The following is a 113124-nucleotide window of genomic DNA, read 5'->3' on the forward strand; positions in this document are numbered from 1 at the left end:
CGAAGGCTGCCAACACTTCCAGTGTGTCACGCGACTGCGGCGAGATGCGCAGCACATTGATGCCCATGTCGGCCATCTCCGGCATGACGCGCACCAGGTTGCAGCACAATGCGGATTGGGTCTGTATGCCGTTCAGCACCAGGAAGGCTTTCTGCTCGCGTGTGTCCATGATCAGGCCGTCCGGGTAATCGATGCAGCTGAACTGGCAATCGTCCTTCGGCAGGTTGCGGTTGCGGGCGGTCATGCAGCGGGCGGAGAAGGCCAGCGGCATGCGGCCCCACGCGAAGACCTCACTCTCCATGCCGGCCGGTTGCGTCTTCAGCAGGGTGGCGATGGCGGTTCGGTCCATTTCCAGCGGCGCCACCCAGCGGCGCGCGCCCTGGCGAGCCAGCACGGCCAGCGTCGGCTCGCTGTAGATATTCAGGTGCGGGCCGGCGATAAAGCCAGCGCCTTCCAGGTTGCGCACGGCGCCGAAGTCGTTGGCCTCCACCAGGAAGTCGCGGTGTTCGCACAACTTGCGCATGGTGGTCAGTTCAGCGCCCGATTCGATCAGCGCCTGGGTGGACAACACCACTTCCTTGCCCGCATCGCGCAGCAGGGCGGCGATATCAAGCCAGTCCGGCAGGCGCAGTTCATGGCGGCGCGAACATACGACTTCGCCGAGGTAGACGATATCGACCGGACTTTCGGCTACCTGCTGGTAGAACTCGAACATGGTCAGGCGCGGCCAGTAATACAGCACCGGGCCGAGGGCTAGTTTCAACATACTCATTTCCATTTGCGGTGATAGGCGCCCAGGGTGTGCTGCTGGCCTTCCGCCACGCGGTCCAGCGCGGCACTCCAGCTCGGGTGGATGGCGAAGCGCCGCTTGCCGTCGCCGCAGGCATCGATCGCCGAGCGCCAGGCTTGCGTCACTTGCGCCACGTAGGCGGGACTGCGCTGGCGGCCTTCGATCTTGATCGCCTTGACGCCCATCTGCACCAGTTGCGGCAGCAGCTCCATGGTATTCAGGCTGGCCGGTTCCTCGATCGCGTAATAGGTTTCGCCTTCCACTTCGAAGCGTCCCTTGCACAGCGTGGGGTAGCTGGCGTTTTCGTCCGGCTGGTAGCGGTCGATCAGGACGCCGTTCAGGCGCGATTCCAGGCCTTTCGGTGTCTGCTGCCAGCGTACTGCCTTGGCGGGCGAGCAAACGCCGGCCGTATTGGGCGATTCGCCGGTGGCGTAGGACGACAAGGCGCAGCGGCCTTCCACCATCACACACAGGCTGCCGAAACCGAAGACCTCGATCTCGGTTTTCACGTGGCGGATCAGGTGCTCGACCTGCTGCATCGACAGCACGCGCGGCAGCACGGCGCGCGAAATGCCGAACTGCTCGTGGTAGAAGTTGATCGCCTCGTGGTTGGTGGCGGAGCCTTGCACTGACAAGTGCAGGCGCAAGCCAGGATGCTTGTTGCGGGCGTATTCCATCAAGCCCGGGTCGGCCAGGATGATGGCGTCGATCCCGGCGCCGGCGGCGCGGTCGACTGCTTCGCGCCACAGCTGCCAGTTGGCCGCTTGCGGATAAGTGTTCAGCGCCAGCAGTACTTTGCGGCCACGCTGGTGCGCATAACGGATGCCTTCAGCAATCGCGGCTTCATCGAAATTCAAGCCGGCGAAATTGCGGGCATTGGTGGCGTCGCGGAAGCCGAGGTAGACGCTATCGGCGCCGTTATCGACAGCAGCTTTCAATGCCGGCAGGCTGCCGGCGGGACAAACGAGTTCGATCATGCTTTGTTTCCCTGCAGGCGGCGTACGCCGTTGACGAAGCGGGCCAGGGTCTCGGATTGGCCGCCGCGCGGCAGCATGACTTCCACCAGCTGGAAGCGTCCGCGCTGCTGCACGGCGCATTCCAGTGCCGCCGCCAGTTCGGCGCGCGTGGTGACGCGGTAACCGTCGCCGCCCAAGGCTTGCGCCATGTCGGCAAAGCGCCAGTCGCTCAAGTCGCAGAAGCCGGATTGCGGCTGGAAGGCGCGCAGCATCTCCCAGCTGCAGTTGTTGAAGATAACCACGATCGGGTCCAGGCCGTAGCGCTGGCAGTTGCCCAGCTCCCAGCCGGTCATCTGGAAGGCGCCGTCGCCGACCAGCACCAGCGGGCGCTCACCACCGGCTGCCTGCAAGCCAAAGGCGGCCGGCACGCCGTAACCCATGGTGGCGTAGTAGCCGGGCGCTAGCAGGTCGGTGTTCTCGATATCCAGCGCGGTGAACAGGCAATCGCCGATGTCGGAGGCGATTGTCATGCGGCCGTGCTTGCGCATCATGTCGTTGATGGCGCTCGCCACGTCGCGCGGCACCAGCGGGTTGTCGTCCGCAGGCAGGTCGCATGGATAGGCGGTACGCTCACCGCGCAGGGCAGCATCGGCGCGCAAGGGCTTGGCATGGGCCAGCAGGCCGTCCACCAGTGCTTCCAGCGGGATGTCGTGGTAGGTGTGATAGCCGAGGGTGACGTCGCCGTCCAGCGCCAGCATGCACTTGCGCAGGTCGATGCGTTCGCGCTGCACGCCGAAATTGGTGTCGGAGAGGATCACGCCCAGCATCAACAGGGCGTCCGAACCTTCCACGGCTTCGGTGACTTCCGGTGCGCCGGCGACGCCGAGGTAGGTGCCAAGCAGCGGTGCTTCCGGCTCGCTGGCCAGCAGTCCGCGGCCCATGAAGCAGGTCACGACCGGCACCTGCAGCTTGGCGGCCAGCTGCGCGACCTTGCTCTCCAGGCCGAAACGGCGTATTTCGATGTCGACCATCAGCACGGGGTGCGCGGCGCGCTCCAGGCGGGCCAACACTTCTTCCACGCAGGCTGCCAGGGCATCCGCATCATGCACAGGCGCCGGAAGGGCGTGCACCCGCGCGCAAGGCGCATGCACCAGGTCGCGCGGCAGCTCGATGTAGACCGGACGCGAATGCGTGATCGCACTGCGCAGCACCCGGGCGATGTCTTCCGGCGCGCGCTGGGGATCGTCCAGCACGCACTGGTCGCAGGTGATCTCGCGGAAGATCGCCATTTGCGAGTCCAGGTGCTTGACCTGGTGGTGCAGCAGGAACCCATTGCGGCGTTCATTGGTGCCCGGCGCGCCGGAAATCACCACCATCGGCACCTTTTCTGCGTAAGCGCCCGCGACGGCGTTGACCATATTGAGTGCCCCCGCACCATAGGTCACCGCCGCCACGCTTATGCGCCCGTGATAGCGTGCCGCCCCATCGGCTGCAAAGCCCACGCCCGGCTCGTGGCTCAGCGTGTAGAGGGGCAGGACGCCAGATTTCTCAATTTGTTCGAAGAAGGCAAGGACGAAGTCTCCGGGGATACCAAAGACTTCGCGCGCGCCGTGATCAGCCAGCGCGTGCAAGAGTGAGTTTGCGAGATTCATAGCCGGCATCTTGCGCGGGCGCGACTGAAAAATCCTTGAGCCAGGTCAAGGATTCCCCAATCCGCCGCCCGCCTGTCGTTATCAGGCTGCCTTGACCAGCGCGGCCAGCATCACTTCCAGCGTCTTGTCGTGGCGCTTGATCGGCGGGATCTCGCGCTCGATACCAAGCAGCTGGTATACCGCCATTTGTGCTGCGCGCACCGAGTACTCGACCGTGAACACCACGTCGTCCGGTACTTCGACGAACTGGCTGACCAGGGCGAGATTGCGCGAGCCGATTGGCACCGGCAATGGCCGGTCGCTGTAATGGCGCGGCATGAACATGCTGGTGATGTAGGGCATGCGGCAAGGAATGCAATTGGCCTGGGCGAAGACTTCAGGTTCGAAGTTCAGGTGTCCCGCCAGTTCGCGCAAAATCTCTTCGCCGGTGCAGTCAGCCATCGGCTTGGCGACGAAGTTCCCAACGCGGTCCGGATGCAAGGCGTAGCCCCAGAAGACTTTTATGTCGGCCGGTTGATCGGCGAAGTGCGGCTGGTGCGCCAGCACGACGGACATCAACCAGTTGGAATCCTTGAAGGTCACCAGGCCGCCAGTACCGGCGACGTTGCCGCTGAAGGCCTGCATCTGGTCGAAGAAGATGGAATCACGCAGTGTGACCGTGAACGATTCCCACCACGATTGCTGGATATTGCGGTTGAACGCAGCAGGATTGCCAAGCTCCGGCCGGCCTTCCGCCAGGCGTTCCCACAGCTTCCAGCCGCCACTCTGGTACCGGTCAAGACGCGGCGGCGCAGAGTCCATGCTGCCGAAACTGGAGGCGTCCGTCATCGAGCCGTTCTGGAAGAACACCAGGTCGTCAGGGGTAACCGGTAGCAGTTCGCGCTGGCCGTCCCGTTCGAGCTCGATTGCATGCACCACCAATGCGTCCTTGCCGTCTTCCAGCTTGATGTCGGTGACGGTGCAACCGGTTTCAATACGCACGCCCTGCTGCGCCAGCCATGCCTGCAATGGACGGACCAGCGAGTCGTACTGGTTGTACACGGTGCGTTTGACCCCGGCCAGCGTTTCGATGCGTGAGAACTCCTTCATGAAGCGATGCAGGTAGCGCTTGAACTCCACCGCGCTGTGCCACGGCTGGAAGGCGAAGGTGGTGGCCCACATGTACCAGAACGGCGTTTCGAAAAATGCCGGCGACAGGTGATCGGTGATGGGGGAATTGCCCAATGCCGCTTCATCCGCTTCGTGCAGCTTGAGCAGCTCCATCCTGTCGCGCAGGCTGAAGCCCATCGATGTCACATCCACTTTATGGCGGTTGCGGTCAACCAGGCGCGCTTGCGAGTGCGACTGATGCAGTTCGTTGAATGCCAGCGTCTCATCGAGCACCGACTGTCCAGGGTGGACCAGCGACGGGATCGACGCGAACAGGTCCCAGGTGCATTCGTAGTTATCGGTCGTCAGCATGCGGCCGCCGCGCAGGCGGTAACCATCCTTCGCGTTGCCCGCGCCATCCAGGCTGCCGCCTGCCACGCCCAGCGATTCGTAAATATGAATCTGGTCACCGCGCATTTTTCCATCGCGGATCATGAAAGCCGCCGCCGCCAGGTTACCGATGCCGGCGCCGGCCATATACACCTGTTTTTCTTTTCCCATTTCGTTACTCCTTGGTTGGTTCGGAAGTAACTATAGGTTTTCGTGATATGGCTTGGCTTTGACTTGAGTCAAGTGCGGCGCAATCAGGCGGCAGTGGCGTGCGGGGTTGCGGCGGTGGGGATCGATTGCTGGTGCAGCATGGCGTCGAAGTCTGCGGCGGGCAGAGGACGGGCGAACAGATAGCCCTGGCCGTAGTCGCAGCCGGCGCCGGCCAGCAGGTCGCGCTGTTCGGTGGTTTCCACGCCTTCGGCGATCACATTCAGTCCAAGCTTGTGGGCCATCACGATGATCGCGTCGGACAAGGCCATGTCGCTTGAATCGGGCGCCAGGTTGCGGGTAAAGCTGCGGTCGATCTTGAGATAGTCGATGTCAAACTTCTTCAGGTAGGACAGCGAGGAATAGCCGGTACCGAAATCGTCCAGTGCGACCTGGATGCCGGCGTCGCGCAGTTGCAGCAGCTTGTCGGTGACGCTGGTGTTGGCGTCCAGCAGCAGGCCTTCCGTGATTTCCACCACGATGCTTTCACCCGGCACGCCGAGCTGCTGCAGGTAGGCCAGCCAATCGGCGTAGGTGGCCCGTTCGCGCTGGAATTCCATCGGCGACTGGTTCAGGCTGACCTGGAAGCCGGGGTGCACTTCCTCGCGCCAGCGCTTGACCCATTGCGCCGACTCGCGGAACACCCATTCACCGATATCGACGATCAGGCCGCTTGATTCAGCCAGCGGGATGAACTCCAGCGGGCTGACCATGCCACGCTGCGGATGCTCCCAGCGGATCAGCGCTTCGGCCTTGTGGATCTTGCCGGTCTGGAGATGCACGATGGGCTGGAAGTACAGCTTGAGCTGGTTGCCTTTCAGCGCGCCGCGCAAGTCGTTGGTCAGGCGCATGCGGTTCAGCGCGGCCACCTGCAAGGCCGGCGTGAAGTAGCTGAAGCGGTTGCGGCCCGCGCCCTTGGCGGCGTACATGGCCTGGTCGGCATGCTTCAGCAAGTCGTCCATATTGCCGGCATCGTCCGGGTAAATGGTGATGCCGATCGAGGCCGAGACAAAGGCTTGTTCCTGCCCCAGCTGGAACGGCATGCGCAGGCTGTCGATGATGTGCTGGGCAATGTCCTCCACCCGGTCGACTTCCGACAGCTCCGGCAGAATTACGGTGAACTCGTCGCCGCCCAGGCGCGACACGGTATCCGACTGGCGCACGCAGGCGCCGATGCGGCGCGCCGCTTCCACCAGCAGCACGTCGCCCTGGTGGTGGCCCAGGGTGTCGTTGACTTCCTTGAAGTGGTCAAGGTCGATGAACAGGATGGCGATGCGGGTGCCGTCGCGGCGCGATTTCAGAATATCGTGCTGCAGGCGATCCAGGAACATGCGCCGGTTCGGCAACTGCGTCAGCGTGTCGAAGTTGGCCTGCTGCCAGATCAGCGCTTCAGTTTCCTTCTTGTCAGTAATGTCTTCGATCATGCACAGGTGGTGCGGCTGGCTCTCCGTCCCCACCGCGTTGATCGAGGCTTCCACCCACACGATGCGGCCGTCGGGACGCACCAGGCGCGTCTCCATCTTGAAGCCGGCAATCTGCTGCGCGGCCAGCTGCGCCATCTTTTCCTGTTCCGGAGCCACATCGTCCGGATGGCAGATTTCCAGCCAGCGGCTATGGCGCATCTCTTGCGCCGAGCGTCCCGCAATCTCGGCGAAGCGCGGATTGACGTCGCGGAACTGGCCGCCGCTCGAATCGATCAGGGCAATGCCCATCGGAGCCGCCTCGAACATGGTGCGGAAACGCTGCTCGCCCTTGCGGATGGTTTCCTCGGCACGCGTGCGCTCGCGCGCCAGCAGCGAGAAGTGAATCATGGCGCCCAGCACCAGCAAGCCTGCAGCCACACCGAGCACACGGTACAGCCAGGTCAGGTCCGAACCGGGATCGGCGTTGTACATGAAGCCGGCCCAGGTGGCGCCTTTGGGCAGCATGCCCAGTTCCGTGTAGACGTCGGCGATGTGCTGCCAGCGGTCCGGGTTCATGTAGCCGATTTCCACCAGCACCGGCTGCACCAGCGGCACCATCTGGCGCGCCTCGTACAGCAAGTGCATGCGGTCGTGCTGGCGCGAATACTTGTTGAGGATCAGGTCGACGATTTCTTCCTGGTGGCTCATGGCGTACTGCCAGCCGCGCATGCTGGCGGCGCGGAAGGCGCGCACGCGGTCCGGATGGTTCTTGATTTCCTCTTCACTGGTGAACAGGTTGTCGCCGTAAAAATCAATGCCGGCTGCACGCGGGCTATAGATGTCGTATGGGAAGCCAAGTCGGTCAAGATAGTCCGGCTCATTGGTCACATAGATCGACATGGCGTCGACCCTCCCCTTCACCAGGTCGTCCGGATTGAAGCTGTGCTCCACCCGCACCAGCTGGTTGTTGGCGATGCCTTCCTTGCGCAGGTAGGCCATGACTTCGTCGGCCTGGGTCAGTTCATCGGTCAGGGAGCCGATCATCACGCGCTTGCCGATGATGCTGCGGATATCCGGCGCCGGGCCGGTCTGGCGCATCGCCAGCGCATAAGGAGAATGCTGGAAAACGACCGCCAGCACCACCAGCGGCTTGCCGGACAGCCGCGCCAGCAGCAGGCTGCTGCTGGCAACGCCGTACTGGGCACGGCCGTCGAGCACGGCGCGTTCCGGTTCATTGCCGTCGCTGCCTTCCAGCAGTTGCACATCGAGGCTGGCATCACGGTAATAGCCTTTTTCCAGCGCGGCGTAATAGCCGGCAAACTGGAACTGGTGGCTGTGCTTCAGTTGCAGCGTGACGCGCTCCTGCGCCTGCACCCATGGCGCAGGTGTCGACAGCAACAGAAATATGAACAGGCCGGCCAGGAATTGGGGCACGTTATCGTCCGGATACAAAGTTGGCAGAGTCTACCAGCCGATTGTATCCGCTTCGCCGTACACAGCGCGCCGAAGTGTGGCTTTCCTGCTGCAAAGTCCTATGGAATTGCAGCAGGTGATAGCACGTTAGCGTTTTACTTACGACCCGGGCGGCCGCCAGTCTTGGCCGGGGCGGCCTTGGGTTTGACCTTGATAGTGTCGAGGATGGATGGACGGGCCTTGGTTTCCACCGTGGCGCGGGCCGTCATCGAACCGGTCAGGGCATTCGGCTTGCCGCCGCGGCCGATATGGGCCGGAGGAGGCAGGCCGGCGCCGCGCTTCTGCTGGCCAGGAGCCAGCATCGGCATGGCGCGCTTGCCGGACGAGGCCTTGAAGTTCTCTTCGCCGACGCGGTATGGCGGGATCAGGTGGCGTTCGCCATCGCCGATCAGGTCGCCACGTCCCATGCGGCGCAGGGTCTCGCGCAGGATCGGCCAGTTCTTCGGATCGTAGTAGCGCAGGAAGGCCTTGTGCGCCTGGCGCTGCTTCAGCGTGCGCGGGGTTTCCACGTTTTCCGAATTCTCGGTGACCTTGTGCAGCGGGTTCTTGCGCGAGTGGTACATGGCCGATGCCATCGCCATCGGGGTCGGCATGAAGGTCTGCACCTGGTCCAGGCGGAAGTTGTTCTTCTTCAGCCACAGGGCCAGGTTCAGCATGTCCTCGTCCGTCGTGCCCGGGTGGGCGGCGATGAAGTAAGGGATCAGGTACTGCTTCTTGCCCGCTTCCAGCGAGTACTTCTCGAACATCGCCTTGAATTCGTCGTAGGCGCCGATGCCCGGCTTCATCATCTTGCTCAGCACATTGGTTTCCGTGTGCTCAGGCGCGATCTTCAGCAGGCCGCCCACGTGGTGCGTCACCAGTTCCTTCACATATTCCGGTGAGCGCACGGCCAGGTCGTAGCGCAGGCCGGACTGGATCAGGATCTTCTTCACGCCCTTGATCTCGCGCGCCTTGCGGTACAGCTGGATCAGCTTGCTGTGGTCGGTGCCCAGGTTGACGCAGATCGACGGGTAGACGCAGGACAGGCGGCGGCAGGTTTCCTCGATCGACTTGTCCTTGCACGACAGGCGATACATGTTCGCGGTCGGGCCGCCCAGGTCGGAGATGATGCCGGTAAAGCCCTTGGTCTTGTCGCGGATATGCTCGATCTCGCGCAGGATGGACGGCTCGGAGCGGCTCTGGATGATGCGGCCTTCGTGCTCGGTGATCGAGCAGAAGGTGCAGCCGCCGAAGCAGCCGCGCATGATGTTGACCGAGAAGCGGATCATTTCCCAGGCCGGGATATTGGCGTTGCCGTAGCTTGGGTGCGGGGCGCGCGAGTATTCCATGTCGTACACGCCATCCATTTCGTCCATGGCCAGCGGCAGCGGCGGAGGGTTCATCCACACGTCGCGGTCGCCGTGCTGCTGCACCAGCGCGCGCGCATTGCCCGGGTTGGATTCGAGGTGGAACACGCGCGAGGCGTGGGCGTACATGACCGGGTCTTCCTTCACCACCTCGTAGGATGGCAGGCGCACCACGGTCTTGTTGTGCTTTTCCTTGGCTGCTGCCAGGCGTTCTTCGCGGGTCATGATGATGACCGGCTTGACGATAGGTTCGGGCGCGGCGTTCTCGGTGGCGCACTCCTTCTTGTCTTCCTTCGCCATGGCGTAAGGATCGGGATGCGGGTCGACGCGGCCCGGCACGTCGACACGGTTCGAGTTGTGCACCGCCCACTCGTCGGACGGCAGCCAGCCGTGCGGCACCAGGAAGGCGGTTCCGCGCAGGTCCTTGATCTCCTTGATCTTTTCGCCCATGTCGAGGCGACGGGTCAGGTCGACCAGCGCGCGTTCGGCGTTACCGAAGATGAGCAGGTCGGCCTTGGACTCGGTCAGCACCGACTTGCGCACCTTGTCCGACCAGTAGTCGTAATGGGCGATGCGGCGCAGCGAGGCTTCGATGGAGCCGATGACGATCGGCGTGCCGGGGAAGGCTTCGCGGGACTTCTGGGCGTACACGGTCACGGCGCGGTCAGGACGCTTGTTCGGCTCGGCGTTCGGGGTGTAGGCGTCGTCGGAGCGGATCTTGCGGTCGGCCGTATAGCGGTTGACCATGGAGTCCATATTGCCGGCGGTAATGCCGAAGTACAGGCGCGGCTTGCCCAGCACGCGGAACGATTCCACGTTGTGCCAGTCCGGCTGGGCGATGATGCCAACGCGGTAGCCTTGCGATTCCAGCAGGCGGCCGACCAGGGCCATGCCGAAGCTCGGGTGGTCGATATAGGCGTCGCCGGTCACCAGGATGACGTCGCACTGGTCCCAGCCCAGGGCGTCCATTTCGGCGCGGGACATGGGAAGGAAAGGCGCAGCAGAAGCACGCGCAGACCGCTTGGCGACGGCCGCGAAAAGATTGGTTGGGGGATTCATCCCGGCATTGTACCGGAAATCACCGGCCAGCGCCCGCTTCGGCGTGCAAAAATCCTTTAAATTTCAGTAACTTGTGACGTTCCGGCAAGGCGGTTTGGGTAATACACATTGAACATCGTGACATTTTTGCTATAACGGGTATACAACGTCTTCCATGGAGCGACATCATGCGACGCAGACTGTACTACATGCTTCCCAATGTAAAAGCCGCCCGCGCAGAACTGGACGAACTGCTGCTGGCACGCATCGAAGAACGGCATATCCACTTCATGGCAAAAGAGGGCACCCTGCCCGATGACATGCCAGATTGCAATTTCCTGCTCAGAACGGACCTGATCCACGGCGCCAAGCTGGGGATAGGCATCGGCGGGATTGTGGGGCTGTGCGCCGGCATCTTCCTGGTCGTTTTCCCACCCGAAGGGCTGACCCTGCGCACCATGACCATCTTGCTGGTCACGCTGGGCGGTGCACTGTTCGGCGGCTGGGCGAGCGGCATGAATGCAGCGGCCGTCCCCAACAAGAAGCTGGAGCAGTATTCAGAGCGTATTGAACAAGGTCAGGTTTTGATGATGGTAGACGTGCCAGTGCGGCGCATGAAGGAGATCGAGGAAATGATCGCCAAACGTCATCCTGACTTCAACTTTGGCGGTGAAGAACCGCCCATGCTGGCCTTCCCATAAGGCTAGCCTCCCGGGGGCCGGCCGGACAGCCGGTAAAACCCCGGGTTCCATACCAAAGGCGGGCTGCGGCCCGCCTTTCTCTTAGCCAGTGGCGCGTCAGGGCCGCACACGCAACACGCCGTGCGTGTCGCATATCCGGACCTGAGCCCATTGATTTTATATTCCCATATTTCCCAGAATTCGCGTCAGTTCGCGCAAGGTAGGCTCCAATGCCGGGTGTTTGGCAGCAAATTTGGCGGTGATTTCCTGAGTGCGTTCGGCCAGGCCGTAGGTGGAGGTGCCGCCTTCCTGTTCCGGCGGCTGGTCGAGGATCAGCTTGATGTCGCCATCGAGCTGGCGCAACAGGCTTTGCAATTCCTCATCGACCGGGCCGTGGTGGGCCAGCGTGGCGTGCAATTGGCGCAGAGTCTCCTTCAGCTTGGTGTCCATGATCCCTTTCCCCGGTGAAGTGGCTATCCCTCTTTATACACCCATCCGTCGTGACCAGCTACGGATGTGCTCAATTTCGGGCGCACCGAGGCCGAGGGAGGTCCAGGCGGCGGCGTAGCTGCGGATCGTTGCGCAAGTGCGCACGATAGCCTCGTCAAGCGGATGCTGTGCGAGGTAGTGGCACGCCAGCCGCACATGGCCGGCGTGGTTGAAATGCTCCGGAGGGAGGGTGCAGGCTTCGAGGCTGCTTACGAATTCGATATGGTCCATGGCAGTAGCTTAAAGCTGCCTACCATGGATGGATCAAGAGTTTCAGCGGTGTCAGGGTTCGTTAGTTGGCCTTCAAGCCGCGACGTTCCAGCAGCGGATCGATCTTTGCATCGCGGCCGCGGAACTCGCGGTACATCTGCATCGCATCCATCGTGCCGCCCTTGGACAGCAGGGCTTTGCGGAAGTGGTCGCCGTTCTTGCGCTGCATGCCGCCGTTCTCGGTGAACCATTCAACCGTATCGGCGTCCAGCTTCTCCGACCACAGGTAGCCGTAGTAGCCCGCCGAGTAGCCGCCCGCGAACACGTGCGAGAAGTAGGTGGTGCGGTAGCGTGGCGGCACCGGTGCGAAATCAACGCCCGCATCCTTCAGCACCGACGATTCGAAGCCCAGCACGTCGGTCGGGATCTTGTCTGCCGGCAGTTGGTGCCAGCGCTGGTCCAGGATCGAAGCGGCCAGGTATTCGGTGGTGCGGAAGCCTTCGTTGAACTTGGCCGACGCCTGCACCTTGTCCAGCAGTTCCTTCGGCATTGGCGCGCCGGTCTGGTAATGCTTGGCGTAGTTGTTCAGGATTTCCGGCCAGGTCATCCACATCTCGTTGACCTGCGAAGGGAATTCCACGAAGTCGCGCGGCACGCGGGTGCCGGCAAAGCGCGGGTACTTCACGTCGGAGAACATGCCGTGCAGCGCGTGGCCGAACTCGTGGAAAAGGGTGCGCGCTTCGTCATAGGTCAGCAAGGTCGGCTCGCCGGCCGCCGGCTTGGGGATGTTCAGGTGGTTGGCCACCACCGGCTTGGTGCCCAGCAGCTTGGACTGCGACACGTAGGCATTCATCCAGGCGCCGCCGCGCTTGTTGCTGCGTGCGTAGAAGTCGCCCAGGAAGATCGCCAGTTGCTTGCCGTCGGCATCGAACACGTCGAACACGCGCACGTCAGGCTGGTACACCGGCAGGTCCTTGCGCTCCTTGAAGGTGATGCCGTACACCTTGGTCGCTGCGTAAAACACGCCATTCTGCAGCACGTTATCCAGTTCGAAGTAAGGCTTGAGCTGGTTCTGGTCGAACGCGTAGCGCGCCTGGCGCACCTTGTCGGTGTAGAAGGCCCAGTCCTGCGCCGCATTGGCAAAGCCGCCCTTTTCCGCATCGATCACGGCCTGGATGTCGGCCGATTCCTTGCGGGCGTTGTTCACGGCCGGCTTGGACAATTCGCCCAGCAGCTTGTTGACGGCGTCGGTGTCGTGCGCGGTCTGGTCTTCCAGCTGGTAGGCAGCGTGTGAGGAATAGCCCAGCAGCGCAGCGCGTTCGGCGCGCAGCTTGGCGATCTTCAGCACGACTTCGCGGTTGTCGAAATCGCCGCCATGGCTGCCGCGCGCCAGCGAGGTAGCCAGCAGGCGTTCACGGGTGGTGCGATTGGTCAGCACTTCCAGCGGCGCCTGGCCGGTGGTGTTGGCGATGGCGATCAGGAATTTGCCGTCCATGCCTTTAGCCTTGGCGGCTGCAGCAGCGGCGTCGATGGCCTTGTCGGACATGCCAGCCAGTTCTTGGCGGGTGTCGACCACCAGGGCGGAGGCGTTGGCTTCCTTCAGCACGTTCTGGCTGAAAGTGGTGGACAGGGCGGCCAGTTGCGAGTTGTAGGCCTTCAGTTTTTCCTTGTCGGCGGCGGTCAGCTTGGCGCCGGCGCGCACAAAATCGGTGTGATAGCGTTCCAGCAGGCGCTTCGATTCTGGATCGAGCTTCAGCTTGTCGCGCTTGTCGTACAGGGTCTTGATGCGGGCATACAGTTTTTCGTTCAGGCGAATTGCGTCGCTGTGCGCCGACAGCTTCGGCGCCAGATCGCGATTCAGCGCTTCGAAGGCGTCATTGGTGTTGGCGCCGGACAGGTTGCCGAAAACGGAGCTCACGCGGTCCAGCAGGCGGCCGGAACGTTCCATCGCCACGATCGTGTTGTCAAACGTCGGCGCGGCCTTGTTGTTGGCAATCTTGGCAATTTCCGCGGCCTGCTGCTTCATGCCTTCTTCGTAGGCAGGACCGTAGTCTTCGTTCTTGATCTTGTCGAAGGCCGGGTAGTTCAGCGGCAGGGTGGATTCAGCTGCAAAAGGATTCGACGCTGGCAGGGCGGCATTGGCAAGGCCGGCAACAGCCAGGCTGGCAGCGATCACCAGCAGTTTCGGACGGAACATTCTCTCTCCTGTTTTGTAATGTTTCGAAGCGCACGATAATAGCAACCCGGCAGTGCAAAGTCATGCTGCACTGCGTATCGTAAAGTGTCAGGAATCAGTAGTGCGGTGGCGGTTCGTTGATTGGCGTCTGGTTGGATTGCGAGGTCGTGCGCACACGCTCAGCCAAGGCCACCAGCATCGCTTCGAGCTGGTCGATCTGCTTCTGCTGCTCGTAGACGCGCTGGTTCAGCGACTCAACCAGGTCTTCCTGGTGCGCCAGTTTGATTTCAATGTCGATGAATCGGTCTTCGGTGCTCACGGCCTGCTCCTGCCTAAGAAAAAGCAGGTATTTTACTGGAGCGACATCAGGCCAGCCATCGCATCGCCATCACAATGGCCGCCCCTTGCAAGGTACCGACGGAGACGGCAATGCCGAACATCCAGCGTACACACGACCATTTCGATTTCTGGATCTCCGCCATCAGCTCCTTCCTGAGATCGGAGATCAGGCGATCCATCCGGGCTTCAAGTTCAGCTTTGGTGCGATCGATTTTGGTATTCAGCTCGGCCAGCCCGCTATCGATCTTGGTGTTCAACTCGGCCAACCCGTTATCGATCTTGGTGTTCAACTCGGCCAACCCGTTATCGATCTTGTTGTTCAGCTCAGCCAGCCCCTTGTCGACTTTGGACTCCAGGCGGTCTATTGCCATGGAAGCCAAGACTTCCCTAATGATTTCGGCATGAATTTGCGCCTGCTCGGCAGGCACGCCGGCAGCGGTCAGGCGTTGGGCATAGATGAGCGGATCAACGGCATTCATATTGCTATCTCCGGTTGGTCATTATGCAACCAGAATGCCGTAACCGACCACACCGCAGCTTGACGCTGCTCAGCGCTACTTCAGGTAGACCCCGCCGCAGAGAATCAGGTCTTCTTCCGGAACGCAGTACATGGTTTTGGGTTCGATCTTGCCGCTGACAGGATTGTTGAACTTGTAATCCTGCCAGAACGGCACTTTTTTCTTCGCCATTTCGACGCGCTCCTTCACGAACGCCTTGCCGTCGACGTCCTTCAACTCCATCAGGTTCTTGCCGATCATTTTGGCGTTGGCGCCGTGCGCGCGGACCACGCCGTCGGTCCCGTAAACGGTCAGGTACAGGTCGCGGTCCACAAACTGGCCATCCTTCTTGTCGATTTCGGCGAAGGTCTTTTCGCGGCCGTTCGCTTTGAGGTAGGTGATGGCTTTTTTGACCATCGCCTCGGCTTCCGGTTTGGTCACCACATCCGCAGCGCTTGCGAGAGGCGCAGCACCCGTCAGGATGGCGAGCAGGAAAATGCGTGAAAACATGGGAACCTCCTTTCAAAAGGAAGAGTACCCATGCTAGCACTAATCAAGCCGGATTAATGTCGCGCGGAGCCGACAGCAATTCCTTCATGCGCGCCAGGCGTTCGCGCGGCGACAGTACTTCCGATTCCGTCGGCGGGGCGGTGCCGACATCCAGCGCCATCTCCGCGATGAAGCGCGAAATGTCGCATTGCACATGTTCGCCGCCGCGCTTGCGCTTCTTGCACCAGGTGAGCTGCAAGGTGCGCTGCGCGCGCGTGATCCCCACGTACATCAGGCGCCGTTCTTCCTCGATGCGCTGGGCCAGCAATTCCACCGGCGCGTCCGGGTCGCCCTTGTGCGGCAGAATGCCTTCTTCGACGCCGACCAGGAACACGTGCGGATACTCCAGGCCCTTCGACGCGTGCAGCGTCGACATGCGGATCGCGTCGGGCTCTTCGTCCTTGCCATCCAGCATGGACATGAGCGCCACCATCTGGGTCAGCTCCAGGACGTTCTTCTCTTCGCCATCGCGGTCCTTGCCACCGCGGCCGCGATCCTTCAGCCAGTTGACGAAGTCCGTCACGTTGTCCCACTTGCCTTGCGCCGCGCGTTCCTCGAAGGTGTCATACAGGTAGTGCTCGTAGTGCATGCCTTCCATCAGGTCGTCCAGCACTTGCGCCGCGTTGTCGCCGCTGCCCGATGGACCGGGACGCGTGGCGCGCGATTCCAGTTCCAGGATGAAGTTGCAGAAGTCCTGCAGCGGACGCAATTGGCGTTCGTTCAGCACCGCCTCGATGCCGCCCTTGAACACGGCCTCGAACAGCGAGCATTGCCACTTGCCCGAGAAGGAGCCCAGGGCTTCCAGCGTGGACTGGCCGATGCCGCGGCGCGGCGTGGTGGCCGCGCGGATGAAGGCAGGATCGTCGTCCGGATTCGCCATCAGGCGCAGGTAGGCCATGATGTCCTTGATTTCCGCCTTGTCGAAGAAACTCTGGCCGCCGGAAATCGTGTACGGAATACGCTGCGTGCGCAACGCCTGTTCGATCACGCGCGCCTGGTGGTTGCCGCGATACAGGATCGCGTAATCGGCCCACTTGTTCTTGCGCTCGAAGTGGTCGGCCGAAATCATGATCGCCACCTGCTCCGCTTCCTGCTCCTCGTTCGGCATCGAATGCACCTTGATCGGCTCACCGATACCCAGTTCCGACCACAGCGATTTCTCGAACAGCTTGGGATTGTTCTGGATCACCGCATTGGCCGCCTGCAGGATGCGCGTGGTGGAGCGGTAATTCTGTTCCAGCTTGATCAGGCGCAGGTCGGGGAAATCGACCTGCAGCAGCGCCAGGTTTTCCATGGTCGCGCCGCGCCAGCCGTAGATCGCCTGGTCGTCGTCGCCCACGGCGGTGAACATCGGCTTCTTGCCCAGGCCTGTAACCATCAGTTTCACCAGCTCGTACTGGCAGGTATTGGTGTCCTGGTATTCGTCGATCATCAGGTAGCGCAGGCGGCGCTGCCATTTGTCACGCACCGTGTCGTGGTTGCGGAACAGTTCCACCGGCAGGCGGATCAAGTCATCGAAGTCCACTGCCTGGTAGGCAGCCAGCGTGGCGATATAGCTGCCGTAGATGCGCGCCGACTGCGCCTCATCCTCGGTCTGCGCCTGCTTCAGTGCTTCCTCGGGCGTCACCAGGCCGTTCTTCCACAGCGAGATGTCGTTCTGGATGCTGCGGATCAGGTTCTTGTCGGTCGTGATGGCCAAGTCCTGGACCAGCGAGTAGCAATCGTCGCTGTCCATGATTGAAAAACGGTCTTTCAGCCCCAGATGGTTGCATTCCTGGCGCAGGATGCGCACACCGAGGGAATGAAAGGTACAGACGGTCAGCAGCTTGGCCTGGCGCGGCTGCTTGAGCATCTTGCCGACGCGCTCCTGCATTTCCAGCGCCGCCTTGTTGGTAAAGGTAAGCGCGGCGATCGTGCGCGGGTCATAGCCGCGATCCTCGATCATATGGGTAATTTTTTGCGTAATGACGCGCGTCTTGCCCGAGCCGGCCCCCGCCAGTACGAGGGCAGGGCCGTCGAGATAGAGCACGGCTTCGCTCTGTGGGCCGTTAAGGCCGAACTGGGGTGCATTGGACATCCCGGCATTGTACAGAATATAGTGGTACCAATCCCCGAAATAAGCAGGCAGAAGTGTTATGAAATTTGAACATTTGATAGAAGTGAACGACCTCCTCAACCCGCTGATGGACACCATCACCCACCAGCAGTTGTGGCGCGGCCTGGTGCTGCGCGCGGAGTCGCCCAAGCTGTTCGTTCCGCACCTGGACGAAGCGGAAATCTCGGATCGCACCACGGCAGGATTCAGCCGCCGCCTGCGCTATGGCGATGTGGTCATTGAAGACAACGTGGTGCTGCACGAGCCTTATGTGGTGCGCTATGACGTGCCGGCGCAGAAGGACATCAGCGCCTCCAGCCTGACGATGACGATCGAGATGCCGCAACCGGAACGCCTGTACGTGCGCTTCCAGTACGACGACGGCCATGACGCGGCGACCGATGCCGCCAACGCCATGTACGACGACTTCCGCCGCTCCGCTTACCAGGAGTCGGACCTCGACACCATCCGCGTGCTGCGCGAACTGGCCAGCCAGGGCCGCCTGGATTCGAGCCTGAACTGATCTAGCAGCCGGGCGTGCAATCGTTCGGCATCGGCTTGGGCGGGGGCGGCGGTTTTTGCAGCTCTTTCGACAAGTCGCGCAGGGCGGTGCGCAGGCCTTCCTCCACTACCGGATGGTAGAAAGGCATGTCCAGCATACGATCCACGGTCAGCCCGGCCTGGTGTGCCCAGGCCAGCAGGTGGCCGATGTGCTCCGCACGCGGCCCCACCATCTCGGCGCCGAGGAAGCGCCCGCTCCCATACTCCGCATACACCCGCAGCATGCCTTTGTTCTGGCGCATGACGCGGCTGCGTCCCTGGTCGTCGAAGCTGACGGCGCCGATCGCGAAGTGCTCGCGGCCGTTCGACAACTCCTTGTAGCCTTCACCCACGGTGGCGATCTGCGGTTCGCTGAATGTGATGGCAAGCGGCGTGCGGCGCAGTCCCGGCTTCACCTCGGGATAGCTGGCGGCATTGGCGCCGGCTATCTTGCCCTGGTCGGCCGCCTCGGGCAACAACGGGATCTCCGCGCTGGCATCGCCGGCGATGAAGATGCAGCTGTCGCCGCACTGCATGGTGCAACGGTCGAATTTCGGCACGCCGTTCTTGTCCAGCGCCAGCCCGGTGTGGTCGAGGCCAAGGCCGGAAACGTTCGGCGTGCGGCCGGTGGTCACCAGCACGTAGTCGAAACGCTCGATACGCTCTTCGCCTTCGGTATTGCGCGTGCGCAGTTCCAGCCCGTCGCCGGCGCGCGCGATGCCTGCCACTTCGGTGCGGAAGCGAAGGTCCATTTCTTCGCCCAGCGCTTGCGAGGCGGCTGCCAGCACATGCGGGTCCTTCAATTGGGCCACGCTGCTGCCGCGCGCGATGATCGCCACGCGCACGCCGAGCCGGTGCAGGGCCTGGCCCAGCTCCAGGCCAATCACGCCGGCGCCGATCACCGCCACGGAGCGCGGCAAGTCGGTCCATTCGAATACCGCATCGCTGTTGATCACGCGCGGTCCGGCTGCGGCCCATTCCGACGGGATGTCGGGCCGCGAGCCGGTGGCGATGACGACCGCCTGGGCGGCGACCTCCAGGTTGGCGCCGATCTGCAGGCGATTCGGCGCAGTGAATCGCGCACGCCCATGCAGCTTGTCACCGGCCGGCATGGCCGCCACATTCTCCAGCACGAAGCCGACAAAGCGGTCGCGCTCACTGCGTACGCGCTGCATGACGGCCTTGCCGTCGACTTTCAGGCCGCCGGGCTGGACGCCGAAGCCCGGCGCCTCGCGCACCGCATGCGCCGCCTCGGCCGCAGCAATCAGCAGCTTGCTCGGCATGCAGCCGACACGGGCGCAGGTGGTGCCATGCGGGCCGTCCTCGATCAATACCGCATGCTTGCCGGCGTTGCGCGCCGCCCGGTAGGCGCTCAGCCCAGCCGTACCGGCGCCGATCACCGCCACATCGCACTGGATGGTTTCCATCTTGCCTCCGTCATTGGTAATGCATTAGTATGACTTATCTTTTCGCGCTTTGATTAAGCACATCTTATGGAAAATCTGGACTACCGCGCGCTGGCGGTGCTGGATGCCGTTGCCAGCCATGGCAGCTTCGAAAAGGCGGCCAATGCGCTCGGCATCAGCCAGCCGGCCGTATCCCAGCGTATCAAAGCGCTCGAGGATGCGGTAGGCAGGCTGCTGATCGTGCGCGGCTCCCCCGCCGAAGCGACTGGCCTGGGCCAACGCCTCATCTCGCATTACCGCAACGTCAAGCTGATGGAAGCGGCACTCGACATCGACCTTGGCCACGAGACCAGCATGCCTGAAATTGCGATGGCCGTCGATGCCGCCAGCCTGGCGACCTGGCTGCCCCTGGCCCTGCGCCCGCTGCTGTCGCCGCCGCGCTGCCAGCTCGACGTCGAATGTGCCGAGCGCGAGGTAGCGCTGCATTTGCTGCGCGAAGGCGCAGTGTTCGGCTGCGTGGCTGCGCGTGCCGAGGTGCCTGCGCCTGCGGCTGCCGGCTCATCCTCGACGCCCCTGGGCGCCATGCGGCATGTATGCGTAGCCGCGCCTTCTTTTGCGGCGCATTGGTTCGGTGATGGATTCGGCGTTGAGGCCCTGGCGCTGGCGCCGGCCGTGGTGCATGACCGCGACCTGATGGCGCGATTCCTGGCGCGCGAGGCCGGGTATGTGCGGCCGTTCCCGCATCACACCTTGCCGCTGTCGACGGCCTTGAACGATACCATGTTCGGCGGCCTGGCTTACGGCCTGCTGCCGTATCTGCAGGCGGCGCAGGGCTTGTCGCAGGGCGCGCTGGTGGACCTGCTGCCAGGGCGTTTCATCGATGTGGAACTGGACTGGCACTCGTGGGAACTGGACACGCCGTTCACGCATGCACTCACCGAGCAGGTTATTGGCACCGCGCGGCGCTATCTGGTACAGCCTTGAAAACCGGTAAACCTGGGTCAGGCACAAGTGCCTGACCCAATCTGATCATCTGCCGCGGGTTTGTTCGTACGCCGTTGATCTTCTCAAAAAAATCAGGAACGTTTAACCCTGCCTCCAGGCCTTAGCGCTGACAGGGTCAGACCCTTTGGGTCTGACCCTGGTTTACCGGTTTAAATATCGACCGGGTCAACCTCGAGCGACCATTTGACGCGCGTCTTCTGCTCGCGCAGCGCCTGCATCCACTCTTTCAGGAATGCCTGCAGCGCAGGGCGCGACGGCGACTCCACCAGCAACTGCGCGCGCTCCATATTGTGCACGCGCGCCATGCTCATCGGAATCGGGTCGTTGATCGTGATTCCCCCATGCTGCACCAGGTCGCGCGCACCACGCAGGAATTCCAGCGCCAGCTCAAGCTCACGCGCCTCCGCCCGCAGGATGGCCTGGTACAGGTATGGCGGCAAACCGGCCACTTCACGCTCGCCAAGCAGCGAGTTGGCGAAGTAGTCGTAGTCATGCGCCACCAGCGCCGAGAATAGCGGGTGCTCCGGATAGCTGGTCTGCACCAGCACCTCGCTTTCGCTGCCGCCCTGGCGTCCCGCTCGTCCCGCCACCTGCATCAGCTGCGCAAACAGCCGCTCGCTGGCGCGATAGTCCTGCGAAAACAGCGAGCTGTCGGGATTCATGATCCCTACCAGCGTCAGGTTCTTGAAGTCGTGCCCCTTGGCGACCATCTGCGTGCCGACGAGGATATCCACCTCCTGCCGGTGCACGCTGTCGAAAGCTTCCTGCGCACTGCCCTTGCGCCGCGTACTGTCGGCATCGATGCGCAGCACCCGCGCCTGCGGGAACAGCTGCTGCAGGCTCTCCTCGATGCGCTGCGTGCCGCGTCCCAGCGGCTGCAAGTCGATATTGCCGCAGGTCGGACAATGGCGCGGGATGCGCATCTCCAGGCTGCAGTGATGGCAGCGCAGGCGGTAATCCGATTTGTGCAGCACCATCGACGCCGTGCAGCGTTTGCACTCGCTGACCCAGCCGCACGATTCGCAGGTAATCACCGGCGAATATCCGCGCCGGTTCAGGAACAGCAAGGACTGTTCGCCGCGCTCCATGCGCAGCCTGATCGCGTCGACCAGCTGCTCGGTCAACCCTTCCTGCCCGCGCCGGCGCGAGGTATCGATCAGCTTCACGGAAGGCAGCACCGCCTGCTGCACCGCGCGTTCGCGCAATTCCAGCTTGCGGTAGCGGCCCTTCAGGGCATGGTGCCAGCTCTCCAGCGACGGCGTCGCGGAACCCATCACGACGGGAATCTGCAACTGGTGCGCGCGCCATACGGCAAGGTCGCGCGCCGAATAGCGCAAGCCTTCCTGCTGCTTGTACGACGGATCGTGCTCCTCGTCGATCACGATCATCTTCAGGTTCGGCATCGAAGCGAGGATGGACAGGCGCGTGCCCAGCACGATGCGCGCCTTGCCTTCGTGCGCCGCCAGCCAGTGCAGCATGCGCTCGCCCTCCGACAAGCGGCTGTGCAGGGTGGACAGCATCACGCCCGGAAAACGGTTGCGGATATTGGTTTCCAGTTGCGGCGTCAGGTTGATCTCGGGGACCAGCACCAGCACCTGGCCCTGCGGCTCGCGCGCCAGCACCTGTGCACAGGCTTGCAGGTAGACCTCGGTCTTGCCGCTGCCTGTCACGCCATACAGCAGGAAGGGCGCAAAACCCTGGGCGCCGACGATGGCAGCCGCCGCCGCCTGCTGGCCTGCATTCAGCGCGGGCACGTTGGCTGGCGCCGGATCGTGCGGTTCTTCCAGCTTGGCCAGTTTCTTGATGGCGCGGTCCAGCGCGACAGTGCTGCTCACGCGCAGGTTCTTGGGCAGGCCGGGCAAGGCCACTTCGCCGAGCGGGCGCTGGTAATACTCAGCGGCAAAGCCGGCCAGCGCCAGCCATTGCGGCGACAGGGGCGCCAACTGCGTGCGCACGGCCAGCGCAGCTTTCAGCTTTTCCTCGGGGACATCCGTTTCTTCAAGGATATCCACAATGAGGCCGACGACCTCACGCGGGCCGAATGGCACCATTGCCAATTGTCCTACACGCGGCCGCTCTGATATTTCGCAATCCCAGCGGTAATCAAAGACCGCGTTCAGCGGCGTATCCAGGGCAATTCGGAGAATGCAGTGCGCCATCCAGGGCTATCGATCGAGGGTTTTTCAACTATCCACAGAATCTGGGGATAACTTTGTGAACAAAGGGGCGGGAATCCTGAGCAAGCACTAACCTCCAGCTTGCAATCCGGGGAAACCCGGCAAATGACGCCGATTTTTTGCCTTATATTTCAATCACTTACAGCAGACGCCCTAGGAGAGCCAGAAAGCGCATATTTTTCCGCGCTCTGTGTATAAGTGCACCATTTAAGGAGCAGCTTTTCCCCGAAATCAAGCAGTTTTTACAGCTTTTTTAGCGGAAAACGTGCCTGGTGCGCCACAACATCAAGCCAAGCATTGTACACAGGCAGGCACCGCAAGGTTTGTGTTTCCGCAAGCGTTTTCGCCACCGAAAGTCTTGGCGAAATATCATGCAATGCAACATGACGCTAAGACAATTCCTACAAATTCCTACTAAGTGCCGGTTTACAAAGTACTTTTGACTTTTTTCCACAGTTTTTGTGGATAACTTTGTGGAGAATGACCCAACAAGCTCGCTTTCACCTTGGGATAAGGTTTACAAAAGCCGAAACATTGCCTAAAGCAGTAAAAAATAAGCCTTTAAAAATCAATCACTTGCGAATGCGCTGAGAGGAGGGCATTTGCTGCTGCCTCTTATTTCCGCAGTAAAAATTTTTGTGTATAAGTCGCTTCTGCACGAAATAAAAAAGGGCGCCGTAGCGCCCTTTGAACCGGGACTACAGCGATCAGCCGCCACGCAGCTTGCGGCTATGGCTGTGGACAGTATCCACCAGCACCGTCACCGACTCCGGCGGGGTGAACTGGGAAATGCCGTGGCCCAGGTTGAAGACGTGGCCGCTGTCATGCGGTCCATAGGAATCGAGCACGCGGCGCACTTCGGCCGCGATCTGCTCCGGGTTGGCGAACAGGATGGCCGGATCGATATTGCCCTGGAGGGCCATCTTGTGCCCCACCAGCTCGCGAACCTTTCCGATGTTGGCGGTCCAGTCCAGCCCCATGGCGTCGGCGCCGATAGCGGCGATCTCCTCGGCCCAGTGGCCGCCACCCTTGGTGAACACGATGGCGGGGATCTTCACGCCATCTTTTTCGCGCTTCAGCAGGCTCACGACCTGCTGCATGTATTGCAGGGAGAACTGCTGGTAGGCGCCATCGGCCAGCGCACCACCCCACGAGTCGAAGATCATCACGGCCTGGGCGCCGGCGTCGATCTGGGCGTTCAGGTATTCGGCGACTGCGCGGGCGTTGACGTCCAGGATGTGGTGCATCAGGTCCGGGCGCGAGTACATCATCTTCTTGATGGTGTGGAATTCGCGCGAGCCCTGGCCTTCCACCATATAGCAGGCCAGTGTCCATGGGCTGCCCGAGAAGCCGATCAGCGGCACGCGGCCATTCAACTCGGTGCGGATCTGGGTGACTGCCTTGAATACATAGTCCAGCGAGCCCGCTGGCGGCAGTTGCAGCGCCTTGACGTCTTCCTCGGTCTTCAGCGGACGCTCGAACTTCGGGCCCTCGCCTTCCACGAAGTACAGGCCCAGGCCCATGGCGTCCGGCACCGTCAGGATGTCGGAGAACAGGATTGCCGCATCGAGCGGATAGCGGTCGATCGGCTGCAAGGTGACTTCGGTCGCCAGGTCCGGATTGGTCGCCAGTCCCATGAAGGAGCCCGCCTTCTGGCGCGTCGCGCGGTATTCAGGCAGGTAGCGGCCTGCCTGGCGCATCAGCCACACCGGGGTGTACTCGGTCGGCTGGCGCAGCAGCGCACGCAGGAAGGTGTCGTTCTTCAGCGGGGCAAATTGTGGCATGAAAGACAATCTAAAGCGGATAGAAAGGGGGTATTATCGCATCCCTGCCCTGTTTTTACGCGTTTGGAGCGCCCATGACTTCCACTTCCACCGCGCCTTTTGGCACCTGGCCATCGCCGATCAGCGCCGAAATGGTCGCTGCGGGCGCTACGCCGCTGTCTTCGGTCGTCCTGGACGGGGAGGACATCTACTGGCTGGCTGGCCGCGCGTCCGAAGCGGGGCGCACCACCATGATGCGCCGCCAGGGCGCTGCCGGCGCCGCCGAAATCACCCCAATGCCGTTCAACGTGCGCAATCGCGTTCATGAATATGGCGGCGGCGCTTATGCCGTGGCGGGCGGCGTGGTGGTGTTCTCGCACCATGCCGACAACCGGCTGTACCGGCTCGCGCCAGGCGGCGCCGCGGAAGCGTTCACCTCGCCCGGCCGCCAGCGCTTTGCCGATTTCGTGTTTGACCAAGCGCACGCGCGCCTGATCGCAGTGCGCGAGCAGCATCCTGAGGATGATGGCTCGCATGCGCAACCGGTGAATACTATCTGCGCAGTTGGCTTTGATGGCGGCGAGCGCGTACTCGTCATGGGCAATGACTTCTATTCTTCGCCCAGGCTGTCGCCGGATGGCCGTCGCCTGGCGTGGCTGTCGTGGGACCATCCGCGCATGCCGTGGCAGGGCACCGAGCTTTGGGTAGCGGATGTGGAGGCCGATGGTCGTCTCGGCACGCCTTCGCGCGTGGCCGGCGGGCCCCAGGAATCGGTCTGCCAGCCGGAATGGTCGCCTGCCGGCGTGCTGCACTTCGTCTCGGACCGCAGCGGTTGGTGGAACCTGTACTGCCTGCGCGAAGGCGCGGGCGGCACGGCCAGCGCAGTCGAAGCGCTGTGCCCGATGGCGGCGGAGTTTGCGACGCCGCACTGGACCTTCGGCAATTCGCTGTACGGCTTTGGGGCGAACGGCGACATCGTGTGCAGCTATATCGAGCACGGCGTCAGCAAGCTGGCATGCCTGCACGCTGGCAGCACGGTGCTGGCCCCCATCGCCACGCCGTACCAGGAGATCCGCGAACTGCGCGTGGGCGACGGCTATGTGGTCGTGCTGGCAGGCAGCCCGACCATCGCCAGCGAGATCGCCCGCATCGACCTGGCAAGCGGCGCGCGCGAAGTGCTGGAACGCTCGATCGCCGGACTGCCGGCGCTGGGCTACCTGTCCGTCCCCGAAAGCATCAGCTACCCGAGCGCCGGCGCCCGCACCGCTTACGCCTTCTTCTATCCGCCGGCCAACCAGGACGTGCACGCGCCGCAAGGCGAGAAGCCGCCGGTCATCGTCATCAGCCACGGCGGCCCGACCGGCATGGCAGCCAGCACCCTGAGCCTGAAAACGCAATTCTGGACCAGCCGCGGTTTCGGCGTCCTGGACGTGAACTACGGCGGCAGCACGGGCTTTGGCCGCGCCTTCCGCGATGCGCTGAAGGGGCAGTGGGGCATTGTCGACGTCGAGGACTGCATCGCCGGCGCACGCCACCTGGTGGCGCAGGGCTTGGCGGATGGCGAACGCCTGATCATCCGCGGCAGCAGCGCGGGCGGCCTGACGACCTTGTGTGCGCTGACCTTCCACGATGTATTCAAGCTGGGCGCCAGCTACTATGGCGTATCCGACCTGAAAGGGCTGGATGACGATTCGCACAAATTCGAATCGCACTACAACGAATACCTGATCGCGCCGAAGGAACAGGCCAAGGCGGTGTACGCCGAGCGCTCCCCGATCAACCATACCGGTCGCCTGTCGCGCCCGATGATCTTCTTCCAGGGGCTGGACGACAAGGTGGTGCCGCCGCCGCAGTCGGAAGCCATGGTCAACGCGCTGCGCCAGCGCGGCATTCCAGTCGAATATGTGGAACTCGAAGGCGAGGGCCACGGCTTCCGCAAAGCGGACACCATCGTGCGCACGCTGCAGGCGGAGCTGGACTTCTACCAACGCATGTTTGGCTTGACCGGATGAGCGACACCCTGCTGGCGGAATTCGAGGCCCTCGAACAGCCTGAAAAAGCCGTTCTCGCCTTGCTGGCACTGGTGGGCGACCCGATCGGCCGCACCGCCATCCTGGACCTCATGGTGGCGGCCGGCATCCGCGATGTGAACGACCAGCCCTTCACCACCCTGACACTGGACGATCCGCTGCTCAAGCTGGAACGCCTGGCCTTCACCACCGCGGTGATGGGGCGCGGCTATGTCTGCAACGCCCGCCTGCGCTGGCCGGCCATTCGCGCCGCCATCGGCGCCCACCTGCTGGACGATATCTGCAAGGCTTACGAGACGCTCAATCCCATGCGCCAGAACTGGAATGGCGCCTACGAGCCGCGCAGCTACCGCCACGGCGTGGCGCGCCTGCGCATGGCGATGCTGCGCGGGCGCCCGCCGCAGGATGTGCTGCCGCTGCTGTCCGCCTGCATGGTGTGCTACGAAGCGGCGCAACTGCATCCGATTGTCGACATCTTCTCGCGCCCTTTCGAAGCCGGGATGCTGTTGCTGGTGCATCCGGCCTTGCAGGACGATGTGCTGATGCTGCTGGTCCAGCACACCCAGCGCGAACCCGCCCTGGCGCCGCTGGTGCGCGGCTATGCGGAACGCCACCTGCAGCGCCGCCAAGCCGCCGAACAGGAAGCCAGCCCCGCGTTGCGGCTGGCGATGGCGGAACACGCCATCCTGTGCGGCAAGCTGGCCGACGCCATGCGCTTCCTGGAAGGGATGGACGGCGCACTGGCGCAGTGCTTCTCGAGCGCTGTGATGCTGCTGCGCGGCGATGTGGCCGGCGCGATCAACGGCTTTGAAGCCGCGCTGAAATCGATCCGCCGTGAATCCGGCAAGCGCAAACACCTGTTCCAGGGGATCGCCGGCCACCTGTACGTGCTGGCCCTGCTGCGCAGCGGCGACGCCAAACACCTGAAATCGGCGGAGAGCTACCTCGACGTCGCCGTGCACGCCCAGCATAACGCCGACAGCGCCGTCTACCAGCAACTGAGCATGCTGCGCCAGATCCGCGCCGGCACCATGCAGGCCGACCTGGTCACCCAGCGCGCCTGGGAAGCGCCGCTGCAGGCGCAGATGTTCCAATGCATGCTGTATTACTGGCTCGCGCTGCCACAACTGAAGCAGCGCCGCGCCGAGTTGCAGGACCTGTCGCAAGCTGCCGAGGCGGCGGGCTTCATGCTGCTGGCAGCAGGCGCAGAGAGCTTGCTTGGCCACCTGGGCGACGATGCGGCCGCGGGACGCGCAGCGGCCTTGCGCGAGCAGCGTGGCTTTGACGACATGGCCGCCTGGTTCGAACGCCAGGAAGCGTGGCAACGCCAACTGGCAGCCCTGATCAACCTGCAGCAGGGCGGCACCGAGACCGGCGGCGAAATGCGCCTGGTCTGGGCAATCAGTTACGGCGAGCGCCAGGGCATCGCGGAAATTGAACCGCGCGAGCAGAAACGCGACGTGCGCGGCGCCTGGGGCAAGGCGCGCCCGGTCGCGCTCAAGCGCCTGCGCGACGACGCAGCGCAGATGGAATTCCTGACGCCGCAGGACATGCGGGTCGGCAGCGCCATCTTGCCATCGCGCCAGGCCTATTCGTCCGGCCTGCGCTACGACATCGATATCGACCAGGCGGTATTGGCACTGGTCGGCCACCCGCTGGTGTTCTGGATGGACGCGCCGGATACCCGCGTCGAACTGCTGGCCGGCGCACCCGAATTGCTGATCCGTACTCAGAAAGGCCAGCTGCACCTCGCAATGCACCCTGCCATTGAAAACCTGAACGCCAATGTGGTCGTGCTGCGCGAGGCGCCGAATCGCTTGCGCGTGGTCAGCGTGCAGGACGAGCATCGCCGCATCGCGGCCATTGTCGGTGACGGCCTGACAGTGCCGGAGCATGCCAAGGACCAGGTGCTGAAGGCCATCGGCGCCGTGTCGTCGATGGTGACCGTGCAATCCGATATCGGCGGCGGCGCGGCCAGTGTCGAGCAGTGCGATGCCGACTCGCGCCTGCACATCCACCTGCTGCCTTACCAGCAAGGCCTGAAGATGCAGATCCAGGTGCGTCCACTGCGCGATGCGGGGCCGTATTACGCGCCGGGCGCCGGCGCCGAAAACGTGATCGCCGACGTCAATGGCCGCTCGATGCAGGCGCGCCGCAGCCTGGCGGGCGAACGCGATGCGGAGCGCCAGCTGGTGCTCAAGTGCGAAGTGCTGGAACAGGCCACCGAGGAGCATGGCGAATGGCTGCTGGGAGAGCCCGCGCTCTGCCTGCAGCTGCTGGCCGAGTTGCAGGAGCAGGGCGCCGACAAGGTGGTGCTGGCGTGGCCGGAGGGCGAAACCTTCCGCCTTACCAAGCCCGTATACACCAAGCAGCTGCGCCTGAACATCAAGAGCAAGAAGGACTGGTTCGCCGCCAGCGGCCAGTTGGTGGTCGACGAAGACCGCGTGCTGGACCTGCGCTCGCTGCTGGACATGATCCGGGCCAGCAAGAGCCGCTTCATCGCGCTGGGCGACAAGGAGTTCCTCGCTCTTTCGGAAGAACTGCACCGCCGCCTGTCCGAACTGGCCGCCTATGGCGAAGACGACGACGCCGGCATGAAAGTGCACCGCCTGGCCGCCTTCGTGCTGGAAGAACTTGCCAACGATGTCGGCATGGTGGAAGCAGATGCGATGTGGCGCGAACACCTGCAGCGCATCGAGGCCAGTGCCAGCTACACGCCGCAACTGCCAAGCACCCTGCAGGCGGAGTTGCGCGACTACCAGTTGGCTGGCTTCGAATGGCTGGCGCGCCTTGCGCATTGGGGCGTCGGCGCCTGCCTGGCCGACGATATGGGCCTGGGCAAGACCTTGCAGTCGCTGGCCCTGGTGCTGCTGCGCGCGCCGCAGGGACCGACGCTGGTGGTGGCACCGACCTCGGTCTGCCTGAACTGGGCCAGTGAAGCGGCACGCTTTGCGCCGACACTGAATGTGAAGATGTATGCGACCGGCGACCGCGACGATATCGTCACCAATGCCGGGCCGTTCGACCTGGTGATCACCAGCTACGGCCTGCTGCAACTGGAGTCGGAACGGTTCACCAAGCCGAAGTGGCACACCATCGTGCTGGACGAGGCACAGAACATCAAGAATGCCGCCACCAAGCGTTCGCAGGCCGTCATGGCGCTGAAAGGCGACTTCAAGATGGTGGCTACCGGCACCCCGCTGGAAAACCACCTGGGCGAGCTGTGGAACCTGTTCCGCTTCATCAATCCTGGCCTGCTGGGCAGCCACGAACAGTTCAACCTGCGCTTTGCCGGCCCGATCGAGCGCCAGCAGGACCACCGGGCGGAAGTCGGCGCGCGCAATCGCCTGCGCCGCCTGATCGGGCCTTTCGTGCTGCGCCGGACCAAGGCGCAAGTGCTGACCGAACTGCCGGCCCGCACCGAGATCGTGCTGGAAGTCGACCTGTCGCCGGAAGAAACCGCGCTGTACGAGTCGCTGCGCCGCGAGGCGCTGGAAAACCTCGCCTCCATCGAAGGTCCCGCGGACCGGAAGTCGATGCAGATCCTGGCGGAGATCATGAAACTGCGCCGTGCCTGCTGCAACCCGAACCTCGTGGCGCCTTCGCTGCGCCTCGAGTCGAGCAAGCTGGCAGCCTTCGCGCGCCTGCTGGAAGGATTGCTGGAGAACCGCCACAAGGTGCTGGTATTCAGCCAGTTCGTCGATCACCTGTCCCTGATCCGCGCCCATCTCGACCGCAACGGCATTCAGTACCAGTACCTCGACGGCAGCACGCCGATGGCGGCCCGCAAGCAGTCGGTAGACGCCTTCCAGGCCGGCGAAGGCGACGTGTTCCTGATCAGCCTCAAGGCCGGCGGCGTCGGCATCAACCTGACGGCAGCCGACTACGTGATCCACATGGACCCGTGGTGGAATCCCGCCGTGGAAGACCAGGCTTCCGACCGCGCTCACCGCATGGGGCAACCGCGACCGGTCACCATCTACCGCCTGGTGGCACGCAATACAATCGAGGAAGGCATCGTCGAGCTGCACGGCCACAAGCGCGAACTGGCCGACAGCCTGCTCGATGGCAGCGACACCGCCGCTCGCATGACGGCGGAGGACATGCTTGCGATGTTGCACGAGAGCTTGCGCCGCTTCTGACAGGAGATGCTATGCAACTGACATCCATCGCCGCATGCGCCAAGGCGCGCCACCTCGCGACGACCGCTGCGCTGGCCGCAATCTGCCTGGTCGGGGCGCCGGTTTCCGGTTCCGCCGCCACCGCCAACTGTCCGGCCGCCGGGCTGCGCGAAGCGAAAGCCGCAAACTGGCACGTCGCCGACGACGCCCAGCGCCAGGCGCTGGCACTGCAAGCGCTCTCCTGCCTGTCGTCGCCCGATCCCGTCGAGCGCGATGGACTGGCCTTCGAAGCGCTGCAAGCCTGGATGCGCGCCGACAAGCTCGATACCGCCACAGTGCAGGAGCTGCGCACCCGCCTGGCCGCGCAACTGCAGGCGCCGGATCCGCAAGGTTTCGCGCGCCCTTTCGCCGCCCTGGTGCTGGCCGACGTGGCGCGGGTGGACCGCATCAAGCCTTACCTCTCCACCGACCAGCGCGCGCAACTGGTGCGCGCCGCGACGGAATACCTGCGCGGCGTGAACGACTACCGCGGTTTCGACGAAAAGCAAGGCTGGCGCCACGGCGTTGCCCATGCCGCCGACATCATGCTGCAGCTCTCGCTCAATCCAGCTTTGACCCGTGCCGAGCATGAGCAAATGCTGGCAGCCATCGCCAGCCAGGTTGCGCCGCCAGGCGAGCATTTCTATCACTATGGCGAAGGCGAACGCCTGATGGCTCCCATCTTCTACCTGTCGCGCGCCAAATCGCTGCAATGCAGCGACTGGGACGCCTGGTTTGCGCGCCTGGCCGCGGCACCGGCATCCAGCGGCACGCAGCAGGCCAGGCTGGCCCGCAAGCACAACCTGAACGGCTTCCTGCAGCCGCTTTACATCAACATCAGCGAAAGCAAGGACGAAGCGCAGCGCAACTGCCTGAAGCCACTGCTTCTGCGCGCATTGAAGCAGGCCGCCGAATGAACGTGCAACAAGCCCTGGCCTTTGTCGAACACCACGGTGTCGTGCTGGCCTCGGCGCGCGGCAACGTGCCAACGTTGACCGAAGCCATCGCTGGCGCCCCGATCAAGGGGAGCTGGTGGGGCCATCCTGAAGGCAAGCGCATTTTCGCGGTGCTCAGCGAAGTGCAGGAGCACGACGACGTTCTGGTCTGCCGCCTGCTGGCGGGAAAACTGACGCTGGTACACCGCCGCCTGTGGCCCGCCCTGGCGGCGTTGGCGGGCGAACTGCCTGCCGACGCGCTGGCGCGGGTACGGCAGGTGCATACCGCCACCGGCAAGCATGTCAACGAGGAGATCCCTTTTCCACAATGGCTCCCGCCCGATGCAGCCGCGGAAGCCGCAAGCATGGCCCCCGACAAGGCGCGGACGGCACTCAGCTTGTGATAATCTCCCACGCTGCACTAGCAAGAGGTTGAATTATGATGAAGACCAAAATCGCCCTCGCCGCGATGATGTTGAGCCTGGCCCTGTCGCCAGCCGACGCTGCGACGAAGGCCAAGAAATCCAATGCACCGGCGAAAACCGCCGTCAGCAAGAAGTCCGGCAGCAGCAAGGGCAAAACGAGCAAATCGTCGTCCAGGTCAAGCAAGGGCAGCAAGTCCGGCGGCAAGTCCGCCAGCAAATCCAGGGCGGATAAGGCCAAACCGGCCGTCGCCAGCAAGCCGCTGCCGGCTGAACGCCGCCAGGACAAGGCTTTCGACAGCCAGGCCAACCAGTTCCTGGGCGCGCTGTGGCGCATCGATCCGGAGACTGCGATCTCCGTCGGCAAGTACGACACTGCTGCGCAGCTAAGCGTCCCCGACCAGGCTTTCCGCGACCAGCAACTCGCCTTCATTGACGAATGGCTGGATAAATTCGGCAAGATCGACGCCAGGCAGCTCTCGCCGAAACAGCGCAGCGACCTTGGCCTGCTGCAGAACAAGCTGAATTCGGACCGCTGGTACCTGACGACTTTCCGCGAGTGGGAATGGAACCCCGCGCTCTACAACATCGCCAGCCCGATCGACTTCGTGCTGAACACCGAATATGCCGCACGGCCGCAGCGCCTGCGCACCCTGCTGCGCCGCATCGCCAGCGTACCGGCGTATTACGAAGCCGCACGCAACAACATCAAGAACCCAACGCGCGAGCACGTGAAGCTGGCCATCGACCAGGCGCCTGGCGTGCTGGCCGTGCTGGCCGACCTGGACAAGCAGGCACAGGACTCGATCCTCAATGCCAACGAAAAGAACCTGTACGCGCAGCGTATCGCCGCCGCCAAGGTAGCCGTGGAGGCTTATGCAGCCTGGCTCGGTGAGCTGGACAAGTCGCTGGCTGTCAGCGGCGCGCGCTCCTTCCGCATCGGCAAGGAGATGTACGAAGCGAAGTTCGGCTACGACATCCAGTCCGGCAGCAATGCCGAACAGACTTACCAGAAGGCGCTGGCGGCCCGCGAACAACTGCTGTCGAACATGGACCGCATTTCGGACGACCTGTGGCCGAAATACCTGGCGGACAAGGCCAAGCCGTCCGACCGCTTCGCGAAGATCGGCATGATGATCGACACGCTGTCGTCCAGGCACGTGGCGCGCGAAGAATTCTTCCCCGAGATCCGCCGTCAGATTCCTGTGCTGCAGGACTGGGTGGTCAAGAACGACCTGCTGACGCTCGATCCGAACAAGCCGCTGGTGGTGCGCGAGACGCCGGCCTACCAGCGCGGCGTGGCCGGCGCCAGCATCGAAGCTCCAGGCCCTTACCGCCCGCAGGACCGCACCTACTACAACGTGACGCCTCTGGACGACGCCACGCCGGAACAGGCCGAATCCACGCTGCGCGAATACAACCACTGGATCCTGCAGATCCTGAACATGCACGAGGCGATCCCTGGTCACTATGCGCAGCTGGTGTATGCCAACAAATCGCCGTCGATCGTGAAGTCGATCTTCGGCAACGGCGCCATGGTGGAAGGCTGGGCGGTGTACAGCGAACGCATGATGCTGGAATCGGGCTACGGCAACAACGAGCCTGAAATGTGGCTGATGTACTCGAAGTGGAACCTGCGCAGCGTGACCAACACCATCCTCGATTACAGCGTGCACGTGCAGGGCATGACGGAGCCGGAGGCGATCGACCTGCTGACCCGCCAGGCCTTCCAGACTGCCGCCGAAGCGAAAGAGAAATGGCGCCGCGCGCAGCTCACCTCGGTGCAGCTCACTAGCTATTTCTCGGGCTACTCGGAAATCATGGAATTGCGCGAGCAGCGCCGCGCCGCCCTGGGCAGCAAGTTCTCGCTGAAAGACTTCCACGAAGACTTCCTGAGCTACGGCAGCGCACCTGTGCGCGTGATCAAAGAGCTGATGCAGTAATCAGTCTAGGCTGCTCCCATGCCCCGCGCACGCCGCGGGATGATTCTGCTAACATGAATCGAGGGAGTGGCCATGACCATGCCGATCCAGTTTGATACAGCTCAATTCGTTAAAACACTGGTTGATGCTGGCGTGCTGCGTGAGCATGCCGAGGCGCACGCCGACGCTTTGAAACTTGCGCTGAGTCAACCGGTGGCGAATGATGCAGATCTAGCCATATCACGTGCAGAAATGCGTACTTTGCTTGCTGAACTTGAGTTGCGGCTGACGAAGAAGATGCGGCCGCTCTGGGTCTTGAATATCATTACCCTGATACTCGTCAGCGCAAATACGGTAAAGATCTTCTTCTGATCCTTAGTCCGCTTTTTCTTCCGGTGCAGTGGTCGCCTTGACGAACATCGGCGACAGGATCACGCCAATTTCAAACAGCAGCCACATCGGGATAGCCAGCGAGAACTGGCTGACGATATCCGGCGGGGTCACGATCGCTGCGATCACGAAGGCCGCCACGATCACATAGCCGCGCCATTCCCTCAGCTTGGCGACCGACACCAGCCCCATGCGCACCAGCACCACCACCACCACCGGCACTTCGAAAGCGCAGCCGAAAGCCAGGCACATTGACATCACGAAGTCGAGGTAGTTCTCGATATCCGGCATCACCGCAATCGAAGTCGGCGACACCTGGTTGATGAAGGCGAACACCTTGCCGAACACCAGGAAATAACAGAACGCCACACCCGCCATGAACAGGGCGGAGGAGGCAATCACCAGCGGCGCGACCAGCTTCTTTTCATGCGCGTACAGGCCGGGGGCAACGAAAGCCCACATCTGGTACAGCACCCACGGCAGCGACAGGATGAAGCCGAACAGCAGCGTCACCTTCATCGGCACCAGGAAGGGCGAGATCACGCTGGTGGCGATCATTTTCGAGCCCACCGGCATGGCGGCAATCATCGGCGCGGCGATCAAGTCATAGATCTTGGAGGGGCCGATACCGAAGCCGATCAGCGCCGTCATCACCACGATGCCGATGCTGGCCTTGACCAGGCGATCGCGCAGCTCAACCAGATGGCTGATGAAGGTCTCTTCGACGGGTTCTTGTTGACTCATTTAGAAAAACGATGCGTTCTTGCGGCTGCCGGGGCGGTGGCGCTTCATGCGCGCCGCGCCGGAGATGACGTGGGTGCGGACGCCGGCCTGCTGCTTGTACCACAACGGCACGGCAGAACTGCGCACCACGCGCTTGCGGCGGAAATCCTTGGCCTTGCGCGCCATGTCTTCGCTGGTCGGGGTGTACAGGTCCAGCGAAGGCGTCGTGACCGGGTCTTCATTGCGAAACGCCGCCTCCACTTCCCGCATATCCTTGCCGATGGAGTTTTCCATCTCGTCCTTGAAGGTGCTGGCGGCTTCTTCGGCCTGCTTGCGCAGGTTCTTCAGCTCGTCCAGCTCCATTTCACGGGAGACTTCGGATTTGACGTCGTTCAGGTAACGCTGGGCGCGGCCGTACAGCGTCCCGGCCATGCGCGCCACCTTGGGCAGCTTTTCAGGACCGATGACGACCAGGGCCACTACCCCGATGACGGCGATTTTGGTAAGACCGAGGTCGATCATTGCTGGTTACTGCTTATTCTTTTCCTTGGCTTCGACTTCGATGGTGCCCTTGTCGGTCACCTGCGCTGCCGGAGGAGCTGGCTGTGCCGGCTTCTCTTCATCCGCGCCCTTGACGCCATCCTTGAAGCCCTTGACGGCCTTGCCCAGGTCGGAGCCGATATTGCCCAGTTTCTTGGTGCCGAAGACCAGCATGACAATCACCAGAACGATCAGCCAGTGCCAAATGCTAAAAGAACCCATTACAAAACCCCTAAAAAAATCATTCGTTGGGACAGTATACGCGAAGCGCACCCTGTCATGTGCTTGTCATAATCTCAAGTCCGCATGCCGCGCCATGGACGCGGGCCGCCGTACAGGTGCATATGCAGGTGGTACACCTCCTGGCCGCCATCGGGACCGCTGTTGATCAGGGTCTTGTAGCCGCGTGTCGGCGTGCCATCTGCCTCGTAGGCAACGGCAATATCATGCTGCTCAGCCAGTTGCGGCACCAGCGCCAGCATCTTGCCCAGCAGGGGCGCGTGCTCCGGCTTGCAGTCAGACAGGGTCGACAAGTGCTGTTTCGGGATGATCAGCAAGTGTACCGGCGCGGCCGGGTGGATGTCCTTAAACACCATCAAGTCGTCGTCTTCGTGCACCACGGTCGACGGGATCTGTTTCGCTGCAATCTTGCAGAACAAGCAATTTTCCACTTTTATTCCTTACGGGATGCTTTTTCTTCCAGGCCGGACAGGCCTTCGCGGCGCGCCAGCTCATCGAGTACCTGCTGCGGCGACAAATCGAATTGCGCCAGCAGCACCAGCGAATGGAACCACAGGTCGGCGCATTCGTACAGCACTTTCGAAGCATCGCCGCTGACGCGGGCGTCTTTTGCCGCCATCACGGTCTCGGTGGCTTCCTCGCCGATCTTTTTCAGGATCGCATCGTCGCCTTTGGAAAACAGCTTGGCGACGTAGGAGGACGACGGGTCGCCGCCCTTGCGCGATTCGATGGTGGCCGCCACGCGGTCCAGTACATTGCTCATTTCTTAGCTTCCGCGTAAATCTCTTCAGGATCTTTCAAGACCGGCTCGGTGTTCTGCCAGTCGCCATTCTCGAACTTGTTGAAGAAGCAGGAGTGGCGGCCGGTGTGGCAGGCGATATCGCCTTCCTGTTCGATCTTCAGCAGCACCACGTCTTCGTCGCAATCAAGGCGGATTTCCAGCACTTTCTGCACGTGGCCGGACTCTTCGCCCTTGTGCCACAGCTTCTTGCGCGAGCGGCTCCAGTAGACGGCCTCGCCCAGCTCAACAGTCTTGTAGAGCGCATCCCGGTTCATCCACGCGAACATCAGCACATCGTTGCTGCCGGCTTCCTGTGCGATGACAGGCACCAGGCCATGTTCGTCCCACTTCACCTTGTTCAGCCATTTGGCTTTGGCGACATTAGCTGCAATTGCGGTAGCCATTGTGTGTTCCCCGAAGTTTAAGAAAGGCGCATGGGAATCCCCTGCGCCGCCATGAATTGCTTGGCTTCCTGTACGGTGTGCTGGCCGTAGTGGAAGATGCTCGCCGCCAGCACCGCATCGGCGTGGCCCAGCTTGACGCCGTCGGCCAGGTCTTGCAGGCCGCCTACGCCGCCGGAGGCGATCACCGGGATGCTGACCGCATCGCTCACGGCGCGCGTCAGGCCCAGGTCAAAGCCGGACTTGGTGCCGTCGCGATCCATGCTGGTCAGCAGCAGTTCACCGGCGCCCAGCTCGGCCATCTTGCGCGCCCATTCCACGGCATCCAGGCCGGTCGCGTTGCGGCCGCCGTGGGTGAACACTTCCCACTTGCCGGGAGCGACGTTCTTGGCGTCGATCGCCACCACGATACACTGGCTGCCGTGCTTTTGCGAAGCCTCGTACACCAGCTGCGGATTGGTCACGGCGGAGGTGTTCATGCTCACCTTGTCCGCGCCGGCGTTCAGCAGGCGGCGCACATCTTCGACCTTGCGCACGCCGCCACCCACCGTCAGGGGGATGAAGACTTGCGAGGCCACGGCTTCGATGATGTGCAGGATCAAGTCGCGGTTGTCGCTCGAAGCAGTAATGTCGAGGAAGGTCAGTTCGTCCGCACCCTGCTCGTCGTATCGGCGTGCGATTTCCACCGGATCGCCGGCGTCGCGCAGCTCGGTGAAGTTGACCCCTTTCACGACGCGGCCATCGGTCACGTCGAGGCAGGGGATGATGCGTTTAGCCAGCATATTCTTTACTCTGAAAGTTCGTCGGCACGTTCCTGCGCCGAAGCCAGGTCCAGCGTGCCTTCATAGATCGAACGGCCGCAGATCACGCCTTCGACGCCTTCGTCCTGCACAGCGCACAGGGCTTCCACGTCGGCCAGGTTGTGCAGGCCGCCGGAGGCGATGATCGGGATGCGCACCGCCTGCGCCAGGCGCACGGTGGCTTCGATGTTCACGCCGCCCATCATGCCGTCGCGGCCGATGTCGGTGTAGATGATCGATTCAACACCGTAGCCTTCGAATTTCTGCGCCAGGTCGATTACTTCGTGGCCGGACAGCTTGCTCCAGCCATCGGTCGCCACCTTGCCGTCCTTGGCGTCCAGGCCGACGATGATGTGGCCGGGGAAGGCGCCGCAGGCATCCTGCAGGAAGCCCGGGCTCTTCACGGCGGCCGTGCCGATGATGATGTAGCTGATACCGTCGTCGAGGTAGCGCTCGATGGTGTCGAGGTCGCGGATGCCGCCGCCCAGTTGCACCGGGATTTCAGGCAGGTCAAACTCCTCGGCATAGTCTTGCACGGCCTGGATGATCGATTTCACCGCACCTTCGTTCTTTGGCTTGCCGGCAAAGGCGCCGTTCAGGTCCACCAGGTGCAGGCGGCGCGCGCCTTGCTCGAGCCAATGGCGGGCCATCTTGCCCGGGTCGTCGGAAAAGACGGTTGCAAGTTCCATATCGCCCTGTTTCAGGCGAACGCAGTGACCATCCTTGAGGTCGATAGCAGGAATGAGCAGCATGATGTTGTTCTTGAGGTTAAGGATTCCAGTGGATGAAATTTTTGTACAGTTGCAGGCCGGTGGCGGCACTCTTTTCAGGGTGGAACTGTGTGGCAAAAATATTGTCGCGGGCGACGGCGCAGCAGAACGGCTGGCCGTACACGGTTTCCGCCGCGCTGTGCTGCGCCTGGGCGGGTTGCGCGAAGTAGCTGTGCACGAAATAGAACCACGCGTTGTCGGGAATACCGTCCCACATCGCGTGCGGCGCGCGCTGGCGCACCTGGTTCCAGCCCATCTGCGGCACCTTGAAGCGCGAACCGTCTTCCTGCAGCATGCCGTCGAGCTGGAAGCGCACCACCTTGCCGGGCAACAGGCCCAGGCCCGGGGTATTGCCGCCTTCTTCGCTCATGTCAAACAGCATCTGCTCGCCCACGCACACGCCCATCATCGGCTTCGACGCGGCAGCGCGCAGCAGCGCATCTTTCACGCCGGATTCATTCAGGCTGCGCATGCAGTCGCGCATGGCGCCCTGGCCGGGCAGCACGATGCGGTCGGCGGCATCAATGGCGGCGGGCTCGCCGGAAATCAGTACTTCGGCTTCGGGTGCGACGGCGCGCAATGCCTGCGCTACGGAGCGCAGGTTGCCCATGCCGTAATCGACTACTACGATTTTTTTCATGTCAGTCAGCCGTAGTTGTCGTTACAGGCTTCCTTTGGTGGACGGGATGGCGCCGGCAGCGCGCGGATCAAGTTCGCTGGCCATGCGCAGGGCGCGGCCGAAAGCCTTGAACACGGTTTCGCACTGGTGGTGTGCATTGGTGCCGCGCAGGTTGTCGATGTGCAGCGTGACGCCCGCATGGTTGACGAAGCCGCGGAAGAATTCCAGCGTCAGGTCGACATCGAACGCGCCGATCATCGCGCGGGTGAATGGAATGTGATACTCGATGCCCGGGCGGCCGGAAAAATCGATGACCACGCGCGACAGCGCTTCGTCCAGCGGCACATACGCGTGGCCGTAGCGGCGGATGCCCTTCTTGTCGCCAATCGCCTTGGCAACTGCCATGCCGAGCGTGATGCCCACGTCTTCCACTGTGTGGTGGTTGTCGATGTGGGTGTCGCCGGTGGCTTCGATATCGAGGTCGATCAGCCCGTGGCGGGCGATCTGGTCCAGCATATGGTCGAGGAAAGGCACGCCCGTGTTCAGCTTCTGGACGCCGGTGCCATCGAGATTGATGGCAACGCGGACCTGGGTCTCGCTGGTGTTGCGAGTGATTTCTGCGGTGCGGTTCATGAAAAGCTCTTGGGTTTCGCTTCAGGACGCCAGGGCGGCTTTCAGGCCGTCCAGCATGATTGCGTTTTCCTCGGGCGTACTGACCGTGATGCGCAGGCAGTTGGCCAGTACATTATGCATTCTACCCACATTTTTGATCAAAACCTTGCGCTCGAGCAGTTTGGCATGCGCCTGGTCGGCATTCGGTACACGAATGAGGATAAAGTTTGCCGCCGAGGGGAAAACGTTGACACCCGGCAATTTCGCCAGTGCCTCGGACAGCTCGCTGCGCTGTTGGCGCAGCAGGGCGGCCTGTTCGTTCAGCACCTCGAGGTGGTCGAGGCAGAATTCGGCGGCGGCCTGGGTCAGGACGTTGACGTTGTAGGGTGGGCGGATCTTGTCGAATTGTTCCAGCAGGGCTGGCGCGCAGGACATATAGCCGAGGCGGATGCCCGCCAGGCCAAGTTTCGACAGCGTGCGCATGACGATCAGGTTGGGGAATTCAGGCAGGCGGCCCATGAAGCTCTGTTGCGCAAAAGGCTCGTACGCTTCATCGACCACGCACAGGCCCTTGTCGCCCAGCGCCTTGATGACTTGCTCGATAGCGCCGGCGTCGAACAGATTGCCGGTCGGGTTGTTCGGATAGGCCAGGAAGACCAGGGCCGGCTGGTGCTGCGCGATCGCCGCCAGCATGGCCGGCAGGTCGAGCGTCAGGTCGGCCTTCAGCGGCACGCCGATGAAGTCCATGCCGGCCACCATGGCCGAGCGCTGGAACATGACAAAGGACGGCGCAGGCGCCATCATCACGGCGCGCTTGCCCTCGGCAGGCTGCAAGGCGCAGGCCTGGGCCATGATGGCGATCAGCTCGTCCGAGCCATTGCCCAGCATGACGTCATAGCCCGCTGGCACGCCAAGCCTTGCGCGAATACGCTGCTTGATGGTTTCGTAGCTGGCGACCGGGTAGCGGTTCAGCGCGACGCTGGCGATGCGGTTGGCCAGCTCATGATGCAGGTGGCTCGGCAGCACATAAGGATTCTCCATCGCATCCAGCTTGATAAATCCGCTGGCATCCGGCACATGGTAGATGTGATCGGAACGCACATCCTGGCGGATCGTATTGGCGATAAGGCTGTCGAGGGACATTCTGCATTACTCCTGTTCTAAAACCTCGCTAAGCGCCGGCGATTGCTTTGCCTTGCGCCCTCTGCGTGGCGGAGGTGTCTGACCCTGCGGGTCAGACATCGGTTTACCGGTTTCGGCAAGCGCTTCAAGGCGCTTCCGAGCTATGTCGCAATACTCGGGATTCAATTCAAAGCCAACGAAATCACGGCCGCAGCGACGCGCGGCAACAGCGGTGGTCCCGCTGCCCATGAACAAATCCATCACCACGCCATCCGGCGGGCAACTGGCCTTGACCATGCGTTCAATGATCTCCAAAGGCTTTTGCGTCGGGTGGTCGACCCTTTCCGCATGCTCCCGGTGCAAGCGCGATACGCTCCACAGGTCCTTGGGGTTGTAGCCCACTTCCAGCCATTTCGCGCCGACGAAGATCGAACGAGAACGGGCTTTCTTGGTTTCGGCGTCGTACGGGATACGCACGGCGTCGAGGTCAAAGTAATAATCCTTGCGGCGCACAAAGAAACCAATGGTGTCGTGCACCGACGAAAAACTGCGGGTACTGCCGCCCATGGAAGGCACGCGGCGGTCCCAGATAATCTCATTCATCATCGTCATGCGCTTTTTTAGCATGACGAAAATCTCCGGCGAATAACGCCAGGTCAGGAAGATGTACAGGCTTCCGTTCGGCTTCAGCTTGGGCAGGGCGGCGTCGATCCACGCTTCCGTCCAGGCCAGGTAGTCTTCCATCGACTGCTGGTCGGAAGTGTTGCCGTAATCCTTGCCCAGGTTGTAGGGTGGATCGGTCAGGATCAGGTCAACGGAACCATCCGGCACGCGGGCCAATCCGGCCAGCGCGTCCTCACAGTAGACCTGGTTCTTCCAGTCGGTCATTTCAGGCGCAGCTCCGCGCTGCGGGCGTGGGCCTGCAAGCCTTCGCCGTAAGCCAGTTCCGCAGCGATCTTGCCCAGCGTTTGCGCGCCCGCTTCACTGACGTGTATCACCGACGAACGCTTCTGGAAATCGTAGACGCCGAGCGGCGACGAGAAGCGCGCAGTGCGCGAAGTCGGCAGCACGTGGTTCGGGCCGCAGCAATAGTCGCCCAGCGATTCGGACGAGAAGCGGCCGAGGAACATGGCGCCAGCGTGGCGGATCTGGTCGGCCCACTGCTGCGGGTTCTCGGCCGAGATCTCCAGGTGTTCGGCGGCGATGCTGTTGGCGATGGCGCAGGCTTCCGCCATGTCGCGCACTTTCACCAGCGCGCCGCGATCGCGCAGGGAAGTTTCGATGACGGCCTTGCGCGGCATGGCCGGCAGCAGCTTGGCGATGCTGGCCTCGACCTTCGCGATGTATTCCGCGTCAGGGCACAGCAGAATCGCTTGCGCCAGTTCATCGTGTTCTGCCTGCGAGAACAGGTCCATCGCGACCCAGTCAGGATCGGTGGTGCCGTCGCAGATCACCAGGATCTCGGACGGGCCGGCGATCATGTCGATGCCGACGGTACCGAACACGCGGCGCTTGGCCGATGCCACGTAGGCATTGCCCGGGCCGACGATCTTGTCGACCGGCTGGATGGTTTCCGTGCCGTGCGCCAGCGCAGCCACGGCTTGCGCGCCGCCGATGCCGATCACGCGGGTCACGCCGGCGATGGCGGCGGCAGCCAGCACCATCTGGTTCTTCACGCCGTCCGGGGTCGGCACGACCATGATGATCTCTTCGACGCCAGCCACTTTCGCCGGCACGGCGTTCATCAGCACCGACGACGGATAGGCTGCCTTGCCACCGGGGACGTAGATGCCCACGCGGTCCAGCGGCGTAATGCGCTGGCCGAGGATGGTGCCGTCGGCTTCGGTGTAGGTGAAGCCTTGCAGTTCCTGCCTCTGGCGCTCGTGGAAGGCGCGAATGCGGTCGGCGGCGGTTTGCAGGGCAGCGCGCTGCGCGCCAGGCAGCGCGGTCAGCGCGGCATCCAACTCCGGCTGGGTGATGTCGAAGTCGGCCATCGACGCCGCCTTGGTGCGGTCGAAGCGGTTGGTGTATTCCAGCACCGCTTCATCGCCGCGCGCGCGCACGTCGGCGATGATCTTTGCTACCGCGCCTTCGATGGCGTCATCGGTTTCTGCTTCAAAGGCCAGCAACGCGTCGAGCGTTTCCTGGAAGTCGTCTTGGGTGGAGTCGAGTTTGCGGATCATGACCATTACGCCTTCGCCAGCGAGGCGCGTTCAAATGCTTCGATAATCGGTTGCAGGCGGGCGCGCTTCATTTTCAGGGCGGCCTGGTTGACAACGAGGCGCGACGAGATGTCCATGATCTCTTCCACTTCCACCAGGTTGTTGGCGCGCAGCGTGCTGCCGGTGGAGACCACGTCGACGATCGCGTCGGACAGGCCAACCAGCGGCGCCAGCTCCATCGAGCCATACAGCTTGATCAGGTCGACGTGCACGCCCTTCTTGCCGAAGTGCTCGCGCGCGATCGAGGTGAACTTGGTCGCCACGCGCAGGCGCGCGCCCTGGCGCACCGCGGTCTCGTAATCGAAGCCGGCACGCGTCGCCACCGACATGCGGCACTTTGCAATATGCAGGTCGACCGGCTGGTACAGGCCTTCGCCGCCGTGCTCCAGCAACACGTCCTTACCCGCCACGCCGAAGTCCGCCGCGCCATGCTGCACATAAGTCGGCACATCGGATGCGCGCACGATCAGTACGCGAATGCCAGGGTCCGAGGTAGGCAGGATCAGCTTGCGGGAGGTTTCCGGATTTTCGAGGACCTTGATGCCTGCTGCTTCCAGCAGCGGCATCGTGTCTTCAAAGATCCGGCCTTTCGACAGGGCGAGAATAAGGTCCATGATGATTATTTGATGCGGGTGATATTGGCGCCTACGGCGGACAGCTTCACTTCCATGCGGTCATAGCCGCGGTCCAGGTGGTAGATGCGGTCCACCAGGGTTTCGCCCTTGGCGGCCAGGCCGGCGATCACCAGCGAAGCCGATGCGCGCAGGTCGGTCGCCATCACGGGCGCGCCGATCAGCTGCTCGACGCCGTCGATGTAGGCGGTGTTGCCGTCGATGGAAATCTTCGAGCCGAGGCGGTTCATTTCCTGCACGTGCATGAAGCGGTTCTCGAAGATCGTTTCGGTCACCTTGCTGCTGCCGCTGGCGATCAGGTTCACCGCCATGAACTGCGCCTGCATGTCGGTCGGGAAGCCCGGGTATTCGGTGGTGCGGAAGGAAACCGGCTTTGGACGCTGGTCCATTTTCGCGCGGATCCAGTTGTCGCCCACGGTCAGCTCCACGCCCATCTCGCGCAGCTTGTCCAGCGCCACGTCGAAGATGTCGGTGCGCGTATTGCGGATCGTGATGTCGCCCCCTGCAGCCGCCACCGCGCACAGGAAGGTCGCTGCTTCGATACGGTCGGAGATCACGTCATGCTTGGCGCCGTGCAGTTCCTGCACGCCCTGGATCACCAGGCGGTCGGTGCCGATGCCTTCGATCTTGGCGCCCATGGCCACAAGCAGGTGGGCCAGGTCGGTCACCTCAGGCTCGCGCGCGGCGTTCTCCAGCACGGTCTCGCCTTCGGCCAGGGTGGCCGCCATCAGCAGGTTCTCGGTACCGGTCACGGTGATCATGTCGGTCACGATGCGCGCGCCTTTCAGCTTCTTGCACTTGGCGTAGATATAGCCGCCGTCGATCGTGATCTCGGCGCCCATCGCCTGCAAGCCCTTGATGTGCTGGTCGACAGGGCGCGAACCGATCGCGCAGCCGCCCGGCAGCGACACCTTGGCTTCGCCGAAGCGGGCCAGCAGCGGCCCCAGGACCAGGATCGATGCGCGCATGGTCTTCACCAGCTCATACGGCGCTTCGTACTTGCCGATCTTCGAACCGTTCAGCGTGACCTTCTCGCCGTCCTGCTCAACCGACAGGCCGGTCTGGCGCAGCAGCTTGAGCATGGTCGCCACGTCGTGCAGCAGCGGCACATTGGTCAGTTCCAGGTCGCCCGCGGTCAGCAGGCCCGCGCACAGGATAGGCAGGGCAGCGTTCTTGGCGCCGGAAATCTTGATGTCGCCGACCAGGCGCTTGCCGCCGGTGATGAGCAGTTTGTCCATATTGTTCTTATCCTTGGAATTCTTCTGGGGTCAGGGTTTTCATCGACAGTGCGTGGATCTCTTCGCGCATGCGGTCGCCCAGCGCGGCATACACCAGCTGGTGGCGCTGGATCAGGCGCTTGCCGGCGAAGGCAGGCGACACGATCACGGCCTGGAAGTGCTGGCCGTCGCCTTCCACTTGCAGGTGGGTGCATTCGAGGCCGGCAGCGATGTAGCTGTGGATTGCTTCTGGAGTTGTGGTCACTTTGAATTCCTCAATAAATCAGTGGCGCAAGCGGTAGCCGCTGCGCAGGAGTTTGATAGCGAGCAGCGCCAGCACCACCAGGAAGGCGGAGACGATGGCGACGCTGATCCATGGGTTCACGTCGGACTGCCCGAAGAAGCCGTAGCGGAAGCCGTCGATCATGTAGAAGAACGGGTTCGCGTGCGAGACGGCCAGCCAGAATGGCGGCAGCGAATGGATCGAATAGAACACGCCGGCCAGGAAGGTCAGCGGCACGATCAGGAAATTCTGGAAAGCAGCAAGCTGGTCGAACTTCTCGGCCCAGATGCCGGCGATCAGGCCCATGGTGCCGAGGATGGCAGCACCGAGCAGGGCAAACACCAGGATCCACAGCGGCGCGGTGAAGCTCAGGTGCGCGAACCAGGCGGTAATCGCGAACACGCCAAAGCCCACGGTAATGCCGCGCACCATCGAGGCCAGCACGTAGGCGGAAAAGATCTCCCAGTGCGACAAAGGCGTGAGCAGCACGAACACCAGGTTGCCGGTGATCTTGGACTGGATCAGCGAGGACGAGGAGTTGGCGAATGAATTCTGCAGGACGCTCATCATCACCAGGCCCGGGATCAGGAAGGCGGTATAGGTCACGCCCGGATACACCTCGACGCGGCCCGACAGCACGTGCCCGAAGATCAGCAGGTACAGCATGGCGGTCAGGATCGGCGCGGCGATCGTTTGCGTCGCTACCTTGTAGAAGCGCAGCGTCTCTTTGTAGACCAGGGTGCGGAAACCGGTGGTGATCATACGATGTTCTCGTCCATGATTTGCAGGAAGATGTCTTCCAGGTCGGCCTGCTGCAGCTGCATCTCGTCGATGCTGATGCCGCCCTGGCGCAAGCGGGCCAAGATGCCTTCGACCTCCGCGTAATCGTTGATGCGCAGGCTGTATTTGTTGTCTTCCGGCGGATGGTTCAGCAGCGGCTGCAGGTCTTCCGGCAGGGAGTTGTGCGGCAGGTGCAGCACCAGCTGCGAACCGGAGATGCGGCGAATCAATTGCGACATGGTGTCCAGCGCCACCACCTTGCCCAGCTTGAGCATGGCGACGCGCTTGCACATGGCTTGCGCTTCTTCCAGGTAGTGCGTGGTCAGCACGATCGTGTGGCCTTCGCGATTCAGGCGCGTGATGAACTGCCACAGGGTCTGGCGCAATTCCACGTCGACGCCGGCGGTCGGTTCGTCCAGCACGATGACGGGCGGCTTGTGCACCAGGGCCTGGGCCACCAGCACGCGGCGCTTCATGCCGCCGGACAGCGCGCGCATATTGGTGTCGGCCTTGTTGGCCAGGCCCAGCTCCTCCATCACCTCGTCGATCCACTTGTCGTTGTTGCCCAGGCCGAAGTAGCCGGACTGCAGGCGCAGCGTTTCGCGCACCGTGAAGAAGGGATCGAATACCAGTTCCTGCGGCACCACGCCCAGTTTGCGCCGCGCTGCGCGGAAATCGGACACCACGTCATGGCCGTGGATCTTGACGCTGCCGGCATCGGCGCGGATCAGGCCGGCGATGATGGAGATCAGGGTCGTCTTGCCGGCCCCGTTCGGCCCAAGCAAGCCAAAGAACTCGCCTTCCTCGATTTTCAGGGACACGCCGCCAAGCGCCTGCAGCGCCTTGTAGCGCTTCTGGACGTTGCTGATTTCGATTGCTGTCATGCTTACTTGTATAGATAACTGGGACAACGATGACCGTTGTAAAGGCGCGCGCTCATCAGGCGCGGTAGACGGTCAATTATATTGGAATTTTGGTTCGGGCTCGTTGAACCCGTATTTAGTTACCAGGATTTCCGGTGTCAGGTGCTGACAGGCGAAGCCTGTTGGCCCCTGATACCGCTGTTACTACGCAGGGGGTGAGGCGGGGGTCAATGATGATGCAGGTCGGCGGGCGACACGAGCGTGCACACGCCGTAGAGCTTGGTCAAGCTCTGGAGCTGTTCTGGCAGGTTGCGCAGTTCCAGCTTGATGCCGCTTTGGGCGGCAGCGCGCTGCCATGCCAGCATGACTGACACGGCAGCGGAGTCCACGGCTTCCACCTGGCTCAGGTCGAACACGGTCTGGCCGGCGCGCAGCGCAGCCAAACCATGTGCCAGTGCCTCCGTGGCGTTGGCCACGGTCAGCGACTTCAGCGACAGCTGATTGGAAACAGTGGTATCAGGCATTATTTACCTGCGGTCTTCAGCGGCTTGGAAGCCAGCTTCTTGTTCTTTTCGGACAGGGTCTTGATCAGGCCGTCGATGCCGCCCTTCGAGATTTCCGAAGCGAAAGTGCCTTTGTAGGCTTCCACCAGCCAGGCGCCCAGCACGTTGATGTCATAGATCTTCCAGCCGGCGTCGGTCTTGGCAACGCGGTAGTTCAGCTGGATCGGCTCGCCACGCGTCTGGTTCACCTGGGAACGCACTTCCACTTCAGTGTCGCCTGGGGACGAACGCATAGGCTTGAAATCGACGGTCTGGTCTTTCACCTGGGACAGCGCGCCCGAGTAGGTGAAGATCAGCAGGGTACGGAATTCGGCAGCCAGTTGCTTTTGCTGTTCAGGGGTAGCTTCACGCCAGTAGCGGCCGGCCGCGAGCGAGGTCATGCGCTGGAAGTCGACGTAAGGCAAGATCTTGGTTTCCACCAGGTCCATGACTTTCTTCTGGTTGCCGGCCTGGATGTCCTTGTCGGACTTGGCGGTTTCCAGCACTTCGGAGCTGATGCGCTTGACCAGCGCGTCCGGCGCTTCATTGGCAGGAGCAGGAGCGGCAAATGCGCTGGTAGCGAAAGCTACAGTTGCGACCGCGATCAGTTGTTTGATCAATTTCATTGTTCTTTACCTATGTAGGGTTGTGTTCCGGATCACAGGCTGGGTTTGGTTTCAGCCGGTTCCGGCATTATAGCCTGAGGCTGCTTTGGCGCCTCGTCCTCCACTTCAGGCTGCTTCTGCTTGTCCTTCGGACCGTCTTCGCCATCGTAAACCTGGCTGTTACGGCGCTGCATCCAACCGTCACGGATGAACTCGTAACGGTCGAGGGCGGCATCTTCCAGCAGTGTGGAGGCGTCCAGCAGAGCTGCACGCTGATCCACAACACGGGTAACGGTGCCGATGTTGCGCACGTTGACAGGATCTTTGTATTGCCATGGATCGGCGCTGATATCCAGCGGCAGGGCGGCAGTATCGCGCACGGTGGATGGGCCCAGCAGCGGCAGCATCAGGTAGGGGCCGGACGGCACGCCCCAGGAGCCCAGGGTCTGGCCGAAATCCTCTTTATGTTTTTGCAAACCTGCTTCGGAAGCAATATCGAGCACGCCCAGCAGGCCGAAGGTCGAGTTGAAGGCCACGCGCATCAAGTCCGACATGCCATCGCCAACCTTGCCTTGCAGCAGGTTGTTGGCGGCGGTCCAGACGTCAGCCAGGTTGCCGAAGAAGTTGCTCACGCCGGTCTGGAAAAAGCCGGGGGTGACGTTCTTGTAGACGGTGGCGGTCGGCTTCAGCGCGTACTCGTCCACCTTGTCGTTGAAGTTGAACACGGCACGGTTATAGCCTTCGAACGGATCGCGCGGGTTTGGACCGGCGCAGCCGCTCAGCGTGCCAACGACGGCCAGGCTCAGGGCAAGTGTACGGAATTTGCTCATTGGGAGTCCTTTCCTTCGGCTGCCTTGCTATAGATGAACTGGTTGATCAGGTCTTCCAGCACGGTTGCGGACTGGGTGCGGGCGATACGGTCGCCAGCCACCAGGTTCTTCTCGTCGCCGCCGGCTTCGATGCCGATATACTGCTCGCCCAGCAGGCCGGCGGTCAGGATCTTGGCCGAGCTGTCTTTAGGGAACTTGAAGCCCTCTTCCATATCCAGCGTCACCACGGCTTTATACACCTTGTCGTCAAAACCGATCGACGCGACACGGCCAACCACCACGCCGGACGCCTTGACGGCAGCCTGCGGGCGCAGCGAGCCGATGTTGTCGAAACGAGCGGTCACCTGGTAGGTCTTGCCCATGGTCATCGAGCCGAGGTTGCCGGCCTTGAGTGCCAGGAACATGAGGGCGGCAGCGCCCATCACAATGAACAGACCAACCCAAACGTCGAGAGATTTACGTTGCATATCGAATCCTATAATCAGCGGTGTCAGGGCCAAACATACAACACGCTGCGCGTGTCGCATGTCAGGAGCTGACCCCGGTTGTTACTTGCTATTTGCTAAACATCAGCGCCGTCAGCATGAAGTCGAGCCACCAGATCATCAGCGAAGAGATGACCACGGTGCGCGTCGTCGCACCGGAAACGTCTTCCGGGGTAGGCTGGGCTTCATAGCCCTGGTACAGCGCGATATAGGTGATGGCTACACCGAACACCACACTTTTCACGAATCCATTGAATACGTCTTTCCACACGTCCACGCCACCCTGCATCTGCGACCAGAACGCCCCTTCGTCGACACCGATCAGCCCAACGCCGATCAGGTAGCCGCCCAGGATACCGACCGCGCTGAACATGCCGGTCAGCAGCGGAACCGAGATCACGCCAGCCCAGAAACGCGGCGCCAGCACGCGCTGGATCGGGTTCACAGCCATCATCTCCATGGCGGACAGCTGTTCGCCCGCCTTCATCAGGCCGATCTCCGCGGTCAGCGACGTACCGGCGCGGCCGGCGAACAGCAGGGCCGTGATGACCGGTCCCAGTTCGCGGGTCAGGCCCAGCGCGACCAGCAAGCCCAGCGATTCGGAAGCGCCGTATTTGTTGAGGGTGTAATAGCCCTGCAGGCCCAGCACCATGCCGACGAACAGGCCGGACAGGATAATGATCAGCAGCGAATAGTTACCGATCACATGAAGCTGCTCGACCAGCAGGCGCGGACGGCGCAGCAGGCCAGGCGACAGCCCCAGCATCGTGAAGAAGGTACGTGCGGAAAGGCCGATGCTTTCCACATAGTCGCGTGCGCCACCACCCACGCTCAGCAGGAAACGGCGCATCATTTGCGTGCTCCCAGGCCCAGGTCTTCGGCCAGCGATTTGCCCGGATAGTGGAATGGCACCGGGCCATCCGCTTCCGCGTGCACGAATTGCTTCACGTAAGGATCAGTCGAAACCATCATGTCTGCCGGAGTGCCGTGGGCAACGATCTTGCCCTGCGACAGGAAATACACATAGTCGGCAATCTGGAACGACTCTTTGACGTCGTGCGAGACCAGGATCGTGGTCGAACCGAGCGCATCGTTCAAGTTGCGGATCAGGTTGGCGGTCACGCCCATCGAGATCGGGTCGAGGCCGGCGAACGGCTCGTCGTACATGATCAATTGAGGGTCGAGCGCGATCGAGCGCGCCAGCGCCACACGGCGCGCCATGCCGCCGGAAATTTCGCCGGGCTTCAGCTTGGCAGCGTTGCGCAGGCCGACCGAATGCAGCTTCATCAGCACCAGGTCGCGGATCAGTTCTTCCGGCAGGTCGGTATGTTCGCGCAGCGGGAAAGCCACGTTTTCATACACGGTCAGGTCGGTGAACAGCGCGCCATGCTGGAACAGCATGCCCATTTTGCGGCGCAGCACGTAGAGTTCCTTGGTCTTCAGCTGGTGAACGACCTGACCCTCCACGCTGACGGTACCTTTTTGCGGGCGGATCTGGCCGCCGACCAAGCGCAGGACAGTGGTTTTGCCGCTGCCGGAGCCACCCATGACAGCTACCACCTTCCCGCGAGGAAAGTCCATATGGAGGCCGGACAGGATGGCCCGTTTTCCATAGCTGAAGTGTAAGTCCCGGATTTCGACTAAATTTGACACGGATGTCGCTCTTTGTTCTTGAGGCCACATTGTAATTCAGAAACGCTTATCTCTGCTTGGCGCGCCGTAGCGGCCCAGGTGGCACAGCTAAAGAGGCAAATTTTACAACACTAATAACCGCAAAGTCAGCAATTTACAAATTGAAACGCTTGTTGATTGGTGTTCAGTGCTGCAAGGCAGCAAATTCCTGCTATTTTAATAACTTTGGCTCATTCATAGGAAAAAAGGCATGAAAATTCGTCGGACGGTCGTTGCGTGCTCCCTGGCGGCTATCTCGGCCCAGGCCTTGGCGGATAGCGACAAGATCGAAGTGGTCACCGTGACTGCGCAAAAGCGCAAGGAAGACCCGAACAAGGTGGCGATGAGTATTTCCGCCATCAGCGGCTCGTCCCTGCTGTCGCAGCAGGTGGACGATTTCACCGACCTGACGCGGGCCGTGCCGAATATTTCCTTCACCGCCGCCACCGGCAATGGCGGCGCCGGTCCGGGAACTTCCAATATCGAAATTCGCGGCATCAGTTCCGCAGCCGGCCAGGCCACCGTCGGCATCTACCTCGGCGACGTGTCGCTCACCGTCGGCAACCTGTACACCATGGGGACGGTGGAGCCGAAGTTCTTCGACATTGACCGCGTCGAAGTGCTGCGCGGTCCGCAAGCCACGCTGTACGGCGCCAGTTCGATGGGCGGCACCATCAAGTTCGTGCCGAACGAACCGGACCTGAAGGAGCGCGAAGTCACGGCCTACGCCGAAGCCTCGTCCACCAAAGGCGGCAGCCCGGGCTATTCCACCAATGTGGTCGGCAACTTCCCGCTCATCGACAACGAACTGGCGCTGCGCATCGGCGCACAAGCCCAGCGCTCCGGTGGTTTCATCGACCAGGTCGACGGCGATGGCAAAGTACTGGCCAGCGATATCAACAAGATCAACGACCAGGAGCTGCGCGTTGCGCTGAAATGGGCGCCGACGCGCGACCTGACCATCACGCCTTCTATTTACTACCAGCGCGTGGACGCCAAGGATATCGCGGCCTTCAACCTGGATCGCCCGCCCTACCAGGCGCAAAAGCAGGTACGCGAGCCATCCATCGACAAGCTGCTGACGCCTAACCTGGCCGTCAACTGGGACTTGGGCGGAGCCGACCTGACCTCGAGCACCAGCTACTTCCAACGCAAATTCGACCGCACCCAGAACGGTTCGGCCTACAACAGTTACTCGCTGTCGACCTTCCTGACCTCGACCGACGATGGCGGCAAGGCCCCGCCCGAACTGATCGAAGCGATTGCAGGCCTGCCGTCGGCTGTGTACCTGAATAACGCAGTGCGCCAGATCTCGCAGGAGTTCCGCCTGGCGTCCAAGCCTTATGCGGCAGGCGGCTCGCCGGTAACCTGGCTGGCTGGCTATTACTTCTCCAACCAGCATACCAACCTGAATGAGAACGACCCGATCTTCGGCGTCAACGACACCTTCACCAGGTTCGGCTTCTCCAGCGCCGATCCGGACTTGCTGCCGGACTCATATCCCGGCGCCTTCCCGAACGATAACTCATTTGCCGGCGAATTCCACTACCGCGAAAAACAGCACTCAATCTTCGGCGAAGTAAATTACTACTTCTCGCCGGCGCTGCATGCCACCATTGGCGCGCGCTACCTGAAGGGCAAGTCCGCGCTTGCCCAGCGCAACAGCCTCTACCTGGCCGGAGCAGGCAACAACAGCACCACCAATCTGTCGTCGCATGCCTTCACTCCGAAATACGCGGTGACCTGGGAAGCTTCGCCTGACCACACCATCTACGGCTCTGTCGCCAAAGGCTTCCGCCTCGGCGGCTCCAATGTATTCGTGCCGCCAACCACCTGCGGTCCGGACCTGGAAGAAAACGGCCTGACTGCAGGCCCGCCAACCTATGCCTCGGACAGCCTGTGGAGCTATGAGGTCGGCAGCAAATCGCGCTTCATGCAAGGCCGCGTCGCCGTCAACGCCGACGTGTTCTACGTGAAGTGGAAGAACATCCAGCAAGGCGTGTACTTGCCGACCTGCGCCTACTCGTACAATGCCAATGCCGGCAACGCCACCAGCAAGGGCTTCGAATTCGACGTCAAGGCCAAGCCGATGGCCGGGCTGACCCTGAGTGCAGCCGGCGGCTACGTAAAGGCTGAACTGTCGAACGACGACGGCATCGCCAACGGCGTAGTCGGCGCAGTCAAAGGCGCGCAAGTGCAGGGCGTGCCGAAGTACAACGGCACCCTCACCGCGCAGTACAACTTCTCGACCGCCGGCGGCCGTAGCGCATTTGTGATGGGCGGAGTGCAGTGGGTCGGTCCTAGCAAAGGCTCGCTCAACCCCGAGCAGACCGACTACGAGCGTCCTTCTTACCACACGGCTAACTTCAGCGCCGGCATTTCGATTGACCGCTATCAATTGACCGCATTCGTGAAGAACGCCTTTGACGAAGACAAGGCAATCCAGCACCCGCAAGTCGCCTCGATCGTTCAGGGCTACCGCCTGGCGCCGCGCAGCATCGGCATGAGCATCGCTGCGAAGTTCTAAAGGAGAGATGGCGCTATGTACAAACGGATCTTGCTGTTATTTTTTCTAGCGGCCCATGCAGCACTTGCATCTGCTGCTAGCGACCGTGAACTGGAAGAGGGCCTGGCGAACGCGCTTCGCCTTAAACCCGGCACAACCGAACGTACCCGAGACTCTGGCAAAGCCATTCAAGCGTATATGCGTGAAGGAGTCGTGAACAAGCGGCCAAACGATCGCTGGGACTATACAGATTACTATCAGGTGAAGAAACCGGCTTCTTTCATGGGACATGACCTCGTCGTCATCGAAGAGGAGTACATGTCGAAGTTTATTGGTTGCTGTGTCAATCCGGGAGCTGGCGTCACGGTCAGGCTCAATGGGAGCCCACACAACCTGGAAAAATTTGCCGAAGCTAACATGTGCTCATTCGATGACAACGTAAGCGTCAAGGAAGGGTTGCGCGGCGTGCGAAACAAGACGGCGCTGCGCAAAGGGCGATACGCAACGTTGAGCTGTCGCGATAACGACACCCGTCGCTAACCTGATAGGGAACCAAAGGTCCCGACGGCCTTCGGAGTCTTTATGGGCCTATGCGGTTTGGTCGGCTGGCACTTTCATCCTACCGCGCTGGTGGCACTGCTCTCCTAAAGCTAACCCATGTTTGAATAGACGTGAACCCAATGCGCGCTATCACGGTTCCAGGAACCGAAGGCTATGCTGAAGATGCCGCGTGGCTGATCCCGCGCTATGAAAGCGTTTCCTTCGTCGATAAATATCGGGCTGTCTCTCATCTAATTCCTGCGGCACCAAGCACAATCCTGGATATCGGTGCCGGAACGGGTGTGGATTCTTCCTGGCTTGCCGAGCTTGGCCACGATGTCGTGGCCATAGAGCCTGTCACCGCATTCCGGGATGCTGGCATCAAGCTTCATCCCTCGCGCCGGATCGAATGGATTGATGACAGCCTTCCAGGATTGGTAAAGATCGCGCAACGCGAAAAGGAATTCGATGCTGTGTTGATTAGCGCGGTTTGGGGCCACCTTGCGCCAGATGAAAGAAGGCTGGCAATGTCCAACATTGTGCCCTTACTCAAATCTGCCGCGGTCCTCGTCATATCGATCAGGCACGGCCTGGCTCCTGCTAATCGGCGAGTTTTCGAGATTTCTGCCGATGACACTATCGAATTGGCAAAGTCGTTCGGCCTTGAGATGACGCTGATTGCCCGCATGCCGTCAATACAGCCACTTAATTGCCAAGCGGGCGTCACCTGGTCCTGGTTAGCCTTCAAACGAAGTTATGCGCCATAGACCTTAGCCAGGATTGCGACCACCCCCAGCACGACGGTAAATAGCATGCCTGTGAGGATGCGAATTTCGACGCGGACACCGCGAATCTCCGCCCGAACGTCGCGGAAATTCTCCCTGGCCTCCGCCCGAAAGTCGCGAAAGTTCTCTCGTGTATCGTCCCTGAACTGGCTTAACAATTCTGACTGGTTTTCAGTGAAAACTTCGAGCCGCACCACTCGGTTTTCAACGTCACCATTCGGCTTACGCGTGGGGTCGCCATTCATCAGCCGCCTCGCTTTGGTATGCATGCACCGAGTTTACGCTCATGAGGAAGATCGTCAAGCGCACTGGGCTGTGCACTTGACGGGTGTGAAGATCAGTTCACCGTGATCTTGCCGGTGCCTGCGTTACTCAAGACCGATGCCTTAACAGCCGACGCGGCCAATGGTGAAACCGAATACGGCACACTCCAGCCGACCTGGTTGCTGAAGCTGCACTTGGTCGACAGGTTGAGCGCTGCGCCGTTCAACAGCGAACCGGCATCCGTGATCGCGCCGGTCTTGCTGGACGAGCCAGGGTTGGTCACGACCTGCGGGCAGCTCGAGGCGCCAGCGATATCAAATGCGTTGTTTTGCGAGATGATCTTGGCCTTGTAGGCGACGCCAATGCTGTAATGGTTCGGGTAGACAGCGTGCGAACGCGAGCCCTCGAAGTAGTTGTTATACAGGTGCACCTTGCCGAACCGTACGCGCGGGCCGCGTTCCGCCACATTCAGGAAGTGGTTGTTGTGGAAGGTTACGGTCAGGTGGCCGTCGTCAGTGGTCTTGCTGTCAGAAGAACCGATCAGGTTGTTCTTCTGGTGCAGTTCGAAGCGGTTGTTCGACACGGTCACGTAGTCTGAGCCGTTCTTCACATCCAGCGCGCCGTCGTGGCATTGCTTGACCTTGCCATTTTCGACTGGCAGCTTGTCGTCAGTGATCGAGCCGTCAGTGAAGACGTTGTGGTCGACCCAGACATTGCGGGAGTTCGAGATGGTGATGCCATCGTATTCCGAGTTCCAGTTGCCGCTGCTGCCATCGTTCGGATCCCAGACCGGGTAGAGCGAGCATGGGTTCTGGATCGTGAGATTGCGCACGATGACGTTCTGCACGCCGTTCAGCACGATGTTGCCGTTCACCAGGCGGGCGTCGTTGCCGACACCGATCAGGGTGGTGTTGCTGCCTGGTTTGATCTGCAGGCGCAGTCCCTCGTCGGTGGCGCTGGTGAATGGACCACCATTGTCGGCCGCGGCCATGTTAATGGTGCCCTGCAGTTTGATGATCTTCGGATTGTTGCCCTGCGCTTTCAGGGCAGCGACCAGTTGCGACCCAGTGTTGACCAGGTAGATGGCCGATGCCGGTGCTGCTGCGCCGCCGGTGGTGCCGCCACCTTGACCTGCCCAACCAGTGGAAGGTGCGGCTTCCTTGGTGGCGTTAGCTGCCGGCGCTGGTGCAGGGGTAGGGTCCGGGGTTGGCGTCGGGGTCGGCGTTGGCGTGGTGCTGGACAGGGGACCCACGGCGCACTTCTTGGTCACGCCTGGAGAAGGATCGCTGCCAAACGTGCTGGTAGCGCACAGGATGTCGCCAGCGAGCGTCTTGACGACCCATTTGTCCTTGATGCCATAGGAAACCTGTCGACTGCTGGTGCCGACCTTGCAGGTACCGCCCTGGTCAGCGCATTTGGAATAGCCACTGGGCCAATCGGCCGCGAATGAGCCGGCGGAATAGATCAACATCAGGGCGCCGCAAATGAAGCTTTTCTTCATAGCCTAGATATCTCCGAAAAATTGTTGAGGGAATTGACATGTAGGACAACCTTGTTCAAATAATCCATGTTATCAGACATCCTATAACATTACCGGCAGTTACGCAGAAATATTTCTATTGGACAACTACGAAAGTGTGGCTCCAGCTATACTTTGGAAATGGACAGGCTGCCTCTGACTCTCGTCGCGTTGGCTTTCGCGATCCTTTTTCCGCTCCTCGGCTTTGTTGCCGGCGTGAAGCCGCTCTATGAACACGGAGAGAATTGGTGGCGTTCCCGCACTTCCGTGGCAGTACCGGCCCGGGTCGAATCATTGGAACGGGTCGAGCATCTCAGCAGGAAAAGAATCGCGACGTATCGGGCCAAGGCCTCCTTTCGCTACACTTTCGAAGGCCGCCAATTCGTTGGCGGACAGGCCAGCTTCTATGACACTCCGGAACTTCACGGCGGCTTCCAGGACAAGTTGTACGATGAGTTAAAGAATTCTCAGCAGCGACAATCCCTGGTCGACATCTGGGTAGATCCCAGCCACCCCGAGCGCGCCGTTTTCAACCGTACGCTGGATTGGGAAACAACTGTCTGGAGCCTGCCATTTGCGCTGCTGTTCAACGGCTTCGGGCTGGCAGCCTGGGGCTACATATTTAATCTGTGGCGTCCCGGGCGCAACAAGACGATGGCTGACCGGCTCCGGGAAGGGCGGCCAATCCTGCTCGAAGGGACAGACGGCACAGCGCTGCTTTTTGTCTTTGCGCTGGCCTGGAACTCCTTTAGCTGGCCTTTCGCCACAATCGCGCTGGAACACATTCGCGCAAACGGCCTTTCGCTGGCGGCGATAGCGTTTCTGTTCCCAATCGCTGGCCTGGGTCTCATTCTGCTCACCTGGCTGCAGTTTCGGAATCGATGGTTTGCTGGACGGCCCGTTCTCGAAATTACCGGCCTTTCGCCGCTGCGTGGGTCCATCCATTTCAGCCCGGCGATCGGGCAGCGGTCGCCGCCACTTGAGCTGATGCATCGTGTCAGCATCAGCCTTCGATTAGTGAAGAGCGTCAGAAGCAGCCAGAATAAGCCGATCAAGATTTGGGAACATTGCTTGCAGGACGGGCCTGTAGCCCGCGGCACCAAAGTCCTGGATTTCGTGGCCGGTCCACCACGCGAGCGCATGGGGGAACAGCTTGAACTCGTGCTTGAGCTGGCGGGCGCGAACTATTCGTTCCATTTGCCACGCAGCCGCTAGCTCCCGCCAAACACCTTCACAACCAATGCCGCAGTGCCAAGTCCCACGGTGACAATCATGCCAATCGTCGCAATTTGAAGACCAATCACCATCCGGAAATCAGCGCGGAGTTCACGAACATCTGTCAGGAGGTGCTCCGCTGTCGCTTCAAGGCGGGCCAGTCGGCTTTCAGTATCGCCCTTCTGCTTGCGGGAGGGTTCGTTCTGCATGGCAGCATCGCTTTGAATGCGTGCTGCCAGTTTACGCTCATGGAAAACTTCGTCAAGCGCACTGGGCTGTGCGCTTGACGTGAGGCGGGATCAGCGCGGCAGGACCGAGGTGCCCATCAGGTACTCGTCGACAGCGCGGGCGCACTGACGGCCTTCACGGATCGCCCACACTACCAGCGACTGGCCACGGCGCATGTCGCCTGCTGCGAACACGCCAGGCTTGCTGGTCTTGTAGCTGTTGTCGCCTTCAGTCGCGGCGCGGGCATTGCCGCGTGCGTCCTTGTCGACACCAAAGGCGTCCAGCACCTGCTGCACCGGCGAGACGAAGCCCATGGCCAGCAGCACCAGGTCGGCCTTCATTTCGAATTCCGAGTTCGGCACTTCGGTCATCTTGCCGTCTTTCCATTCGACGCGGCAGGCGACCAGCTTTTCAACCTTGCCGTTCTTGCCTTCGAGACGCTTGGTGGCGACGGCCCAGTCACGCTCGCAGCCTTCTTCATGCGAAGACGAGGTGCGCAGCTTGGTCGGCCAGTACGGCCATACCAGCGGCTTGTTTTCCTGCTCCGGCGGCATCGGCATCAGTTCGAACTGGGTGACGCTGGCAGCACCGTGGCGGTTCGAGGTGCCAACGCAGTCGGAACCGGTATCGCCGCCGCCGATCACGATCACGTGCTTGCCGGTGGCCTTGATCTGGTCCTTGATCTTGTCGCCCGCGTTGACCTTGTTCTGCTGCGGCAGGAAGTCCATCGCGAAGTGGACGCCTTTCAGTTCACGGCCCGGCACCGGCAGGTCACGCGGCTGCTCGGCGCCGCCCGCCATCACCACGGCGTCGAAATCTTTTTCCAGGTCTTCCGGGAAGATGGTTTCCTTGGAGCCGTTGGCAACGGTGGCCGGGAAGTCCTTGCCGATCAGGACGGAGGTGCGGAACTTCACGCCTTCTGCTTCCATCTGCTCGACACGGCGGTCGATGTGGTGCTTCTCCATCTTGAAGTCAGGGATGCCGTAGCGCAGCAGGCCGCCGATGCGGTCGGCCTTCTCGAACACGGTCACGTCATGGCCGGCGCGCGCCAGCTGCTGCGCAGCGGCCAGGCCTGCAGGACCGGAACCGACCACGGCAACCTTCTTGCCGGTCTTGACTTCGGCCGGCTGCGGCACGACCCAGCCGTGCTCCCAGCCTTCATCGATGATCTTGTGTTCAATCGACTTGATGCCGACCGGCAGCTCGTGGATGCCCAAGGTACAGGCGCTCTCGCAAGGCGCCGGGCAGATGCGGCCCGTGAACTCGGGGAAGTTGTTGGTCGAGTGCAGCACGTTCAGCGCTTCGCGGTAGTGGCCGCGATAGACCAGGTCATTCCAGTCCGGGATGATGTTGTTGACCGGGCAGCCCGAGTTACAGAACGGGATGCCGCAGTCCATGCAGCGCGCGCCCTGTACCTTGGCCTGGTCGTTGGTCAGGTGAATGACGAATTCTTTGTAGTTCTTGAGGCGAGCCTCGGGTGCCAGGTAGCTTTCTTCCTGGCGCTGGAATTCCATGAAACCGGTGATCTTACCCATTTTTCTGATCCTCTCTTACGCAGCGATTGCTTGAGTTTCCGCTTCGATCGCGGCGTTGTCTGCCATTTCCACCAGGGCGCGTTTGTACTCGCTCGGGAACACCTTGACGAACTTGGAACGGCTCTCGTTCCAGTTGTCGAGCAACAGGCGCGCGCGCGTGCTGCCGGTGTGTTTGAAGTGGCGCTCAATCAAGCGTTTGAGGATGATTTCATCGGCCTCCGGTTCGCCATTGCGATGCTGGCTATGCCAGGTGGCTTTGTCGACCAGCTGGTCGGCGGCCGCCTTCACTTCTTCCAGGCTCACCATGGACATATTGCACTTGCTGTGGAATTCGCCGTCCGGGTCGTACACGTAGGCGATACCGCCCGACATGCCCGCCGCGAAGTTGCGGCCGGTGGCGCCCAGCACGACCACGGTACCGCCGGTCATGTATTCGCAACCGTGGTCGCCCAGGCCTTCCACGATCGCGGTGGCGCCGGAGTTACGCACAGCGAAACGCTCGCCAGCCACGCCGTTGATGAAGGCTTCGCCGGCAACTGCACCGTACATGACGGTGTTGCCAACGATGATGTTGTTCACGGCCCAGCCGCGGAACTCGGTGTTCGGGCGCACGATGATGCGGCCGCCCGACAGGCCCTTGCCCACGTAGTCGTTGCCTTCGCCCACCAGGTCGATGGTGATGCCCGCTGCCAGGAAGGCCGCAGCCGACTGGCCTGCGGTGCCTTGCAGCTGGATGTGGATGGTGTCGTCCGGCAGGCCGGCGTGGCCGTATTTCAGGGCCACTTCGCCCGACAGCATGGTACCGACGGTGCGGTTGACGTTCTTCACCGGCGAGATGAAGGACACGCGCTCGCCCTTTTCCAGCGCAGGCTTGGCTTGTGCGATCAGCTTCAGGTCCAGTGCCTTGTCCAGGCCGTGGTCCTGCTCTTCGGTGTGGTAAATCAGCTTGCCGTCGTCCACTTTCGGCTGGTAGAACACATTGGTGAAGTCCAGGCCCTGTGCCTTCCAGTGGGTGATGGCTTTCGACTTGTCCAGCAGGTCGGCGCGGCCGATCAGTTCGTCGAAGGTGCGGATGCCCAGTTGTGCCATCAGCTGGCGCGCTTCCTCGGCGACGAAGAAGAAGTAGTTCACCACGTGCTCAGGCTTGCCCTGGAACTTCTTGCGCAGCTCAGGATCCTGGGTCGCAACGCCGACCGGGCAGGTGTTCAGGTGGCACTTGCGCATCATGATGCAACCTTCCACCACCAGCGGTGCGGTGGCGAAACCGACTTCGTCGGCGCCCAGCAGGGCAGCGATCACCACGTCGCGGCCGGTACGCATCTGGCCGTCGGCCTGGACGCGCACACGGCTGCGCAGGCCGTTCAGCACCAAGGTCTGCTGGGTTTCGGACAGGCCCAGCTCCCATGGCGTACCGGCATGCTTGACGGAGGACAGCGGCGATGCGCCGGTGCCACCGTCGTGGCCGGCCACCACGATGTGGTCGGCCTTGGCTTTCGATACGCCGGCAGCGACGGTACCGATACCGACTTCCGACACCAGCTTGACCGAGATCGAAGCGCGCGGGTTGGCGTTCTTCAGGTCGTGGATCAGCTGCGCCAGGTCTTCGATCGAGTAGATGTCGTGGTGCGGCGGCGGCGAGATCAGGCCCACGCCCGGTACCGAGAAGCGCAGCTGCGCAATGTACTCGGACACCTTGTGGCCCGGCAGCTGGCCGCCTTCGCCCGGCTTGGCGCCCTGCGCCATCTTGATCTGGATCTGGTCGGCGGAGTTCAGGTACTCCGCGGTCACGCCGAAGCGGCCGGATGCCACCTGCTTGATGCGCGAACGCAGCGAGTCGCCTTCCTGCAGCGGAATATCGGATTCAACCTGGTCCTTGCCCAGCTCGGAAGCCAGCGTCGCACCGACCTTGATCGGGATGCCTCTCAGCTCATTGCTGTAACGGCGTGGATCTTCGCCGCCTTCACCGGTGTTGGATTTGCCGCCGATACGATTCATGGCGATGGCCAGGGTGGCGTGGGCTTCGGTCGAGATCGAGCCCAGCGACATCGCACCGGTAGCGAAACGCTTGACGATTTCCTTGGCCGGTTCCACTTCGTCCAGCGGGATTGCCTTGGTCGGATCGATCTTGAATTCGAACAGGCCGCGCAGGGTCAGGTGGCGCTTGCTCTGGTCGTTGATCAGCTGTGCATACTCTTTATAGGTCGAGTAGTTGTTGGAGCGGGTCGAGTGCTGCAGCTTGGCGATGGCGTCCGGCGTCCACAGGTGGTCTTCGCCGCGCACGCGGTACGCGTATTCGCCGCCTGCATCCAGCGCGTCCGCCAGCACCGGGTCATTGCCGAAGGCCAGCTTGTGCAGGCGCAGGCCTTCCTCGGCCACTTCGAACAGGCCGATGCCTTCCACGTTCGACTGGGTGCCGCGGAAGTACTTGTCGACCAGCTGGCGGTTCAGGCCAACGGCTTCGAAGATCTGGGCGCCGCAGTAGGACATGTAGGTCGAGATGCCCATCTTCGACATCACCTTCATCAGGCCTTTGCCGACTGCCTTGGTGTAGTTGTAGATGGCGGTTTCCGGAGTCAGGTCGCCCGGCAGCGAGTGCGCCAGTTCGGCCAGCGATTCCATCGCCAGGTAAGGGTGGACTGCTTCCGCGCCGTAGCCGGCCAGCAGGGCGAAGTGGTGGGTTTCGCGGGCGGAGCCGGTTTCCACCACCAGGCCGGTGGAGGCGCGCAGGCCCTTGCTCACCAGGTGCAGGTGGATGGTCGACGTTGCCAGCAGGGCCGGGATCGCCACGCGGTCCGGACCGACGGTGCGGTCGGAAATGATCAGGATGTTGTGGCCGGACTTCACCGCGTCCACGGCTTCCGCGCACAGCGATGCCAGCGAAGCTTCCACGCCTTCCTTGCCCCAGGCCAGCGGGTAGCAGATGCTCAGCTCATAGGACTTGAACTTGCCGCCGGTGTGCTGGCTGATGGTCCGCAGGCGCGCGATGTCGTCGAAGCCCAGCACCGGCTGCGACACTTCAAGGCGCATCGGCGGGTTGACGTTGTTGGTATCCAGCAGGTTCGGTTTCGGGCCGATGAAGGACACCAGCGACATCACCATCGCTTCGCGGATCGGGTCGATCGGCGGGTTGGTTACCTGCGCGAACAGTTGCTTGAAGTAGTTGTACAGCGGCTTCAGCTTGTTGGAAGTGACGGCCAGCGGCGAGTCGTTGCCCATCGAGCCGACAGCTTCTTCGCCGTTAATTGCCATTGGCGCCAGGATGAAGCGCATGTCTTCCTGGGTATAGCCGAACACCTGCTGGCGGTCCAGCAGCGATGCGGACTGCTTCTCGCCGGCAGCCGGACCGTACTTGGCCACGTTGGCAGCGGTCTGGCTTTCGCTCATTTTGAGCTCGCCCAGCTTGATACGCACCGCGTTGATCCATGCCTTGTATGGCTTGGCGTTGGCGTAGGTGTCTTTCAGTTCCTTGTCGTCGATGATGCGGCCGGCTTCCAGGTCGATCAGGAACATCTTGCCCGGCTGCAGGCGCCATTTCTGGATGATCTTCGATTCCGGGATCGGCAGCACGCCCGATTCGGACGCCATCACCACCAGGTCGTCGTCGGTCACGATGTAGCGGGCAGGACGCAGGCCATTGCGGTCCAGCGTGCCGCCGATGTAGCGGCCGTCGGTGAAGGCCATGGCGGCCGGGCCGTCCCATGGTTCCATCATCGATGCGTAGTATTCGTAGAAGGCCTTGCGGTTGTCGTCCATCAGCGTGTGGTTTTCCCACGCTTCAGGAATCATCATCATCATCGCCTGCGCCAGCGGATAGCCCGCCATCAGCAGCAGTTCCAGCGCATTGTCGAAGCAGGCGGTGTCAGACTGGCCTTCATAGATCAGCGGGAACAGCTTCTGCAGGTCGTCGCCCAGCACGGCGGACTTCATCACGCCTTCGCGGGCGCGCATCCAGTTGAAGTTGCCCTTCACGGTGTTGATCTCGCCATTGTGCGCGATCAGGCGGTATGGGTGGGCCAGCGGCCACTCAGGGAAGGTGTTGGTCGAGAAACGCTGGTGCACCAGCGCCAGCGCGGAGATGCAGCGCGGATCCTGCAGGTCCTTGTAGTACACGCCCACCTGGTCGGCCAGCAGCAGGCCCTTGTACACGACGGTACGTGCCGACATGGACGGCACGAAGAATTCCTTGCCGTGGATCAGTTTCAGCGCCTGGATCGCGTGGCCCGACGATTTGCGGATGACGTACAGCTTGCGCTCCAGCGCGTCGGTCACCATCACGTCCTGGCCGCGGCCGATGAAGATCTGGCGGATGACCGGCTCTTTTTCGCGGACGCGGGGCGACATCGGCATCTCCGAGTCGATCGGCACGTTACGCCAGCCCAGTACGACCTGGCCTTCGATACGCACAGCGCGTTCAATTTCCTGTTCGCAAGCGATGCGGGAAGCATTTTCCTTCGGCAGAAACACCATGCCGACGCCGTATTCGCCTGGCGGCGGCAGTTCGACACCCTGCTTGGCCATTTCGTCGCGGTAGAACTGGTCCGGAATCTGGATCAGGATGCCGGCGCCGTCGCCCATCAGCTTGTCCGCGCCGACCGCACCCCTGTGGTCCAGGTTCTTCAGGATCAGCAGACCCTGTTCGACGATCGAGTGGCTCTTGTTGCCTTTGATGTGGGCGACGAAACCGACGCCACAGGCGTCATGTTCGTTGGCTGGGTTGTACAAACCTTGCGCTTGCATGCGATTCTCCGCTGAATTTTTGGTCACGAAAATCCAGAGTAATGCAGTGCACAAAAACGCGCAAGAAAAACAAATAGGGTCGGAGTCGAATTAAATCGGCGACAGTCGCGCGGGAATTTAATTGGGGACAGAGTGCCAGCCAAAACCGGGAAACCAGTGTCTGACCCATAGGGCCAGGCACTTTCGGCCCGCGTCCGCCGCGTCTTAAAGGATCTGACCCTGCGGGTCAGACCCTGGTTTACCGGTTTTGGCTGGCCGCCCCCGCTTAGCCGGCAGCACCTGCCGCTTCATGCGCCGCTCCAGTTCAGCCTTCCATTTGTCGCTGCCCAAAGGCCAGCCTTTCAGCGCCGCGCTCTCGATTGCCCGCTGGTCCACTCCAGCCAGCCCCTGCGCCGCCAGTTCTATATAGGCCGCCTCGCGCTGGAACGGCGTATTGCCCAGCGCCCAGTAGATCGGATGATCGTTCACCGCCCCATCCTGGCGAATCCCCGCATGGTGTGGATAGCTCGACCACTGGTAATGCTCCGGCCCTTCGGCCAGTCGCGCTCGGACCGCAGCGAATTCAATGTATTTAGAGCAAGAAATGAAGTAGCGCTCCGCCTCGATGACCGAGGTTTTATAGCGCCCCTGCCACAGAGTGCCGGCCCGGGAGTATTTCTGGTTGAAATAAGGGACATAGTGCCGCCCGATCCATTGCATCATGCCACCCAGGCCTTCCTCGTCGCTGGGAGAGGCTAGCAGGTGCAATTCGCCCGGCAAAAGGGTGTAGGCATGCACCGCCACCTTGTATTGGCGGGCGGCGGCGCGCATCCACGCGATGAAACTGCTGAAATCTTCAGCATCCAGGAACACTTCCTGGCCATTCAGGCCACGCTGGATGATGTAATGCGGCTGGTTGGGAACGACGAGACGAGGCAGACGGGCCATGAAAACAAAAAGGGTAGGATCGGGAAACCCCGATTCTACCCAGTTCGCTTGACTCTGTCCCTATTAAGACAAATTGAAGCTGGCGGACAGGCTGTAACCCTCGCCGTAGGCCGAACGCAGGGGCAAATCCTGGCCCAGGCCGCTACGCGCCTTTTTGCGTAAACGATACACCAGCATGTCGACGCGGCGGCCGGCATCCGGATCGTCGCCGCCAATGCCAGCCACGATCACCTGGCGCGGCACCGGACGGGTGTTAATGGTCAGCAAGTGCAGGAAATTGCACTCTTTCTCGGTCAGGGTGATGGCCTGGCCCTGCAGTTCCAGCTGGCGGGCCGAGACCTTCAGGGTCCACTTGCTTGGAACAGGGATGGCTTCCTGCGGGCCGACGCGGCGGTCCAGCGCCTCGATATGGGCGGCCAGTTCCGGGAACTTGATCGGCTTGGTCAGGTAATGGTCGGCGCCCAGGCGCAGGCCCATGATGCGGGAGTCGAAGGCCACGCGGCCGGTCAGCACGAGCAGGCCGATCTGAGGGTACAGCTGGCGCATGCGCGGGATGACATTGAAGCCATCCTCATCCGGCAAGCCCAGGTCGAGCACGACAACGCCCACGGTGCCCTGGCTGAGGGCGGACCACATTTCCTGGGCGTTATTGGTGGTGTGAACTACATGGCCAAGTTCAGCCAGGAAATCCGCCATCTCTTCGGCGTATTCCAGGTTGTCTTCCACGATGAGTATTTGCGTCATTGATGCGCCATTTTCCATTCAGTCGCGAGCCGGGGTTTAGGGCTTGCGTCGAAGAATTATCACGGTTGGTCACGGGCTGCGCAAGCCTTAAGCAGCGACCGGGAGCCAAATCCGAAATTTCTTGCCGCTTTCAGGCAAATTTTCCACAGACAGTGTGCCGCCGTGGACCTCAACAACATTCCTGGCCATATACAGGCCGAGGCCGGAACCGGCATGCCCTGCGGCAGCCTTGCCTCGGTAACCCTTGTCGAAGAGTTTGCCTAGCTCATCATCCGGAACGGGAGCGCCGTGGTCGATGACGAGGAGTTCAACCCCGCCTTCGCTGGCTTTCCTACCCTGCAATTCTATCGCAACGTTGTCATTAGTGTACTTGAGGGCGTTATCTAAAAGTATGTCGAGACACAAACGCATGCCCTGCGGATCGCAACGCATCCATTGCGGCAAGCCTTCTGCACGCACCGTGATGTCGCCGCGACGCTGGCGCGCGGCTTCGGCCGCCGTTTCCAGCAAGGCTTCCGGCGAGATTTCGTCGGCCTGGCGCTTGCGGCCAATGCTGGCCATGCGCTCAGGGCTCAGGTATTCGTTGATCAACTCCAACAAGCGGTCGACCGACGTCTGTATCTTGCGGTAGCGCTTCTTGGTGTTTTCATCAGCATTGGCCGAAGTCATTTCCAGGCGCTGGATCGCACCGTCGATCGTGGAGAGCGGCGTGCGGAATTCGTGCGACACCATCGACGCGAATTTCTTTTGCTGCTTCTCACGCTCGATGCGATCGCGGATATCGCGCACCGTGCCGACCAGGCGCAGCACGCCGCTATCGACGTCGGGCACCAGGGTCGATTCGATTTCGACCGGGATCATCACACCGTCGCGGCCCGTCATTTCCGCATCGCGCACGGTATGGCGGCGCGTGGTATCGCCGGAGGTGTAGGCTTCCAGCCGTTCCGGCAGTTCGCCCATCAAGTCGGCCGCAACCTGCTGAGCGCGGTCCGGCATGTAGCCAAACAGCTTTTCAGCAGAAGGGCTGACGTACAGCAGCTGGCCACTATCGCAGTCCAGCATCCAGTGTACGTCGCTGCTGTGGTCGAGGATCTGGCGATAGTGTTCAGCACTCAGCATGGGATCAATCCTGTAACGGTGCGAAGATCTGTTGCAGGTCTTCCTGGGTCAAGGCCATCTTCTGCGATTCGCCTTCGGCCAGCACGGATTGCGCCAGGTCCGATTTCTTCTGCTGCAGCAGCTGGATCTTTTCTTCCAGCGTGCCCTTGGCGATCAGCTTGTACACGAACACCGGCTTGTCCTGGCCGATACGCCAGGCGCGGTCGGTGGCCTGGTTTTCGGCGGCAGGATTCCACCACGGATCGTAATGGATCACGGTGTCGGCTGCAGTCAGGTTCAGGCCCACGCCGCCGGCCTTCAGCGAAATCAGGAAAATCGGCACCGCGCCTTGCTGGAAGGCAGCCACCTGGGCGCCGCGGTCGCGGGTTTCTCCGGTCAGGATGGCGTACGGAATGTCGCGTGCTTCCAGTTCTTCCTCGATCAGTTCCAGCATCGAAGTGAATTGCGAGAACACCAGGATCTTGCGCTTCTCTTCCAGCAGGTCTTCCACCATCTGCATCAGGTCGATCAGCTTGGCCGAACCAGCGGAGGCGGCTTTCTTGGTAGTCTTCACCAGGCGCGGATCGCAGCAGACCTGGCGCAGCTTGAGCAGCGCTTCCAGGATCACGATCTGCGAGCGCGCCACGCCCTTGCGATCGATCTCCTCGCGCACTTTCTGGTCCATGGCCAGGCGCACAGTTTCGTACAGGTCGCGCTGCGCGCCGCTGAGCTCCACCTTGCGCACCATCTCGGTCTTCGGCGGCAGTTCCTTGGCCACGCTGTCCTTGGTACGGCGCACCAGGAAAGGCTTGATGCGGCGGTTCAGCAACTGGCGGCGCTGCGGATCATCCTGGCGCTCGATCGGGTGGCGGAAGTTGCTGTTGAAGGTCTTCTCGTCGCCCAGCAAGCCCGGCAACAGGAAGTGGAATTGCGACCACAGCTCGCCGAGGTGGTTTTCCAGCGGCGTGCCGGACAGGCACAGGCGGTGGCGCGCACGCAGCAGGCCCGCGCTCTGGGCGGCCTTCGATCGGGTGTTCTTGATGTAGTGCGATTCGTCCAGGATCACCAGGTGGAAATCATGCTCGCGCAGCTTTTCCTCGTCGCGCGGCAGCAGGGCGTAGGTGGTCAGCACCAGGTCGACTTTCGGGATCTCGTCGAACAGCTCGGCGCGGTCCTTGCCCTGCAACAGCAGCACTTTCAGGCCAGGCGCGAAGCGGGCGGCTTCATCCTGCCAGTTGTTCATCAGGCTGGTGGGCGCGATGACCAGGGCTGGATGATCCAGGCGGCCGGCTTCTTTCTCCACCAGGATGTGGGCGATAGTTTGCACCGTCTTGCCCAGACCCATGTCGTCGGCCAGGATGCCGCCGAAATTGTATTCGCGCAGGAACTGCATCCAGCTCAGGCCGTCGGTCTGGTAATCGCGCAGGGTCGCTTGCAGGCCGGCCGGGGTCGGCACACGCTTGACCGAGGAGAACTGGTTGAGCTTGCGGCCCATTTCACGCAGCTCTTCGCCGCCGGTCCACTGGAAGTCGACATTGCGCGCCAGCTCGTCCAGGCGCGCCGCATCCAGCGAGGACATGCGCACCGAATGGCGGATCTTTTCGCTGAAGTAGAGCTCGCCGATCGTCGCCAGGATAGGGCGCAGGCGGTTCCATGGCAGGGCCACGCGCGTACCGTCCGGCAGCGCGGCCAGCATCTGGTCCGAGTCGCCATGCACAGCCAGCGCTTTCGGGCTGAAGTCGTTCGGGAAATTGCGGATCATCTGCACCAGCACCGGCAGCAGCGGCACGCGCTCGCCATTGACGGTGATGCCGAGTTCCAGGTCGAACCAGGCATTGCCATTCTCGGTGGTTTCTTCCTCGACTTCGGCGTACCAGTCGTCGACCGCCACCATATCGTAGCGGTACTTCGGCGATTTCTCGACGCGCCAGCCGGCAGCCAGCAATTCATCGATGCCGGATTCGGCGAAGCGGATCCAGTCGGCCTGGTTGGCCAGCAACAGGCCGCCGCGCACGCTGGACAGCGGCAGCGCGGTCGGTTTCTTGAAGCCCAGCTGGGTCAGTGTTTCCAGCGCGGCCGCCTCGGCAGCCTCGTCACGCTGGATGATCTCAGTCACTTCGCCGCGCTGGCGCACCACACGCTGCGAAGGATCGAAGGACACGCGCTCGCCGTCGTAGTCATACGACAGCACGGCATAGTCATTCCAGCGCTGCAGGGTGCCGTCGGCCAGTTGCGCCGAATCGAGCACCAGGATAGGCCGCGGCTTGACGTCGGTGCGCACGCGCTGGGGCAGCGGCTGTGGCAACGGCATCAATTGCTGCAGGCCGTGCGCCAGCAGCAGCTGCGATACCCGCATCTTATCGTTCGGCATCAGCAGCGGCGCCTGCGCCACCAAGGCCTGCAGGTCAGCCAGCGGAATGGTGGTGCCACCCTGGTTCAGCTGCAGCACGCCGGTCGACAGGTTGTCGATATACCATGGCGGTTCGGTCGGCAGCATGTAGTCGATCTGGTCGGCGCCATGGTGCCGGGCCCCTTCCTGCACGTCGACCTGCCAGCCAAGGCGCAGGCCCTTGCCTTCCTCGCGCCAGGCCAGGCTGGCATTGCGCTTGTCGCCAGCCTTCATCGGATAGACCAGGCCGTTGCCCACGTCGGACCAGGAGTTCGCCCACAGCAGCTTGTCCTGTTCGGACAACATTTGCAGCAGCGCCGCGCCGATCTTGCCGCGCGGCTCAGTGGCGCTGCCGGTCTGGGAATTGGGCCCGCTGCGCATGGCCACGAAGAAGCGGACCAGGTCTTCATCGCCCGGCGCCAGGAATGCTGGCGGAGCGGAGAGCAGGGAAAACACTTCGCTGACCGGGGTGGCCGCAGCCACGTCCCCGTTCGGTTTCAGGCGCGCCTTGTACAGGCAGAGCGCGACATGGCGCCCGCCGCTGGTCGGCGCCAGCACATAAATCAGTTTGTAGTTGGTCTGTTTCGGGTCGATTTCGACCGGGGCCAGTTTTGGCTTGGGATGCGCGGCTGCATCCACCCTCTGCAACCATGTCGCCACAGCATAGGGAAGCTGGTTGGGCGGAGCAGCTGGTGCGGGAGCCGGTGCGACTGGAGTTTCGCGGGCTTCGTCGCGGGTAATATCCATTGGGCGCATTCTTTTAAATCAGCGGTTCAAAAACAGCAACATGCAATATTATCCGCCTTCCACGTTTTCGTGTTTGTGAAAATCCTAACTTAGTGCAACTACAAGTTAGACGGACAACATTGACTAATTAATAATAATCGATTCCCGGGCCCGTGTTGTATGATTTCGGCCTTCACAGTTTGGAATACCGTCATGCTGCCTTCTATCGAACAACGCCTTGCCCTCGAACTGGCCGCCAAGCCGGCCCAGGTCGCCGCCGCCATCGCCCTGCTGGACGAAGGCGCCACCGTCCCGTTTATCGCCCGCTACCGCAAGGAAGCGACCGGCGGCCTGGACGACACCCAGCTGCGCAATCTCGAAGAGCGCCTGCGCTACCTGCGCGAGCTGGAAGAACGCCGTGAAGCGATCGTCAACTCGATTACCGAGCAAGGCAAGATGACGCCGGAGCTGCTAGATGCGGTCATGCACGCAGAGGACAAGACCCGGCTGGAAGACCTTTACCTCCCTTACAAGCAAAAACGCCGCACCAAGGCCCAGATCGCCATCGAAGCGGGCCTGGCCCCGCTGGCCGACGCCCTGCTGGCCGACCCGACCCTGAATCCCGAGGAACAGGCCGCCGGTTACATGCGCGAAGCCTTCGAGACCGCCGACGGCAAGAATCCTGGCGTGGCCGACGCCAAGGCCGCCCTCGATGGCGCCCGCCAGATCCTGATGGAACGCTTCGCGGAAGACGCCACCCTGCTGCAATCGCTGCGCGAATATGTCCAAGAGCATGGCGTAGTTGAATCGAAAGTTGTTGAGGGAAAGCAAGAAGAGGGCGAAAAGTTCGCCGATTACTTCGATTATTCCGAGCCGCTGGCCGCCGTACCGTCGCATCGCGCCTTGGCACTGTTGCGCGGACGCCGGGAAGGCATGCTGGACGTCACCCTGCGTCTCGATTCGGAAGAGGAAAAGCCGAAGTGGGACGCCCCGCATAACCCCTGCGAAAGCCGCATTTCGGCCCGTTTCGGCATCAAGCAAGCCGGCCGCCCCGCCGACAAATGGCTGGCCGACACCGTGCGCTGGACCTGGCGCGTGAAATCCTTCATGCACCTGGAAACCGAACTGATGGGCGCCCTGCGCGAAAAAGCCGAACTGGACGCCATCAACGTGTTTGCTACCAATTTGAAAGCTTTGTTGCTGGCCGCCCCGGCCGGCCCGCGCGCCACCATGGGCCTGGACCCAGGCCTGCGCACCGGCGTGAAAGTCGCCGTAGTCGACGCCACCGGCAAGGTTGTGGATACCGCCACCATTTATCCACACCAGCCGCGCAACGACTGGCACGGCTCGCTGCACACCTTGTCGCGACTGGCCGCCAAGCACGGCGTGCAGCTGGTCTCGATCGGCAACGGCACCGCCTCGCGCGAAACCGACAAGCTGGCGCAAGACCTGATCAAGCAATGTCCGGAGCTGAAGCTGACCAAGATCGTGGTCTCAGAAGCCGGCGCATCGGTGTACTCGGCCTCCGAATACGCCTCGCGCGAACTGCCGGAGCTGGACGTGTCGCTGCGCGGTGCCGTCTCGATCGCGCGCCGCCTGCAAGACCCGCTGGCCGAGCTGGTGAAGATCGACCCGAAATCGATCGGCGTCGGCCAGTACCAGCACGACGTATCGCAGACCCAATTGGCGCGCTCGCTGGACGCAGTCGTAGAGGACTGCGTGAATGCGGTGGGCGTCGACGTGAATACCGCCTCGGCGCCGCTGCTGGCACGCGTCTCCGGCCTGTCCGCCAGCGTAGCGCAAAGCATCGTCAGCTACCGCGACATGAAGGGCGCATTCGCCTCCCGTGCAGCGCTGAAGAACGTGCCGCGACTGGGCGACAAGACCTTCGAGCAGGCAGCCGGCTTCCTGCGCGTAATGGGCGGAGAGAACCCGCTGGACGCGTCGGCAGTGCACCCTGAGTCATACCCGGTGGTCGAGAAGATCCTGGCCGACATCCAGAAAGACGTGCGCGGCGTGATCGGCGAAAGCAAGTTGCTGAAAGCGCTGTCCCCGGCCAAATATGCCGACGACAAGTTCGGCGTGCCGACCGTGACCGACATCATCAAGGAACTGGAAAAGCCGGGCCGCGACCCGCGCCCTGAATTCACCACCGCCACCTTCAAGGAAGGCGTGGAAGAGATCAGCGACCTGCGTCCGGACATGATCCTGGAAGGCGTAGTGACCAATGTGGCCGCCTTCGGCGCCTTCGTCGATATCGGTGTGCACCAGGACGGCCTGGTTCACATTTCCGCCCTGTCGAACACCTTCGTCAAAGACCCCCACACGGTGGTGAAAGCCGGCCAGGTGGTGAAGGTCAAGGTACTGGAGGTGGACGTGAAGCGCAAGCGTATTGCCCTGACCATGCGCCTGTCCGACAGCGCGCCCGTCGCCGGCTCCCGCCCAGAGCAGCGTAGCGACCGCAACGACCGCCGCGCCATGGGCCAGCAGCAAAAGCAGCAATCGCGCGAGCCAGTCCAGCAAAGCTCGATGGCCGCCGCCTTCGCCAAGCTGCGCAGCTAAACAAAAGTCGGGGTCAGGTCTGTCTTTTGGACAGCTAACGCAATCATTTGATCTTGCTCAATACGCGATTTCGCTACCTTTCGCGTATTGATTTTGATCAAAGGGTAGCGCTGTCTGTCCGAATGACAGACCTGACCCCGAATTACGCCAGGACATGACCTGTGTCATCAAGTAAGGCGCCGTTTCGCGGTAAAATGGCGGGATTCCAATCCTTAGCAGTGAGAATGCAATGAGCGACGTACAAACCTGGATCAAAGAAACCGTGACCAACACCCCCGTCGTGCTGTTCATGAAGGGCACCGCCCAGTTCCCACAGTGCGGCTTCTCCGGCCGTGCCATCCAGATCCTGAAAGCCTGCGGCGTTGAAAACATCGCCACCGTGAACGTACTGGATGATCCGGAAGTGCGCCAGGGCATCAAGGAATACTCGAACTGGCCAACCATCCCGCAGCTGTACGTGCGCGGTGAGTTCATCGGCGGCTCCGACATCATGTCCGAGATGTATGAATCCGGCGAACTGAAGGCCCTGCTGGACAATAATGGCTGATCGCCCGCAGCGGCTGGTCATTGCCATCACCGGCGCTACCGGCGCCGTGTACGGCGTGCGGCTGCTGCAGCATTTGAAGCAAGCGACGGGGCAGGATGGCCGTCCCGTCGAGACCCACCTGGTCATCTCCGACGCCGCGGTCCTCACCCTCCATCAGGAAACAGGCTTGCAGCGCAAGGAAGTCGAAGCGCTGGCCCATGTCGTCCATAAGCAGAACAATATCGGCGCTTCCATCGCCAGCGGCTCTTTCCAGGCCGACGGCATGGTGATCGCTCCCTGTTCAATGAAAACCCTGGCTTCCGTCGCGCATGGCCTGTCGGACAACCTGATCGCCCGTGCTGCCGATGTGATGCTGAAGGAGCGCCGCCGCCTGATACTGATGGTGCGCGAGACGCCTTTCAATCTTGCGCATCTGCGCAATATGACCGCTGTCACCGAAATGGGCGGCGTTATCTTTCCGCCATTGCCAAGTTTTTACCACCAGCCGGAATCCATCGATGAAATGGTGGACCACACCGTGGCCCGTGTGATCGACTTATTCGGCATATGTCACAATCTGGCCCCTCGCTGGAATGGCATGAACCCTTGAAAACATGCGCCTTTGCGGGCCAATGTATCAAGTTTGTTACAAAGTGGTCTGGTCGTTTGTGACATGGCAGGACACCATGTTGGCAGTATCAAAAACATCATTTTGACACTTGGGCGGGGCGCGCCGGGAGCCGGCGCGCTAAGTGAAACTCGGACGTGCTTTTGAAAGCAATTTGCCCCGTTTTGCGCAGGATAAATGGTGTCGTTTTGTTACTTTTGGTAGTTGACCCTCACCAGCATGCGAATAAATTCGCGCGCAATTTGCTTGTGATGGTCGTCCAGCCGTTGCAAATCAGCGATCAATTTGACGTCAGCCGACTCGAACCGGTTCAGGTTGCTACCGTTCGAATCTCCATTATGGTGCTCGATTTCGGCACCGCCAAAGCGCAGCCATTCAGCAGGAACGCCCAGCCACTGCGCAATCATGCGCAGCTTTTCCTGGGTCGGAATTGCCTCTCCAACCAGCCATTTTCGGGCGGCGTGGACCGTAATCGGTCTGCCCTCAAACCTGATGTTGAACTCTCTCGCCAGCCGGGTTGGGCTGTCCGGAGAGTAGTGGGCATTTTTCAAAGCCTGCTGGAGTCGCTGGCTGAAGCTTTCACGTTCGTTCGAAGAATTCATAGTTGCACTATTTCATGTCACAACATGAATGTCAGTCTCTAGAACCATCAGACCAATTGTGACAATTGTAGTTAACAACAATTAACAATTGGCGCTACAGACTGGACGATTTCCCGCTCTGCCAACCCGAATTTCTTTCGGTAAAATCGGTAAAAAGTAGCAGAATCTACTTGTCATGACGACAAATAATCGGTTACAACTTTAGAAATAAAGTTGCTTGGCGACTACAAACCTAGGGGCTGTCTTTGTTGTCGACCGGTCGGCTGGTATTAAAGACCGTCGGTAACTTTATGCGCCTTTATGAATTTCATGATGCCGTGATCTCCGGTATCCCGGCGCACGATACCATCCCGCCATAGTTTGTGAAGGTGGGCCAGCGCTTCGCCCAACGCGAAGCTGAGTTGGTGGGCATCCAGCGGGCGGCGGAACATGATTGGTACTATCTCTGCCGCGGAGCGCGGCTGATCCGTGCAGGCGGCCAGCACCTCGGCCAGGCGCGCCTCGTGGTGATCGCGCAACTGCTTGATGCGGGTGTGCAGGCCTCGGAATGGCCGGCCATGCGAGGGCAGCACCAGCACGTCTTCCGGCAGGGTGGCGAAGCGCTCGAGCGAATCGAGGTATTGCTGCAAGGGGTTGGCTTCGGGTTCAACCGCGAAAACCGACATATTGGTCGAAATGCGCGGCAAGACCATGTCGCCGGAAATCAGCACATTGAGCTGTTCGCAGTAGAGGGCGGCGTGTTCCGGCGAATGGCCGAAACCGGTGATCACGCGCCAGGTGGCGTCGCCGGCCGCGATCACCTGGCCGTCATGCAGGCGCACATAGGAAGCCGGCACAGAAGGCACCAGCGAGGGGTAGTAATTCTTCCGGGAGCGCATTTTCTCCAGCATTTCCGGGTCGACCAGGCCATGCCGTTCAAAATGGGGGACGGCCGAAGGGCCGTCGACGCCGGGCAAGCCGGCCGACATCATGCGTGCGAAGGCATACTCGCCCGCCGTCATCCACAACGAGACGCCAAAGCGCTGGCACAGCCAATCGGCGAGCCCGACGTGGTCCGGGTGACAGTGAGTGGCCACTACGCGCCGCAGCGGCTGGCCAGCCAGCGGCCCGGCCAGCACGGCATTCCAGGCTTCCCTGCTGGCGTCCAGCGCCACGCCGCAGTCCACCGCGCTCCAGCCATCGGCTTCGCGCAACAGCCACAGGTTGATGTGGTCGAGCGCGAACGGCAACGGCAGCCGCATCCACGCCACGCCGGGCGCGACTTCGAGCACCGTGCCGCTGGCCGGCAGGGTGTCGCCAAATGGATAGTCAAGCTGGGATTCGAGCGGGTTCATGGCGTACAATAGATTGACGTTACGTAAACGGAAGATCCATTGTAAGCCATGCCGACCTACACCATCACCGAACTGGCCCGTGAGTTCGATATCACCCCGCGCGCCATCCGCTTCTATGAAGACCAGGGCCTGTTGAGCCCATCGCGCGAAGGTGCCGGCGGCCGCAACCGCGTGTATACCCCACGCGACCGCACCCGCCTCAAACTGACACTGCGCGGCAAGCGCATCGGCCTGTCGCTCAGCGAAATCAAGAGCCTGGTCGACATGTATGAGTCGCCAAAGGACACCGAAGCCCAGATGAACCGCTTCCTGGGCGTGCTGTCGCAGCACCGCGAGACGCTGGAACAACAGCGCGAGGACATCGAAATGTCGCTGCAAGAGATCGCCACCCACGAGGAAGAGTGCAAGCGCCTGCTGGCAGCACTTGCCGAAAAGCAAACTACGGCTACTTGACGTTTACGTTAACGTCACTCAGGCGTATCATTTGCGCTTCAATACCCAACACCAATAGAGGAAGACATGCTCCATCTCCCAGGCCTGACCTTTGATCACGGCGAAGACATCGCCGCCCTGCGCGAAGCGGTACAGCAGTTCGCCGCCGCCGAAATCGCCCCGCGCGCCGCTGAAATCGACCGCACCGACCAGTTCCCGATGGACCTGTGGCGCAAGATGGGTGAATTGGGCCTGCTGGGCATCACCGTCGGCGAAGAATACGGCGGCTCGAACATGGGCTACCTGGCCCACATCATCGCGATGGAAGAAATTTCCCGCGCTTCCGCCTCGGTCGGCCTGTCGTACGGCGCGCACTCCAACCTGTGCGTCAACCAGATCAAGCGCAACGGCACCGAAGAACAGAAGAAGAAATACCTGCCGAAGCTGATCTCCGGCGAGCACGTGGGTGCGCTGGCCATGTCCGAGCCGAACGCCGGTTCCGACGTGGTGTCGATGAAGCTGCGCGCCGACTTCAAGGGCGACCGCTGGGTGCTGAACGGCACCAAGATGTGGATCACCAACGGCCCGGACGCCGACACCCTGGTGGTGTACGCCAAGAACGATCTGGAAGCCGGCCCGCGCGGCATGACCGCCTTCCTGATCGAGAAGGGCTTCAAGGGCTTCTCCATCGCCCAGAAGCTGGACAAGCTGGGCATGCGCGGCTCCCACACCGGCGAGCTGGTGTTTGAAGATTGCGAAGTGCCGGCCGAGAACGTGCTGGGCGGCCTGGGCAAGGGGGTCAACGTGCTGATGTCCGGCCTGGACTTCGAACGCACCGTGCTGTCCGGCGGCCCGCTGGGCATCATGTCGGCCTGTATGGACGCCGTGGTTCCTTACATCCACGACCGCAAGCAGTTCGGCCAGCCGATCGGCGAATTCCAGCTGATGCAGGGCAAGCTGGCGGACATGTACTCCACCATGATGGCTTGCCGCGCCTACGTCTACGCCGTGGGCCAGGCCTGCGACCGCGCCACCTCGCCTGAGCAGGTGCGCGCATTGCGCAAGGATGCCGCCGGCGCCATCCTGTACTCGGCCGAGAAGGCAACCTGGATGGCAGGCGAAGCAATCCAGACCTTGGGCGGCAATGGCTACATCAACGAGTACCCGGTCGGCCGCCTGTGGCGCGACGCCAAGCTGTACGAAATCGGCGCCGGCACCAGCGAAATCCGCCGCATGCTGATCGGCCGCGAACTGTTCGCCGAGACCAAGTAAGCGAAGCCGCCCGCAAGGCCGCCATGATCCACGCCGCCTTCCCCAAGCTGCTGTCGTCGCAAATCGCGTTCGACATCGCGCGCACCATCCGCGAGGGGTTCGACAAGCACTACCGCCTGTTCCGGCAAGCGGCGCAGGCGGCCAAGCGGCATTTCGAGCAAGGCGACTGGGCGGTGGCCCAGGTCGCGGCGCGTGAACGGATCGACTTTTACGACAAGCGCGTGCAGGAGTGCGTGCAGATGCTGGAGGACGAATACGATCCGTCCGAGCTGACCGATGAAGTGTGGCGCGAACTCAAGCTGCACTACATCGGCATGTTGTCCGGCCACAAGCAGCCGGAGCTGGCGGAGACTTTCTTCAACTCGGTGTGCTGCAATATCCTGCACCGCTCCTACTTCCACAACGAATTCATTTTCGTGCGCCCGGTCGTATCGACCGAGTACATCGACACGGAAGAAGTAGCGCCGACCTACCGCGTGTACTACCCGGGCAAGGACGGCCTGACCTTCACGCTCAAGCGCATCGTCACCAACTTCCAGCTGAACACCCCGTTCGCCAACCTGTCGCGCGATGTCGCGCTGGTGGAAGAACGGCTGTCCGACCTGTTCGGCGAACTGGAACCGAATGCGCAAATACAGATTCTTTCGAGCCTGTTCTTCCGCAACAAGGGCGCCTACATCGTCGGCCGCGCCATCAACGGCAGCCGCGAACTGCCTTTCGTGGTGCCTATCCTGCACAACAAGAACAAGCAGCTGGTGCTGGATGCAGTGTTGACGGAGCAGCAGGACATCGTTCTGCTGTTCTCGTTCACGCGCGCCTACTTCCTGGTCGACATGGAAGTGCCGTCGGCCTACGTGCAGTTCCTGCGCAACCTGCTGCCGCTCAAGCCACGCAGCGAGATCTACACCATCCTCGGCCTGCAGAAGCAGGGCAAGAATGCCTTCTACCGCGACTACCTGCAGCACCTGAAGCACTCGTCCGACCTGTTCGCGATTGCGCCCGGCATCCGCGGCCTGGTGATGCTGGTGTTCGCGCTGCCGTCCTTCCCTTATGTGTTCAAGGTGATCAAGGACTTCTATCCGCCGCCGAAGGAAACCACGCGCGAGCAGATCAAGTCCAAATACCTGCTGGTGAAGCACCACGACCGAGTGGGCCGCATGGCTGACACGCTGGAGTACTCCAACGTCGCCTTCCCGCGCAACCGCTTCAGCGAAGAGCTGGTGATGGAGCTGAAGCACTTCGCACCATCGCTGATCGAAGAAGAAGGCGATCAGCTGGTGATCAAGCACCTGTACATTGAACGCCGCATGGTGCCGCTGAACATGTTCCTGTCGCACGCCGATGAAGTGGGCGACGATGCGGCACTGGAGCATGGCATCATCGAATATGGCAACGCCATCAAGGACCTGGTGGCAGCGAATATCTTCCCGGGCGACATGCTGTACAAGAATTTCGGCGTCACCCGTCACAAGCGTGTCGTTTTCTACGACTACGATGAAATTGAATACATCACGGACTGCAACTTCCGTGTGATTCCGGCGCCACGCAACGAGGAGGACGAAATGTCCGCCGAGCCGTGGTACCCCATTGGAAAGCACGACGTGTTTCCCGAGCAGTTCGACAAGTTCTTGCTCGGTAACGCGAAAATCCGAAAATACTTTATGAAGCACCACGCCGAGCTGCTCTCGCCTCACTGGTGGGCCAGGAAAAAAGCGCTGATCGCCAGTGGTGTCATTGAGGACGTGTTCCCGTATCCCCAGCACGTCCGTTTCCGCAACCGAGATTCGCTGCCCGAGGCAGCGAAGCAAGCAACACCTTCCCTTTTGGAGACCTTTGAAAATGAATGACCCAATCGTAATCGTCGGCGCAGCACGTACCCCAATGGGCGCCTTCCAGAGCGACTTCGCAAGCCTGAGCGCCAATGACCTGGGCGCAGTGGCCATCAAGGCCGCCGTCGAACGCGCAGGCATCAAGCCGGAAGCAGTCGAACACGTCTACTTCGGCAACTGCCTGATGGCAGGCCAGGGCCAGGCGCCAGCACGCCAGGCTTCGATCAAGGCTGGCCTGCCGGTATCGGCCGGCGCCGTGACCCTGTCCAAGATGTGCGGCTCCGCCATGCAGGCAGCGATCTTCGCCTACGACGCACTGGCAGCCGGCAGCGCTGAAGTGATCGTGGCAGGCGGCATGGAATCCATGACCAACGCCCCTTACCTGATTCCGAAAGCACGCGGCGGCTACCGCATCGGCCACGGCATGATGTTCGACCACATGATGTACGACGGCCTGGAAGACGCCTACACCCGCGACGCCAAGACCGGCGCCGGCCGCTCCATGGGCACCTTCGCCGAACAGTGCTCGGCTGCCTACAAGTTCACCCGCGAAGCGCAGGACAACTTCGCCATCGAATCCGTCAAGCGTGCGCAAGCGGCACAGGCATCCGGTGCCTTCAACTGGGAAATCGCCCCGGTGACCGTATCCGGCCGCGCCGGTGACGTAGTGATCGACAAGGATGAAGGCCCGCTGAAAGCCAAGATCGAAAAGATCCCAGCCCTGAAGCCAGCCTTCGCCAAGGACGGCACCATCACCGCCGCTTCGTCCTCCTCGATCAACGACGGCGCTGCCGCCCTGGTCATGATGCGCGAATCCACCGCCAAGAAGCTGGGCGCCACCGTGATCGCCAAGGTCACCGGCCACGCCACCAACTCCCTGGTGCCGGAACAGTTCACCACCGCCCCAGTGGGCGCGATCCAGAAGCTGCTGGCCAAGACCGGCTGGAAAGTCGGAGACGTTGACCTGTTCGAGATCAATGAAGCCTTCGCCGCCGTGCCAATGGCAGCGATGCACGACCTGGACATCCCGCACAGCAAGGTGAACGTGCACGGCGGTGCTTGCGCCCTGGGCCACCCGATCGGCGCCACCGGCGCGCGCATCATCACCACCCTGATCGGCGCATTGAAAGCCAAGGGCGGCAAGAAGGGCGTGGCAGCACTGTGTATCGGCGGCGGCGAAGCCACTGCCATGGGCATCGAGCTGGTTTAAGCACGATGGCGCTGGCACTCGTTATCGGCGCCTCGCGCGGCATCGGCCTGGAACTGGTTCGCCAGTACCTGGCCGACGGCTGGCGCGTGATCGCCACGGCCCGCAGGAAAGAAGATGTCGCCATGCTGGCCGAGATGGGTGCCGAAGCCCATAAGCTGGATGTAACGAATGTGGAAGCCGTAGCAGGCCTGGGCTGGAAACTGGATGGCGAACAGCTGGACGTCGCCATCCTGAACGCCGGCGTGTACGGCCCGCGCAGCGACGGCTTCCCGATGCAAACCGATTTCGACGCCGTCATGCACATCAACGTGCTGTCGGCGATGCGGCTGCTGCCGATCATCGCGCCGCTGGTGTGCGCGGGCCGCGGCAAACTGGCCGTGATGTCGTCGCGCATGGGTTCCCTCAGCGAGCGCCAGGGTTCATCCGGCTCGCTGTACCGCGCCAGCAAGGCCGCGCTGAACTCCGTGCTGGTCGACACCGCGCACCAGTTCGGCCCGCAAGGCGCCACCTGCGTGGCGCTGCACCCGGGCTGGGTGCGCACCGACATGGGCGGCGCCGGCGCCGCGCTATCGGTCGAAGAAAGCGTGCGCGGACTGCGCAAGGTGCTGGCCGAACTGCCGGCATCCGAACAAGCCGTCTACCGAGACTATGACGGTTCACCAATAGGCTGGTAAAGCCGAGCCCGTGTCACACCCTGGGGTCACACCCCAAGTGTGACACGGGCCCAGCCGTACAGAAAGATAACAATGATCCTCAACGAACAACACGAAATGATCCGCGACGCGCTGCGTGCGTTTTCGCAGGAGCGCCTGGCGCCCAACGCAGCGCGCTGGGATAAGGAACATCACTTCCCGAAAGAAGAACTGAAGGAACTGGCGGCATTAGGCGCCTTCGGCGTCGCCGTGCCGGAAGAACTGGGCGGCGCGGGCCTCGATTACGTTTCGCTGGCACTGGTGCTGGAAGAAATCGCGGCCGGCGATGGCGGCACCTCCACCGTCATTTCGGTGAACAACTGCCCGGTGTGCAGCATCGGCTTGATGTATGCGAACGAACAGCAGAAGCAGCAATGGCTGCGCCCGCTGGCGCAAGGTGAGATGCTGGGCGCCTTCGCCCTGACCGAACCGCACACCGGCAGCGATGCCGCCGCCCTGCGCACCACCGCCACGCTGGATGGCGGCGACTACGTCATCAACGGCACCAAGCAGTTCATCACTTCCGGCAAGCATGCCGACGTGGCGATCGTGTTTGCCGTGACCGACAAGGCAGCCGGCAAGAAAGGCATCAGCGCCTTCTGGGTGCCGACCAATACGCCCGGCTACATTGTGGCTGGCATCGAGCACAAGATGGGCCAGCATTCTTCCGACACCGCGCAGATCCTGTTCGAGAATTGCCGCGTGCCGGCAGCGAACATGATCGGCGAGCCAGGCCAGGGATACAAGATCGCCCTGTCCGGCCTGGAAGGAGGCCGTATCGGCATCGCTTCGCAATCGGTCGGCATGGCGCGTTCCGCCTTTGAAGCAGCGCTGAAATACGCACGCGAACGTGAATCGTTCGGCAAGCCGATCTTCGAGCACCAGTCGGTGCAGTTCAAGCTGTCGGAAATGGCGATGCAGCTGGAAGCCGCACGCCAGCTGATCTGGCATGCCGCGTCGCTGAAAGACGCCGGCCAGCCGTGCCTGAAAGAGGCGGCGATGGCCAAGCTGTTCGCCTCCGAGATGGCGGAGCGCGTCTGCTCCGACGCGATCCAGATTCACGGCGGCTATGGCTACACTGCCGACTTCCCGGTGGAACGCATCTACCGCGACGTGCGCGTTTGCCAGATCTATGAAGGCACGAGCGATATCCAGAAACTGCTGATCGCCCGCGCGTTGTGATGCAAGCGGGAGCTACGGCTCCCGCGTCGGCGGTTGTTGCGGCGAACCCGGGCAATCGCCGAGGCTGTCCAGGCTCTTTTTCGCCTGCTCCATTCCGTTCTGGCTCGCCATCGTGAACCAGTACTTCGCCTCGGTACACTTATCCGGGCTCGAAGTGCCCAGCACGCGCACGCCCAGGTTATATTGGGATGTCACGTGGCCATTTAATGCCGCCTTCCTGAACCAATAGTAGGCTGCTTCACGATTGCGGGTCGTAAAATCATAAAAGAAGCCCAGGCGGGCGGCCGCCCTGTTGTCGCCGGCATTAGCTTTGCCAACCAGTTCATTCCTTTCGGCTTCAGTCAACAAGAATGCAGAATTCGCATAATGCGGCTCTGCTTTTTTGGGCTGTTTATCATGCGCAATGACTTCAGTTGAAAGCAGGCACGCAGCGGAAAGCACGGCAATAATAGCGGTCGGTTTCGGCACATCGGTTCCCTTTGAGTTCTGGCAAGCATTACATGTTGCATGCCAAATGGCCAGCCCTTCGCGAATTTCGTCTGTTTGTAACACTTTGTCGGATTTCAAGTGCATATATGCTGAGAGGTTGTGGCTCTTATAAAATGTCCGCCATAAGGAGAAAGACATGGTTCATGTGATGTTGGTGGAAGATGATGAGCGCCTGGCCGAATTGGTCACGGAGTACCTCGCCGGTTATGAATTCAAGGTCGAGGTGGTGCCGCGCGGCGACGAGGCCCTGTCGCGCTTCAAGGCGGCCAATCCCGACGTCGTGGTGTTGGACCTGATGTTGCCGGGCATGGATGGCATGAAGGTCAGCCAGCAGATTCGCGACATCAGCGACGTGCCGATCCTGATCATGACCGCCCGAGAGGATTCCTACGATGAGGTATCGCTGCTGGAGCAAGGCGCGGACGATTTCATCAACAAGCCGGTGCAGCCGCGCGTGCTGCTGGCGCGCCTGCGCGCCCTGCTGCGCCGCCGCCAGGGCAAGCCGGAGGTGGACCACCTGAGCTTCGGCCAGCTGAGCATTGCGACCAGCGACCGCTCGGTCACCTGGCGCGGCCAGCCCTGTCCATTGTCGAATACGGAATACAAGCTGCTGCTGGTGCTGGCGGAAGCTGCGGGAACCGTGCTGTCTCGCGATGCGCTGCTGAAGACCATGCGCGGCATTGAATTCGATGGCCTGGACCGTTCGATCGATAACTCGATTTCAAAACTGCGCCGCAAGTTCGACGATACCGATGGCGAGAAGATCAAGACCGTTTGGGGCGAGGGGTACCTGTTCTCGCCGTCGGCCTGGAACTAGAACCGGTCAACCTGGGTCAGGTCCTGGCCCGCTCATTCAAACAGCGGCGCAATGGCGAGCGGGGTATTCTGGCTGACGACCTGGCCCTGCGCAGACCAGTCGGCAAAGCGGTAAGTAGCGGTACGATAAGTGCCGAGCGTTTCGCCGTCGAAGGCTGGACCATCAACTACTGGCAGGGGCGCTTCGCGCGGCCCGTATTTCGCCTGCACCAGCGCATCCGCGCGATTGCCGAACACGAAACGCACACCGCCGCACTTTTTCGAGCCGTAGGAGGAATCAATGTAGCGCTGGTAGGCCAGCGCCTGTTCGCACGCTGCCCGCAAGTCGGTCGACTCGTAAATGCCGTCGTTGCGCGTCAGGATCGTGACGCGCGGCGCAAAGCGGTAGCTGGCCATGCGGCGGTTCAGCGCCAGCACGGCGTTATCATCGTAGGCTGCCTTCAGCAGCGGGAAAACGGCGCGGCCGGTGGCGTCCAGCGGCAGGTTAAGCTGGGTGTTCTTGCCTGTCAGCGTCAGGTGCAAGCCTTCCAGCGTCGCCATCGGATCACGCGGGCTGACTTCGTAATGGATCTGCAGGAAGTTCTTCGGCTTGCCGTATTTGGCAAACACGACCATCTGCTTGTAAGCGTCGCGATAGCTGACCCACTCCTCCTGCGCCTGGACGGCGCAGCTCACCACTGCCAGGCATACAGCCGGCAGCGTGGTGCGGAGCAAGGTCAAAATCTTCATCAGAATCGGTAAGCCAGGGCCGTGGAAACGGAATAGTTGGTAGCCCGTTCGACCAGCGGGCTGTCCTTTGCATCGCCGACAAGGCGGTTGACCGTGGCGCCGGAAGTCAGCATCCAGCTTGGGCTCAACGCCCAGTTCCAGCGCACGCCGGCGCGCACATCCTGAACGCCAGCGCCGGGGCGGTAAGCGCTATTGATGCCGGAGCGGTCGGCTTCGTCCTGGGTCACACCAAACCAGGTTTCGCTATAGGCGCGGTTGACCAGCGAAACGCCGGCCGACAGCACCACGCTGTGGTGCGGCGCCACGTCTGTCATCATGTACTGCATGGCGGCATGCAGGCGCGCACCATTGCGCTCCCTGCCGCTGCCATAAGTCAGCGTGTTCGTCAGGCGCAGCTTGGGCGACAGGTAATAGTTGAAGAAGCCGCCGGCCAGGACGCGGTGTTTGATCACGTCCATATCGCGCAGCCGGTTGGAGTCAATTTCCTCGCGCTCACGGAACTCGTCAGGGCGAAGATTGGTGTGGGCTGTGCGCGCGCCGGATTCTGCGGACACGCCGCTGAAACTGAAGGAGACGCCATCCTGGTCGCGGCGCGGCGACAGTGCCAGCATCGGCCCGAATTCCACCGATGGCGTCTGCGACAGGTGCCAGCCCAGGGCGGTGCCGGAAACAAAAATACCATTGCTCCACTGGACCTGGAGTACCGGCATGGCCAGGGTGCGGTTGTCGCTCGATCCGTCGTAGCGGGGAACCGACTGGGCGCCAATACCAATATACATATCGCGGCTGCCGTCTGGCATCGGGTTGGTGGCCGGCGTCTGCGCAGCTACGGTGCTGCAGGCGCTGGCAATGGCTAGGAACAGGTACTGTCGCATATATACGTCTACTGTTGGGATAGCCGTACATTTTAAATGCAATACCATCCCATCCCTCTAAAACGCTCAGTTCCTGATGAAGTTCACCGTTGTATCGATGCGATCGACAACAATCATCTGCACCGGTGCGGTGACAACTGCAGCGCACATCATGGTGGGCAGCGGCGGGGTCAGGTGATAATTGACTGCCACCATGCCGCCGCTGATAGCCACGCGGTCGATCGCGTACGAGGAGCAGGGATCGACATAGCCCCACGCCACGGCCAATACCATCTTGCGTGTGAAGTCGACGTTAGGCAAATCGGGCACAGGGAAGATGTTCAGGTAGGTGCTGTACCACAGCTTTTGCATGCTTTCGCTGTCGCGAACCACGAAAGTGGTTGGTGTCTGCACACCCGAATAGCTCACATTTGCGAGTTGTTCGAAAGCCAGCGTACCGTCAGCTAGCCGTGGTGCGGCAGCCAAGGTATGCGTGGTCGCACCGCCGCCTCCGCCGCCGCAGGCGACGAGGAACAGGGCTCCCAACACGGGCAGGCAGCGAATGATCTGGTTCATGACGATTTCCTCCCGGCGATGGTGTGATCTTAGGTAAAGCATCGCCTGAAATCCGCCCTGAGCTGTACGCTTTTTGTCGCAAATTTGTACGACAGGTTCACTGCAAGCCATTGTTTCTTATACAATACGCCTTGATGAATCGCCTGTTCTTCCGTTTTTTCATACTGGTGATGCTGTCCATCAGTGCGGCGGCATTCATCGTCTATTTCGCCATCAACCGCCTGTTTGGCGACCCCCTCGATTCGATTGCGCGGCGCCAGGCCGCAGCCCAGATCTTCCTCCTCGAGCAGTACATCGACCAGGCCCCGGCCGACCAGTGGCTGGACCGCCTGAACAAGGTGCGCGAGGTTTCCGGCGTGCGTTTCGAGCTGGTGCCGCTGGGCGATGTGCGGCGGCAGCTGTCCGGCATCGACGCGGCGGGCTTCGAGCGCGGCGACGTGGTGCTCGATATCGGGCGCAAGGCCTTCTACCGGCGTGTGGACCTGGTCGGTGAGCGCTATATCGGCAGCAACGAGGAAGCGCTAGTGGCGCAGGACTTGCCGATCGATATCGGCTTTGCGCTATCGATGGAGGCGGTGCGCTACCTAATCGTGGCCCTGGTGCTGCTGATTCCGATCGCGGCCTGGTCGCGGGCGCACTGGCAGGGGCTGCAGCAGCTATCCGATGTGGCGGACCGCTTCGGCGGCGGCGAACTGGGGGCACGGGCGCATATGGAGCCCAAGGACAGCATCTATCCGCTGGCGGAGCGCATCAACCACATGGCCGACCGCATCGAGCGCTTGCTTGATTCCCAGCGCAACCTGCTGCACTCGGTGGGGCATGAGATTCGCACCCCGATCGCACGGCTTGAATTCGCGCTGGAGTTGCTGCGCGATGCGGCGGAAAACCCGGCGCTGGACAAGCGCATCAACGCCATGGAAGGCGACCTGCGCGAACTGAAGGAGCTGGTCAACGAGCTGCTTGGCATGACCCGCCTGGATGCCGAACAGCACCTGCAGCGCCGTCCGTTCGACCTGAGCTCGGCACTGGCCCATTGCCGCGAGACCCTGCCGCCTTCCGAAGGCATGCTGCTGGAAATGGAATTGGGCGGCACGCTGGGCCAGTTCAGCGGCGACCAGCGCTTGCTGGAACGCGCGGTCGGCAACCTGCTGCGCAATGCGCTCAAATACGGCACGCGTTCGGTGCGCCTGGGCGCGGCGCGGATCGGCAGCGTAGTGCAGGTGGTGGTCGAGGACGATGGTCCCGGCATCCCGCATGCCGAGCGCGAACGCATTTTCGAACCCTTCTACCGGCTGGACCGCAGCCGCGACCGCAATACGGGCGGCTTCGGCCTGGGGCTATCGATCGCGCGCAAGGCGGTGCAACTGCATGGCGGCACCCTGGTGGCCGGCAGTTCCGCGCTGGGCGGGGCGCGCTTCACGATCACGCTGCCGGGCTAGCAGGCGGTCTTGGTCTGCAGGCGGTGCGGGGCCTTGTTCTGCTCCCCGCGACCGACCCGTTCGAATTCCGAAATCACCTGCGCGCCGAACAGCAGCAGGGTGGCGCCAATTTCCAGGCTGAACATGACGACGATGGCCGTCGTCATCGAGCCGTACACCAGGTTCACCTGCGACAGTGTGGTGAAGTACCAGACCAGCACATGGCGTGCTACTTCCCACAGCGCAGTGGCGGTGGCGCCGCCGATCAGGGCGTGCGGCCAGGACAGGCGACCGACCGGCATGACCAGGTAGATTGAGCTCAACATCAGAACCTCCCCCGCCAGTCCCAGCAGGTAGAGCAGCACGCCGGACAGGCCGTGCAGCGACCACTTATAGCCGAACAGGTGCACGCTTTCCTCGCCGATCACCTGCAGGCTGCCCGCCACCAGGGTCATCACCAGCGCCCCAACGCCAAGGAACAGGATGTAGCAGTAGGGCAGGACCGCCGACACCAGGTAATGACGCCGGCGCACCTTGGCGCGGTGCAGGAAGATGAAGCACATGGCGTTTTCCAGCACGGAGAAAGCCAGGGAGCTGAAGAACAGCATCACCAGCACCAGCGCCCAGCCGACCAGTTCACGATGCTCCAGGAAATGGCCGACTTCGGCCACCACGGCCTTTGACTGCCCGGGGATCAGCCACTCGAGATAGCGGCCGATAATCTGCAGCAGCTCCTGCTGTGGAATGATATGGGACAGCGCCACCACCACCAGCATCAGCAGCGGAACGATGGACAGCAGCGAGTAATAGGCCACGGCGCCGGCCAGCAACAGCCCCTGGTTGGCCCGGAAACCCTTCAGGCACTGCAGGGCAAAATCCAGGGGATGCGCCAGCACAAAAGCCACCGCCCTGTGCTTGAGTATTCGCATCGCCCCATTCTACGCCGAAGTCCGCTGACGAGCCCGTGTCACACCGTGGGGTCACACCCCGAGTGTGACACGGGCTCGACTGTGCATTAGTTGAGCTCGTGTCACTGTTAGGGTGTGACCCCATGGTGTGACACGGGCTCTGCTGTGGCGCTAGGAGACGGCGGGTTCGAGCAGGGTGAGGGTCTGACGTTCGGTGTCGAGGCGGGCGCGGATGCCCATCGGGAGGGTGAACTGGTCGCGGATATGGCCGAAGCTGTAGCCGCTGACGGCGGGTACTTTCAGGGGCTTGAGGTGTTGGTCGGTGGTTTCGTCCAGCGTCAGGGAAATGTCGCTGTCTTGCGGGCCGCAGTTTTCGCAAATGCCGAGCATGATGCCGGCGGCCTGATCGAATTTGCGGTTGAGCTGGAGCTGCATCAGCATGCGGTCGATCCGGTACGGCGCTTCGTTTACCTCTTCCAGGAACAGGATGCCGCCCTTGTAATTGCTGGCGTATTCGGTGCCGACCAGGGCACTGACCAAGCATAGGTTGCCGCCAGTCAGCGGACCTTCACACTGACCGGGCACCACCGTGCGCAGTCCGTAGTGCGGTTCTTCCTCTGCCTTACGGCTGTTTTCCAGCGCCATCGGGATGGTGTATTCGTCCTCCGGTTGCATCAGCACATGCATCAGATGGGTCACCGAGTAGTCGGAGAAGGTGGAGGAGGCTACCGGGCCGTGGAATGTGACCAGTCCGACCTTCTTCTGGATCGCCAGGTGCAACGCCGTGATGTCGGAGTAGCCGATCAGGATCTTGGGATTGCGGCGGATCAGCTCGTAGTCGAGGTGCTCGAGCAACTGGATGCAGCCAGAGCCGCCACGAATTGCCCAGATCGCGGTAACTTCGGGGTCGGTAAACATGGCGTGCAAGTCTTCCAGCCGCTGCTCGGGGAAGCCTCCGTAGTTGCCATACACGGCTTCCAGGTTACGGCCCAGCTTGACGTGGAAGCCCAACGATTCAATATTCTTGATGGCCTTGGCAATCGCCGGGGCGTCGGTGTGCCCGCCGGGGGCGATCAGGCCCACCGTATCGCCAGCTTTCAGGCGTGGCGGCTTGACCAGGGCGGTTTTCTTCATGGTTGGCTTTCGGGAAACTGAACGGCCGCCTGCCGCTGCCGATACTCCAGGGAGTGTGGCAGCGGCCAGGGCGGCCGTTACGATTCGGCCAAAACTGCGCCGGGTAATCACATCAGTAGAACTTGTATTTCAGGTTGAGCGCGAAGGAGCGGCCACGGCCGTCTGCCACGCGCGGGTCCCAACCGGCGCCCACCACCTCGTCCACATTATGGGCGGTGAATGGCGGGTCGGTGTCGAACAGGTTCTGGATGCCGGCCGTGATGGTGGTGTTCTTGAAGCCGGTGTACGTGCCCGAAATGCCGAAGATGCTGTAGTGCTTGATCTTCGGGTCAAAGCCGGCGGGCGGCGTGCCTTTGCCGCCATTTGGCAACTGGTCAGCGTAGTGCGAGGCGAATTTGTTGTTGAACAGTACACTCCAGTCGCCGCGCGAGACGGTCAGGCCGGCATTGTGCTTCCAGCGCAGGTAGACGTCGCGGGTGGCGAACTGGCCGACTTGCTCGATGAATGGCTGGCCTTCGAACTCGGCGAACTTGAAGGACTGCATCCAGGTGCCATCCAGCGTGGCGGTGGTCTTGTACTCGCCGAACTTGCCGTCATGGCGCATGCCCAGGTCCAGGCCGCGGGTTTTCAGGCCGGCGGCATTGATCCAGCCTGCCTCCACGTGGTCGATCACACCGGTTTGCGGGTTACGGATGATGTAGTCGTTCAGGTACTGCCAGTTCTTCAGCACTATTTGCGGCGTGCGGTTCAGGATGCGGTTCTGGATGTTGATCGCCCAGTAGTCCAGCGAGGCGGTGAAGCCGGTGAACGGCGCGATCACCATGCCAAGCGTGCCTTGCTTGGAGGTTTCGGGCTTCAGGCCCGGATTGCCGCCCGAGAAGTAGTTCAGGCGTGGAATGGCGCAGAAGGCCGGGTCGCCCGGATGCTGGGCGCAGCCCTCCTGGTCGATGGTGCCGTTGGGCAGTTCGCCCAGCAGGCGGCCCGAATAGAGCTGGGTAAAACTCGGCGCCAGGAAGCCCTTCGAGGCGGAGCCGCGGAACATCAGGTTCTGTGATGGCTGCCAGCGGAACGACACTTTCGGGTTGGTGGTGGCGCCGATCACCGAATAATCGTCGCGGCGCACTGCGAGTTGCACTTCCAGGTCCTTGATCACCGGGACGATCATTTCAGCGTAAACCGCCTTGATATTGCGGCTGACCCGGTCCTGGTTGGCGTTGCCGGGAGCGAGCAGGATCTTGGTCGCGTCGACATCCTGCGCGAACTCGTAAGTTTCCTTGCGCAGGTCGAGGCCGACTGCCATCGATACGGCACCCGCCGGGAGCTGGAATACCTCGCCCGAGATCGAACCATCGAGCTGGGTCATGGTGGTCTTGCCATGCTGCAGGCGCCCGCGGAACTTGGTCGATTCGATCAGGTTCATGGCTTCGTCGGTCTGGCTCTGGCCGGGCAACAGCCACGGATTGATCTTGCCGGTGCCAAGGGCTGAGTAGATCTGGCTGGTCCAGCCATAACCGTCGACCAGGTCGGTCTTGGTGGTGCTCTGGGCGCGCGACAGGCCAAACTTGTAGTCGTATTTACCCGCCAGCACGCCTTCCATGCCGATCAGTCCGCGCAGGTTTTCGGTCACGTTCTCCTGGGTGCGGTTGCCCCAGGGGGTTGAGCGCCATTTGTAGATGATCGGCTTGGTCTTGTCGTAAGCAGGAATGAACTGCGTCATATCCAGGTAATACGGGCCATTGACCGGATAGGCGGCGCCATTGGCCAGGCTGGTCGAAATCTGCACCGGGGTCAGTTCGGCAGTCGCCTTGGTGCGCGAGCCCAGCAGCTCCGCGAACAGCTTGTGCTCAGGGCTCAACTGGAAAGTCGCGCGCGAGATAGCGTTGGTGCGTTCGACCGGGAAGCTGATCACGTAGTCCGCGCCATAGTCATAGGCACAGGAATACCTGGTGCGGGTTGGCGCCGTAACGTCTTTCCACAGGTCGGTCTGGTATTGAGACATGCCGGGAATGCTGCCGCACTTGCCCTGGAAGCTCAGCGGGCTGGCCTGTAGGTAGGTGGTGTTGTCTCCTGGGACCTTGAAGCCCGTTCCCAATGCCGTGCCGGCGCCGGTCAGGATGTTGGCGTAGGGCGTGCCGGTGGTGTCCGGCGACAGGCCGCGCTCCGGCTGGAAGCCATTGGCGAAGTCGCGCTGGCTGGACGACAGCTTGTCGTTGACGTCATGCGTCACGCTGGCCATCACGTTCCAGCCCTGTTCGGCCAGGCTGCCCACGCCGCCCAGCAGGGAGTACCGGCGCTGCATGCCGCCACCGGCTTCAGTTGCGTTGTAGCTGGCTTCCGCTTCCAGGCCGGTGTAGTCCGTCCGCAGGATGAAGTTGACCACGCCGCCGATCGCGTCGGTGCCGTAAATGGCAGAAGCACCGTCTTTCAGGATTTCCACGCGCTGGATGGCTCCGAGCGGAATCGAATTCAGGTCGACCGCCTTGCCGGAGGCGCCGTGGTTGCCCACGCGGCGGCCATTCAGCAGCACCAGGGTGGCGTTCGGGCCCAGGCCGCGCAAGGAGGCGAAGGAGGCGCCGCCGGACACGCGGTCGGCGTCGGCGCCGAACACGTTGTTACCCGAAGTCATATTGTCGGCGCCGGTACCGTTGGCGGAAATGCTGCGCAGCAGGTCCTCAGTGCTGGTGATGCCGGCCTTCTTGATGGCATCGAAGGTGATGACTTGTACCGGGAGGGCGCCTTCGGCCGCTACACGCTTGATGCTGGAACCGGTGATCTCGACGCGCTGCATCGGCTGCGCAGCTTCCTGTGCGATTGCGGGGCTGACCACTCCAATGAGCGCAATCAGTTGCGCCAGCTTTTTAACCTTCACGAGCCTCTCCCAAGATAGGTGTTTTTTGCAGGTTAGCTCCGGAGAAATCTTGTCATCCAATGAAAATTACTCTTACGTCCATAACCTAATGTAATGCCGGCGTCACATTGCTTTTTGCTTCAATGTCGAGGTAGCGCCAGTTGGTGAGTTCGACTGGGTGTCGGTTGTAGTTTTTAAGCCACGGTTGCTGGATATCGGCCGAGATCGGGTGGATCAGCAATACCCAGGGGTTATAGGCGTGGATCAGCTGGTTCAGCTCGCGGTACAGGGCGTTGCGCTCCGCACCGTCGCTGAGCTGGCGGGCTTTCTCGTAACGGGTGTTGTAGTCAGGCAGGTTGAAGCGGGCGTAATTGGCGCGGCCGCTATTTGGGCCCCACAGCAGCTGGAAGAAGTTGTCCCCGTCCGGGAAGTCGGCGATCCAGTTGGTTTCGAACATCTGCACCTTGCCGAGGCGGCTGGCCTTGATGATTTCGGTCTTCTTGTCGGTCTTGAAGCTGACCCGGATGCCCAGGGCATTCAGGTTCTTGCGCCACAGCTCGTCGCGCAGGCGGCCGACCATGGTCGGCTCGCTGTGCATGACCAGCGCCAGCGGTTGCCCGTTAGGCAGGGTGCGGAAGCCGTCCTTGCCCACCTTGTAGCCGAAGCGGTCGAGCAGGGCTTTGGCCAGCTTGGGGTTGTAGCTGATCGGGCTGCGATAGGCCCGGTCGTAGCCCAGCACGTTCGGCGGCAGCGGGCTTTGCGCGGGGATGGCCAGGCCTTTCTTCAGCAGGGCGATGTCCTCGGGGCTGTTATAACCCAATGCTATGGCGCGGCGCAGGGCGACCTTTTCCTTGCTGTAGCCGCCGATCACCGGATCGTCCATGTTCATCCACATGTAATAGGTCTGCAGCACCGGGAATGGGGACAGCACCATGCCACGTGCGGCCAGGTCCTTTTTCAGCACTGGCTTGGCCGACGACGGATCGAGCACCATGTCGCGCATCGACTCGGGCACCTGCTCGATATAGTCGAACTCGCCATTCAGGAAGCCCAGCACGCGCGACTGGTATTCCTCCATGATCTTGACTTCGACCTTGTCGACAAGCGGCAGGTGCTTGCCTTGCCAGACCTGGTGGTAGCCCTTGTTGGCGGCCAGCGTGATCTTGTCGCTGCGCTTCCATTCTTCGATGACGAAGGGACCGCTGCCGACCGGGTGGTTGCCGACCTGGCTGCCGTAGGCATCGGTCACCTCTTTCGCCACCGCGCCGGTAGCCGGCAGGGCAAGATAGAACAGCAGGCTTGGGTCGGGTTCTTTCAGCGTCAGGCGCAAGGTGTACTTATCAAGCACGCGCAAGTCCGCCAGTTTGCCCTCGAACATGAAGGACCAGGGCGACTTTAACGCCGGATCGAGGAGGCGTTCGATGGCGAATTTATAATCCGAGGCCGTAACTTCGCGCTTCTTTCCCTTAAATGCGGGATCATCGCTGAAGAACATGCCGGGCTTGAGGTGGAAGGTCCAGACCTTGCCGCTGGCATCGCTGGTCGGCATTTCGCGCAGGCTGCTGGGGGCCAGTTTGACCGGGCGCGCTTCGTAGTCGTAGCGCAGCATCGGCTCAAACAGGTTTTCAAGCAGGCTCAGGCTGGCCAGATCGGAGGCGACGGCAGGATCGAGGCCGGTTTCGCCCGTCGACAGGAAGGCGTGCAGGACTTTGTCGGCTGCCAGCACTGCCGGAGCTGCGCCAGCCAGGGCAAGGGACAGGGCGGCGGCGAGAACGCGAAAGTTTTTCATGCGGCGGAGCATAAGCCAGTGCGTGGCGATACGCCAGCTTATAACTTTTTTACATGAGCGAAGCGCATACTTTCATCCGCTGGCCCTATACTTTCGCTGCAAAATTGGTCATTCCACTACAAGAAGTACATCCATGTCCCTCAATTACATCTGGTCCGGATTTTTCCTCGTCGGCTTCGCAGCCGCCATCATCCAATGGCTGTTCATGGGCGATACGGAGATCTTCAAGAAGATCATCGACGGGACTTTCGAATCCGCCAAGCTGGGTGTGATGGACATTGCGCTGCCGTTGGCAGGCGTCATGACGCTGTGGCTGGGGATCATGAACGTAGGCGAAAAGGCGGGCGCAATCGGCTGGCTGGCCAAGATCATCTCGCCCTTCTTCTCGCGCATCTTCCCGGAGGTGCCGAAGGACCACCCGGCCACCGGTCATATGGTGATGAACTTCTCGGCCAACCTGCTGGGCCTCGACAACGCCGCCACTCCATTCGGCCTGAAGGCGATGGAAAGCCTGCAGTCGCTTAACCCGAACAAGGACACGGCCAGCAACGCCCAGATCATGTTCCTGGTGTTGCACACTTCCGGTCTGACCCTGATCCCGCTGGCGATCATGGCGCAGCGCGCCATCCTCGGCGCGGCCGATCCCTCCGATATTTTCATTCCGTGCATGATCGCCACCTACGCCGCTACGATCACCGGCATCATCGCGGTCGGCATCCGCCAACGCCTGAACCTGTTCGACCCTGTGCTACTGGCCTGGATCGGCGGCATGACGGCGGCCATCGCGGGACTGATCTGGTATTTCACCGCTTTCCTCACGCGCGAGCAGATCGAGGTGGTGTCCAAGGTGGCGTCCAACCTGATCCTGATTTCGATCATCGCGGCCTTCATCATCGGCGCCTTGCTCAAGAAGGTGAACGTGTACGAGGCGTTCATTGAGGGCGCGAAGGGCGGCATCCAGACTTCGCTGACGGTGATTCCTTATCTGGTCGGCATGCTGGTGGCGATCAGCGTACTGCGCAACGCGGGCGTCTTCGGTTTGGTAATGGATGCTTTCAACTGGGTGTTCAGTGCGCTCGGCCTGCGCACGGATTTCGTGCCTTCGCTGCCGACCGCGCTGATGAAGCCTTTCAGCGGTTCCGGTTCGCGCGCCATGATGATCGATGCGATGAAGACCTACGGACCCGACTCCTTCGTCGGCCGCCTGGCTTGCATCTTCCAGGGTTCGGCCGATACCACCTTCTATATCGTGGCGCTGTACTTCGGCTCGGTCGGCATCCGCAAGACACGCTATGCAATTTCCGCCGGCCTGATTGCGGATCTCGCGGGGGTTTTGACCGCGATTGCGGTAGCCTACGTGTTTTTCGGTTAAGGACCCATTGATGCGCCGCCTGCTTCTTGCCACATTGTTTGCCACATTGTTTGCCACATTGTTTGCCGCAATCAGCGCTTGCGCCCAGGCGGCGCTGCCGGAGCCGATCGCCAGGCTGGCCGCCGAAAAAGGCATTCCGGAAAATGCCATCGGGGCGGTGGTGCTGCGCGGCGATGAGGTGCTGGTGTCGCACGAAGCGACGCGTACCTTTACGCCTGCCTCGATCATGAAGCTGTTCACCACCATGGTGGGCCTGGATGTGCTCGGGCCCCAGTTCCGTGGCCGCACCGAGCTGCGCACAACAGGAGAAGTTGCGGGCGGCGTGCTGCATGGCGACCTGGTGCTGCGCGGCGGCGCCGATGGCGACTTCACTGCCGACGCCTTCACGCATATGCTGGAAAAACTGCGCACCAAAGGCATCCGCAGGATCGAAGGCAACCTGGTGCTGGACCGCCAGCTCTGGCAGCCGGCGCGTGCCGATGCAGGTGCGCCGCCGTTCGATGAATCGCCTGAGGCGTATTACAACCTGATTCCCGATGCGCTGCTGCTGAACATGAACCTGCAGACCCTCGATATCACGTCCGATGCGAAGTCGATCAAGGCCAGCGTGCTGCCGGAACTGGACAATGTGCGCGTGCGTTCCGAGCTGACCTTGGTAGACCGCGATTGCGCAAAGTGGGAGGACGGCTGGAAGATTCCCGAATACGTGCGCAACGGTCCAAACCTGACCGTGGTGCTGAAGGGGACATTCCCGCGCAACTGCAGCCGGACCAATGTGATCAATGTCCTGGACCGCACGGATTACGCCGAGCGCCTGTTCCGCGCGACCTGGGAACGGCTTGGAGGCCAGTTCAGTGGCCAGGCGGTCGAGGCTTCCGAGGCGCAGTCACGCGCCTTCAATAGCGGTTCGTCGACGCTGTTGGCCGAGCATGTGAGCCGATCCCTGCCCGAGATGGTGCGCGATACCAACAAGCTGTCCGACAATGGACTGGCCCGCACCATTTTCCTGAGCCTGGGCAGCCTGCAGGCCGATCCCTTGCTTGGCAGCCGGCCGCTGCCCGACCTCGCGGACGCTCCCGCCGCCCAGCCCCAATGCTGCGCCATGATGGATGCGCCACCTCGCATGCCCACGCAGGTCCGTGCCGAACTTGAGATCCGCACCTGGCTGCGCGGCCAGGGCGTCGACGATACCGGCATGGTGTTCGAAAACGGTTCCGGCCTGTCGCGCATCGAACGATTTACTCCCAATCAGATGGCCGGCCTGCTGAGGGTCGCGCAAACGTCCCTGTGGGCGCCCGAGTTCCTCACTAGCCTGCCGATTGCGGCGATCGATGGCACCATGAGGCGCCGCCTGAAAGAAAGCCCTGCAGCGATGCGCGCCCGCATCAAAACCGGTTCCCTCAAGAACGTGGTCGCGATCGCCGGCTACGTCCCCGACGCCAGTGGCCGCCAGTGTATCGTGGTGGTCATGGTCAACCACGAACGCGCTGGCAACGGCAATGGCCGCGCGCTGGCAGACGGCGTGATCGATTGGGTCGCGCGCAGCGCGGCACCGCAAGCGGCAAACGAGGTGCCGAGCGCACGATAAGGAGCATCCATGAGCGAAACGAAACAGTATTGGTTCCCAGCCAAAAGCCATGGCTGGGGATGGGGCGTGCCTGGCACCTGGCAGGGTTGGCTGGTGCTTGCCGCCTACGTGGTGGCCATGGCGGCCGGCGCAGTGGTGCTGAATCCTGCGCGTTCACCGCTTGGATTCCTGGTCCTGACCACGGCCGCCACGGCGATCTTTATCCTGGTTTGCTACCTCACGGGTGAACCTCCGCGCTGGCGTTGGGGGAACGATGGCAAGACGAAGTAAAGGGATTCCGAGCGCGCTGCTGGCGGTTGTAGTTGCGGTGGCGGCGTATTGGTACTGGTCGCCGCTGCTGGTTGTGCACCAGATGAAGGAAGCGGTGCGGGTGCATGATGTGGAGGCCTTCAATAGCCACGTCGATTTTCCGGCGCTACGCGAGAACATGAAGGACGATATCGCCGGCAAGCCGGGCGACGATGCGCTCAGCGGCTTCGGGCGCCTGCTCGGCGGCGTGGTGGTGGATGCACTGGTGCGGCCGGAGGCGGTGATGTTTGTGCTGGAGCACGGTGATTTTGCGAAGAAGCGCGACCGGCGCCACGAGGATCGCGACGCCCGTGACCGTGAGCGGGAACGGGACGAAGAGCCGGACTCCGGCGCAGCGAAACCGAAATGGGTGACCGAGCGCGATGGCGTCGACCGCTACATCGTCCGCAACGACAAGATCGCGCTGGTCTTCGTCCGCAACGGCTTTGCGGACTGGAAGCTGTCCGAATTTCGCCTATGACGCGCGCAGCACCTTGCGCGTGGCCCACACGATTGGAAGGCTGAACAGGAAGATGTGCGACAGGATGTCCATGCCCCATGAGAAGGCATTGAACGTCACCGGGCGCGGGAACGCCGATAGCGGCAGCACCACCAGTCGCATCGTGAAGAACACCAGCAGGCCGTAGCCGACGGCCGCCAGCAGCGGTTTGCGCGCCAATGCCGGGGCGCGTCGCGCCGCGAAGAAGAAGAGCGCCATCCACACAAAACTCAAGGCGAAGTGGCAGGCCAGGCCGAATGCAGCGGCGGGAGCGCCGCCGGTGAAGGCCGCCTTGCCCAGTGCACCGCTGGCCACCACTTGCAGCAGGCGCTCCGGCGGCATGCCGTTATAGCCGGCGAAGCTGATCGCGAACAGGATGTCCAGCAAGCCGCCCAGCGTGCCGCCGGTCAGGATTGCTCGTGTGGTAGACCAGGGCTGCTGCATAAGGGCTGTCTCCTTATAGGACTTTGGTGTAGTCGCGGCGCACCAGCACGCGGTCGCCGCAGTCGAAATGCCACCATTCGCTGTTGATGCCGGCGAAGCCAGCCTGGAACATGGCATCGCGCAGCAACTGGCGGTTGGCGACTTGTGCGGCAGTCAGTTCCCCGCTGGCGAGGTGCCGTGCCTCAAGCACCGGGTGCGACAATTCCGTCATGTCGTCGAAGCCCGTGCCCATGTCGAGCTCCTGGCCGGATGGGTCGAGGATGGTGATGTCGACCGCCATGCCGAAGGAATGGATCGAGCCGCGTTCCGGCGGCGCCAGGTACATCTGCAGGCTGGTGCCGGCCAGCGCCTGCCACAGCTCTTCCTGCACGCGGTGCGGGCGCAGGGCGTCGAGCAGCAGCGCCTTGTAGCCGGGAGCGCGCCGTGCCAGGTAAGCCACCACCCGTTCGATGGCGGCGGCGGCGTCGCGATGCAGCCAGGCGCAATCGAGCGGCGAATACAGGTCGCGGCCGACGAAGTTGTCCGGCCCCGCATAGCGCAGGTCGACCGCGATACCGGCGATGGTGGCCAGGTGGCGGAAGTCGGGGTTACCGAGAACGTCTTCGCTGCGGGTGGTCTTGCTCATTGCTTTCCTTGTTCCAGGCAGGCGCGCGCCATGCTGGCGATGGAGTCGGCCAACTGGCGGGCGCCGTGCGACAGCGGCGCGTGGCTGTTCGTCAGCAGGAAGAGCTGGATCGGAATGGCCGGCGCCCACTGGCGTTTCTGCACCTTGGCCGGATCGGCCGACGCCGCCGTGAAAGGATCGACCACGGCCAGGCCGGCGCCGGCTTCCACCAGCGAACGGGCAATCTGGTAAGTCTGCACCGTGGTGCGGAAGTTGGGCTGGATGCCCTGTGCTTCGCAGGAAGCCACGATCATCTCGCCCAACGGGTCGTTGTCGGCATGGCCTATCAGTTCACCGCTCAGGCCTTCCGCCGTCAGCGGCATGCCCGCTTCATCGCGGCGCCAGGTACCGGCCGGCGCGATCACCGTCATCACGCCTTGTGCAATCGGTTCGGCGATGATGCCGGGGTGGCGCGGGTCCTGCAGCGAAAGCGCCATGTCGGCTTCACCCAGGCGCAAGGTGTTGACGATTTCGGAGGTGTGGTGGGTGGCCAGTTCGCAGCGCGTGTCGGGAAATTCCTTGCGCCATTCGCTCATGGCTTGCGGCAGGACGCTGATAGCGATGGTCGGCGTCGACACCAGCCCCACGGTTTCGACGGCGCGGCCTTTCAGGCTGGCCGCCAGGCGGCGGATGCCCTGCAGGTCGCGGTGCAGTTTTTCGGTCTCGGCAAAAAGGCGGTGCGCTTCCGGCTTCGGGTACAGCTTGCCGCGCACGCGCTCGAACAGCGGCATGCCCAGTTGCAGCTCGGCGTGCTGCAACACCTTGGTCACGGCTGGCTGGGAAATATGCAGCACCTGGGCGGCGCCGCTGATGGTGCCAACCTGCATGATGGCGTGGAAAACTTCGATGTGGCGCAGCCGCATTGTCCTGGTTCCTCTTCCTCGGCGCCGCCGGTCGTCCCCTGCGGCATGTTGGCAGGATAGGGGAAAGCCGGCGGCCGTGCAAACCGCCTTACTGTATTGGCTTGGGCGCAGTCAGCACGTCGAGGATGGCGGCGGATTCGGCGTCCGGCACGCCGTCCCATTTGCTGTTGCGGTACTTGGCCTGGAAGGTCACCAGCACATTCTGGGTTTCTGGGTCCAGCACGCCGGTCTGCGGGGTGGCGTAGCCGTGCTGGGCCAGCTTTTGCTGGAACCAGGCGATGTCCGGCAGCTGGGCTTCGTATTGCGGACGCACCGCGGCCACGGCGGCCGCGTCCGGCCAGGCGATCAGGCCTTCGTCGGCCAGCCGCTTCCACGGGAACATCGGGCCGGGATCCTGCTTGCGTTGCGGTGCGATATCGGCGTGGCCGAGGAAGTTTTCCGGTGCGATCTGGTGGCGTTCCTTGATCTGCTTGAGCAGGGCGACCAGCTGGTCGATCTGGCGCTCGGAGAAGCCATACCAGTGGCGGCCGTCGGGCATGTCCTTGAAGCCGGGGTTGACGATCTCGATGCCGATCGAGCTGTGGTTCAGCGCCGTGTAGTTCTTCCAGCTGCTCAGCCCGGCGTGCCAGGCGGCGCGGTTTTCGTCGACCAGGGCGTAGACGCGCGGCTCATTCTCGTCGGTGATGAGATAGTGGGCGCTCACATCTTTCTCGGTCAGCAGCTTGATCGACAGCGGCAAGTCGGTCACGGTGTAATGGATCACGACGAAACGCACGCGGCTGCTCTGCCCTTTGGAGGTCAGCGAATGGTCGATGTTCGGCAGCTGGGTGGCACAACCGGTCAGCAGGGCGATCAGGGAAGCGAGCAGCAGTTTTTTCATGGTTTCCTTAGTTGCGTGGCCGGGCGGCCATCCTGGCAGCCGCATGATGCGGCCTGGCGCTGCGTTTTTGCAAATGGAATTCAGGCGGCAAGTCGGTGCGCATGGCTTCGAAAATCAGGGGATGCAGTTCGGCCGCGCGGCCGGACAGGACAATCGGCCGCGCGCCGAAGCGCGTCACCAGCGCCAGCGCCAGGCGCGCCAGTTCGCGGCCAGCCTGCAGCAGGATGTGGCGGGCGGCGGGGTCGGCCCCCGCGCTCATGGCAACGGCCAGCGCCAGCTTGCCGATGTCGCCGCGCTCCTGGGTGTACATGAAGTTGCGCGAGAAAGACCAGTCGCTGCCGCCGACATGGTCGAACACCGCATGCGCCATCGGCGAGTCCTCCCAGGCGCCGGGCTGTTCATCCTCGCCGCGCCAGATACGGCGCATCGCTTCGCGCGCAATCCAGAAGCCGCCGCCGGCATCGTCCAGCATGACGCCGCGGCCGCCGGCGCGGTGGAATTCGCCTTGCTCGTCGATGAAGGCGGCAATTGAACCGGTACCGGCATAGACCAGGTAACCCTGGCCGGGCTCGAAGGCGTCGAGATAGGCAACTTCGATATCGTTGCAGAGCGTGATGGCGTCCAGGCGTACGCCGAGCAGCGTGGAGAGCCAGTCCAGCAGCACGGCGCCATCGCCGCCGAAGCCAGTCAGCCCGGCGCAGATGCGCAGTGGCTTGCCGGCTTCCAGTACGTCTTGCGCCAGCTGGCTGAAGATGGTGTGGATCAGCTCGCGTCCGGCCGGCTTGGCCATCATCAGGGCGGACAGCCCGGCGACCGTTCCTTCGGCCACGATGTCGCCTGCCGGGGTGGCAAGCGCCCAGCGTGTTTCCGTGCCTCCAGCATCGATTCCCAGCCCTAAGGTACGATCGGTGTCAGGTTTGCCCATGATCTGTCGAGTGTACGTTGAAACGCCGACATCTTTGCATGAAAGCGCGTGCGGCACTCATTCCAAAAAGTTATAACGCAGCGGAAACTCTTGGACTTTCATTGCCTAAGCGGTCGATTGCCGATACCACCACGCTGCGGGCCGGCACGCCATTATCGTCGGTCAGCACCACTTCGCTGCGGCCGGCAGGCACCACGTTGAAGCGCCATTCTTCGCCGTAGTGCGCCCAGATCGCAAGCTGGGTGGCACGGCCGGCGTTGCCAAGGGTAAGCGACAGTCCGCTGGCGTGGCGCTTGACTGCCACGGTCGGCGCTGGCGGCGCTTCGCTGCCCAGCCATGGCGAAGCCGGCACCAGCGCCGGTCCCTGGTAGCTGGTGGCCTTCAGGTGGTCGCTCACGCCTTTGCGGTTTTGCATCAGGGCCGCAATGCTGAAATGAATGTGGCCGTTCGCGTTGCCGCGGCTGCGCGTGACGCCGACCTGCTGCACGATTTCATCCGCGCTGAAGGACTTGCTGCTGTCGTCAATGCGGCTGGTGTACAGGCCCGGCCAGATATGGCGGCCGCGCTTGTTCTGTCCCAGCCAGTAATCGAGCAACACGGGGAAAGCTTGCGGCTGCTGCGCGATCGGCCAGTACAGCTGCGGGGCCAGGTAATCGAGCCAGCCGTTCTGCAGCCACAATTCGGCGTCGGCATACAGCTTGTCGTACTGGCTGAAGCCCTGGATGCCGGGCGGGCGGCGGTCCGGGCGGCCAATGCCGAAGGGGCTGATGCCGAAGCGCACCCACGATTTTTCCTTGTGGATACCGGTGTAGAGCGCTTCGATCAGCTGGTTGACGTTCTGGCGGCGCCAGTTGGCGCGGTCCAGGGTGCCGCCGCCTTGCAGGTAGCGCTGGTACGGGGCGCCGTCGGGGAAATCCAGCTCGGGCTTGTTGCCGTTCGACGGCGCGTCCAGGGCCGCCTCGCCGCCATTGGCGCCGGGCGCTTCAATCGGATAAGGGTAGAAGTAGTCGTCGATGTGGACGCCGTCGATGTCGTAACGGCGCACCACGTCCAGGATCACGTCCAGCGTTTGCTGGGCGGCGGCTTCCTCGCCGGGGTCCATCCACTGGAATTTGCCATATTGGCGCACCACTTGCGGCCTGGTGTTGGCTACATGCTCACGCGCGTTCGGCGTGCGGGCGGCTGAATGGCGGGCACGGTAGGGATTGAACCATGCGTGCAGTTCGAGGCCGCGGGCATGAGCCTGCGCGATCCAGAAGGCCAGCGGGTCCCAGGCCGGCTCGGGAGCCTTGCCCTGCTGGCCGGTGAGGAACTCGGACCAGGGCTCGAGCTTGGACGGGTAAATGGCGTCGGCGCTCGGGCGCACCTGCAGCACGATCGCGTTCAGGTGCAGTGCCTTGGCGCGGTCGAGGATGGCGAGGGCTTCGGCCTGCTGGCGCGCCGGCGGCAGGTTGCTGCGGCTGGGCCAGTCGATGTTGGCCACCGTCGACACCCAGGCAGCGCGGAATTCGCGCGGCGCGGCAGGCGGCTGTTCGCCGGTGATGCGTTGCTGCACCGGCGCCGGGCTTGCCGCCGTGACCGGGGCGGGCGTATTGCCGCTCCCGCCACCGGAGGGTGGTGCCGCGGCGTCGCCGGCGGCTGGCACGGTCGGCGTCGACGAACACGCCCCCATTAATGCGGCCACGCCGGCCGCGGCGGCGGCTATGGTCAGCCGCCTTTTCGCATTAAAAGCCAAAACCAAATCCTCACATCAGCAGGAGCCGTATTCTACCTATTCCCGGCCAAAGTCCGGATCTATCTTGATCAGTGCCGTCATGATGAAGGCGGGGATGGTTGCCGTGCAGACATAAATGAAGAAGTGCTGGTAGCCGAGATACTCCTGGATCGCGCCGCTGGCCATTTGCGGAATCATCATCCCCAGCGCCATGAAGCCGGTGCAGATCGAATAATGCGCAGTCTTGTGCTCGCCCTGGCTGACCATGATCATGTACATCATGAACGAGGTGAAGCCGAGCCCATAGCCGAACTGCTCCACTGCCAGGCAAGTCGCGATCCAGGCGAAGTTTTGCGGTTGCGCCTGCGACAGGTAGACGAAAATCAGGTCCGGAATATGGATCGCAATCGCGAAAGGCCACAGGCAGCGCTTGAGGCCAAAGCGCCCGATCAGCCAGCCGCCCACCAGGCCGCCGAGGATCAGGCCGACGATGCCGATCGTGCCGTAGGCAATGCCCACAGCGGCGGTGTCCAGGCCAAGGCCGCCTTTCTCCAGCGGGTCTTTCAGGAACGGCACCACCATTTTCAGCAACTGCGACTCGCCAAGGCGGAACAGCAGCAGGAACAGCAGGATCACGACGATGCCGTCCTTGCGGAAGAAGGCGGAAAATGTCGCGAAAAACTCCTGCATCGGCGCCGACGAGTGCACTGCCGGCTTGTCTTCCGCCGGCCTTGGCAGCACGACGAAGTGATAGAGCGCCAGCGCCAGGAAGACCGCGCCGGTCACACCGAAGGTGATAGCCCAGGCCATATGGGGATTGCCGTGGTACTTGATGATTTCGCCGGCCAGGAATAGCAGGCCGCCGTTGCAGGCCACGTTGGCCGCGCGATAGAAAGTGCTGCGCACGCCGACAAATTCCGCCTGCTGCTTCTGCCGCAGGCCGAGCATGTAGAAGCCGTCCGCCGCGATATCGTGGGTGGCGGAGCTGAAGGCCATCAGCCACATGACGCCAAGGCTAAGCTGGAAAAAGTTCGAGAGCGGCAGCGTGAAGGCAACCGCCGCCAGCGACACGCCCAGCACCATCTGCAGGATGGCGACCCAGGAGCGCTTGGTGCCGAACATTTCGATCAGGGGAGACCACAGCGGCTTGATCACCCATGGCAGGTACAGCCAGCCGGTGTAGAACGCCATCTCCGTGTTGGAGATGCCAAGATCCTTGTACATGGCGGTGGACAGCGCCATCACCACGAAATAGGGAATGCCCTGGTTGAAATACAGTGTCGGAACCCAGCCCCAGGGGCTGCGTTGCTGCGCTCGATCCATTACGTCCTTTCTTGTCGGCCGGACGCGCGCAGGGGCGGATCAGATGGTGAGTGCGCCGCGCACGCTGCCCCCGGCCTGGTCCAGCAAGCCTGCCGCCTGCTGCACCGTGGTTTTCTTTAACAGGGCGACCACCGCCACTTTGACGTGGAAGCCGCACTGTTCCAGCGCTGTGCGGGCTGCCGCTTCATCGGCGCCGGTGGCGTGCATTGTGAGCCGCACCGTACGCGCGTACAGCTTCGCATTGGTCGGCTTCAAGTCTACCATCAAGTTTCCATAAACCTTGTTCAGGCGCACCATGAGCGCGCTGGAAATCGTGTTCAGCACGATCTTCTGCGAGGTGCCGGCTTTCAGGCGCGTGCTGCCGGAGATGATTTCGTGGCCGGTGTCGAGGGTGATGCCGATTTCAGCCTCCTGCGTGACCGGCGCACCAGGGTTGTTGGCGATGCCGACGGTTAGCGCGCCGGCCTTGCGCGCGGCTTCGATGGCGCCCAGCACATAGGGGGTGGTGCCGGATGCGGCCAGCGCCAGCACGACGTCATCCGGGCGCGGGTCCAGGGCCTGAAGGTCGCGTGCGCCCTGTTCGCGGTCATCCTCCGCGCCTTCCACCGCCTTGAACATGGCTTCCGTGCCGCCGGCAAGGATGGCGACGGCACGTTCGTGCGGCCAGGAGAAGGTGGGATAGAGTTCAACGCTGTCGAGCACGCCGAGCCGGCCCGAGGTGCCGGCCCCGACGTAGAGCAGGCGCCCGCCCGCTTCGATGCGGGGCACGATTGCTTCGACTGCCTTGGCAATGGCGGGGATGGCGGTGCGCACGGCTTGCACCGCATTCAGCTGGTCATCGGCAAAGGCGGCGACCAGTTGCTCTATGGGATATTGGTCCAGCTCGCGATGTTGTGCACTGGGTGTTTCGGTCTTCAGCATGGAACGAGTGTAATGCCAAATTGCCGGGCCGGCCCATGACGGGACTTGCGAAGCTTATTCCCCCAGGTTATGCGGCGCGGCCTACGCGGCGCGGCGCATCTCCGCCACGAAGTCGTAATGATCGCTGCGGCAGTAGGAATGCGTCAGCTCGATCGCCTGGCCCGACTCAAGATAGGCGATACGGGTAATAAACAATACAGCCTGCCCTTCCGGCACTTCCAGCTGGCGCGCCAGTTCGGCCGAAGCATTCATGGCGCGGATATGCTGCAGCGCGCGCGCCGGGCCCTTGCCGACAGAATCCAGGTATTGGTAAAGCGAATCGCCGATCAGTTCCGGATTGGGAACGATGGTTTGCGGCAGCACCGACACCTCATACGCCATCACCACGTCATCGGCCAGGCGCAAGCGTTCAAGCCGCGCCACGCGGGTATTCGGCGACAGGCCGAGGCTGAGCTGTTCGTCGGCGCTGGCGGCCACCAGCGCGCGCTTGAGCCAGCGCGAGCCGGGCTTGTAGCCGCGCTGCGAAAGTTGTTCCGAGAAGCTGGTCAGGTTCGACAGCGGTTGTTCGATGCGCGGCGCAATGTAGTTGCCCGAACCGCGGCGGCGTACCACTAGGCCCTGGTCCACCAGCTGGTCGATGGCCTTGCGGGCGGTCACGCGCGAAACGTTCAGCAATTCCGAGAGGGTTCGTTCAGAAGGAAGCGCCTGGTCGACCTGGTAACGTCCGTTTCGAACATCGTCGCTCAACTTGCGGGCAATCTGCATGTACAGCGGCGAATTGTCTTGTTGATCTGGTTTGAATTCAACGCTGGTGAGGCTCATTACATTTCTCCTATAACTGCTAGTGTAATAGCGAAAGAGAAATCACGCTGCTCTTTTCATATTTGCTTTAGCGCCCGATACACCGGGGTTATAGGCAGATAATCAGTTTTCATTAGCAGGCCGAAAGGACGGCACCGTATGCTGCTTGCAAAAGGAGAATGCATGCAAAGAGCTTTGCGCGCCTTGGCCGGCGCAGTACTGCTGGGCAGTATCGGCCACGTTTCCGCCAGCAAGCTGGATGCGGAACTGGCAGCGATCGTCAACGATGCGCAGCGGCCGCTTTCGGGCTTGTCCGTACTGGCTATCCGCGACGGCAAGGTGGCTTACCAACAACAGTTCGGGCTGCGCCGGCTTGATACGACGGGCCGCGGCATCACCGCGCCCGTCACGCCGCAGACCATGTTCCGTATTGCATCCATCTCCAAGATGATGACCACCTTGGGCATGATGAGGCTGGTCGAGGAAGGCAAGCTCAAGCTTGACACCGACGCCGGCGAATATCTGGGCTTCGCGCTGCGCAATCCGCATTACCCGTCGCAAGTGATCACCCTGCGGCATTTGCTGAGCCACACCTCAACGCTGCGCGATGACGCGGGCTATTCCTGGCCCGCTGGCACGGCCTTGCGCGATGTGCTGGCGCCAGATGGGAAGATGTGGGCGCGCGATGGCGAGCCGGGCCAGTACTTCACGTATTCCAACCTGAACTGGGCTGTGATCGGGACCATCATGGAACGCGTGACCGGCGAACGCTTCGACCGACTGATGAGGCGCTTGCTGCTGGCGCCGATGGGCCTGCGCGGCGGCTATAACCCTGCCGAATTCAGCACCCAGGAAGTAGCGGATACCGCAACGCTGTACCGGCGCCGCACGCGCGAAACTGAAATCTGGGACAGCAAGGGGCCGTGGATTGCGCAGGTCGACGACTTCGGCGTGACCGCGCCGCAGGATCCGCCGGGCCTAGACAAGTATGTAATCGGCACTAATGCCACGCCCTTCAGCCCAACCGGCGGCCTTCGCATGTCGGCCAGCGACATGGGCAAGGTCATGCTCATGCTGATCAACAACGGCCGCCATGAGGGCAGGCAGCTTATCAAGCCGGCATCACTGGCCCTGATGTTTGGTGAGCAATGGCGCTTCAATGGCAGCAATGGCGATACCTTGAAAGGGCTTTACCATAGCTGGGGGCTGGGCGCCCAGCGCTTTGCCGACGTGCGGGGCAATATGGGCGGCATGCCGAAGGATGGCCGCTTCCATGCGGTCGGCCACCTGGGCGAAGCCTATGGCCTCGTGTCCACCTTCGCCGTAGACTTAAGGAAGAAGCAGGGCATCGTATCGCTGATCGGCGGCTTTGCCAGCGACCCGGAGGCCGATCCAGGCCTGCAGTCGGCGCACACGCGTGCCGAGGAACGGATCCTTGATGCGATTTACCAACGCGCCATCCTGCGCCGCCGCGACTGAACTACAATAGGCTAATTTTCCACAAGGCAACACAATTCGGGGATCGGATGGCGAGAGCACGGCAAGTGGTGGTGATTGGCGGAGGCGTGGTCGGCCTGGCGTCAGCGTGGTGGCTGCTGGAAGCAGGCTTCCGCGTGACGCTGCTCGAACGCGCCCCGACCGTTGCCAGCGCCGCCAGCTACCGCAATGGCGGCCAGCTCAGCTATCGTTACGTCTCGCCGCTGGCCGACGAAGGCGTGCCGAAAAAGGCCCTGCAATGGCTGTTCGAGCGCGACGGCCCGTTTCGTTTCCGTCCCGAGGCCGATTACCGCCAGTGGCGCTGGATGGCGCAATTCCTGCGCAACTGCAAGGCCGACGCCAATGCCCGCACCACCGCCAAGCTTTTGCAGCTCGGCGAGTTGAGCCGCCTGTCCCTGTCGCTGCTGGAACTGAAATTGCCGCTGAGGGAATTCAACTGGCGCAATGCCGGCAAGCTGGTGGTCTATCGCAGCGAAGAAGCCTTCAAGGCCGCGCTGGACAAGCCCGATAACGACGAAAACCGCGCCGTGCTCTGGGGCCGCGATACGGCCCGCATCGAGCCGGCGCTGGCCGAACTGGCGCCCAGGCTGGCGGGCGGCATCTTCAATCCCGGCGAAGCCGTGGCGGATTGCTATGCCTTCTGCCTGGCGCTGGAAAAACGCATCTATGCCCACCCGCGCTTCGAGCGCTGCATGCACACGGCAGCGCGCACCATTTTCGTTGAAGCCGGCAAGGTGACGGCAATCGAGACCGACGCCGGCTGGCTGACTGCCGACCATTACGTGCTCGCTGCCGGCATCCAGAGCCGCGACCTGGCTGCCACGGCCAACCTCGACCTGCCCATGTATCCGCTGAAAGGCTACAGCCTGACGGCGCCGATCCGCAGCGAACACGTGGCGCCCAATATCAGCGTGACCGATTTCGAGCGCAAGACGCTGTATGCCCGCATCGGCAAGCAATTGCGGATCGCCGCGATGGTCGACATGGTGGGCGAAAGCACGCGCATCGACCGCCGCCGCATCGCCAGCCTGTCCCGCCTGGCGCGCGAATCGATGCCGCATGCCGCCGACTACGACAAGGCGGAGGCCTGGGCCGGCCTGCGTCCCGCCACGCCGAACAGCGCCCCCATCATCGGGCCCACGCCTTATCCCAACCTGTGGCTCAACGTCGGCCATGGCCCGCTGGGCTTCACCTTCGCCTGCGGCAGCGCCAGCCTGCTGGCGACACTGATGCTGGGCAAGGAGCCGCCGTTTGAGCTCGACTGCCTGGCCTACAAGGTCTAGTTCAGGTATTTCGCAGGCACGGCCTCGGTCAGCCAGACGCCGTTTTCCGAGATGTAGAAGAGGTGGCCGTCGCGCGCCATCTGGCCGGATTCCACGGTCAATACGACCGGCTTGCCATGCCGGCTGCCCACTTTTTCGGCAGTTCCCTGGTCGGACGAGAGGTGCACATGCTGGCGCGAGGCCGAATGCAGGCCGCTTTCGCGGATCGAATCAAGGAAACGCGTGGCAGTGCCATGGTACAGGCGCTCCGGCGGCGTCCGGGGCGGCAGTTCGAGCGCGATATCAACGGAATGGCCCTGGTTGGCCCGGATTTTCGTGCCATCCGCGCTGATCGCAAATCGCTTCTTATCGCTGTTTTCAACGATGGATTCGATCTGGGAGCGGCTCAAATTCGTTCCGCAGGCGTTGGCAAGGGCAATCAATTGGTCGATCGATGCCCATCCATTCTGGTCCAGTACGAGCCCGATTTCTTCCGGTTTGTGACGCAAGACCAGGCTCAGGAACTTGCTTTGACTGACTTCGTTCATGACCGGCATCTAGCACCTGCCACTGTCGGCTTTCTTTACTGTGCAGCTGGGCGCCCCTTTCTCTCGCGCAAAATGAGGAGGGCAAAGCCCAGGCCCAGCAAAGCGAAAGTGCTTGGCTCAGGCACAACCGCCACCACTGGCAACTGGACCGGCGGCTCGACAAGCGGCGGTGAGCCGGTGGGTGCAGGAGGAGTCAGCGGCAATGCCACGTCCGGCGCCCGGGCGGGCGGACCTGCTGCAGGCAAGGGCGGCGGCAGGCCATTGAACGCCGGTGTCCGGCCGAATTCCGTCGGTGGCCTGCGATTGAAGTAGGATGCAGGGGGCCTGCTGTAGTTCATGTAGCTGAAGTCGATGCTGTTGACGGTATAGGGGGACTGCGTCGATCCAGTTGGACCCGCTAGGGCCTGGCCGCCTGGCAGGATGGAGCAGGCCAGCAGGCAAGACTTGAACATGGCTTCAGCTTTCATTTTGCGCTCCATGACGAGTTGGCGAAACTTCAAGCTTGAAGAAGCATCAACCGTACCTGCACCTAAGTCGCTGATTATCCGGCTCGTTGCTGGTTGAACCGGGCCATGCGTAAAATTTTGCGACGCGGCGCGCGGCTCATTCCCAGGGATTGGGTTCGTCGATGCGCTTGAAGAAGTCCCGTACGCCGGCTTGCTCGTCTCCCTGTTTCAAAGGCACGGCCAGCAGAATTGCCCCCTGGTTCATCGCGAGGAGGTAAGGCCTGTCGTGCGTAACCCATACTTTGAAATCATCGCAAAAATGATTGAGCATGCCGCCAACCTCATTCTTTTCGAAAAAACCACGCAACAGCTTGATGGGCGCGACTTTGACGGTCACTCGCGTACCGGGTTCAGGGAACTGGCTGCCAGGGATTTCGGCGGTCGTCGCAACCACCAGTGTCGGGGCGCTAGCTATCACCCTTTTTTCCCACTGGGTCTGGGCTCGCTCCCAATAAGCGCGCGCCGCTTCCGGATCACTGGGCATGTCGCGTGGCGGCTGGCATGCCAGGGCCGGCGAAGTCATTGCGACCGCAAAGGTCAGCGCGAATAAGGATGCATGGATTTTCATTCTGGCAATTATAGCTTTCCAGCCCGGATGGTGGTGCCAACCCGCATGACCTCGGGAAGTCACGCGAGCCGCTGTTATGGCGGATAATGGCGGGATGTCCAAATCCAAGACCCCTGTCGGCTGCCCATGCGGCGGTCCTTCTTTTGCGACTTGCTGTGGCCCTTTTATCGAAGGAAAGGCCTTGCCGGAGACGGCTGAGCAACTGATGCGCTCCCGTTATTCCGCCTATGCGCTGCAGAACGAGCCGTATTTGTTGTCGACCTGGCACGAAAGCACCCGTCCGACCGAGCCGATTATTAACAAGGACGAAAAGCTCCAATGGCTGGGACTTGAGGTAAAATCTGCTTTACGTTTACGTCAACGTAAAGCAGAAGCCCAGCCGAACGAGGATTTTGTCGAGTTCGTCGCCCGCCTGCGCGTGAATGGCCGTGGCCAGCGTCTGCATGAGCTGAGCCGCTTCCTGCGCGAACCGCGCGAAGGTGGCTTGCGCTGGTTTTACGTCGACGGCGAATTTCCAGAATAAGAGAAGAGGACGACAATGCCGCATATCGAAAGCAAACTCAATCCGCGCAGCGAGGACTTCAAAGCCAACGCCGACGCCATGCAAGCCCTGGTCGACGACCTGCGCGCCAAGGTCGCGAAAGCGGCGCAAGGCGGCGGAGAAGCGGCCTGCGCCAAGCATGTGGCGCGCGGCAAGCTGCTGCCGCGCGACCGCGTACAGATGCTGCTCGATCCCGGCACGCCTTTCCTCGAATTCTCGCAGCTGGCTGCTTTCGATATGTACGACAACGCCGCTCCGGCAGCGGGCGTGATCACCGGCATCGGCCGCGTAAACGGCCAGGAATGCGTGATCGTCTGTAACGACGCCACTGTGAAGGGCGGTACTTACTACCCGATGACGGTGAAGAAGCACCTGCGCGCGCAGGAGATCGCCGAGCAGAACAACCTGCCGTGCATCTACCTGGTGGATTCGGGCGGCGCCAACCTGCCGAACCAGGACGACGTGTTCCCGGACCGCGACCACTTCGGCCGCATCTTCTTCAACCAGGCCAATATGTCGGCCAAGGGCATCCCGCAGATCGCCGTGGTGATGGGTTCCTGCACCGCCGGCGGCGCCTACGTGCCGGCCATGTCGGACGAATCGATCATCGTGAAGGAACAGGGCACTATCTTCCTCGGCGGCCCTCCGCTGGTGAAGGCGGCGACCGGTGAAGTGGTTTCCGCTGAAGACCTGGGCGGCGGCGACGTGCACACCCGCCTGTCCGGCGTGGCCGATCACCTGGCCAAGGACGATATGCATGCGCTGTCGATGGCGCGCACAATCGTGTCGAACCTGAACCGCCAGAAGCCGCAACAGGGCGTGCTGCGCGAAGCGGTGGAACCGAAATACGCGCCGGAAGAACTGTACGGCGTGATTCCTGTCGACACCCGCAAGCCTTTCGATATCCGAGAAGTGATCGCGCGTATCGTCGACGGCTCCGAATTCGATGAGTTCAAGGCCCGCTACGGCACCACGCTGGTGTGCGGCTTCGCCCACATCTACGGCATGAAGGTCGGCATCATCGCCAATAACGGCATCCTGTTTTCCGAGTCCGCGCTGAAAGGCACGCACTTCATCGAACTGTGCTGCCAGCGCAAGATCCCGCTGGTCTTCCTGCAGAACATCACCGGCTTCATGGTCGGCCGCAAGTACGAAAACGAAGGCATCGCCCGCAACGGCGCCAAGATGGTGACCGCCGTCGCTACCGCTTCCGTGCCGAAGTTCACCGTGATCATCGGCGGCTCCTTCGGCGCCGGCAACTACGGCATGTGCGGCCGCGCCTACTCGCCACGCATGCTGTGGATGTGGCCTAACGCGCGCATCTCCGTGATGGGCGGCGAGCAGGCAGCCGGCGTGCTGGCCACCGTCAAGCGCGACGGCATCGAAGCCAAGGGCGGCCAGTGGAGCGCCGAGGAAGAAGCGGCCTTCAAGCAGCCGATCAAGGAACAGTACGAAGTGCAGGGCCATCCTTACTACGCCTCCGCGCGCCTGTGGGACGACGGGGTGATCGATCCGGCCGACACCCGCATGGTGCTGGGCCTGGGCCTGTCCGCCGCGCTCAACGCGCCAATCCCGGACACCAAGTTCGGCGTGTTCCGCATGTAAGGAGATGGCGATGACTTATGAAACCCTGACCGTCGACATCAACGACAAGATCGCCACCGTCACCCTGAACCGCCCTGACGTGCGCAATGCCTTCAACGAGCATTCGATCAACGACCTGGCGCGCGCCTTCTCGGAGCTGGGCCGCAACGAAAACGTGCGCGCCATTGTGCTGGCGGGTAACGGCCCGGCCTTCTGCGCCGGCGGCGACCTGAACTGGATGAAGAAGATGGCCCATTACACCCACGAGGAGAATGAGGCCGACGCCATGCAGCTGGCGCAAATGCTGCGCACTATCTACCTGTGCCCGAAACCGACCGTCGCGCGCGTGCATGGCGATTGCTATGCGGGCGGCATGGGTCTCGTCTCCGCCTGCGACATCATTGTCGCCGTGCCGGAAGCGAATTT

104 protein-coding genes (2 of these 104 cut by a window edge) are annotated in these 113124 nt (G+C 62.0%); 33 read left to right on the forward strand and 71 right to left on the reverse strand.

Annotated elements, in window-relative coordinates:
• From ACN9MY_RS00735 to ACN9MY_RS00760, 6 genes are all read right to left on the reverse strand, one after another.
• A protein-coding gene (locus tag ACN9MY_RS00735) for a U32 family peptidase (protein ID WP_426319913.1) crosses the window boundary here: on the reverse strand, positions 1 to 766 show its 5' portion. Its footprint begins 122 nt before the window's first position; 766 of the gene's 888 nt are visible here — the first part of the coding sequence; it begins with the start codon at positions 764 to 766; its stop codon lies beyond the left edge, outside the window.
• Between the two features lie 2 nt (positions 767 to 768).
• Positions 769 to 1767, reverse strand: a complete 999-nt coding sequence (ubiU, locus tag ACN9MY_RS00740; RefSeq protein WP_426336722.1) for a ubiquinone anaerobic biosynthesis protein UbiU — start codon at positions 1765 to 1767, stop codon at positions 769 to 771.
• Positions 1764 to 3398 (reverse strand): indolepyruvate/phenylpyruvate decarboxylase, encoded by a 1635-nt coding sequence (ipdC, locus tag ACN9MY_RS00745; RefSeq protein ID WP_426336723.1) that lies wholly within the window; start codon positions 3396 to 3398, stop codon positions 1764 to 1766. The genes ubiU and ipdC overlap by 4 nt, the downstream gene beginning before the upstream one ends.
• An 81-nt stretch (positions 3399 to 3479) precedes the next feature.
• Complete coding sequence (locus ACN9MY_RS00750) at positions 3480 to 5048, reverse strand: oleate hydratase (RefSeq protein WP_426336724.1); 1569 nt, start codon at positions 5046 to 5048, stop codon at positions 3480 to 3482.
• An 83-nt stretch (positions 5049 to 5131) separates the two neighbouring features.
• Positions 5132 to 7921, reverse strand: a complete 2790-nt coding sequence (locus tag ACN9MY_RS00755; RefSeq protein WP_426336725.1) for an EAL domain-containing protein — start codon at positions 7919 to 7921, stop codon at positions 5132 to 5134.
• 134 nt (positions 7922 to 8055) lie between these two features.
• Complete coding sequence (locus tag ACN9MY_RS00760) at positions 8056 to 10290, reverse strand: YgiQ family radical SAM protein (protein WP_426336726.1); 2235 nt, start codon at positions 10288 to 10290, stop codon at positions 8056 to 8058.
• 242 nt (positions 10291 to 10532) lie between these two features.
• Here ACN9MY_RS00760 and ACN9MY_RS00765 point away from each other — a divergent pair, with 242 nt between their 5' ends.
• Positions 10533 to 11045, forward strand: coding sequence for a DUF1269 domain-containing protein (locus ACN9MY_RS00765; RefSeq protein WP_426166575.1), 513 nt, complete (start codon positions 10533 to 10535; stop codon positions 11043 to 11045).
• A gap of 156 nt (positions 11046 to 11201) precedes the next feature.
• Here ACN9MY_RS00765 and ACN9MY_RS00770 read toward each other — a convergent pair whose 3' ends face one another.
• From ACN9MY_RS00770 to ACN9MY_RS00800, 7 genes are all read right to left on the reverse strand, one after another.
• On the reverse strand, positions 11202 to 11474 hold the full coding sequence (locus ACN9MY_RS00770) for a DUF4404 family protein (RefSeq protein WP_426319924.1): 273 nt from the start codon (positions 11472 to 11474) through the stop codon (positions 11202 to 11204).
• A gap of 33 nt (positions 11475 to 11507) precedes the next feature.
• Positions 11508 to 11744 (reverse strand): hypothetical protein, encoded by a 237-nt coding sequence (locus ACN9MY_RS00775; RefSeq protein ID WP_426319926.1) that lies wholly within the window; start codon positions 11742 to 11744, stop codon positions 11508 to 11510.
• 61 nt (positions 11745 to 11805) lie between these two features.
• Positions 11806 to 13920 carry a M3 family metallopeptidase gene (locus ACN9MY_RS00780; RefSeq protein WP_426336727.1) on the reverse strand — a complete coding sequence of 705 codons (2115 nt, stop codon included), beginning with the start codon at positions 13918 to 13920 and terminating at the stop codon, positions 11806 to 11808.
• 94 nt (positions 13921 to 14014) lie between these two features.
• Positions 14015 to 14218 carry a SlyX family protein gene (locus ACN9MY_RS00785; protein WP_426166579.1) on the reverse strand — a complete coding sequence of 68 codons (204 nt, stop codon included), beginning with the start codon at positions 14216 to 14218 and terminating at the stop codon, positions 14015 to 14017.
• Positions 14219 to 14264: 46 nt separating this feature from the next.
• A complete protein-coding gene (locus ACN9MY_RS00790; RefSeq protein WP_426319930.1) occupies positions 14265 to 14717 on the reverse strand; it encodes a hypothetical protein in 453 nt (150 codons plus the stop codon).
• A 75-nt stretch (positions 14718 to 14792) separates the two neighbouring features.
• Positions 14793 to 15245: a cache domain-containing protein gene (locus tag ACN9MY_RS00795; protein ID WP_426166583.1), complete on the reverse strand. Its 453-nt coding sequence runs from the start codon at positions 15243 to 15245 to the stop codon at positions 14793 to 14795.
• 43 nt (positions 15246 to 15288) lie between these two features.
• Positions 15289 to 17361 carry a UvrD-helicase domain-containing protein gene (locus ACN9MY_RS00800; RefSeq protein WP_426166585.1) on the reverse strand — a complete coding sequence of 691 codons (2073 nt, stop codon included), beginning with the start codon at positions 17359 to 17361 and terminating at the stop codon, positions 15289 to 15291.
• A 58-nt stretch (positions 17362 to 17419) separates the two neighbouring features.
• Here ACN9MY_RS00800 and ACN9MY_RS00805 point away from each other — a divergent pair, with 58 nt between their 5' ends.
• The gene (locus ACN9MY_RS00805) at positions 17420 to 17902 is read left to right on the forward strand and encodes an AtaL-like protein (RefSeq protein ID WP_426166587.1); all 483 of its coding nucleotides are present in this window, start codon (positions 17420 to 17422) and stop codon (positions 17900 to 17902) included.
• A gap of 1 nt (position 17903) precedes the next feature.
• Here the strand turns inward: ACN9MY_RS00805 and ACN9MY_RS00810 are convergent, their stop codons facing one another.
• On the reverse strand, positions 17904 to 19346 hold the full coding sequence (locus tag ACN9MY_RS00810; RefSeq protein ID WP_426166589.1) for a dihydrolipoyl dehydrogenase: 1443 nt from the start codon (positions 19344 to 19346) through the stop codon (positions 17904 to 17906).
• 66 nt (positions 19347 to 19412) lie between these two features.
• Here ACN9MY_RS00810 and ACN9MY_RS00815 point away from each other — a divergent pair, with 66 nt between their 5' ends.
• The gene (locus ACN9MY_RS00815) at positions 19413 to 20309 is read left to right on the forward strand and encodes an ArgP/LysG family DNA-binding transcriptional regulator (RefSeq protein ID WP_426319934.1); all 897 of its coding nucleotides are present in this window, start codon (positions 19413 to 19415) and stop codon (positions 20307 to 20309) included.
• Between the two features lie 170 nt (positions 20310 to 20479).
• Here the strand turns inward: ACN9MY_RS00815 and ACN9MY_RS00820 are convergent, their stop codons facing one another.
• Complete coding sequence (locus tag ACN9MY_RS00820; protein WP_426319936.1) at positions 20480 to 22489, reverse strand: primosomal protein N'; 2010 nt, start codon at positions 22487 to 22489, stop codon at positions 20480 to 20482.
• Positions 22490 to 23214: 725 nt separating this feature from the next.
• Positions 23215 to 24291 (reverse strand): uroporphyrinogen decarboxylase, encoded by a 1077-nt coding sequence (gene hemE / locus ACN9MY_RS00825; RefSeq protein WP_426166595.1) that lies wholly within the window; start codon positions 24289 to 24291, stop codon positions 23215 to 23217.
• Between the two features lie 74 nt (positions 24292 to 24365).
• On the opposite strand from hemE, the gene ACN9MY_RS00830 reads away from it, so the two are divergent.
• The 6 genes from ACN9MY_RS00830 to ACN9MY_RS00855 all read left to right on the forward strand — a co-directional run bounded on the left by ACN9MY_RS00830 (position 24366) and on the right by ACN9MY_RS00855 (position 34111).
• Positions 24366 to 26282 carry a prolyl oligopeptidase family serine peptidase gene (locus ACN9MY_RS00830; RefSeq protein ID WP_426319938.1) on the forward strand — a complete coding sequence of 639 codons (1917 nt, stop codon included), beginning with the start codon at positions 24366 to 24368 and terminating at the stop codon, positions 26280 to 26282.
• The gene (locus tag ACN9MY_RS00835) at positions 26279 to 30442 is read left to right on the forward strand and encodes an SNF2-related protein (protein WP_426336728.1); all 4164 of its coding nucleotides are present in this window, start codon (positions 26279 to 26281) and stop codon (positions 30440 to 30442) included. Before ACN9MY_RS00830 ends, ACN9MY_RS00835 begins: the two co-directional genes overlap by 4 nt.
• Positions 30443 to 30453: 11 nt before the next feature.
• Entirely contained in the window at positions 30454 to 31377 is a 924-nt protein-coding gene (locus tag ACN9MY_RS00840; protein ID WP_426336729.1) for a DUF2785 domain-containing protein, read from the forward strand.
• Positions 31374 to 31799, forward strand: a complete 426-nt coding sequence (locus tag ACN9MY_RS00845) for a hypothetical protein (RefSeq protein ID WP_426166602.1) — start codon at positions 31374 to 31376, stop codon at positions 31797 to 31799. Before ACN9MY_RS00840 ends, ACN9MY_RS00845 begins: the two co-directional genes overlap by 4 nt.
• 35 nt (positions 31800 to 31834) lie before the next feature.
• Positions 31835 to 33760 carry a DUF885 domain-containing protein gene (locus ACN9MY_RS00850; protein WP_426166604.1) on the forward strand — a complete coding sequence of 642 codons (1926 nt, stop codon included), beginning with the start codon at positions 31835 to 31837 and terminating at the stop codon, positions 33758 to 33760.
• Between the two features lie 72 nt (positions 33761 to 33832).
• Positions 33833 to 34111, forward strand: coding sequence for a hypothetical protein (locus ACN9MY_RS00855; protein ID WP_426166606.1), 279 nt, complete (start codon positions 33833 to 33835; stop codon positions 34109 to 34111).
• Positions 34112 to 34114: 3 nt separating this feature from the next.
• Here the strand turns inward: ACN9MY_RS00855 and tatC are convergent, their stop codons facing one another.
• The 24 genes from tatC to ACN9MY_RS00975 all read right to left on the reverse strand — a co-directional run bounded on the left by tatC (position 34115) and on the right by ACN9MY_RS00975 (position 50849).
• Complete coding sequence (tatC, locus tag ACN9MY_RS00860) at positions 34115 to 34873, reverse strand: twin-arginine translocase subunit TatC (protein ID WP_426166608.1); 759 nt, start codon at positions 34871 to 34873, stop codon at positions 34115 to 34117.
• A complete protein-coding gene (gene tatB, locus ACN9MY_RS00865) occupies positions 34874 to 35374 on the reverse strand; it encodes a Sec-independent protein translocase protein TatB (RefSeq protein WP_426166609.1) in 501 nt (166 codons plus the stop codon).
• A gap of 6 nt (positions 35375 to 35380) precedes the next feature.
• Positions 35381 to 35614 carry a Sec-independent protein translocase subunit TatA gene (gene tatA, locus ACN9MY_RS00870; RefSeq protein ID WP_426166610.1) on the reverse strand — a complete coding sequence of 78 codons (234 nt, stop codon included), beginning with the start codon at positions 35612 to 35614 and terminating at the stop codon, positions 35381 to 35383.
• A gap of 74 nt (positions 35615 to 35688) precedes the next feature.
• Complete coding sequence (locus ACN9MY_RS00875) at positions 35689 to 36063, reverse strand: histidine triad nucleotide-binding protein (protein WP_130316485.1); 375 nt, start codon at positions 36061 to 36063, stop codon at positions 35689 to 35691.
• A 2-nt stretch (positions 36064 to 36065) separates the two neighbouring features.
• A complete protein-coding gene (locus ACN9MY_RS00880) occupies positions 36066 to 36395 on the reverse strand; it encodes a phosphoribosyl-ATP diphosphatase (protein ID WP_057265682.1) in 330 nt (109 codons plus the stop codon).
• Positions 36392 to 36817: a phosphoribosyl-AMP cyclohydrolase gene (gene hisI / locus ACN9MY_RS00885; RefSeq protein WP_426166611.1), complete on the reverse strand. Its 426-nt coding sequence runs from the start codon at positions 36815 to 36817 to the stop codon at positions 36392 to 36394. Before hisI ends, ACN9MY_RS00880 begins: the two co-directional genes overlap by 4 nt.
• A gap of 17 nt (positions 36818 to 36834) precedes the next feature.
• Positions 36835 to 37596 carry an imidazole glycerol phosphate synthase subunit HisF gene (gene hisF / locus ACN9MY_RS00890; RefSeq protein ID WP_426166612.1) on the reverse strand — a complete coding sequence of 254 codons (762 nt, stop codon included), beginning with the start codon at positions 37594 to 37596 and terminating at the stop codon, positions 36835 to 36837.
• 5 nt (positions 37597 to 37601) lie between these two features.
• Positions 37602 to 38366 carry a 1-(5-phosphoribosyl)-5-[(5-phosphoribosylamino)methylideneamino]imidazole-4-carboxamide isomerase gene (hisA, locus tag ACN9MY_RS00895; RefSeq protein ID WP_426166613.1) on the reverse strand — a complete coding sequence of 255 codons (765 nt, stop codon included), beginning with the start codon at positions 38364 to 38366 and terminating at the stop codon, positions 37602 to 37604.
• A gap of 16 nt (positions 38367 to 38382) precedes the next feature.
• Entirely contained in the window at positions 38383 to 39024 is a 642-nt protein-coding gene (hisH, locus tag ACN9MY_RS00900; RefSeq protein WP_426166614.1) for an imidazole glycerol phosphate synthase subunit HisH, read from the reverse strand.
• A 21-nt stretch (positions 39025 to 39045) separates the two neighbouring features.
• Complete coding sequence (hisB, locus tag ACN9MY_RS00905) at positions 39046 to 39636, reverse strand: imidazoleglycerol-phosphate dehydratase HisB (RefSeq protein ID WP_426166615.1); 591 nt, start codon at positions 39634 to 39636, stop codon at positions 39046 to 39048.
• A 21-nt stretch (positions 39637 to 39657) separates the two neighbouring features.
• The gene (gene hisC, locus ACN9MY_RS00910; protein ID WP_426336730.1) at positions 39658 to 40758 is read right to left on the reverse strand and encodes a histidinol-phosphate transaminase; all 1101 of its coding nucleotides are present in this window, start codon (positions 40756 to 40758) and stop codon (positions 39658 to 39660) included.
• Positions 40759 to 40764: 6 nt separating this feature from the next.
• Positions 40765 to 41625 (reverse strand): DNA-methyltransferase, encoded by an 861-nt coding sequence (locus ACN9MY_RS00915; protein WP_426166617.1) that lies wholly within the window; start codon positions 41623 to 41625, stop codon positions 40765 to 40767.
• Positions 41622 to 42926 carry a histidinol dehydrogenase gene (gene hisD, locus ACN9MY_RS00920; RefSeq protein ID WP_426319954.1) on the reverse strand — a complete coding sequence of 435 codons (1305 nt, stop codon included), beginning with the start codon at positions 42924 to 42926 and terminating at the stop codon, positions 41622 to 41624. The genes ACN9MY_RS00915 and hisD overlap by 4 nt, the downstream gene beginning before the upstream one ends.
• Positions 42926 to 43573, reverse strand: a complete 648-nt coding sequence (gene hisG, locus ACN9MY_RS00925; RefSeq protein ID WP_426166620.1) for an ATP phosphoribosyltransferase — start codon at positions 43571 to 43573, stop codon at positions 42926 to 42928. The genes hisD and hisG overlap by 1 nt, the downstream gene beginning before the upstream one ends.
• A 5-nt stretch (positions 43574 to 43578) precedes the next feature.
• Positions 43579 to 44829 carry a UDP-N-acetylglucosamine 1-carboxyvinyltransferase gene (gene murA, locus ACN9MY_RS00930; protein ID WP_426336731.1) on the reverse strand — a complete coding sequence of 417 codons (1251 nt, stop codon included), beginning with the start codon at positions 44827 to 44829 and terminating at the stop codon, positions 43579 to 43581.
• A gap of 7 nt (positions 44830 to 44836) precedes the next feature.
• Positions 44837 to 45073: a BolA family protein gene (locus ACN9MY_RS00935; RefSeq protein ID WP_055938984.1), complete on the reverse strand. Its 237-nt coding sequence runs from the start codon at positions 45071 to 45073 to the stop codon at positions 44837 to 44839.
• Between the two features lie 18 nt (positions 45074 to 45091).
• Positions 45092 to 45853: an ABC transporter permease gene (locus tag ACN9MY_RS00940; protein ID WP_155455822.1), complete on the reverse strand. Its 762-nt coding sequence runs from the start codon at positions 45851 to 45853 to the stop codon at positions 45092 to 45094.
• A complete protein-coding gene (locus ACN9MY_RS00945; RefSeq protein ID WP_426166625.1) occupies positions 45850 to 46755 on the reverse strand; it encodes an ABC transporter ATP-binding protein in 906 nt (301 codons plus the stop codon). Before ACN9MY_RS00945 ends, ACN9MY_RS00940 begins: the two co-directional genes overlap by 4 nt.
• 206 nt (positions 46756 to 46961) lie before the next feature.
• Complete coding sequence (locus tag ACN9MY_RS00950; RefSeq protein WP_426166627.1) at positions 46962 to 47258, reverse strand: STAS domain-containing protein; 297 nt, start codon at positions 47256 to 47258, stop codon at positions 46962 to 46964.
• Positions 47258 to 47902, reverse strand: coding sequence for an MlaC/ttg2D family ABC transporter substrate-binding protein (locus ACN9MY_RS00955; RefSeq protein WP_426319962.1), 645 nt, complete (start codon positions 47900 to 47902; stop codon positions 47258 to 47260). The genes ACN9MY_RS00950 and ACN9MY_RS00955 overlap by 1 nt, the downstream gene beginning before the upstream one ends.
• A gap of 32 nt (positions 47903 to 47934) precedes the next feature.
• Positions 47935 to 48711 carry an MlaA family lipoprotein gene (locus ACN9MY_RS00960; protein WP_426336732.1) on the reverse strand — a complete coding sequence of 259 codons (777 nt, stop codon included), beginning with the start codon at positions 48709 to 48711 and terminating at the stop codon, positions 47935 to 47937.
• Entirely contained in the window at positions 48708 to 49178 is a 471-nt protein-coding gene (gene mlaD / locus ACN9MY_RS00965) for an outer membrane lipid asymmetry maintenance protein MlaD (protein ID WP_426166633.1), read from the reverse strand. Before mlaD ends, ACN9MY_RS00960 begins: the two co-directional genes overlap by 4 nt.
• A gap of 88 nt (positions 49179 to 49266) precedes the next feature.
• Entirely contained in the window at positions 49267 to 50049 is a 783-nt protein-coding gene (mlaE, locus tag ACN9MY_RS00970) for a lipid asymmetry maintenance ABC transporter permease subunit MlaE (RefSeq protein WP_090435822.1), read from the reverse strand.
• Entirely contained in the window at positions 50046 to 50849 is an 804-nt protein-coding gene (locus ACN9MY_RS00975; RefSeq protein WP_426166635.1) for an ABC transporter ATP-binding protein, read from the reverse strand. Before ACN9MY_RS00975 ends, mlaE begins: the two co-directional genes overlap by 4 nt.
• A gap of 229 nt (positions 50850 to 51078) precedes the next feature.
• Between ACN9MY_RS00975 and ACN9MY_RS00980 the strand changes: the two genes are divergently transcribed.
• From ACN9MY_RS00980 to ACN9MY_RS00990, 3 genes are all read left to right on the forward strand, one after another.
• Positions 51079 to 53394, forward strand: coding sequence for a TonB-dependent receptor (locus tag ACN9MY_RS00980; RefSeq protein ID WP_426166637.1), 2316 nt, complete (start codon positions 51079 to 51081; stop codon positions 53392 to 53394).
• A 15-nt stretch (positions 53395 to 53409) separates the two neighbouring features.
• Positions 53410 to 53913, forward strand: a complete 504-nt coding sequence (locus ACN9MY_RS00985) for a hypothetical protein (protein WP_426166639.1) — start codon at positions 53410 to 53412, stop codon at positions 53911 to 53913.
• 140 nt (positions 53914 to 54053) lie between these two features.
• Positions 54054 to 54680, forward strand: a complete 627-nt coding sequence (locus ACN9MY_RS00990; protein ID WP_426336733.1) for a class I SAM-dependent methyltransferase — start codon at positions 54054 to 54056, stop codon at positions 54678 to 54680.
• Here the strand turns inward: ACN9MY_RS00990 and ACN9MY_RS00995 are convergent.
• Entirely contained in the window at positions 54668 to 54943 is a 276-nt protein-coding gene (locus ACN9MY_RS00995; RefSeq protein WP_426319968.1) for a hypothetical protein, read from the reverse strand. The genes ACN9MY_RS00990 and ACN9MY_RS00995 overlap by 13 nt on opposite strands.
• A 92-nt stretch (positions 54944 to 55035) precedes the next feature.
• A complete protein-coding gene (locus tag ACN9MY_RS01000; RefSeq protein WP_426166645.1) occupies positions 55036 to 56463 on the reverse strand; it encodes a pectate lyase family protein in 1428 nt (475 codons plus the stop codon).
• Positions 56464 to 56622: 159 nt separating this feature from the next.
• Between ACN9MY_RS01000 and ACN9MY_RS01005 the strand changes: the two genes are divergently transcribed.
• Positions 56623 to 57696, forward strand: a complete 1074-nt coding sequence (locus ACN9MY_RS01005) for a DUF3592 domain-containing protein (protein ID WP_426336734.1) — start codon at positions 56623 to 56625, stop codon at positions 57694 to 57696.
• Here ACN9MY_RS01005 and ACN9MY_RS01010 read toward each other — a convergent pair.
• From ACN9MY_RS01010 to ACN9MY_RS01040, 7 genes are all read right to left on the reverse strand, one after another.
• Positions 57693 to 57905: a hypothetical protein gene (locus ACN9MY_RS01010; RefSeq protein WP_426336735.1), complete on the reverse strand. Its 213-nt coding sequence runs from the start codon at positions 57903 to 57905 to the stop codon at positions 57693 to 57695. The genes ACN9MY_RS01005 and ACN9MY_RS01010 overlap by 4 nt on opposite strands.
• Positions 57906 to 57995: 90 nt before the next feature.
• Positions 57996 to 59459 carry a glutamate synthase subunit beta gene (locus tag ACN9MY_RS01015; protein WP_426166651.1) on the reverse strand — a complete coding sequence of 488 codons (1464 nt, stop codon included), beginning with the start codon at positions 59457 to 59459 and terminating at the stop codon, positions 57996 to 57998.
• Positions 59460 to 59474: 15 nt separating this feature from the next.
• Complete coding sequence (locus ACN9MY_RS01020) at positions 59475 to 64196, reverse strand: glutamate synthase-related protein (protein ID WP_426319971.1); 4722 nt, start codon at positions 64194 to 64196, stop codon at positions 59475 to 59477.
• Positions 64197 to 64400: 204 nt separating this feature from the next.
• A complete protein-coding gene (locus ACN9MY_RS01025; RefSeq protein WP_426319973.1) occupies positions 64401 to 65123 on the reverse strand; it encodes a transposase in 723 nt (240 codons plus the stop codon).
• Positions 65124 to 65186: 63 nt separating this feature from the next.
• Entirely contained in the window at positions 65187 to 65867 is a 681-nt protein-coding gene (locus ACN9MY_RS01030; RefSeq protein WP_055939590.1) for a response regulator transcription factor, read from the reverse strand.
• Positions 65868 to 65954: 87 nt separating this feature from the next.
• Positions 65955 to 66986, reverse strand: coding sequence for a PAS domain-containing sensor histidine kinase (locus ACN9MY_RS01035; RefSeq protein ID WP_426166660.1), 1032 nt, complete (start codon positions 66984 to 66986; stop codon positions 65955 to 65957).
• Between the two features lie 4 nt (positions 66987 to 66990).
• Positions 66991 to 70101, reverse strand: coding sequence for a DEAD/DEAH box helicase (locus tag ACN9MY_RS01040; protein ID WP_426166662.1), 3111 nt, complete (start codon positions 70099 to 70101; stop codon positions 66991 to 66993).
• 192 nt (positions 70102 to 70293) lie between these two features.
• Between ACN9MY_RS01040 and ACN9MY_RS01045 the strand changes: the two genes are divergently transcribed.
• From ACN9MY_RS01045 to ACN9MY_RS01055, 3 genes are all read left to right on the forward strand, one after another.
• Positions 70294 to 72642, forward strand: a complete 2349-nt coding sequence (locus ACN9MY_RS01045; RefSeq protein WP_426319976.1) for a Tex family protein — start codon at positions 70294 to 70296, stop codon at positions 72640 to 72642.
• A 229-nt stretch (positions 72643 to 72871) separates the two neighbouring features.
• Complete coding sequence (gene grxD, locus ACN9MY_RS01050; RefSeq protein ID WP_057265627.1) at positions 72872 to 73189, forward strand: Grx4 family monothiol glutaredoxin; 318 nt, start codon at positions 72872 to 72874, stop codon at positions 73187 to 73189.
• Positions 73182 to 73778, forward strand: coding sequence for a UbiX family flavin prenyltransferase (locus ACN9MY_RS01055; RefSeq protein ID WP_426166667.1), 597 nt, complete (start codon positions 73182 to 73184; stop codon positions 73776 to 73778). Before grxD ends, ACN9MY_RS01055 begins: the two co-directional genes overlap by 8 nt.
• A 209-nt stretch (positions 73779 to 73987) precedes the next feature.
• On the opposite strand, the gene ACN9MY_RS01060 is transcribed toward ACN9MY_RS01055, so the two are convergent.
• The gene (locus ACN9MY_RS01060) at positions 73988 to 74398 is read right to left on the reverse strand and encodes a hypothetical protein (protein ID WP_426166669.1); all 411 of its coding nucleotides are present in this window, start codon (positions 74396 to 74398) and stop codon (positions 73988 to 73990) included.
• Between the two features lie 269 nt (positions 74399 to 74667).
• Positions 74668 to 75732: an MBL fold metallo-hydrolase gene (locus ACN9MY_RS01065; protein WP_426319979.1), complete on the reverse strand. Its 1065-nt coding sequence runs from the start codon at positions 75730 to 75732 to the stop codon at positions 74668 to 74670.
• A 48-nt stretch (positions 75733 to 75780) separates the two neighbouring features.
• Between ACN9MY_RS01065 and ACN9MY_RS01070 the strand changes: the two genes are divergently transcribed.
• The 6 genes from ACN9MY_RS01070 to ACN9MY_RS01095 all read left to right on the forward strand — a co-directional run bounded on the left by ACN9MY_RS01070 (position 75781) and on the right by ACN9MY_RS01095 (position 82349).
• Positions 75781 to 76185: a MerR family transcriptional regulator gene (locus tag ACN9MY_RS01070; protein ID WP_426166673.1), complete on the forward strand. Its 405-nt coding sequence runs from the start codon at positions 75781 to 75783 to the stop codon at positions 76183 to 76185.
• A gap of 66 nt (positions 76186 to 76251) precedes the next feature.
• Positions 76252 to 77436 carry an isovaleryl-CoA dehydrogenase gene (locus ACN9MY_RS01075; protein ID WP_426166675.1) on the forward strand — a complete coding sequence of 395 codons (1185 nt, stop codon included), beginning with the start codon at positions 76252 to 76254 and terminating at the stop codon, positions 77434 to 77436.
• A 23-nt stretch (positions 77437 to 77459) separates the two neighbouring features.
• Positions 77460 to 79283: a bifunctional isocitrate dehydrogenase kinase/phosphatase gene (aceK, locus tag ACN9MY_RS01080; RefSeq protein ID WP_426319981.1), complete on the forward strand. Its 1824-nt coding sequence runs from the start codon at positions 77460 to 77462 to the stop codon at positions 79281 to 79283.
• Positions 79276 to 80475 carry an acetyl-CoA C-acyltransferase gene (locus ACN9MY_RS01085; protein WP_426166679.1) on the forward strand — a complete coding sequence of 400 codons (1200 nt, stop codon included), beginning with the start codon at positions 79276 to 79278 and terminating at the stop codon, positions 80473 to 80475. Before aceK ends, ACN9MY_RS01085 begins: the two co-directional genes overlap by 8 nt.
• Positions 80476 to 80480: 5 nt before the next feature.
• Positions 80481 to 81149: an SDR family oxidoreductase gene (locus tag ACN9MY_RS01090; RefSeq protein ID WP_426166681.1), complete on the forward strand. Its 669-nt coding sequence runs from the start codon at positions 80481 to 80483 to the stop codon at positions 81147 to 81149.
• Positions 81150 to 81221: 72 nt separating this feature from the next.
• Positions 81222 to 82349 (forward strand): acyl-CoA dehydrogenase, encoded by a 1128-nt coding sequence (locus ACN9MY_RS01095; protein WP_426319984.1) that lies wholly within the window; start codon positions 81222 to 81224, stop codon positions 82347 to 82349.
• A gap of 12 nt (positions 82350 to 82361) precedes the next feature.
• On the opposite strand, the gene ACN9MY_RS01100 is transcribed toward ACN9MY_RS01095, so the two are convergent.
• Positions 82362 to 82916: a tetratricopeptide repeat protein gene (locus ACN9MY_RS01100; RefSeq protein ID WP_426166685.1), complete on the reverse strand. Its 555-nt coding sequence runs from the start codon at positions 82914 to 82916 to the stop codon at positions 82362 to 82364.
• 58 nt (positions 82917 to 82974) lie between these two features.
• Here ACN9MY_RS01100 and ACN9MY_RS01105 point away from each other — a divergent pair, with 58 nt between their 5' ends.
• The gene (locus ACN9MY_RS01105) at positions 82975 to 83655 is read left to right on the forward strand and encodes a response regulator (RefSeq protein ID WP_426166687.1); all 681 of its coding nucleotides are present in this window, start codon (positions 82975 to 82977) and stop codon (positions 83653 to 83655) included.
• A gap of 32 nt (positions 83656 to 83687) precedes the next feature.
• Here ACN9MY_RS01105 and ACN9MY_RS01110 read toward each other — a convergent pair whose 3' ends face one another.
• From ACN9MY_RS01110 to ACN9MY_RS01120, 3 genes are all read right to left on the reverse strand, one after another.
• Positions 83688 to 84383 (reverse strand): hypothetical protein, encoded by a 696-nt coding sequence (locus tag ACN9MY_RS01110; protein ID WP_426166689.1) that lies wholly within the window; start codon positions 84381 to 84383, stop codon positions 83688 to 83690.
• On the reverse strand, positions 84383 to 85258 hold the full coding sequence (locus ACN9MY_RS01115; protein ID WP_426319986.1) for a MipA/OmpV family protein: 876 nt from the start codon (positions 85256 to 85258) through the stop codon (positions 84383 to 84385). Before ACN9MY_RS01115 ends, ACN9MY_RS01110 begins: the two co-directional genes overlap by 1 nt.
• Before the next feature lie 66 nt (positions 85259 to 85324).
• Positions 85325 to 85813, reverse strand: a complete 489-nt coding sequence (locus ACN9MY_RS01120; protein ID WP_426336736.1) for a hypothetical protein — start codon at positions 85811 to 85813, stop codon at positions 85325 to 85327.
• 134 nt (positions 85814 to 85947) lie between these two features.
• Here ACN9MY_RS01120 and ACN9MY_RS01125 point away from each other — a divergent pair, with 134 nt between their 5' ends.
• A complete protein-coding gene (locus tag ACN9MY_RS01125) occupies positions 85948 to 87252 on the forward strand; it encodes an ATP-binding protein (protein WP_426166693.1) in 1305 nt (434 codons plus the stop codon).
• Here ACN9MY_RS01125 and ACN9MY_RS01130 read toward each other — a convergent pair.
• From ACN9MY_RS01130 to ACN9MY_RS01145, 4 genes are all read right to left on the reverse strand, one after another.
• Positions 87249 to 88160 carry a YihY/virulence factor BrkB family protein gene (locus ACN9MY_RS01130; RefSeq protein WP_426166695.1) on the reverse strand — a complete coding sequence of 304 codons (912 nt, stop codon included), beginning with the start codon at positions 88158 to 88160 and terminating at the stop codon, positions 87249 to 87251. The genes ACN9MY_RS01125 and ACN9MY_RS01130 overlap by 4 nt on opposite strands.
• Positions 88161 to 88310: 150 nt before the next feature.
• Entirely contained in the window at positions 88311 to 89273 is a 963-nt protein-coding gene (locus ACN9MY_RS01135; protein ID WP_426166697.1) for a S66 peptidase family protein, read from the reverse strand.
• Between the two features lie 112 nt (positions 89274 to 89385).
• The gene (locus ACN9MY_RS01140; RefSeq protein ID WP_426166699.1) at positions 89386 to 92142 is read right to left on the reverse strand and encodes a TonB-dependent receptor; all 2757 of its coding nucleotides are present in this window, start codon (positions 92140 to 92142) and stop codon (positions 89386 to 89388) included.
• Between the two features lie 85 nt (positions 92143 to 92227).
• Positions 92228 to 93910: an ABC transporter substrate-binding protein gene (locus tag ACN9MY_RS01145; protein WP_426166701.1), complete on the reverse strand. Its 1683-nt coding sequence runs from the start codon at positions 93908 to 93910 to the stop codon at positions 92228 to 92230.
• A gap of 133 nt (positions 93911 to 94043) precedes the next feature.
• Between ACN9MY_RS01145 and ACN9MY_RS01150 the strand changes: the two genes are divergently transcribed.
• Genes ACN9MY_RS01150 through ACN9MY_RS01165 form a run of 4 tightly spaced genes read left to right on the forward strand, consistent with a single transcriptional unit; the run spans position 94044 to position 97639 of the window.
• Positions 94044 to 95282 carry a nucleoside recognition domain-containing protein gene (locus ACN9MY_RS01150; RefSeq protein ID WP_426166703.1) on the forward strand — a complete coding sequence of 413 codons (1239 nt, stop codon included), beginning with the start codon at positions 94044 to 94046 and terminating at the stop codon, positions 95280 to 95282.
• 10 nt (positions 95283 to 95292) lie between these two features.
• Complete coding sequence (gene dacB, locus ACN9MY_RS01155; protein ID WP_426336737.1) at positions 95293 to 96870, forward strand: D-alanyl-D-alanine carboxypeptidase/D-alanyl-D-alanine endopeptidase; 1578 nt, start codon at positions 95293 to 95295, stop codon at positions 96868 to 96870.
• 9 nt (positions 96871 to 96879) lie between these two features.
• Positions 96880 to 97140 (forward strand): hypothetical protein, encoded by a 261-nt coding sequence (locus ACN9MY_RS01160; protein ID WP_426166707.1) that lies wholly within the window; start codon positions 96880 to 96882, stop codon positions 97138 to 97140.
• Entirely contained in the window at positions 97124 to 97639 is a 516-nt protein-coding gene (locus tag ACN9MY_RS01165; RefSeq protein ID WP_426166709.1) for a DUF2939 domain-containing protein, read from the forward strand. The genes ACN9MY_RS01160 and ACN9MY_RS01165 overlap by 17 nt, the downstream gene beginning before the upstream one ends.
• On the opposite strand, the gene ACN9MY_RS01170 is transcribed toward ACN9MY_RS01165, so the two are convergent.
• The 9 genes from ACN9MY_RS01170 to ACN9MY_RS01210 form a co-directional block, all read right to left on the reverse strand.
• Positions 97634 to 98101, reverse strand: coding sequence for a hypothetical protein (locus ACN9MY_RS01170; RefSeq protein ID WP_426166711.1), 468 nt, complete (start codon positions 98099 to 98101; stop codon positions 97634 to 97636). The two genes, ACN9MY_RS01165 and ACN9MY_RS01170, sit on opposite strands and share 6 nt — an antisense overlap.
• Before the next feature lie 13 nt (positions 98102 to 98114).
• Positions 98115 to 98726, reverse strand: a complete 612-nt coding sequence (locus ACN9MY_RS01175) for a M15 family metallopeptidase (RefSeq protein WP_426166713.1) — start codon at positions 98724 to 98726, stop codon at positions 98115 to 98117.
• Positions 98723 to 99628 (reverse strand): LysR family transcriptional regulator, encoded by a 906-nt coding sequence (locus ACN9MY_RS01180; protein ID WP_426319996.1) that lies wholly within the window; start codon positions 99626 to 99628, stop codon positions 98723 to 98725. Before ACN9MY_RS01180 ends, ACN9MY_RS01175 begins: the two co-directional genes overlap by 4 nt.
• 88 nt (positions 99629 to 99716) lie before the next feature.
• On the reverse strand, positions 99717 to 100508 hold the full coding sequence (locus ACN9MY_RS01185) for a peptidoglycan recognition protein family protein (protein WP_426166717.1): 792 nt from the start codon (positions 100506 to 100508) through the stop codon (positions 99717 to 99719).
• Positions 100509 to 100515: 7 nt separating this feature from the next.
• A complete protein-coding gene (locus ACN9MY_RS01190) occupies positions 100516 to 101433 on the reverse strand; it encodes an N-acetylglucosamine kinase (RefSeq protein WP_426166719.1) in 918 nt (305 codons plus the stop codon).
• 70 nt (positions 101434 to 101503) lie between these two features.
• Positions 101504 to 103174: a glycoside hydrolase family 10 protein gene (locus ACN9MY_RS01195; protein WP_426166721.1), complete on the reverse strand. Its 1671-nt coding sequence runs from the start codon at positions 103172 to 103174 to the stop codon at positions 101504 to 101506.
• A gap of 30 nt (positions 103175 to 103204) precedes the next feature.
• Complete coding sequence (locus ACN9MY_RS01200) at positions 103205 to 104470, reverse strand: MFS transporter (RefSeq protein WP_426166723.1); 1266 nt, start codon at positions 104468 to 104470, stop codon at positions 103205 to 103207.
• A 39-nt stretch (positions 104471 to 104509) separates the two neighbouring features.
• On the reverse strand, positions 104510 to 105391 hold the full coding sequence (gene murQ / locus ACN9MY_RS01205) for an N-acetylmuramic acid 6-phosphate etherase (RefSeq protein WP_426166725.1): 882 nt from the start codon (positions 105389 to 105391) through the stop codon (positions 104510 to 104512).
• An 81-nt stretch (positions 105392 to 105472) separates the two neighbouring features.
• Positions 105473 to 106213: a GntR family transcriptional regulator gene (locus tag ACN9MY_RS01210; RefSeq protein ID WP_055939138.1), complete on the reverse strand. Its 741-nt coding sequence runs from the start codon at positions 106211 to 106213 to the stop codon at positions 105473 to 105475.
• Between the two features lie 162 nt (positions 106214 to 106375).
• Between ACN9MY_RS01210 and ACN9MY_RS01215 the strand changes: the two genes are divergently transcribed.
• Both ACN9MY_RS01215 and ACN9MY_RS01220 read left to right on the forward strand, forming a co-directional pair.
• Positions 106376 to 107671, forward strand: coding sequence for a serine hydrolase domain-containing protein (locus tag ACN9MY_RS01215; RefSeq protein WP_426320000.1), 1296 nt, complete (start codon positions 106376 to 106378; stop codon positions 107669 to 107671).
• 47 nt (positions 107672 to 107718) lie between these two features.
• Positions 107719 to 108972 (forward strand): D-amino acid dehydrogenase, encoded by a 1254-nt coding sequence (locus ACN9MY_RS01220; protein ID WP_426166729.1) that lies wholly within the window; start codon positions 107719 to 107721, stop codon positions 108970 to 108972.
• Here the strand turns inward: ACN9MY_RS01220 and ACN9MY_RS01225 are convergent.
• The 3 genes from ACN9MY_RS01225 to ACN9MY_RS01235 all read right to left on the reverse strand — a co-directional run bounded on the left by ACN9MY_RS01225 (position 108969) and on the right by ACN9MY_RS01235 (position 110573).
• A complete protein-coding gene (locus ACN9MY_RS01225; RefSeq protein WP_426336738.1) occupies positions 108969 to 109499 on the reverse strand; it encodes an RNA 2'-phosphotransferase in 531 nt (176 codons plus the stop codon). The two genes, ACN9MY_RS01220 and ACN9MY_RS01225, sit on opposite strands and share 4 nt — an antisense overlap.
• A gap of 35 nt (positions 109500 to 109534) precedes the next feature.
• On the reverse strand, positions 109535 to 109966 hold the full coding sequence (locus tag ACN9MY_RS01230; protein WP_426320004.1) for a PEP-CTERM sorting domain-containing protein: 432 nt from the start codon (positions 109964 to 109966) through the stop codon (positions 109535 to 109537).
• 136 nt (positions 109967 to 110102) lie between these two features.
• Positions 110103 to 110573: a hypothetical protein gene (locus ACN9MY_RS01235; protein ID WP_426166735.1), complete on the reverse strand. Its 471-nt coding sequence runs from the start codon at positions 110571 to 110573 to the stop codon at positions 110103 to 110105.
• A gap of 94 nt (positions 110574 to 110667) precedes the next feature.
• On the opposite strand from ACN9MY_RS01235, the gene ACN9MY_RS01240 reads away from it, so the two are divergent.
• The 3 genes in view from ACN9MY_RS01240 to ACN9MY_RS01250 are tightly spaced (at most 15 nt apart) and all read left to right on the forward strand, a layout consistent with a single transcriptional unit that may run on beyond the window.
• The gene (locus ACN9MY_RS01240) at positions 110668 to 111096 is read left to right on the forward strand and encodes a YchJ family protein (RefSeq protein WP_426166737.1); all 429 of its coding nucleotides are present in this window, start codon (positions 110668 to 110670) and stop codon (positions 111094 to 111096) included.
• 15 nt (positions 111097 to 111111) lie between these two features.
• On the forward strand, positions 111112 to 112719 hold the full coding sequence (locus ACN9MY_RS01245) for a carboxyl transferase domain-containing protein (protein WP_426166739.1): 1608 nt from the start codon (positions 111112 to 111114) through the stop codon (positions 112717 to 112719).
• Between the two features lie 10 nt (positions 112720 to 112729).
• Positions 112730 to 113124 carry the 5' portion of an enoyl-CoA hydratase/isomerase family protein gene (locus ACN9MY_RS01250; RefSeq protein ID WP_426320007.1) on the forward strand. The gene runs 391 nt beyond the window's last position, so 395 of the gene's 786 nt are visible here — the first part of the coding sequence; its start codon is at positions 112730 to 112732; its stop codon lies beyond the right edge, outside the window.

This window comes from Pseudoduganella sp. R-31, assembly GCF_049913235.1.
GTDB lineage: Bacteria > Pseudomonadota > Gammaproteobacteria > Burkholderiales > Burkholderiaceae_D > Rugamonas.

What these genes read in the sequence shown, in the direction of transcription:
- ubiU (WP_426336722.1), bottom strand. Translation starts at nt 1,767, where the DNA reads ATGATCGAACTCGTTTGTCCCGCCGGCAGCCTGCCGGCATTGAAAGCT.
- ipdC (WP_426336723.1), bottom strand. Translation starts at nt 3,398, where the DNA reads ATGAATCTCGCAAACTCACTCTTGCACGCGCTGGCTGATCACGGCGCG.
- ACN9MY_RS00750 (WP_426336724.1), bottom strand. Translation starts at nt 5,048, where the DNA reads ATGGGAAAAGAAAAACAGGTGTATATGGCCGGCGCCGGCATCGGTAAC.
- ACN9MY_RS00760 (WP_426336726.1), bottom strand. Translation starts at nt 10,290, where the DNA reads ATGTCCCGCGCCGAAATGGACGCCCTGGGCTGGGACCAGTGCGACGTC.
- ACN9MY_RS00765 (WP_426166575.1), top strand. Translation starts at nt 10,533, where the DNA reads ATGCGACGCAGACTGTACTACATGCTTCCCAATGTAAAAGCCGCCCGC.
- ACN9MY_RS00770 (WP_426319924.1), bottom strand. Translation starts at nt 11,474, where the DNA reads ATGGACACCAAGCTGAAGGAGACTCTGCGCCAATTGCACGCCACGCTG.
- ACN9MY_RS00775 (WP_426319926.1), bottom strand. Translation starts at nt 11,744, where the DNA reads ATGGACCATATCGAATTCGTAAGCAGCCTCGAAGCCTGCACCCTCCCT.
- ACN9MY_RS00780 (WP_426336727.1), bottom strand. Translation starts at nt 13,920, where the DNA reads ATGTTCCGTCCGAAACTGCTGGTGATCGCTGCCAGCCTGGCTGTTGCC.
- ACN9MY_RS00790 (WP_426319930.1), bottom strand. Translation starts at nt 14,717, where the DNA reads ATGAATGCCGTTGATCCGCTCATCTATGCCCAACGCCTGACCGCTGCC.
- ACN9MY_RS00795 (WP_426166583.1), bottom strand. Translation starts at nt 15,245, where the DNA reads ATGTTTTCACGCATTTTCCTGCTCGCCATCCTGACGGGTGCTGCGCCT.
- ACN9MY_RS00800 (WP_426166585.1), bottom strand. Translation starts at nt 17,361, where the DNA reads ATGTCCAATGCACCCCAGTTCGGCCTTAACGGCCCACAGAGCGAAGCC.
- ACN9MY_RS00805 (WP_426166587.1), top strand. Translation starts at nt 17,420, where the DNA reads ATGAAATTTGAACATTTGATAGAAGTGAACGACCTCCTCAACCCGCTG.
- ACN9MY_RS00810 (WP_426166589.1), bottom strand. Translation starts at nt 19,346, where the DNA reads ATGGAAACCATCCAGTGCGATGTGGCGGTGATCGGCGCCGGTACGGCT.
- ACN9MY_RS00815 (WP_426319934.1), top strand. Translation starts at nt 19,413, where the DNA reads ATGGAAAATCTGGACTACCGCGCGCTGGCGGTGCTGGATGCCGTTGCC.
- ACN9MY_RS00820 (WP_426319936.1), bottom strand. Translation starts at nt 22,489, where the DNA reads ATGGCGCACTGCATTCTCCGAATTGCCCTGGATACGCCGCTGAACGCG.
- hemE (WP_426166595.1), bottom strand. Translation starts at nt 24,291, where the DNA reads ATGCCACAATTTGCCCCGCTGAAGAACGACACCTTCCTGCGTGCGCTG.
- ACN9MY_RS00830 (WP_426319938.1), top strand. Translation starts at nt 24,366, where the DNA reads ATGACTTCCACTTCCACCGCGCCTTTTGGCACCTGGCCATCGCCGATC.
- ACN9MY_RS00835 (WP_426336728.1), top strand. Translation starts at nt 26,279, where the DNA reads ATGAGCGACACCCTGCTGGCGGAATTCGAGGCCCTCGAACAGCCTGAA.
- ACN9MY_RS00840 (WP_426336729.1), top strand. Translation starts at nt 30,454, where the DNA reads ATGCAACTGACATCCATCGCCGCATGCGCCAAGGCGCGCCACCTCGCG.
- ACN9MY_RS00845 (WP_426166602.1), top strand. Translation starts at nt 31,374, where the DNA reads ATGAACGTGCAACAAGCCCTGGCCTTTGTCGAACACCACGGTGTCGTG.
- ACN9MY_RS00850 (WP_426166604.1), top strand. Translation starts at nt 31,835, where the DNA reads ATGATGAAGACCAAAATCGCCCTCGCCGCGATGATGTTGAGCCTGGCC.
- ACN9MY_RS00855 (WP_426166606.1), top strand. Translation starts at nt 33,833, where the DNA reads ATGACCATGCCGATCCAGTTTGATACAGCTCAATTCGTTAAAACACTG.
- tatC (WP_426166608.1), bottom strand. Translation starts at nt 34,873, where the DNA reads ATGAGTCAACAAGAACCCGTCGAAGAGACCTTCATCAGCCATCTGGTT.
- tatB (WP_426166609.1), bottom strand. Translation starts at nt 35,374, where the DNA reads ATGATCGACCTCGGTCTTACCAAAATCGCCGTCATCGGGGTAGTGGCC.
- tatA (WP_426166610.1), bottom strand. Translation starts at nt 35,614, where the DNA reads ATGGGTTCTTTTAGCATTTGGCACTGGCTGATCGTTCTGGTGATTGTC.
- ACN9MY_RS00880 (WP_057265682.1), bottom strand. Translation starts at nt 36,395, where the DNA reads ATGAGCAATGTACTGGACCGCGTGGCGGCCACCATCGAATCGCGCAAG.
- hisI (WP_426166611.1), bottom strand. Translation starts at nt 36,817, where the DNA reads ATGGCTACCGCAATTGCAGCTAATGTCGCCAAAGCCAAATGGCTGAAC.
- hisF (WP_426166612.1), bottom strand. Translation starts at nt 37,596, where the DNA reads ATGCTGGCTAAACGCATCATCCCCTGCCTCGACGTGACCGATGGCCGC.
- hisA (WP_426166613.1), bottom strand. Translation starts at nt 38,366, where the DNA reads ATGCTGCTCATTCCTGCTATCGACCTCAAGGATGGTCACTGCGTTCGC.
- hisH (WP_426166614.1), bottom strand. Translation starts at nt 39,024, where the DNA reads ATGAAAAAAATCGTAGTAGTCGATTACGGCATGGGCAACCTGCGCTCC.
- hisB (WP_426166615.1), bottom strand. Translation starts at nt 39,636, where the DNA reads ATGAACCGCACCGCAGAAATCACTCGCAACACCAGCGAGACCCAGGTC.
- hisC (WP_426336730.1), bottom strand. Translation starts at nt 40,758, where the DNA reads ATGTCCCTCGACAGCCTTATCGCCAATACGATCCGCCAGGATGTGCGT.
- ACN9MY_RS00915 (WP_426166617.1), bottom strand. Translation starts at nt 41,625, where the DNA reads ATGACCGACTGGAAGAACCAGGTCTACTGTGAGGACGCGCTGGCCGGA.
- hisD (WP_426319954.1), bottom strand. Translation starts at nt 42,926, where the DNA reads ATGGTCATGATCCGCAAACTCGACTCCACCCAAGACGACTTCCAGGAA.
- hisG (WP_426166620.1), bottom strand. Translation starts at nt 43,573, where the DNA reads ATGGACCTTATTCTCGCCCTGTCGAAAGGCCGGATCTTTGAAGACACG.
- murA (WP_426336731.1), bottom strand. Translation starts at nt 44,829, where the DNA reads ATGGACAAACTGCTCATCACCGGCGGCAAGCGCCTGGTCGGCGACATC.
- ACN9MY_RS00940 (WP_155455822.1), bottom strand. Translation starts at nt 45,853, where the DNA reads ATGATCACCACCGGTTTCCGCACCCTGGTCTACAAAGAGACGCTGCGC.
- ACN9MY_RS00945 (WP_426166625.1), bottom strand. Translation starts at nt 46,755, where the DNA reads ATGACAGCAATCGAAATCAGCAACGTCCAGAAGCGCTACAAGGCGCTG.
- ACN9MY_RS00950 (WP_426166627.1), bottom strand. Translation starts at nt 47,258, where the DNA reads ATGCCTGATACCACTGTTTCCAATCAGCTGTCGCTGAAGTCGCTGACC.
- ACN9MY_RS00955 (WP_426319962.1), bottom strand. Translation starts at nt 47,902, where the DNA reads ATGAAATTGATCAAACAACTGATCGCGGTCGCAACTGTAGCTTTCGCT.
- ACN9MY_RS00960 (WP_426336732.1), bottom strand. Translation starts at nt 48,711, where the DNA reads ATGAGCAAATTCCGTACACTTGCCCTGAGCCTGGCCGTCGTTGGCACG.
- mlaD (WP_426166633.1), bottom strand. Translation starts at nt 49,178, where the DNA reads ATGCAACGTAAATCTCTCGACGTTTGGGTTGGTCTGTTCATTGTGATG.
- mlaE (WP_090435822.1), bottom strand. Translation starts at nt 50,049, where the DNA reads ATGATGCGCCGTTTCCTGCTGAGCGTGGGTGGTGGCGCACGCGACTAT.
- ACN9MY_RS00980 (WP_426166637.1), top strand. Translation starts at nt 51,079, where the DNA reads ATGAAAATTCGTCGGACGGTCGTTGCGTGCTCCCTGGCGGCTATCTCG.
- ACN9MY_RS00985 (WP_426166639.1), top strand. Translation starts at nt 53,410, where the DNA reads ATGTACAAACGGATCTTGCTGTTATTTTTTCTAGCGGCCCATGCAGCA.
- ACN9MY_RS00990 (WP_426336733.1), top strand. Translation starts at nt 54,054, where the DNA reads ATGCGCGCTATCACGGTTCCAGGAACCGAAGGCTATGCTGAAGATGCC.
- ACN9MY_RS00995 (WP_426319968.1), bottom strand. Translation starts at nt 54,943, where the DNA reads ATGAATGGCGACCCCACGCGTAAGCCGAATGGTGACGTTGAAAACCGA.
- ACN9MY_RS01000 (WP_426166645.1), bottom strand. Translation starts at nt 56,463, where the DNA reads ATGAAGAAAAGCTTCATTTGCGGCGCCCTGATGTTGATCTATTCCGCC.
- ACN9MY_RS01005 (WP_426336734.1), top strand. Translation starts at nt 56,623, where the DNA reads ATGGACAGGCTGCCTCTGACTCTCGTCGCGTTGGCTTTCGCGATCCTT.
- ACN9MY_RS01010 (WP_426336735.1), bottom strand. Translation starts at nt 57,905, where the DNA reads ATGCAGAACGAACCCTCCCGCAAGCAGAAGGGCGATACTGAAAGCCGA.
- ACN9MY_RS01015 (WP_426166651.1), bottom strand. Translation starts at nt 59,459, where the DNA reads ATGGGTAAGATCACCGGTTTCATGGAATTCCAGCGCCAGGAAGAAAGC.
- ACN9MY_RS01020 (WP_426319971.1), bottom strand. Translation starts at nt 64,196, where the DNA reads ATGCAAGCGCAAGGTTTGTACAACCCAGCCAACGAACATGACGCCTGT.
- ACN9MY_RS01025 (WP_426319973.1), bottom strand. Translation starts at nt 65,123, where the DNA reads ATGGCCCGTCTGCCTCGTCTCGTCGTTCCCAACCAGCCGCATTACATC.
- ACN9MY_RS01030 (WP_055939590.1), bottom strand. Translation starts at nt 65,867, where the DNA reads ATGACGCAAATACTCATCGTGGAAGACAACCTGGAATACGCCGAAGAG.
- ACN9MY_RS01035 (WP_426166660.1), bottom strand. Translation starts at nt 66,986, where the DNA reads ATGCTGAGTGCTGAACACTATCGCCAGATCCTCGACCACAGCAGCGAC.
- ACN9MY_RS01040 (WP_426166662.1), bottom strand. Translation starts at nt 70,101, where the DNA reads ATGGATATTACCCGCGACGAAGCCCGCGAAACTCCAGTCGCACCGGCT.
- ACN9MY_RS01045 (WP_426319976.1), top strand. Translation starts at nt 70,294, where the DNA reads ATGCTGCCTTCTATCGAACAACGCCTTGCCCTCGAACTGGCCGCCAAG.
- grxD (WP_057265627.1), top strand. Translation starts at nt 72,872, where the DNA reads ATGAGCGACGTACAAACCTGGATCAAAGAAACCGTGACCAACACCCCC.
- ACN9MY_RS01055 (WP_426166667.1), top strand. Translation starts at nt 73,182, where the DNA reads ATGGCTGATCGCCCGCAGCGGCTGGTCATTGCCATCACCGGCGCTACC.
- ACN9MY_RS01060 (WP_426166669.1), bottom strand. Translation starts at nt 74,398, where the DNA reads ATGAATTCTTCGAACGAACGTGAAAGCTTCAGCCAGCGACTCCAGCAG.
- ACN9MY_RS01065 (WP_426319979.1), bottom strand. Translation starts at nt 75,732, where the DNA reads ATGAACCCGCTCGAATCCCAGCTTGACTATCCATTTGGCGACACCCTG.
- ACN9MY_RS01070 (WP_426166673.1), top strand. Translation starts at nt 75,781, where the DNA reads ATGCCGACCTACACCATCACCGAACTGGCCCGTGAGTTCGATATCACC.
- ACN9MY_RS01075 (WP_426166675.1), top strand. Translation starts at nt 76,252, where the DNA reads ATGCTCCATCTCCCAGGCCTGACCTTTGATCACGGCGAAGACATCGCC.
- aceK (WP_426319981.1), top strand. Translation starts at nt 77,460, where the DNA reads ATGATCCACGCCGCCTTCCCCAAGCTGCTGTCGTCGCAAATCGCGTTC.
- ACN9MY_RS01085 (WP_426166679.1), top strand. Translation starts at nt 79,276, where the DNA reads ATGAATGACCCAATCGTAATCGTCGGCGCAGCACGTACCCCAATGGGC.
- ACN9MY_RS01090 (WP_426166681.1), top strand. Translation starts at nt 80,481, where the DNA reads ATGGCGCTGGCACTCGTTATCGGCGCCTCGCGCGGCATCGGCCTGGAA.
- ACN9MY_RS01095 (WP_426319984.1), top strand. Translation starts at nt 81,222, where the DNA reads ATGATCCTCAACGAACAACACGAAATGATCCGCGACGCGCTGCGTGCG.
- ACN9MY_RS01105 (WP_426166687.1), top strand. Translation starts at nt 82,975, where the DNA reads ATGGTTCATGTGATGTTGGTGGAAGATGATGAGCGCCTGGCCGAATTG.
- ACN9MY_RS01110 (WP_426166689.1), bottom strand. Translation starts at nt 84,383, where the DNA reads ATGAAGATTTTGACCTTGCTCCGCACCACGCTGCCGGCTGTATGCCTG.
- ACN9MY_RS01115 (WP_426319986.1), bottom strand. Translation starts at nt 85,258, where the DNA reads ATGCGACAGTACCTGTTCCTAGCCATTGCCAGCGCCTGCAGCACCGTA.
- ACN9MY_RS01120 (WP_426336736.1), bottom strand. Translation starts at nt 85,813, where the DNA reads ATGAACCAGATCATTCGCTGCCTGCCCGTGTTGGGAGCCCTGTTCCTC.
- ACN9MY_RS01125 (WP_426166693.1), top strand. Translation starts at nt 85,948, where the DNA reads ATGAATCGCCTGTTCTTCCGTTTTTTCATACTGGTGATGCTGTCCATC.
- ACN9MY_RS01130 (WP_426166695.1), bottom strand. Translation starts at nt 88,160, where the DNA reads ATGCGAATACTCAAGCACAGGGCGGTGGCTTTTGTGCTGGCGCATCCC.
- ACN9MY_RS01135 (WP_426166697.1), bottom strand. Translation starts at nt 89,273, where the DNA reads ATGAAGAAAACCGCCCTGGTCAAGCCGCCACGCCTGAAAGCTGGCGAT.
- ACN9MY_RS01145 (WP_426166701.1), bottom strand. Translation starts at nt 93,910, where the DNA reads ATGAAAAACTTTCGCGTTCTCGCCGCCGCCCTGTCCCTTGCCCTGGCT.
- ACN9MY_RS01150 (WP_426166703.1), top strand. Translation starts at nt 94,044, where the DNA reads ATGTCCCTCAATTACATCTGGTCCGGATTTTTCCTCGTCGGCTTCGCA.
- dacB (WP_426336737.1), top strand. Translation starts at nt 95,293, where the DNA reads ATGCGCCGCCTGCTTCTTGCCACATTGTTTGCCACATTGTTTGCCACA.
- ACN9MY_RS01160 (WP_426166707.1), top strand. Translation starts at nt 96,880, where the DNA reads ATGAGCGAAACGAAACAGTATTGGTTCCCAGCCAAAAGCCATGGCTGG.
- ACN9MY_RS01165 (WP_426166709.1), top strand. Translation starts at nt 97,124, where the DNA reads ATGGCAAGACGAAGTAAAGGGATTCCGAGCGCGCTGCTGGCGGTTGTA.
- ACN9MY_RS01170 (WP_426166711.1), bottom strand. Translation starts at nt 98,101, where the DNA reads ATGCAGCAGCCCTGGTCTACCACACGAGCAATCCTGACCGGCGGCACG.
- ACN9MY_RS01175 (WP_426166713.1), bottom strand. Translation starts at nt 98,726, where the DNA reads ATGAGCAAGACCACCCGCAGCGAAGACGTTCTCGGTAACCCCGACTTC.
- ACN9MY_RS01180 (WP_426319996.1), bottom strand. Translation starts at nt 99,628, where the DNA reads ATGCGGCTGCGCCACATCGAAGTTTTCCACGCCATCATGCAGGTTGGC.
- ACN9MY_RS01185 (WP_426166717.1), bottom strand. Translation starts at nt 100,508, where the DNA reads ATGAAAAAACTGCTGCTCGCTTCCCTGATCGCCCTGCTGACCGGTTGT.
- ACN9MY_RS01190 (WP_426166719.1), bottom strand. Translation starts at nt 101,433, where the DNA reads ATGGGCAAACCTGACACCGATCGTACCTTAGGGCTGGGAATCGATGCT.
- ACN9MY_RS01200 (WP_426166723.1), bottom strand. Translation starts at nt 104,470, where the DNA reads ATGGATCGAGCGCAGCAACGCAGCCCCTGGGGCTGGGTTCCGACACTG.
- murQ (WP_426166725.1), bottom strand. Translation starts at nt 105,391, where the DNA reads ATGCTGAAGACCGAAACACCCAGTGCACAACATCGCGAGCTGGACCAA.
- ACN9MY_RS01210 (WP_055939138.1), bottom strand. Translation starts at nt 106,213, where the DNA reads ATGAGCCTCACCAGCGTTGAATTCAAACCAGATCAACAAGACAATTCG.
- ACN9MY_RS01215 (WP_426320000.1), top strand. Translation starts at nt 106,376, where the DNA reads ATGCAAAGAGCTTTGCGCGCCTTGGCCGGCGCAGTACTGCTGGGCAGT.
- ACN9MY_RS01220 (WP_426166729.1), top strand. Translation starts at nt 107,719, where the DNA reads ATGGCGAGAGCACGGCAAGTGGTGGTGATTGGCGGAGGCGTGGTCGGC.
- ACN9MY_RS01225 (WP_426336738.1), bottom strand. Translation starts at nt 109,499, where the DNA reads ATGAACGAAGTCAGTCAAAGCAAGTTCCTGAGCCTGGTCTTGCGTCAC.
- ACN9MY_RS01230 (WP_426320004.1), bottom strand. Translation starts at nt 109,966, where the DNA reads ATGAAAGCTGAAGCCATGTTCAAGTCTTGCCTGCTGGCCTGCTCCATC.
- ACN9MY_RS01235 (WP_426166735.1), bottom strand. Translation starts at nt 110,573, where the DNA reads ATGAAAATCCATGCATCCTTATTCGCGCTGACCTTTGCGGTCGCAATG.
- ACN9MY_RS01240 (WP_426166737.1), top strand. Translation starts at nt 110,668, where the DNA reads ATGTCCAAATCCAAGACCCCTGTCGGCTGCCCATGCGGCGGTCCTTCT.
- ACN9MY_RS01245 (WP_426166739.1), top strand. Translation starts at nt 111,112, where the DNA reads ATGCCGCATATCGAAAGCAAACTCAATCCGCGCAGCGAGGACTTCAAA.